The sequence below is a fragment of the Roseovarius sp. ZX-A-9 genome (genome assembly GCF_028369135.1).
In the GTDB taxonomy this organism is placed as follows: domain Bacteria; phylum Pseudomonadota; class Alphaproteobacteria; order Rhodobacterales; family Rhodobacteraceae; genus Roseovarius.
Map to the genome: position 1 here is coordinate 1 of NZ_JAPWHW010000013.1, position 115,343 is coordinate 115,343.

A 115,343-nucleotide genomic window follows, 5' to 3' on the forward strand; every position below is an offset into this window, starting at 1 on the left:
GGATGGGACTTGCCGCTCCCGATCCGTCGCGTGTGGCGCAAACTGGAACGTCAGCCGGGCGGCGACCGGCAGATGGTTGATATCGGCGCTGGAAAACGTCGACCGTCAGCAGATGGAGCTGCAACTTCTGGCTTCGCTGTTCCTGCAAGCAGATAACGACCGCGTCCAAGGGCTCCTCGATGGCGGTATCGATCTATTCGTGGCGGCAGGGCTTTTGGCATTTGAGCGAAAACGGCCGACCTTGGGCGAGATCTACCGCATCACGGCCTCTGGCGGTGACAAGCAGAAAGAGTATCGCCGCCGCGCTGATGAAGTGGTCAACCCAGCCTCCAAGCTGATCTTCATGCGCATGGCCTCGACCAACAACGACACGCTAACTTCCTACCTGTCGCTCTTGATGACATCTGGCCTCAAGCAGTGGTCGAACCCTGCCATTGATCGCGCAACCGCGACCTCAGACTTCGAATTTCGCGACATCCGAAAAACGCCGTTTTCGGTCTATCTTGTGGTTGAACCGCTCATGGTGAAACCCCTCGCGCCCTTGATCCGTCTGTTCTTCTCGGATTTGCTGGCATCGTTGCAGGACCATGAACCCGGTAAGGACGAGCCCTGGCCGGTGATGATCATGCTCGATGAGTTCAATCGCCTTGGCAAAATGCCGATCGTGCTCGACAGCATCGAAACCCTGCGATCCTACCGCGCCAATCTTGCGATCGTCACACAGACGATCCCAGCTTTGGATGAGATCTATGGTGAAAATGCCCGCCGCGCGCTCCAGGGCAACGCAGGTATCAAGCTTTATCTGACCCCCTCAGATGAAAAGACCATCGAAGAGCTCAGCAAAGCCGTCGGCAAAACAACCAAGCGCGTTGTGACCCGCTCGCGTTCCGTCGGCCGAAACCCATTCGCCGGGCGCAGCATGTCCGAACGGACCGAGGAAACTGCGTTGCTACCCGAGGATGAAGCGCGGCGCATGGATCTTGATGACATCGTTCTGGTCGTCGACGCGCAAATGCCCGTGCGCGCCAAGCGGATCAAGTACTATGAGGATCGGTTCTTTAAACAGATCTTCGACAAGCAGGCAGGCGATCTCCCATATCCCTCGGCCGGGGATCAAATGTGCGGGCTGCAAGGGCAGATCAAGGCGCTGGAGGCAAAGATTGGGGCGCTTGAGATGCCGAGAGCGGTTTCAGGTGATGGCGCTGAAATTGACGGGACGCGGCGCGAGGAAATCGATTATTTTGCCGGTGACCATCGAGGTGCGGCCATAGACGAAAAGCCTAGTCTGGACGAGTATCAGGCAGGAACGGAGAGGATACAGAGATTCATGGAGGAAGCCTCTGTGAGACGAAGGTGAGAGCTTTCGTTCGATTCGAGTTGTGTTAGCAAGTGGGGTGCGCTTTGATTTGAAGTTGGATTGTTGGGCAACTTTGGCACTTTGTAGGGACATATTTGCGTTTGACGCGCCTCTCGAGCCAGCTTGAACTTGTGGTTGTGGTTGTGGTCGGGCAATATGAAAGCCTGAAATTTTTGTATTATATCTAGGTATTTAGAATTCAATGCGTCAGCAAAAGTCAGCGCCGATGGACCCTCAGGTATTACTGAGAACAAAAGATTTCCTTGTGAATCGCGCCCAGAAATCTCTGAATGCGCCACCTTTCTTGGCCCTCGCAATTGAACTAAGCCATTTGTCGGACACGAGGATTGCACTTCAAGCTTTGGTGAAAGAAGGATATACGCCTCAGAAATTGCTCCATAAATTTCCGAATGTGACAGCATGGGCAATATGTGCATCGTTGCTTGAGAATTATGGTCAAGGAAGCCAAGAAATATGGCCGCTGATTGGTCGATTGTTTGGCAAGGAACCGTCCCTAGCAGCGCGTACGGAAATCGTCGCTTCATTCAAATCCGTTTGCCGCAAGATTGGACTAGTGACGGACGGCTTTGATCGTAATGTTGATGTTTTTCTGATCCATGTCGGCGTAGCGCGTGGACAAATGGGTCATGTTGCAAAGGCCTTCTTGCAGCAGGAGGCTGCCAACGGCCTGCCATCTTCCGATGATGTAGTTCAATTGAACCGTTGGGAAGACGATGCTGTTTTAACGTTCCTACCGGTGGGCGTACATGTTCCTGAGCGCCCTATCTTGCACGACGAAACGGCCTGGATGGCGGCACTCTTTCTAAAATGGCGTGGCAATCCTACAGAACTTCGAAAGCAAAGCACTTTTGCCGCGGAGTTCGCGGAAACTTTGGATAAAATTGAAAAAGATGTTGGCTCGTCAAAGCTGCTCGCTTCTCAACCTTCGCCACGTTTGATTTGGCTGGATGGTCGCCCACAATTGCAGGTGCCGGCGGGTGCTGGAAGGCTGCAGGTTAACATCGGCTCGCAAACACTCAGGCTACGGCGTGGACAGACATGGCCTCTAACTACCCCGCTTCCCTCGGAGCTAACTTGGATCGCAGATGGGGAAGACCGCTATTTACCGTTATACAACTCAACTTTTGTCATCTTCGAGCCAGAAGATGGTCGGCAGCTTGTACCTCGCAAAGGGACCACGGAATGGATTGTTCAGACAAGTGTGGCGACGGTAACCTCAACTCGGGAATTCACAGTGAATGGGGTTCCGGCCGACCTTTTTGGCCCTGATCTTTATGTCGCTCAAGTGAGCTTGCGGGACAAACCCGCAGAACTTCGATCCTCCAACCGGAACGTGGTACTACGCGGCTCCAAAAGAACAAGAATAAGCATCGAGGGTCGCCCAATTGCGGTGCAATCGGGCAAAGCTGGCAGTTTGTGGCCCGGTGACGCGGATATCGTGCTGGAAGCCGCGCTCTATACAGATCGCCTTGTGACCCTGAAGGCCGAGTGTGGTGAGAAATCAGAGCTTGTCCACTGTGAACTCGATGAGAACGACATTGGCAGATTGTCGGTTAACGATATTCTAGAAAAGCTACATCTAGGCCAGACGGGAAATCCCATCCGTCTCGTTTTGACGATGCTGCGAGACGCGGATGGTCAACTCATCGAGACGCGAATCAGACGGGAGATTTTCGTTTGGCCGACTTACACCGGCTTGGACGGCGTCACGTTCCTGAGCGCGATGCCACCTTCAAATTTTGTATCAGCATCATCCAAACATGTTTCGTACGACGAATCCGGCAATCTGTGTTTGGATCGTAGGGGCGGTTACGACAAAGCCCTGATTGGGTTCGAGATTGATTCAGAAACCCGTCAGTTTCTCGTAGATTGGCCCGAGATTTCTATTGTCTTGGAAAAAACAAACGGCACACGTGAGCCCCTGATTCTTGGGAGTGCAATTATTCTGGGCCTTGACGATTGGAACAGTTCACTTGTTGTCCGGTCCCCAAATCGCCGCGCAACCTTGACCATTGCAGGTCGGTCGTTGGATCGGCCTTTCGCCAATACGGGAAGTTGGGCAATTCCGCTTCGTCAACTTCACAAAGCTCACGACAACCAGATCTACCTGGTCAACGGTGCCGCACGCACCTTGCTGGCGCGCATAGAGACCGTTGCAGCTCCGAAAGAGCTCGTGGTGAACCACCGCGCTGACGGTGTCACCGCACGGATCCGCGCCCCCTTTTCAATCGGTGGGGTTTTGATAGCTGCCGAAGACGAGGGTGGTCAAGTTGTTACCAGTGAGTTTAGCTTCGATCATTTCCCTACAGACGTGCCTGCGGATCCAAAGATCAGTGCACAGAAAGCAGCCGATGACAGGGTTACGATACTGCTGAAAAATTCCCGCAGTTCCGAAGTGCTGCGTTTGTTTGACATAAGTCTACGCGATGTCGGTAATCGCCGTTGGACCCGTCTCTCAACAAATCGAGGAGACCGAATAGCGCTCGCCGTTCCAGCGTCCGAGCCCGCAGAGCCAACGGTTGAAGCCATGTCACGCATTGATGGTTGGATAAACCAATGTTTCGCGGCTGAGTGTTGGGATGGCGGACTAAACAGGCTGTTGACGAGCCGCTGGGCAGAAGTTGTCCGCGCAATTGATCATCAAGCCGGTGGCCGTGCAGCAATTCTCAGCCTCGTACATGCGGAAGAAGAAGACTCTAACTGGCTGCCTATGAAGCATGTCGTAGAGGTCGTACCTGAACTTCATTCAGCCGAGGCCTTCGACTACTCAGCTCTTGGAGCGATCGACTCACAAATCGGAAGAGCTCTCTCGCGCCTCAACTCAATCGGACGCGGTCAGATCCGACAAAACTCAGCCATAGATCCCCGCGCGCTCCTCGGCTTCAAGAACGCTCGGTCAGCAGATCGTCTCGGCGAAGAACTATCCGGCTTTTCGACGCTTCGTCTCATCAATGTTTTGCAAAAGCTTGGCACCTCTCGCGCGTTTTGGGATGGCCGAACTGTGCTCGGACCAGAACATCGACAAGCAGCGATGACCGGCTTGATAGAGCGCTGTGAGGATTTCCGATTGTTTTCCGAAGACGCGGCTGAGGGACCGATGAGCCTAAGAAGCGCCCGCCTTAACCAGCTTATGCAAGGTGTCATCAAAAATGCCCCAGACATCCCTAAAGGTCCGGAGCACGAAGAACAGGAATATGTGCTTTGGATAGATCAAACCCTCATGGCATATGCCAGTGCAGCGCGCCGCAATAAGGTTTTAGTGTTGTTTGACAAAGTCGCACAGTCAACGGGCTTTTCACTTGCCGAAACCAAGAGATTGTTTGGCGAACTTCTACGAATAGCGCCTGAATTGCTTACGTTTCACCTATTATGCCAAGAGCTAGAAAGGCTGCGTTCATGAAGGATCTGCCCGAGCAAAACGATGATCTCGATCCCGTCGCTTTCAAGAAAACGTTGGCCGACCGCCTGCGCGATTTCACGTTATCTGCAGCATCAATTTCTCCAGTGCATGCGCCGCGCCTTGCGTCTGCCGTTGAAACTCTGATTTCGCACCATCCGTTCGTCAGCGGTCCTTTCGTAGAGAGCCTTCCCGACTTCGAGAAAGGCGAGTCTATCGCAGAACTTGTTGCCTCTGATAACCTTTGTGAAGCTTGGAAAGCGATGCGGGAAAAGGCTCCTGCGCTGTTTGAGCGTAAACTCCATCTTCACCAAAGAGCGGCAATCGGCCGAGAAGAAAACTATCTTGTGGCAACTGGCACAGGTTCGGGCAAAACAGAAGCTTTCTTGTTCCCACTTATCGATGCGCTTTTGCGTTCTGGCGTCGGCAATCCAGGTGTGAAGGCGATCCTTATCTATCCATTGAACGCTTTGGCGACGGACCAAATGCACCGCATCTCAAAGCTCTTGTTCAAAGAGCTTGGCGATCCCGGATTGACCCTTGGTCGTTTTACCGGTCAAACGAGCGCGCGCGCTGGTAGGACTGAAATCGAGCGGGAGATTAGTGAAGCACCAAGTTTTCAATCTGCTTTTGGATATGATGAAAAGGTGCCCAACAACTGGCTCTTGTCGCGCAAGGAGATGTTGGAGAACCCACCTGATATTTTGATCACCAACTATGCAATGTTGGAGCATATTCTACTTTTACCCAAGAACCGTGCTCTCCTCAAAGGGGCTGATCTACAATGGATCGTGCTTGACGAATTGCATACGTATACTGGCGCTCAAGCAATTGAAGTGGCGTTTCTGCTCAGAAAGCTGAAAGCAGCGTTAGACATAAAGCCAAACATCCTGAAATGCGTTGGAACATCTGCCAGCCTCGATCCGTCTAGAAAGGACGAACTTGCAAGATTCGCAGAGGACCTATTCGGCGAACCTTTCGGCGGGGGTAGCGAAGCAATCATTACCTCAAAACGCGAACTTCATCCTGAACTGAAAATTGACAAACCAATACGGTCACTTACAGCGGAACAATGGATTAAGCTTGGAGAAGGTCTAGTTGAGTTAAAACGAGATGGCGCGCTCCACCCCGATGAAGCTAAAAACCATGTTGAAGACTGGAATGATGTCTCAGGCGGCATATTGGACCTAGAGGATGGGCCACACCTTGGGAGCCGTCTTTCGGAAGCGCTGTCCTCTCTTTCCGAGGTACGACAGACCGCCCACCTTCTTTTACCAGCCGAAAATGCTGGCGCTAAAATTCTGCCGTTAGGCGTTTTGGCGACCCAAATTTTCCCCGATGCGCCGCCAGATGTATCTACCAAAGCCATGACCGCACTAATTTCAATCGCTGTCTTGGCGGTCCCCTCAGGTGTTGACGGCTACCCATTGCTACCGGCGAGATACCATATTTCTGCGAGCGCTATTGAAGGCATTTTGGTTGGACTAGATCCAAGCAACGACGAGAGCTGGGCAACACCCGAGATTGGTCGGAATGGACGAGATGCAACTGACAAGACACCCGCTCTTTGGCCCTTACTTGTTTGCCGTAGTTGTGGGCAGCCATATATCGAAGGTTTCGACGATGGATTGAAAATAGCACCAACTCCAATCCGAAATGGGTCGTCAAAGCGCATCGTTTTGCGGCTTGGCAAAAGCGGAACAGCAGCAACAGACGATGTCACAGACGATCTATCGGAAGTTGATCTCGAATACCTGAACCCTGTCGATGGCCAAATCATGGACGGACCCGACGATGGTGTGATTGAACTTCAGGTGGCCAGCACTGAAGAAGACGACCGCGATCGCAAGCCTTACGTGAAAAAATGTCTCGCGTGCGGGGCAGGAGCTGGAAATTACGCTGAACCAGTCTCGCATATTCACCCCGGCGATGAGGCCGTTTCTGCCATGGCCGCCCAAGCGCTGCTGGAAGCACTTCCGCCGAGAGAGGAGTCAGATGGCCCGATGGGTGGTCGCGCGTTGCTGGCCTTCTCGGACAATCGGCAAGATGCTGCATTTTTTGCGCCGTTTTTCGAACGTACGTCTCGCCTAGAAGCACTTCGAGGGGCAATTCTAGATTCCATCTGCGGCGAAGGCGAACCGATGGGAATCCGCGATCTTGCAGACTCAGTCGCGAGGCGATTGCGCAAGCACAAATTCGCTCTCTATGATCGCAGAGACTTGGAACGCCCTATGAAGGGCGATCAGTTCAAAGACAGATTGTTAGCCTTGGTAGTCGCAGAGATGACGCTCGCTGCGACTGGTCGGATTTCGCCGGAAGCATTTGGACTTTGGCAGGTTAACCACGTAAAGCTGGATCAAGTCATCAAGAAGGCGCAGGGCGAGCTTCCGTCCGAAAAGCTGAGTGCGCTTGTTCCAGGAACTCTCAAGCTCATTCTATTGATGATGAGGCAAAACAGGGCAATCAACGATCTAAGTGGCATCATCGATTTGTCCGACGAGGCTGTATGGGGGAGAGGGCGCGGTTCCGTTGAGACGGCGTATGATTTGGATCGAACATCTGAAGGTAAACGTCTCAGAACTCTTCTTCCCTCCAAGCCAACGACGCCCACGCGACTTACTTGGGTCCTGTCAGAAAGGCTTGAACTAAGTTTCGACGAGACCGCCACCTTAGCAAGAGCCTGTTGGGACGCGCTTTCATCACGACGAGCGGGCATCTTGCAAAAACACAAAGCAGGGTTGGTCATTGATCTGGATGGGCTGCAAATTGAGAAAGGACGCGACCGCTTCCAGTGCGAAAAATGTGGCCGTGTGGCTGGATTTGACCTTTCGGGGGTGTGTCTTGCGTTCAGGTGTACTGGTGCAACCAAACGCGTCGAAAATAACGATTCAATCAGTGAAAGTTACTACGTTCAACGCTATCAGGCTCTTCCGTCGGCGGCAATCGCGCGGGAACATACCGCTGCGATCGGCCCAAGCTTGAGGAACGTGATTGAAGGTGGATTCAGGGAAGGCCAATTTAACCTCCTTAGCTGCACGACTACCATGGAAATGGGTGTAGACCTCGGCGATTTGGAAGCGGTAATTTGTAGGAATGTTCCTCCTGGTATCGCAAATTACCAACAGCGCGCAGGACGTGCGGGACGCAGAGCGCAGGCAGCGCCTATCGCTCTGACTATTGCACGCGGCAGCCGATACGATCAGGCCACATTCAGCGCTTTCCCAGAATACTTGGCGAGCATGCCGTCTATGCCATATATTTCTTTGGACAACGCCCGATTTTTGCGAAGGCATCAGGTGTCGTGTGTATTAGCAAGCTGGCTCGATACGCGCCTTGCTATCAGTGACCGAAAAGGTGCTCCGCGCCTACGCGACGTCTTGGCGGATCGCCTTGATGCTGAAGAGACGCGCAGTTTGTTGCATGATTTGGATACATGGCTTGCTAGCGACCATGGTGAATCGGCTCTTGATCGCGCGAAAGAAATGTCAAAAGGCCTGCCCGCGGGCACGGCCTTGCAGGGAAGCGAACTGGTCGCCCATGTACGCAATGAAATCGGTGGTTGGCTTGAACAAGTAGCTGGGCGCTGGTCCAGTATTCAGCATCGGTACGAACTTGCTGAAGCGGAACAATCGCAGGCAGAAACTGAGGAGTTGAAATCGCGGGCTCTTGGGCGGATGAAATGGGCCGACGGAGAGAAAAAACGCTACCTTGATCGCCTGCTTGTTGAAAGCCTTTCGCGGGCAGCTGTTATTCCCACCTATAGCTTTCCTGTGCATTCGCTGACGCTCGAAATCGTTCAACATCGGGACACGCAAGGGCCCAGTGAAGGCGAGATTGAGCTGAGCCGCGACGCAACGTTGGCCATCTCTGAGTATGCGCCCGGCGCTGAGACCGTCGCGGCGGGCCGGATCTGGCAAAGTGCTGGTATCGCCAAAAGACCTTCCAGAGTATCTGGCGATGCATGGCTAGAAGAAGGCTTCATTCGTATTTGCGATGCGTGTCAACATGTGGAGCGCGTGGATGAGTGGGATCAACTTTCAGAGCAGTGCTTTGGGTGTGGAACGACCCAATTACCCAAGGCCCGAAAGTACTTAGAGCCCATTGGTTTTTTGACGTCATACAAGGACAAAGCTGGTGGCGAACCAGGAGTGAGCAGACTGCGAACGCGTGCCGTTGATGAAGCACGCCTCTTGACGCGGGCTCCGCGCGACAAGATGAGCAAGTCTGATCTTGCGCGAGTTACAACCTTTTTGGCGCCGTCGCATGGAAGTGTGGAGGGCGAAGAAGGCCGCATGGTAGTAGTGAACCGCGGTCCCCACGGCAGTGGATATTTTCGCTGCCCAAGATGCGAGCACGCAGAAGCTGCACCGCAAGGCAGCAACTTCTCCAAAGCAGAGTTTCCGAGCAAACACTTTGATCCACGAACGGGTGACCCTTGCCCAGTTGAAACTTTGAAATACCCAATTGATTTGGCGCACATCTTCACAACAGATGTGCGGATCCTGCGATTGTCCGAACCAATGGCAATTCCGTCGGAAGTCAAAGACGGCACGGCCTATATTAATGACACGCTGAGGGGCGCAGCCGAGGCGATTCGCCTTGCTGCTGCCGATCTATTGGGGACAGATCCCCGCGATCTCAGAGCAACCTTCGAAAGTGGAACCGACGACTATTTGATCATTCTAGCAGACTCAACGCCGGGCGGCGCTGGCTATGCGCGCCGCCTGATTGATGAACCTAGATATTCGGCTCGGCGCTTGTTTTCGAAGGCATTGGAAATCCTCGATTGCGAACGAGGCGAGAAGTGCCAGACAAGTTGTGTGAGGTGTCTGAACGACTACTCCAACCAAGCCTATTGGGATCGCTTCAACCGACACTCGTCTCTCAAATGGTTGACTGCGGTTTTGGCCCACAGCACAGCAAGACCAGATCATGTTCCAGCCCAAGCGATCCCGAGCGATGCGCCTTCGGGCGATGCGTTGAGTCGCTATCTGCGAAACCGAGATCAAGTTGTCGTCGTCGCAAAAACACTCTGGGGCGCTGAAACCGAAGAGAATTCCATCAGAAGCGCACAGCGGTTGCGAGATTGGTTGGAGGCAGAACCCCACCGCAAGGCAACGGTATTCTGCGCAACTCCAGATGTTGGAAGTGCTAACTGGTTGGACCGCCAAATCGCTGCAATGTTGAGGCCAATGGAAGATTCTGGGAGGCTAAATTTTCCAACGGTTCCTGATACTGTTTCCAAGGGCGCACCGCGTTTGACCCTTTTGGGAAATGGAGAAATGGAGGAACTATTTGATGATGAAAATCATGCAGCAGCACTAGCGGGCCTTGGAGAGGGCGTCATCTTTCGTTGTACACGCGCTCCATCCGAAACTTGGGCAGGCCAGAATGCGGTAAAGATTATAGAGGCTGCCAAAGCGAAGACGTCCTACCTAGGTACTTTGATTGATCGGCTGTCCATACATCGGTTTAGGCCTGGGGATGTCCGAAACCTCGAGCCAGCGTTTTCCCCACTTTCGGGGCAATTGGTTAACATAACAATCGAAGACCCTTGGTGTGGGGCCCGTCGGCATGGACGCGAAAGCGTTTCGAAATTCCTCGCACAGCTTCAAGCAATGAGTATCACCATCGGCGAACTAAAAGTTGTTTGGAGCTCCGACAACTCGGATGACTCTGCTGCTATTCAGGCCAATGAGCTACGAGATGAGATTGAACGAAATTACAACGGCGAGCTGATACTGGAACCCAAACGCCGACATGAAGTACGCCATTTTCACGACCGCGTTGTCTACTTTGACGTCGATGAAACTAGCGAGACCTGGCGCGTCGATGTCAGCTCGGGCATCGATAACCTCATGTCACGAAACAAAGAATGTAGTATTTTTGTTGAGAAGCGCCGCTAGGTGGAGGGTGAAATGAATTGTTTGCAAATGCACAGCTTTACGGAAAGCTTGTTGAATGATTTCAGGTGCTAATCTGCGAGGGAATAGGGCCTCTTGTAATATTCAGGCCAGCCTTTTCGCCCGTTCCGCCACGCGCTGACCGACATAGGGCACAAGGCTCGGACGCTCTTCTTCGAACACCTCCCAAATCGTCCTATCGCGCAGTTCTGGGTGTCAATCGGCATTGAACTTTGACCCCTTATCGGCGTCCAATATTGCCCCCCTTGTGCTGAGCAGGCCCGGCGCTGCGTAGCCCTCACATAGTCCGCCCTGAACAACTGTCAGGTATCTGATTTTATTGATAAATGGGTCTATTTTGTTGGGCCGCAGGTGCAGGATTTGGTATTATTCTGGTAGGAACCCTGCAATTTCGAGCCGTGATATGAAGCCTAAAAAATCGCCTCCGGACCAAGACGATCTCCTGCGTGCCCGATTGGTCGAGATGATCGTAACCGCGCCATTGAGACCGCAGCTTATGCGGCTTGACTGTCGGTTTTGGATGCCAGTGGCGCCCAATTCCACGGTAATAATTCATCGAGCCTGTTGATTTTGTGATCGTGGATGCGGTCGAGGATGTCGGCGAGATAGGCCTGCTGTGAATCCCGGAGACAAATTGGACCACAGAAACGGCCGGATGATCTGGTCGTAGCGGAGTAAAATTCCGCCACTTTACGCCTGAGGTAACGAGCTGAAGGCGGGGAGATGTATTCTGTGGAACTTTATAATCGGGTGCGCCGTGCGTGCCATGTTGATGGTATGAGCAGGCGCGAAGCGGCGCGGCTTTTCGGGATTGATCGCAAGACGGTCTCGAAGATTTTGCAGCACTCGGTGCCACCGGGGTATCGGCGTAGTGAAGCGCCAGCGCGACCGAAGCTGGATCCGTTTATTCCAGTGATCGACCAAATCCTTGAAGACGACAAAGGCAAGCTGAAGAAGCAGCGCCATACCGCCAAACGCATTCATGCCCGGCTGCGCGATGAACATGGGTTCACTGGCGGGATTACCATCGTCACCGATTATGTCCGGGAGAAGAAGTGCCGCTCCAAAGAGGTCTTCGTGCCACTAAGACACGCGCCTGGGCATGCGCAGATGGATTTTGGTGAGACCCTTGGCGTGATCGGCGGTATTGAATGCAAGTTGCACTACTTCGTGATGGTACTTCCGCACTCTGACGCGATCTTTATCAAAGCCTACCCTGCTGAGACGACCGAAGCTTTCTGTGACGGTCACAATGCGGCCTTTGCGTTCTTTGGTGGCGTGCCCTTGTCGGTGCTCTATGACAACACAAAGATCGCAGTGGCCAAAATTTGCGGTGACGGTACGCGTGATCGGACCCGCAGCTTCGCAGAACTTCAATCCCATTATTTGTTCGACGATAAGTTTGGCCGCCCCTCCAAGGGGAACGATAAGGGGCATGTTGAAGGTGGCGTTGGATACGGGCGGCGGAACTTCATGGTGCCCGCTCCGGGCTTTGAGAGCTTTGATGCCCTGAATGCTTGGCTGGAAGCGCAATGCCTGCGGCGCCAGAATGACATTGTGCGCGGCCACAGCGCGACGATTGGTGAGCGGCTGTTGCGCGATCTGGATGCACTAATGGCGCTGCCGCTCGTGCCCTATGACGCCTGCGAGAAGGTTAGCACGCGTGCAACGTCAATCTCGATGGTTCGCTATCGGTCCAATGACTACTCGGTGCCGGTGGCCTATGCCCATCATGAAGTCCAGGTCCGTGGATATGTCCATGTGGTCGTGATCGGTTGCGGTCCCGAGGTGATCGCGCGGCATAAGCGGTCCTATGACAAGGCGGACATGATCTACGATCCCATGCACTTCCTGCCCTTGCTGGAGCAGAAAGTAGGCGCTTTGGATCAGGCCGCGCCCCTTCAGGGATGGGACCTGCCAGATGCCTTTGCCACGCTGCACCGGTTGCTTGAGGCCAGGATGGGCAAGCCAGGTAAGCGTGAGTATGTCCAGATCCTGCGTTTGCTGGAAACCTTCGAGATGGACCACGTCCACGGTGCCGTGCGCCAGGCGCTCGATCTTGGCGCTATTGGCTATGATGCCGTGAAGCATCTGGTTCTGTGCAGGATTGAACGGCGACCGCCCAAGCTGGACCTTGATGTCTACCCATTTTTACCCGCCGCTCAGGTCGAGACGACGAAAGCGGCAAGCTACAAGGTGCTGATGTCGGAGGCGGCGCCATGACGGACGCGCCTCAGGTTCTGCTCTCCCATCACCTCAAGAAGCTGAGATTGCCGACGTTCTTGAGCGAACATGACAAGCTTGCCCGCCAATGCGCCGCCGAAGGCAAAGATCACGTCCAGTACCTGCTGCGGCTGTGCGAACTGGAGCTGATCGAACGCGAACGCCGGATGATCGAGCGACGCATCAAAGCCGCCAAGTTCCCGGCTACCAAAAGCCTGGACAGCTTTGACTTCAAGGCGATCCCGTCGCTGAACAAGATGTTGGTGATGGAACTGGCCCGCTGCGAGTTCGTCACGCGCCGCGAGAACATCATCGCCCTCGGTCCATCAGGCACAGGCAAGACGCACGCGGCCTTGGGATTGGGCTTGGCTGCATGCCAGAAAGGCATGCGCGTCCGCTTCGTCACAGCCGCCGCACTGGTGCATGAACTGATCGAAGCCGTCGATGAACGCCGCCTGCAACGCCTGCAAAAACAACTGGCAGCACAGGACCTTCTGATCATCGACGAACTTGGCTTTGTGCCGTTGTCAAAGACCGGGGCGGAATTGCTGTTCGAAGTCATCAGCCAACGTTATGAGCGTGGATCGATCATCATCACATCAAACCTGCCATTCGATGAATGGACGGAAACATTCGGTACTGAGCGACTCACAGGGGCCATCCTCGATAGGCTTACCCACCATGTCCACATTCTTGAGATGAATGGTGAAAGCTTCCGGCTGCGCGAAAGCCGCAAATCCAAAACAAAGAACTGATCAGAACTGGCCTGCGGCCAGTGCGCCTTGGCAAGCTTAGCTATATGAAGAGCACGCGTGCCAAGGCGCGGTATGGCTCAAACCCAGTGGCCCAGTTTTACACCGGTACGTGGCCCCATTTTGCTCCGGGATTGACAGTCCATCGTGTCCGGCGAAAGGTTGTGTCTGGTGTTCGCTACCATTTCTATGCCTGGCGGGGCGGCCCCAAATTTTGGGAAGGGGCGGACCCGAACCCGAAAGAACCCGAATTCTTCCATGCGTTTTCCCAGTGCGGTACGCCTTTAAGCCCTGCCGAATATCTGACGACCCACTTAGTCGACGATTTCCTGTCCAGCGCATCTTTGCCAAAGGCTGAGCGCTCAAAGGCTGATATCCGCAAATGGCTGGAGCTGTTTCGTGAGGAATTTGGTGCAGATCCTATAGCTATGTTCGAAGAGCGCGCCTCGCGGGGCGAGGTCAACAATTGGCGAAAGAAATGGCTTCATTCGCCCAAGCAGCACGATATGGCAGGTACCCATGCGACACGCGTTCTGAATTGGGCGGTCGAAGAGGGCAAACTAAAAGAGCACCACTGCCACAAGCTCAAAAAGCTCTATCAATCGAACCGGACTGAGATCATCTGGACGAGTGGCGACATCACACAGTTCAACAAACATGCGCCCAAATGGGTGCAGAGGATTCTAACCGCAGGATGCGAAACAGGCTTGCGAGCGGCTGATCTCGTTCAGGTCAAAATGGACCAATTCGAAGACACTCCGCACGGTAAACGCCTTCGTTTTCGGACCAGTAAGCGTGGGCAGATCGCATATATCCCAGCCACCTCAGCACTTGAGAAATTGATCGCAGAGACGCCGGAAGGCCAAGATGTGCTGCTGGTATCAGAGCTTGGGAGACCTTTGACGGCCCGTTGGGCGTCGAACCAGATCACCAAGTGGCGGCGCGAAGCGCAGATCCCGCCGTGGATCGATGGCAGGGAGAAGACTCTGTCTGACACGCGCGGGACGGCCGCGACACGATTGCTGAATGCCGACCTTTCTTTGCGCCAGATCGCGGTGCTGATGGGGTGGTCGGTTCGCTACGCCGCACAGGTTATCGAGCATTATGCGCAGGTTAGCCCGGACGAAAGCGATGCGGTTCTGCGCAAGCTCAATCGAGCAAAATCACTGTCTCAAGACACAAAAATGTAAACGCCCCTGTAAACGCGGGGCCTGAAACACGGCAAGGAGTAATCTAAGTGATTGTTTTTAAATGGAGGCGAGTACCGGAATCGAACCGGTGTACACGGATTTGCAATCCGCTGCGTAACCACTCCGCCAACTCGCCAGAGTGATGCATTCATTAGGTTTCATAAATGGTGCCGTCAAGCGGTTATCACTCTGGTTATCAGGTTTCTGTTCTGTGCCTGTTCTGTTCACTGACGTTTCTCCCGAGCCTGACGGGCGCGCATGATCTGCCGAGCTTCCCCGGCATACTTGCGGATCATGGCCCTAGATGTGTGGCCGCTGTAGCTGGCAATCTCATCGTCGTCGCAACCGGCCCACGCTAGCTCCATGACGCTACGATAGCGCAGGGCGTGCTGGTCATATGCCGTCAGTTCGAGCCTCTTCCGTTCGTCAAGCATAACGCGGGCCATGTATCGGTATTCCATGGGTGATCCGTCCGGACGGGTCAGGATCGTCAGGCCACTCTTGGGGGCGTTGTCCAATGCCGCTTTTTAGGGTGCGGGTGCAGGGTAGCCATAGGGGTTTGTCGGTTTTCCCTTGAGCAAAGCGCAGGCTGTCGCTGTCATAGTCGTTCCAACCGTGTTGACGAGTTCGACGGTCGAGTAGAAGCGCACTTTGACGCGCAGCGACAATCAACAGAAGAAGAATTCCTTTCCCGCGACAAAAACGATGATACCGTCAGAGATGCCGCGACATAGGATCTCATCCTGATTTTCGCCAGCGTCTCACCCAGATTGTCGCGCTATAGTCCGGACCTGAACCCGATCGAAATGGCGTTCTCCAAACTGAAGGCCCATCTCCGCCGTATCGGAGCGCGATCCTTTACCGGTCTGTTCGCCGCCCTCAGCGAAATCTGCGACCTCTACACGCCAGAGGAATGCTGGAACTACTTTTGCGAGGCAGGATACGCTTCTACGTAAACTGGAACCGCTTTAAGGGGCGATAACCGTCCTGCTACAATTTCAAGTTGGGCATGCAGCCGTCCGGGATATGGAATTCAAAACGAATGCAAATGACAATCGCGACCAAAGCTTCAGCCCTCGCGGAACGCTCGAGTAAAGTAATCCGTCAGAGGTTTCGCAAGATAGTTGAGCGGCGAGCGTTCTGCTGTCTTGATGAACGCCTCCACCGGCATGCCGGGTAGCAGGGTCTGACCTCCCAGTTTTTGCATCTCGTCTGGCAAGGGGATCAACTCGACCTGATAGTAAGACAGTCCCGTCACCTGATCGGTGAACACATCAGCGGAAAGCTTGGTCACGCGGCCAAGCACCTCGGGCGTCATGCGCTGATCAAAGGCGGCAAAGCGCAGCGACGCCTCTTGTCCAACGTGGACCTGATCCACATGGATGGGATCGATCCGGGCGGAAACGATCATCGGTTGATCCTGCGGGATGATGTACATGATGGGCTCTGCCGGCGAAATGACGGCCTGCAGGGCAAAGACGCGAGAGTCGTAAACAACGCCACTCACGGGCGCGCGCAGCTCGGTGCGTGACAGGGTTTCAAGTGTGCTCAGGCGCCGCTGAACCAGTTCGACTTCCTGAAACTGCTGGTCGCGCAAGGTCGTGATCGCCTCCTCGCGCAATCGTGTCGTCAGTGCGATGCGTTCAATGTTCAGCGCTGCAATTTGTCCGCGCAGTTGTGCCACGTTGGCGGTTAGGCTTCCAATCTCACCCAGCAGGCGCGCTTGTTCGCGCTGCAATGCAGACACCCGAGAGGCAGGTGCCAGACCTTTGTCAAAAAGGCTTTTGGTGTCCGCCAGTTCCGTTTCAATGAGGTCTCTTTGCGTCTCAAGTGCCGCAAGCTGCGCGCCAGCCCCATCAATCTGGTTTTCCGCCTGCGCGATCTGCTCGGAAATCTGTTCCGCGCTCTGGCGCAGCGTGTCTGCGCGCGCCCCGAACAGTCGCTGCTGCCCGTCTATCAGGGCCTGCACATCAGGATCCGCCATCGCTTCGGCCAGTAGCGCATCCGGGGCGGGCAGCGCATCCAGACCGTCACGTTCGGCCTGCAGCCGAGCTTTGCGCGCCAGCAACTCAAAGAGTTGGCCCTCTATGATTGCCAGTTCCGATCGCAACAACTTGTCGTCGAAACGCAAAAGGACGTCACCCGAAGACACAATGTCCCCATCTTTGACAAGCAGTTCTCCGACCACGCCACCTTGGGGATGTTGCAGAACCTGTCGATTGGATTCGACCTGTATCATGCCCGACGCGATGACAGCACCAGCGATACGGGCATTCACACTCCAATAGCCGAGAACGCCTACGAGGACGACCAACGCGATTGCGCCGACTAAAAGCGGACCCGTGGCTTTCCATTTGCGGGTCTCATCCGTGCTCATGTCTGCGATACCTTTGAAAGCGTTTGTTGAATATCACGCACGTTGCTGACCATCGATTTCAACACCTCGTCGCGGGGGCCATCCGCCTTGATGCGCCCGCCTTCGATGACGATCAGACGGTCACATTCAGAGATCGCGGATGGGCGATGTGTCAGAATGACAACGGATCGGTTGGTCGCCTTGAATTCCCGCACCGCGGCGTTCAGTGCCATAGACCCGTCATGATCCAGCGCAGAGTTCGGTTCATCCAGAACCAGCAGAACGGGGTCGCCGTAGAACGCCCGCGCCAGCGCAATGCGCTGTTTTTGCCCACCGGACAACTGGCTGTCTTCGCTCAGGATAACCGTTTTGTACCCATCCGGCAGAGACAGGATCATCTCGTGGGCATTGGCCCGTTTCGCGGCCTCGACGACTTTGGCGTCATCCGGCATCGTCGCCATACGCGCGATGTTTTCGGCAATCGTGCCGTTAAACAACACGACGTTCTGTGGCAGATAACCAATATAAGCACCCAATGCGTCCGGCCCGTATTGGTCCAACGTGGCTCCGCCAAAGCGGACCTCACCTGCCGCCACACGGGTCAGGCCCAGAATGGACTTTGCGAGCGTGGATTTGCCCGAACCGCTTTTGCCGATGACGCCCAAGGTCTCCCCTTCGGAGAGGTAGAAACTGACGCCTGACAAGGTCGGAGCCTTGGCACCTTGAGACATCACCGAAACGCTGCTGAACATCACGTTGGGGGCGGGTGTCGGTAGCGCATGTGTTTCCACCTGAGGCGGTGTCGTTTGCAAAAGCTCCCCCAGTGCAGCCCATGCGGCACGGGCGCGCTGGACGGTCGCCCACTGGCCTATGGTTTGTTCGATAGGCGCCAGCGCGCGTCCCATCAGGATGGAGCCTGCAATCATCGCCCCCGCGGTCATTTCGCCTTGCAGCACCAGATAGGCGCCGACGCCCAGCATGGCCGATTGCAGGAACAGCCGGAATGTCTTGGTCATCGCCGTAAACAGACCCGTCCAATCACTTGCTCTCATCGTGTCGCTAAGCGATTTGTCACGCATCATATGCCAGCGGGCCGAAACAGCCGTCCCCATGCCCTGCGAGCGTACAACTTCGGCGGATCGGCGCACCTGTTCGGCAAAAGCATTGGCCTGCCCGGATGCCATCTGTGCCTCGAGTGTTTTGCCTCGTGTCAGCACGGCGTTCAGCAACGTGATAACGATCAGAAACGCCCCGCCAGCGACGGCCAGCCAGCCGAGGATAGGATGAAAAATGAAAATCGCAGCAATAAAGAGCGGAGTCCACGGCACGTCGAACAGCGCCAGCATGACAGGTGACGTGAATATGCCCTGGACCATTTCAAGATCCCGCAAGCCGCTCGCCGGAGCGCCGCGCTCTTTGGGCAGGAGTGCACGTTGAAGCACGGCGTCGAACACCCTGTCATCCAGTCTGGATTGGAACCGCGCCCCGAAGCGCGCCAGAACCCGCCCGCGGGCATAGTCAAGACAGCCCATCAGCCCATAAAGTGCCGCCACGAGAATGGCCAATGCGACCAGCGTTTCTTCAGACCTTGATCCCAAGACCCGGTCATAGACCTGCAACATGAACAAGGGCCCGGTCAGCATCAAAACGTTCACGAAAATGCTGAACAGGAACACGGACCACAAGAGCCGAGTGCCTTCGGCACGCGCAGCCCTTAATTCCGGCAAACCGATTGGGGGGGCAATAGCGATTTTAAAAACTACCTTGTAATATTTCCGGAAGACTCCAAGCCGATGAGGCCAGAGAACAGCTCTGTAACCGACATTCCCCAAGTGGCCTGCCATCTGACACGAAGATCGCCTGATCAGGCCTGTGGATCAAGTATCTTCTTCCTTTGAAGGTCTCCGGAGTTGCGGAAACGCCTGAAAGCGGGTGCCTTATGCTTCGAAGCGATGCTGTGATGGCCCGGAGGCGAGGATTTTCAGCGCGTTGGACAGAGATGTTCTGCCGCGTTCGTTGAGTTTGAGTTGGGAACGCTGTCACGCGCATCGTGGTGGCGCTCGCAGTCGGTGGATGGTGGCAAGGATGGCGCGCACCATTGGGCCTGTGACGGCTACCTCAGCCAGATGGAAGGTGATGGCGCGGGCGTGGCGCACCATGCGTGCCCCGATTTTGATCAGCTTGAGTTGCAGGCTGGTCAGCGACCAGTCGGCCATTTCCTCGGGTAGCTCGATGCAGCGCAGGAAGGTGGCTAGGTTGCAGGCCAGCGCGTGCAGTTGCAACCGCACCTCATTGTCGCGGAACCGCCTGCATGACAGGCGCGTCCAATGGAAGGCGTATTTTCCCTCCTTGATGTGCTGTTTGGCGGTGCCGCGTCGATTGTAGAAGCGGGTGACCTCATCCGGCTCCATGGGCAGGTTGGTGACGATGAAACCCATGCGGGGGAACAGCTCGCCCGGATGCCATTCGATCTTGGCGATCACACGGCGTTCCTTGTCCCATGATGCGGCCTGATACTGGAACTCCTCGTAGAACCGCTTCACCTTGGTTTTCGAGGGACGCCCCACAGGCCGTGTCAACCGGTGGGCGATGCAACCTTCCAGAACTGCGTTCTTCTTCATCCGGATGGCGTAGAAATAGCCCGCCTCTTCCAGGCGCTCATAGAGTGCCGGGATCGCGTAGGCGGCATCGGCGCGGAAGAAGCGGCCACCAACCTTGCGGTCAGCATAGCGTGCAATCACTGGGTCGAGGACGTCCCGCCAGCCGTCGGCGCTGTGGACGTTGCCGTCGCGCAGGGCGCAGCGTTCCAGCATGCCGAACTGGTTGAACAGGAAGTTCGGGTGATAGCAGGTGCAGTCGAAATGCCCGCTCCAGACTGCGCCTTCTTGGTCCCCATGTGTTGGGCTGACCGAGCTGTCCATGTCCAGCACGATGTATTTGAGCCCGTTGCGATCATGAAACTGGTCGATCCAATGGCCATTCAGATCGGCCAGCGCTTCCCGGTTCTCCGGCAAGGCCAGCGTCTCGGTCTCGAATCGCCCCATCTGCGAAGTCGAAGCCGCCTGCGCATCGACGGCACGGCCACCGACAACCTGGCCCATCACGGGATCGAGCGCGAGACGGTCAGCGTCATTGACGTCCTCGTATCCTGCCAACCGGCCGTAGACCGATTGCCGAAACAGTCCGTAGAGCCGGTGCATCGTGTTCTTGCCACGGCGATTGTCGCACAGGGCAGCAGACGCCAAATCGGACAGCCCGAGCGCGTCGTCAAGCTCGCGCATCACCAGAAGGCCGCCATCCGAACTGAGCTGAGCGCCCCGGAATTCCAGCCGCACCCGGCGGTCAAAATCCACACGATCTGCCCGCTGCAAGCCCGAACCCTCTGGGTGATCCATGAAACACATCCTCCGCAGCAACCAACGCCATAATATACATAGAAAATAGCTCGGTCAGGACAGCGAAATCAGAGATCTACTTGGGGAATGCGGGCTTCAGCAGGCTATTCACATCCATAGCTGACCTTCGTGCGTAATGCGGCGAAGGTCTCAAAAGAGCCCCAGAGTGACAGATGCTGCGTAGCCTACGAATGAACAGTCCAGCGCAAAATCGCTATTTATTTGGTTCCTCAATCTAATCGCATTCCACCTAGAGCGCATAAGAGAATTGCGCAGCGCTTCTGTTGCTTGAACTCAAAGACTGGCTTACCCAGAGATCTACAATTCTGACAAGATCCCATGCCAACACCCTGCCCCGCTCGAGCCGGTCTCCTATGAAAGGTGGCGCGCAGATCTGGCAGAAATGTAGTGAAAATGTTTAAAAATGATGATAGACGGGTAAAACTGGGGTGACGATTTGCTGGATTTCTAAGAGTATAGTTTATTTCTAGAACGAATTTCCGCGCATTCTGCGCTTTGAACTAAACGCTTAAAAATCAATGTAGAACGCCTTCGCCCGGGGGAAACCTAAGGCGGAGTTACGATGCCTGAAAGCAGTGACCTGTACCTCGCAATTTTGGCGATGGATGTATACAACCGCGAATACGAAAATTCGCTTGCGCTGACCGGGAACCAGATTGGGGATGCGACGATTCTCAGTCGCGATGCGATTGATCCCACAGGCGCCATCTATGACAGTTGGCAGGACGTCGGCTTTTTCGCGCTGGCCTATGACACGTCTGGTGTTGCGGCCATCGATGACACTGTCACGCTGTCGTTCCGCGGAACCAACGCCGGTGCATTCGACGCCCTGCTGACGGATGCGGTGAATGGTTGGACGGCGGCACTTGGCGAGATCGACGGGCTGTTTGAGAGTGGGGGTCAGGTCCCTCTCGCCCTCGATTTCTATCAGGACATCACCGAAGTTTACGAAATCGAGTACGAGGAGCCTGAGGACCCGGATGATCCAGACAGCCCGCTTGTCACCAAGGTGCGCAACCTGAAGCCAAGCGATCTGACCATGACCGGGCATTCGCTCGGCGGTGGTTTGGCGGGGGTTGTGGCCGCCCTTTATGGCACCGAGGCCACTCTTTATGATCACATGCCCTTTGAGCGTGTCTCGAACGGGCTCATCGACCTGGCGCAGAGTGACCCGGTTGCCGCGGCGCGCTACTTTGACGGCAATGTTCCGTCGACCCTTCAAACCGGCGAAATCGACGCCTATTCGACCGAGTATGAATTCCTGTCGGCCGCGCGCACCCTGCTGGGCAGCCCATATGAGGCCCTTCCAAGCTTTGGCGGCGAGCGCTGGCCCATCGCGCTGCATTCCCAAGCGATGCTCGTGCACCTGATCTGGGCCCGCGACAACGGCAAAACCGAGTGGCAGGAAGTCGGCCAGCAGATGTGGGACGCATGGTTCAACGGCGACATTGCCGAAACCATCCCCGGTATCGATGAGTTCATTGGCGATCAGGGCGATCCGCTGTCCACGATGGAGTCGGCCATCGCCTATTCCGCGCTGGAATCCGGCGAGCGCCCGTTCGGGGATACCGCGATCTGGTCACTTTTCAATGACATGGACGAGCTTGGCGAGGTCATGAAGGACGAGCCGGGCAAGGTTTTTGAGGACTATGTCTCTTTTGAACCTACGGTCACGATCTTCCTGAGCGTCACGTTCTTCAAAGATGTCACGCAGCAGTTGGCTGACTTTGCGGTACAATATGCTGGCGCTCTTGCCATTCAGGACATCGAAGACAACACGGATGCCCGCGAAGGCGTGCTGACCCTTGCCGACGACAAGAATACTCTGGCCTTTGATGCCTCTGAAGATCTGTGGAAGGATCAGTTGGGTCTTGATGCCAAGCTGGAACCGCTCGGCCTTGAGGCTTTCCGCGATACCTTCTTTGCCCAGACGGACGAAGGCTGGGTCGATACGCTGCTGCGGTGGTCAGGACTATCATCGCAAGAGGACCTCGCCCTAGTCGGTTGGGAAGCGGACTCCGCCGAGATTTTCGACCGGTTCCACCTGCGCGCTCGGGAAAGTGCCACAACCTTCGTCCTGCCGGAACGCGTCTTGGGGCCAGCATCGGGGCGCGGAGACGACGCCTCGGTCGACGTCTTCATCGGGAACGGCCAGGACGAAGATATCACTGGGACGCTGGGCAATGACCTGCTGTTCGGGCATGGCGGTGCCGACACGATTGACGGAAACGACGGTGATGACTTCATCAAGGCGGGTTCCGGCGACGACACCCTAATCTCCAACGCGGGGATCAACGTCTTTCTGGGCGGGGACGGGGATGACCTGCTCGACTACGGTACGGGCCCTGACGAAAATGTTCTTCGTATTACTTTGTCCCCCGACGTCGCCGATCGCGGCTTTGGCCTGATCGACGAATTCACTGTCCAGGCTCAGATCGAAGGCGTCGACTCGAACGGGAATTCCGTCGATGACCTGATTTTCAACGTCGAAACGATCTTCCTCAGCGACCAGAAAGACGACGTTGAAATCGATAAGGATCAGTGGATCGACATCTTCCGCGACGAAATCGTGATCGACTTTGGGAATCATGATGACTCTGGTTCCGAAGGCGACGTGTTGCGTTTCAATACGCGTGACGGGTTCTTTGGGGATCGCGGTGTCTACTACCGCGACGGTCACCTTCAGGCCACGGCAATCGGTGCAGAGGCTGCCTACAACGCCCTGTACCTGACGTCTGCGGTTGTCGGCAACGCGTTGCCATCGCTGGTCTATGGCGCAGTCATCGTAGAAGACTACGTTATTCCCGACGACAAGGTGAGCTTCAAGAACGTCGACAGCATCATCTTCACCGAGGAATCCGACCGGTTCGTGATGACCTCCGAAGATGACGGCACACATTCGGGGACAGGCAACATCCGCCTGGAAGGCGGGCGCGACGTTGCCTATGTTTCGACCACACCTGCCGATGGGCAACTGGTGATCGATGGCGGAGACGGTGACGACCTTATCGTCGTCGTCGGTGGCGAGAACGTGATTACTGCCGGTGGTCTGGGTCGTGACCTGATCATCAACGCCTCGGCAGGTGGCGAGCTTTACGGCGACACCTATGACGGCCTTGATGGCACGACGGCCGTGAGTGAGGGCAGCGAGAACGCAGACCACTTCTGGTTCGCCCCAGACACCACTATCTTCGACCCGCAAAAGGACGATGTTCTGTCCTTTTACGGGGTGCCTCTGACCGGGGGCGATGCGGCCAACACCTCCACGTCGTTTGCCTTGGGCGCTGCCACGGGCAGCTTCGATGTCCTGGGCCTTGTCGCTGACGCTTTTGCATTTGTTGGGTTAATAAGTGGGTTGGCTACAGGGGTTGTTCCCCTGTACGACACCTGGCTGCCAAATATTATCTATTTCACCCAGAAAGGCGCCAAGGGCGAATCCGACCTCTATCTTGCCAACATGACGGACATCTTGTTCCGTGTCTCAACTGGGTCCTCGGTCCCCGAAGAGTACGAATTTGGCGACGATACGCAGGTCAGCCCGCGCGGATTTCAGCGTGTCGCCGGTTACGACTTTGACAAGTCGCTTGACTACTACAAAGAAGCCAAGGGAGACAGTAACTTTGTCTCGACGCTTGTCGATATTTCGACGGGCGGCTTCCAGAGCTTTACGGACAGCGCCCTCAACAACACCGCAGATTTGGGCATGCTGTGGAATCTTCCGAGCGGCATTTCCCTCATCTTGGGAGGCTTGGGCGCGGCGTCCAACTTCATAAAGGCAACGCCAATGATTGGCGGTTTGTTTGCCGCTCTCTCGGCTCTGTCAGCGGCAAACGGCGCCTATTGGCTGGCTGGCGCAGCGGTGCGCACTGCCAAGAATACTGCCTGGGTGACCGGTGCTGACCCGCTGATCATCGATCTTGATGGCGACGGTATCGAAACTCTCGATATCAGCGACAACAGGATCTTCTTCGATCTTGATCAGGACCTTTTTGCAGAAGTCACCGGCTGGGTGAAGGGCGATGACGGATTTCTTGTTGTTGACGAGAACGACAACGGCCGTATCGACGATATTGGCGAAATGTTCGGCAACCAGTTCGAAGGCGGCTATGCCGAGCTCTCTCACCACGACCTGATCGAAAATGGCGGCAATGCCGATGGCAAGATCACGGCCGCCGACATCATCTGGCAGGAATTGCAGATATGGCAGGACTTCAACTCGAATGGGGAAACCGATGCCGGTGAGCTGAGATCACTTGACGACTTGGGCATTGTCTCCATCGATCTGAACAATACCGAACTGGGTGTTACAACTCCTCAGGGGACCGAACTTTTGTCCGCGGGCGAGATCATGCGGGCCGACGGCACCGTGCTTAATATGTTCGAGGCGATCTTTGAAAGCATCGATACGTTTACGCGCTATGCCGGTGAGTCAGGGCTGGCCGCTTGGCAGCAGGACTTCAATGTCGACAGCGCGGGCTACGGTTCGATGACGGACCTCAGCATCGCGGTAGCCAACGACATTGCCTTTGGCAAGGTCGTCGCCGATGCCGCCGCGTCGATGACCCTGCCAGACTACTTCTTGCTGAGAGAGCAAGTCGGACCGGTCCTGAGCTATTGGGGACAAACCCTCGAAACCAGCCGGGAATTGACGCCTGTACTGCTTGAGACGGCCGCCGATGGCACCGTTTCGCTGGCCGATTACGGCATCTACCTCGAAGACGACACGGGCGGCTATTGGACGCTGAACAGCGGCGCGCCGATCACCGATGTGAATGGGGATCCAATTGCCCGCGCCACCATGGAAGACCTGCTTGCCATGTCCGCCGACGCGGATCAGACGTGGCAGCTGGAACAGACGTGGTCCCGGACTACGCGCGGTTCCGAAGTCGAATCCCGCGAAAACGCTCCTTACCTGATGCGGATCGTCGATGATCGGGCGGTCATCGACGACTACGGAATCCAGAACCCGGACGGATCCTGGCGCCTGGCCAGCGGGCGCGAGATCGTCGATGACACCGGTGCAGTCATTGCTGAGCCTACGATAGACGACATCATCGCCCTGCCCCGCGACTCAGGCCAAGAATGGCGCACGGAAGACCTTCAGTTCAATCCGTTTGCCAATATCGAAGTCGAAACCATCGGCATTCGGGTCAATGACGGGATTGTCGTCGACTACACCGTCGAAGTTACTGATCAGGATGGGAAATTCTTTGTCTGGGCCCGCAATCTGGACCGGGCACTGGAGTTGCAGTTCAAAGTCGGCGATAGCCGAGAGTTTAATCTGCGCAACTTTGAGGTCGATTTTGAGACGTTGGACGAGGTTGGTACGACCGAGGACAGCACTTACCGCGTCGAACTCCTGTCACCCGGGCAATTCCAGTTCTCCGTTTCACTTGCAGGGTTTGAATTTCAGGAAGAGATGCTGTCCGCGACGCTGGACAATAACACCGGCCTGATCGACTACCGCATTGTCGAAGGCGGAAACTACACCTCCTCAACCGAAGAGTTCGTGTCCGTCATCGACCCAATGATCGAATTGGTGGAGATTTCCTTCCAGCAATACTACTTGACCAGTGGTCGATTGGCTGTTCGCCTTGCTCTGCAGGGCGGACTCAAGGACTTTGCCCGCGACATCGAATACGACATCGAGGATGATGTGTACCGACCGACGTCGGACCGCGAACTAGTGCCGATGTTCGAGGCGATTTTCGAAGGCGCGCCGGATAGCAACGACGACGATGCTATCTACGACTATTTCGTCGACTGGAACGTGCTGCTGACCCAAGTCTATCCGGATTACGAACCGGCTGATCCAACCTTCTTCTTTGACAACAAGGCGAGTGTTGACCAAGCCTCGATCTTCCAGACGATTGTGGCAGCCTTCGAAAACGTTCCCGTAGATCTCGACCTTATCGCCATTGCCAACGCGTTCTCTATCGATGAACGCCGGATCGTGACGCATGAGTCGACCGACACCGAAGTCCTTGGTCAGGAAGGCGTCAACTTCTTCTATATCAGCGAAGGCGATCAGGAAGTCATTGGCAGCTTTGATAAAAATCAACAGGCCTTCGATCCGAACGCAATTGAAACCGACATCTACGTCATCGGGCGGAATTCCGGGGACGACATCATATACGACCGCGATCTCGGTGATGCAGATCAGCTTCGCTTTGCGCATTTGCGCTCCGACGACGTCAATGCCGTGCGCGACGGCGAAGATCTGATCCTGTTCTACAATGATGGTGCGAATTTCGTACGCCTGACCGATCAGTTCCTTGGCGAGCGGAACACATATCTCGCCAATGGAACCCAATTGCAGACCGGCGTGGACGAAATCGTCTTTGCCGATGGGCAGGTTTGGGACCGCTACAGAATTTCTTTTGCCGTCGTCGATTTTGATCGCGCGGCGTTGAATGAAGCGGATGCCTATTACGGATCGGGATCCGGGGATATCCTGTTTGGTGGACTCGGCAACGACTTCCTGAGCGGCGGCGCAGGTGGAGATACCTATATCTACGAACGCGGTCACGGTAAGGACGTGATCGATGACCTCGGCAATTTCTCGTTCGGACCGGTTCAGGCGGGCATGGATTTTCTCATGTTCCAAGGCGACATCACGCCAGACGATCTGTACTTGACCCGCGACGGTCGCAGCGAAGACTTGTTGATCACCTTGATGGATGCTGATGGCAATCTGACGGATGACTCCATTGAATTGGTTGGACAATTTGGTGGGTTGCGCCTGAACCTTGGTGCATTCAGCGAAGCGATCGGCGCCGATGACGGGTTGAACTTCGTCGCTCCGAACCTGATCGAAAAGATCATCTTCGATCAAGCCGGGGTCTTGGAATACACCGATATCGTCAACAGGGTCATCGCGAATGCCAAAACCGATGGCGATGACGCGATCTATGGCATGCTGAATGCCAATACCCTTGACGGTGGTGCGGGGGACGACTTCCTCAGCGGTGAAGAGGGTTTTGACACCTACCTCTTTGGACGGGATTACGGCCGGGATGTGGTGCTGGACGCCGACTTTGCCTCCTCTCTGTTCGGCCCCAAGGATGATAAACTGCAATTCCTTGGTGATCTACGCTGGACCGATTTCGACTTCCTGCGGGATGGCAGTGGCGACACGCTGACGCTCCGAATTACCGGCACCGAGGATGAGGTCATTCTGACCGATTACCTAGACTATATCCTTCTCGTCGGGTTCACGAACCTCATTGAAGACATCCAGTTTGGTGATGGCACAGAATGGGGCTATCTGAAGCTGCTCCAGCACTATGTTGATATCGCCAAGACTGACGGCGATGACACGATCTATGGTTTTGAACGCATCTCCGACCGGATAGATGGCGGGCTCGGAAATGACCGGCTCGAGGGTCAGAGCGGCAGCGACACCTATGTCTTCTCTCCGGGCTATGGCGTTGATACCATTCTGGATTCTGGCGGTTCTGAGAAGATCGAATTCCAGATGCTCGATTCTGGCGATATCGAGTTCTCGCGCACCGCGCTTGATCTGGTTATGACAATCCGGGGTACCGGCGATCAGGTCATTCTGGAAAACCAATATGTGCGCGCAGGTCAACAACAGTTCGCTGTCGAATACTTCCAATTCGACGACCGCACCCTGGAATTCACCGATTTCAATCCTGAAGACATCGATCTGGTCGGCACCAACAACGGCGAGGTCATCACAGGTTCGAACTTTGCCGAATTGCTGGACGGTCGCGGCGGCGATGACACTCTGATTGGCGGCGACGGCGGTGACATTTACCTGTTTGATGTCGGTTACGGCGAGGACATTATTGTCGACACCCGTGTGCGGGCGTCGTGGGCCGATCGTAAAGGGATCATTGTCCCGGTCGATGACATCGTCAAATTTGGCGATGACATCACCCAGGACAACGTCATTTTCACCAAGGATGGCAATGATCTGGTGATCTCGGTGAGCGAACGCACAGATACGCTCCGTATCCGTAACCAGTTTCTCGATCTCGACAACGGTGTGGAACGCTTCGAGTTCAGCGATGGCGGTTTCCTCGACATCGCCGATGTCGAAGAGTTGCTGGCGATCGAGGGCGGCAATCGGGGTGACAACCTGATCGAAGGCAACCCAACGGCGCCGAACGTTCTGGATGGACGCCAGGGCGACGACACTCTGGCGGGCGGATCGGCAGCGGATGTCTATGCGTTCGGCGCTGATTACGATTTTGACCAGATCATCGAGCGGCCAGACGCGGTTGGCGTCATCGATGAGGTTCAATTTGGCACGTCAGTCACACGCGATGCTCTGATCGTATCCCGTGATGGCGCCGATCTGGTGATTGATCTGGGCAACGGGTCGGATGTTCTGACAATTGTGGGCGGTCTGGAGGGGAGCACAGTCGAACTCTTCCGCTTTGCTGATGGCAGCTTCCTGACGCTGGAAGAAGTCCTCGACCGGATGCTGACCGGAGGCGACGGCGACGAAGAGCTGATCGGTCTGAACACGCGCAACGACACAATCGATGGCGGTGGTGGCGATGACGCGATGGAAGGCGGTGGTGGCGATGACACCTATCGCTTCGGCTACGGTTCTGGAAGCGAAAGCATTCTGGACACCGCCGGTATAGACCGGTTGGTCTTTGGCACCACGATCACCGAAGAAAACATTGCGTTTCAAGAGGTTGATGGCGACCTCGTCATTCGACTGGCGGCCACGGACGACCGGATCGCCGTTCTGGGCGGTTATCGCGACACGCCGGTGGAGTTTTTCGAGTTCGAGAACGGCACCATTCTGACCATTCAGGACGTTCGGACGCAGATCCTGGAGAATACATCCAGCGGCGGCCAAAACATCCTCGATACCAGCCTGTTCGAGATCGGTGTGCCGCTGAACCCCGGCTCGGGCCACGACCTCATTCTGATGGCCGACGGCGCAGTTGTTGCACTGGGTGCCGGTGGTCAGCTGGATCGGGTCGAGATGCTGCCGGGGGCCACTGAGGCCACCCTGCTCTTGCCGAATTTCATACCTTTGGAGGTAAGCGTCCGGCGCGCCGATGCGGATACTGAGGATCTGATCCTTCAAATCGCAAACACCGGTGATCAGATCGAAATCGCCGGAGCTTTGGGCAACAACGCAATTCCGACCATTCAATTCTCTGACGGAACCATTTGGACGGCCACTGAACTGGTTCGGGAAATGATCGATGGCCAGCAGACCGCTGGCGACGACATCATTGTCGGCAGCGACCGTGCCGATACAGTCGAGGGCGGCACTGGCGATGACCTGACCAATGCCGGTCGGGGCGATGATACCTACCTGTTCACCATCGGCGACGGACAGGATGTTATTGAGGACGAGCAAGGCTTTGACACGTTGCAGCTTGCTGGATTCCGCCCGCAGGACGTGCGAGTCGAGCGTATGGCCGCTGACCGGGATGATCTGATCCTGACATTTGTCGACAGCGACGACGCGATCATCATTCGCAATGCAGCGATCGAGCTTTTGATCTTTGGCGACGGCACCGAATGGACACGCGATGTGCTGCTGGATCTGGTCAATGCGGTTGGATCGGACACGGACGATCTGTTGCTCGGCACGCCTGGGGATGAAGTCTATCAACCCGGCTTTGGGAATGACCAGATCATCGATGGTGAAGGCCAGGACGTGTACCTGTTCTCGCGCGGGGATGGGCAGGATCGCATTAGTTCTAACGGAACGACGGACGGGTTTGGCACGATCCTTTTCGGGAACGATATCAGCCCCGACGACATTACCGCCAAGCGCGACATCAACGGCAACCTGATCCTCGAGATCGCAGGCGGGGATGACCGTCTGACCTTGCTTGATCCTGCAGGTGATCCGGATGCCGTCGTTGGCACGCTGGAATTTGCTGATGGCACCACACAATCCATCGCAGCCGTGTCGCGGGCCATTCCAGGCACGGATGGCGATGACCACATCATCATTTCGACCGTCGGGTCCGGAAGCGACGTCTTTGCCCGTGGTGGCAACGACTGGGTCGAAACCGGCGCGGGCGCCGATGTCATCTATGGCGAACAGGGCAACGATCTCACTCAGGGCCACAGCGGAGGGGACACGTACGTGTTTGCCCGCGGCGATGGTCAGGACATAATCGAAGATGTTGAATCCAACGACGTTGCGGCGGTTGACCGCATTCGGTTTGAGGCAGGGATTTCGCCGTCCGACATCCTCTTTGTCTCTGTCGGCCCTGCGGATCTTGTGATCGCGATCGCAGGTGGTCAGGACCGTCTGACGATCCGAAATATGTTCACCAACCTCGGCGATGACCATATCGACGGTCGGATCGAAGCGTTCGTGTTTTCCACCGGCGAAAGCTGGGATCTGGCCGAAATCATGTCCCGCGCCAGCGAGGGCACAGAAGGTGATGATGCGATTGACTTGGGGACATTCGCCGAATTCGACGTCACCATGGCTGGCAATGCGGGCAATGACGTGTTGGCCGGTGGCCGCGGTGACACAACCTATCTATTCAACCCCGGCGATGGCCGCGATGAGGTCGTTGAGGCGGGCAATTGGTCCGGTTCCAACGACACAGTGCACTTGGGCGCGGGCTTTACTGAGTCCGATACAATCCTCACTCAGATCGGCAACGACCTCTTGCTGCGCTTCATCGGTCATGACGATCAGCTTCTGATCAAGAACCAGTTCGCCTTCTCGCAAAAGCCCATCAACGAGATCCGGTTTGACAACGGCAGTGCGCTGGATGAAGCTGAGATGGCTGCGGCACTGGTCAGCGAGGAGGCCGCGCAACGGCTCTTAAGTCCATCGACACCCGGGACTGATCCTTTCTCCGACGATCTGTTCGACGATGCCACCGCAGGGACCGATGGCGGTGGTTCGGGTGGTGGGTCAGGCCCTGTCACGCAGCCTCGCACGTTGTCAGCCACCAATGGCAGCGTGGACACGTTCGAGTTCTTTGTGCCGCTAGAAAACGACGAAGCGGCTTTGACCGCGATCCTCAATTTCGAAACCGGCGATCTGGGCGATGTGCTGGACATCCGACTGGCCGATGGCTTGGGCGGCGACGTGATCATCCGTCAGGAAGCCAATGATACCTATATCTATTTCGTCGATGACGGCGTTCATGACCTCGACGCAGCGCGGCGCATTATCCGGCTGCGTGACGTCACTGCGGAAGAGCTGACATCAGGCAACCTGAACGGTGCTGCTTTCGAACGTGTCACCCCGCAAACCATTGATGGCACGAACGATCCCGAGACGTTGGAAGGCGGCTGGGGTGACGACACCCTGACTGCGCTAAACGGTAACGACACACTGATCGGCAATGAAGGCAACGACCGGCTTGTCGGGGGCAATCAGGACGACGTCTATGTCTTTGGCCCCGGCTTCGGCCAAGACGAGGTCGAGGACAACGCCGGCGGTTCCGGGTCACCAGCGGACGTTATCGAGTTTCTGGCCGGTTTAGACGTCGCCGACCTGCGCGTTACGGCCAGCGGTGCAGACCTGATCCTGTCTTTTGAGGATACGGATGACAGTGTCGCCCTGAAGAACACCCTATCCACCGATCGGGATCGGATCGAGACGGTCCGCTTCGCGGACGGTACCGAGTTGACCCACGCTCAACTCGTCGAACTGGCCAACCCAACGACCGATGCCGATCAGACGTTGATCGGTGGCTACAACGATGAGACATTGGATGCTGGCGGTGGCAATGACACCATCATCTCCGGGAGCGGCGTGGATACGATCATCGGCGGGACGGGTAATGACATTTTGTCCGGCAACGAGGGCAATGATGTCTACCAGTTCGACCTTGGCTTTGGTCAGGATATCATTTCCGAGAGTGGTTGGGCCAATCGCTCGGGGGCCGATCTCATCGAATTTGGCGCGGGCATCGCGCTTGAGGATATCCGCGTCGATGTCAAAGGTGATGACCTGATCCTGCGGGTTGTCGGAACCGAAGACCGGATCACCATCGAAAACACACTTGCGAATTACGATTTCCGGGTGGAATCCGTATTGTTCGAGGACGGTCGCTCTCTCAGCCATGCGGAACTCGTGGCGATGGCCCATCAGCCAAGCAGCGATGACGAAATCTACGAAGGCAGCCGCGATGCTGAAACTATCGATGCAGGCGGCGGCAATGACACCGTGCGCGGCAAAGACGGGGACGATGACATAACCGGCGGTACTGGCAACGACCTGCTGACCGGCGGCAACCAGAATGACACGTATCGGTTCGATGCTGGATTTGGGCAGGACATCCTTTCGGAAGGTGGCTGGTCCCACAATTCCGGCGCCGACCTCGTGTTGTTCGGCCCGGGGCTCAGTGCCGACGACATGCGGGTCGAAGCCACCGCAAGCGACCTGATCATCACCTTCACAGGCAGCAACGATCGCCTGCTCATCCAGGGCACGATCAACGACGCCGATGAGCGTGTTGAAACCATCCGTTTTGACGACAATCGCACTTTCACTCACGCCGAACTGCTCGCGTTGGCTCATGCGCCATCGGACGAGGACCAGCGGGTCGAGAGCGGGTATGATGCGGACTTTATTGACGTTGGCGGCGGCAACGACACCGTCATTTCCAAAAATGGGGCTGACACGATCATTGGCGGTGCAGGCAATGACTTCCTGCAAGGTGATGACCAAAACGACACCTACCGCTTTGAAGTTGGTTTCGGCCAAGACATCATTTCGGAGAGCGGCTGGAGCAATAACTCCTCCGCCGATGTCATCGAATTCGGGCCGGGCATTGATCCAGCCGATTTGCAAGTGCGCACAAGCGGCGACAACCTGATCCTTGAGTTTGAAGGCAGCGAAGATCGGGTTGTCATTCAAAATGGTCTGACCAGCGCGGACTTCATCGTCGAATTTGTGCGGTTCGAAGACGGCACCGAACTCACCCACGCGGACCTCGTTGCTCTGGCGCAGACGGGCACAGACGGCAATGACACCCTGTTGGGTGGGACTGCCGACGAAGAGATCAACGGACTGGCTGGCGACGATGAGATCTCCGCAGGATCGGGCAATGACACGGTAAATGGTGGTGACGGCTTTGACGTCCTGAACGGCGACGCGGGCACTGATCTTCTGGATGGCGGTCTGGGCAACGATACCCTGATTGGCGGCAGCGAGGCTGACACGCTGATCGCCGGTCCGGGCGATGACAGCCTAGTTGGCGGCGCCGGAGCTTCCGACACCTATCTGGTCTCTGCAGGCTTTGGCCGTGACCTGATCGATGAAGACAATGGCTGGTCCTCTCGCAACAGCACCGATGTGGTCGAGTTTGATGCGACTATCCCGTCGACAAGTGTCACGATCTTTGAGGACGGTGATGATCTCGTCCTCCGTGTGAATGGGACCGAAGACGAACTGCGTATCGTCGACGCACTGGGCAGCAATGGCCAGCGACGGGTGGAATCCGTCGTCTTCACGGGTGATGCTGTCACCCTGAGCTATGCAGACATGGTTGCCGCGGCTGTGCCCTACCCGGGCCCCTTGGGCGTGGATGTGCAAGGCAACCCAGCCACCAACCTTCTCGTCGGTGGGCTGGGCGACGACATATTGACTGGCCTCGGCGGCGGCAGTCGGATGGAGGGCGGCGGCGGCAATGATGCGCTGAACGGCACCGACGCGCCCGAGATACTGGTCGGCGGGACCGGCAATGACCTGCTGCAGGGCCTTGGAGGGGATGATGTCTACGCGCTCTCGCGCGGCTTTGGTCAGGATCGGTTGGATGATCAGGGCGACAATACCCAGGCCAACTTCGATGCCATCGCGTTTGACGCTACGATCGTACCTGCAGATGTCACCGTTGCGCAGGACGGCAATGACCTGATCCTTCTGATCTCCGGCGGTGCGGACCGACTGACCATTGTCGACGGTGCATTGGCTGATCCGGCGACGGGCGGTATCGATGAAGTGCGCTTTGACGATGGCACGATGTGGGATCTGACTGAACTACTGTCCCGCGCGGTGCCGTTCAACCCCGACGGACAGGTCATCTTTGCGGAACAGATCGCAGTTGACGACGTTCTTACCGGTTCGGACCTTGATGAGACGATCTATGGCAGGGATGGCGCGGACACGATTGATGGTGCCGGTGGCAATGATTACGTCGATGGCGGGGATGGCGATGATGACCTGACCGGTGGCCCGGGCGACGATGATCTCGAAGGCGGGTCCGGCAGCGACACCTATCGCTTCTCTGCCGGGTTCGGCCAAGATCGCATCTTTGACGGCAACTTCTTCTTTGAAGAGGAAGGCGGCGAGGGGGGCGATGACATCAACACCATCATCTTTGATGCCACGCTGTCGCCTGCTGACTTTATTGTCTACATTGATGATGACGAGGATTCTCTGCTGCTGACCTTTGTCGGCACGAATGACATCATCTTCATGCCGATTCCGTCTATCTTCCCGCCGGATCCCGTCGAAGACGGTGGTGGTCTGGAAGATGAAGAGCCGGGCCCGATAAGTGGCGCAATCGACAAGGTGATGTTTGAGGCTGATGGCTCCGAACTGTCCCTTGAAGGACTGATGGCTGTAGCCGTGCCGTTGCCGACGGACGACCTCTTCGGCGACGAAACCGGCGAAGCGCTGACTGGCGATGGTGACTTTGAGACCATCTTTGGCGACTCCGGCAACGACACGCTCAGCGGCAATGGCGGCAATGACTTCATCGACGGCGGCGAGGGTTTTGACTTAATCACCGGCGGGTTAGGCAACGATGTACTGGTCGACTTTGATGGCGGCGCGAACTTTGTGTTTGGCCCGGGATTTGGTCAGGACACGATCGACATGCAGTCCGACCCGGAAGTCGACTCTGCTATCATATTCGAAGCGGGTATCTCGCCGGACGACCTGCGGGTGGAAGGGGAACCAGAAAGTGGTGCCATCACCTTGCGCATCCAAGGGACCGACGACCGGATCACGATTTACGATTTCCAGATCGATGAAGTCCGTTTTGCAGATGGAACGATCTGGTCACAATCGGATGTCTATGCACTGTTTGAGACGGTCGAACAGCCCTTCATCGAAGGGGACAACCCGCCGCTACCCGAAGGTGGTCCGGGCGACGATGCCATCGCCGGGGATTTTGAGGAAGATCTCCTCGTCGGAAATGCCGGCAATGACACGCTCGACGGGTCTTACGGTGACGATACAGTTGTTGGTGGCGCCGGTGACGACAATATCGACGGTGGCCCCGGAAACGACGAATATCTGTTCTCGGCCGGGTTCGGTCAGGATCTGATCAACGACAGTGGGTGGTCTTCGGGCAGCGATGCGATTGTCTTTGACGACACCATCGCGGTGACAGATGTCATTGTTGAAGAGACCGATGATGGCTCTGGCGACCTGATCCTCAAGATCGCTGGCAGCGAAGATCGCATCACCATAGAAAACGGTCTGATCGACGACATGATCGCCGAAGTGCGGTTTGACGATGGTACGGTCTGGGATCGCACGACGCTGTTGGATCGCGCAATCCCATTCAGTGGACAGGTGGTCGACAGTTCTGACACCAACGACACGATTACGGGCACAGACTTTGCCGACACATTGGACGGAATGGGCGGCGATGATCTCTTCATTGGCGAACTTGGCAACGATCTTTTGTTCGATGCCGATGGCAATGACACGTATCGCTTTGATCTGGGCGACGGCTTTGATCAGATCATCGATCTGGCTGGCCTTGATCGGTTGGAATTCGGTCCCGGCATCGCACCCGAGGACATCGAGGTCGCTGGTGTCAACGACGGCACAATTGCCCTGATCATCTCTGGCACTCAGGATCGGATTCATCTGGTCGATGCGCTCGCCAACGCGTCTCAAGCTATTGAAACGATTGCTTTTGACGATGGAACGGTATGGTCTCACGCTGACCTTATTGCCTTTTCCACGGCGGGCAGCGCAAGTGTCGATCTGATCATCGGTTCTGACCAGGACGATGTGATCGACGGCCTCGCAGGCAGCGATACGATCGTTGGCGGCGCGGGCAACAACACCCTGATTGGGGGCCCGGGCTCTGACGAGTTGATTGGCGGAGATGCCGCCGACGATCTGACTGGCGGACCTGGGGCCGATCTGCTGCGTGGTGGCGATGGTGATGACACCTACCGCTTTGGCATTGGCAGTGGCAACGACACCATTGTCGAAACAGACGGTGTCGACGCGATCCTGATTGATGCGGCACTTACCCCGATGGACTTTACAGTCTTTGCTGCAGGTGACGACCTGCATCTGCGTGTCATCGGCACCGAAGACCGCGTCATCATTGAAGGTGCTCTCATCAACCCCGACGCGGTCGTTGAAGAGACTCGCTTTGACGACGGAACGGTTTGGAGCCATGCGGATCTGGTCGCCCTCGCGGCAGCGCTCGACACCGTTCTAACGGGCACAGATCTGGGCGAGACGCTGACGGGAGACGACGACGCCGAAGCCATTGACGCAGGCGCTGGTGAGGATTCGGTCGATGCCGGCGGCGGCGATGATGCTGTCGAAGGTGGCGCTGACAGTGATGATATTACTGGAGGTACGGGCAACGACACCCTGACCGACGTCTCTGGTGACGAAACCTATCGCTTTGGCTTTGGTGATGGACAGGACTCCATCGAAGACTTTGGCGGAACCGATACCATCGTTCTCGGCGCAGGTATCGCCGAGGCCGATCTGCGCGTCGACCAATCCGGCAGTAATCTGATTCTGAGACTGGTCGGCACAGAGGATCGGATCACGCTGATCGGGGCGTTGGATACCCCCTCCAACCGGATTGAAGAACTTCGCTTCGACAATGGCACCGGTGCAGTCTGGAGTTTCGCCGACATCCTTGCCGCCTCACAAACGCTGGGCGACGGCGCCGAGAATGTGCAGGGGTCTGAACTCGATGACGGATTTGCAGGTGGCCTTGGGGATGACTCCCTCTTTGGCCGAGCGGGAGACGACGACCTCAGCGGCGATGAAGGCGCTGACCTTCTTGAAGGCGGCGAAGGCAACGACACGCTTAATGGCGGAACCGGGCCGGATATCTTGCGGGGCGGTGTCAACGACGACACCTACATCTACAATGCTGGCGATGGTCAGGACATCATCGACGATGCTGACGGCCTCGACCGTATCGAATTCGGGCCGGGCATCGCCCAGGATGACATTTCGGTGCGTAAAACCGCGACCGGGCTCGAGTTGCGCTTTGCCGGATCCGAAGATCGCCTGACCATCGAAAACGCCTTGAGCGGCGTTGGCGCGATTGAGACGATTGCCTTTGATGATGGCTCGTCCTGGGATGCGGCAGAACTGCTGGCCCGTGCGACAACGGGCACGCCGGGAGATGACGATTATATCGGCTCTGATCAGGCGGATTCCCTGATCGGGCTTGAGGGTGATGATAGCCTCAGTGGGCTGGGTGGGGATGATGACCTCGACGGTGGCGCCGACGACGATGACCTCTCGGGCGGCGAAGGGGCCGACACTCTGGAGGGTGGCACCGGCAATGACACGACCTCGGGCGGGTCTGGAGACGACCTTTACATCTTTGTCGCCGGTGACGGTCAGGACGAGATCGACGACATGGGCGACAGCGGCGGGGATGTCCTGCGGATTGAAGGCTATGGCGCCGACGATCTTCGGTTCAGCCAGACGGGCGACGATGCCACCGACCTGACCATCCGGTTCAGCAGCAGCACCGACAAGATTGTGGTGCGCAGCTTCTTTGCTGATGATGGCGCGGGCCGGATCGAACAGGTCCTGTTGGCCGACAGTATGGTCACCCTCTCCGATGCCGAGATCATTGCCCGAATCGCCCCCGATTTGGGGATCGACGGCGACGCCATCTACGGCGACGGCGATGACAACACCCTGACCGGCACTGCTCTCGACGACTACATCGAAGGTGGCGAAGGTGCGGACAGCATTGATGCCGGCGATGGCGACGATATCTTTGGCGATATCATCGCCGATGACGCGGTCGACACCATGTCTGGTGGGGCCGGACGCGACACCTACCGCTATTTGCCGAATTTCGAGATCAGCGCGGACATAGCCGAGGACGTGATCACCGACTTCACGCCCGGGGATACTGGCGATGTAATCCGGCTTGCCTCATCGACACCGAACCCCTTCGTTTCGGGCCGCTTGTCACTGTTACAGGACGGCTTGGACACGACCGTGGTCCTGCGGGCGGATGATGGCTCCAGCCGCTCTGTTCTGCGATTGGAAGGGGTCACTGCCACTGACCTGACAGCGGCCAACTTTGGCGGTGTCGCATTGAGTGGTGACGGTGGCGGCATTCAGGACGATGAAGAAGGCAACACCATCGGTGGCGGCCCGCTGAACGACCTGATCTTTGGCAATGGTGGCGCGGACGAGATCCGGGGCTTTGCCGGTGACGACAGCCTCGCCGGTGGCGCCGATGGTGACCTGATCCTCGGTGGCTTTGGCAACGATCTGATCGCCGGTGAAGCTGGAAACGATGATCTGCAGGGCGGCGCGGGTGACGATATCATCCAAGGCGGCGCTGGCAACGACACCCTGACGGGCGGTGACGGCGATGCCGAGTTCAGCGGCAACGACATATTCGAAGGTGGCGCAGGTGATGACCTGCTGCAAGGTGGCGCGGAAAACGACACCTATGTCTTTGGTGCCAATGATGGCCTCGACAGGTTGACGGACGAAGGCGGCATTGATCGCATCGAGTTTGCGACCGGTATCCTTCCGGCGGACCTTTCGGTTGTCCAAGTCGGCGACAATCTGGAACTGCGTATTCTGGGCGGAACCACGCGGATTCTGCTTGAACGGGCGCAGATCGAAACTGTGGCTTTTGACGACGGGACGGAGTTGAGCCTTGCGGCCATTCAGGCTCTGTCGATGGGGGCAACAGACGGCGACGACGTACTTGCCATCCTTACCGGCACGACGCTCGACGGCCTCGGCGGCAACGATACCCTGATCGGTTCGGACGCGGATGAAACCTTGACGGGCAATCTGGGTGATGACCTCCTGCAGGGCGCTGGCGGCAACGATACCTACCTGTTTAACCTCGGCGACGGTCAGGACCGGATCGATGATCGTGACGGGATCAACGTCGTGCAGTTCGGCCCGGGCATTTCACCTGCCGACGTCTCTATCGTGCGCGGCCAGCCCACCATCATCCTGCAGATCAACGGCACCGGTGACCGGCTGGATCTTGGCTGGGACGCCGACCCGGCCATGTCCATTGGCGAAGTCCGCTTTGACGACAACACCGTATGGACGGCGCAGATGCTCGTCGATATTGCACTGGAATCGACAGAAGCTGATGATGTCATCTTCGGCACTGACGGAGTCGAAGTGCTGGACGGTCTGGGTGGCGATGACCATCTGATCACATTCGGTGAAGACGACGATCTGGCCGGTGGCGCAGGTGTTGACCTGTTGGAAGGCGGCCTTGGCGACGACACTTACCGGTTCAATCTTGGCGACGATCAGGACCGCATCGTCGACGCGGGCGGTGATGCCGATGTGCTGGACCTCGGGCCCGGTATCTCTGTCGCAGACGTGCGTGTCGCCCAAAGCAGTGATGGCAGTGCAATCATCCTAGCCATCGGCGACGATGGCGACCGAGTGCGCATTGACGATGCGCTGACCACCGGAAGGATCGAGACCGTCCGGTTCGACGATGGCACGGAATGGACAGTTGGCGATCTCATCGCGGCGGTTCCGACCGTCCTGGATGACTTCCTCTTTGGTGATGCCTCGGACAACGATCTCGCTGGTGGACTGGGAGACGACCGTGTTTCAGGAGCGGAAGGGGATGACACCTATCGCTTTGCCGCAGGCGATGGCCGCGACATCCTGCGCGATGAAGCCACCTCTGCCGCAGATGTGCTCCGCATCACCGGATACGATGTCGGCGACATTCGCTTCAAACAACTTGGAACTGACAGCCCCGACGTTGTCCTGCAATTCTCGGGCAGTGATGATCAGATCATAATTGTCGACGGGCTCAGCACCAATGGGCGCGGCATTGAACAGGTCATTCTGGAGGATGACGGCACCACTTTCACCATCGCCGATATTCAGGCACAGCTCGTCGCCGCACAAGCGACCGACGGCGGAGAAATCATCCTCGGATCGGACGGCGACGACGATCTGACTGGTGGACCAGGCAGTGACCTGATCATCGGTGGCAATGGCAACGATATCTACCGATATGCCGCAGGCGACGGCGACGACCGGATCGACGCGTTGGGCAACGGCGACAGCGAAGTCCGCCTGCTGGACTACACGCGCGATGACCTTTTCTCGGTCATGCGCGGCGGACCGGAAAGTGACGATCTGGTCCTGATCTTCAACGCGGGCTTTGCAGACCGACTGGTTCTGGTCGATGCGTTGGGCAGTGTGAACGGATTCCGCGGATCGCTGAACCTGCGTTTTGCTGACAACACCGTTTGGACTCGGGCCGAGATGCGATCCGAGGCGCTCGATGGTGTCCAGAGCGACGGCAGCGACAATGTGTTTGGCTTTGCTGGTGATGATATCTTCAACCTGTCCTTGGGCAATGACGTTGCCTTTGGTGGTGATGGTAGCGACCGTTTCCTCTTCGAATTGGGCGATGGGCACGACACCATCGAGGACGCGCGCGCTGACCTCGGCGATGTCGATGTGCTCGAGCTGATCGGTTTTGATACATCCGAAGTCACAGTGAGCCGCCTCTTCCGCGGCAGCGAGTCGATCCTGCTCGAGTTTGCAGGCAACGAGGAAGACAGCGTTACTCTGATCGATGCGCTGGCCGAGGACGGACGCGGGGTCGAACAGATCCGCTTTGACGACAATGCCGTCTGGTTGCGGGACACCCTGCTGACCTTGCTGGACAACAATGCACCTGTCGCCAACGAAGACGGGTTCTTTGCGGTTACATCCGGCGAGGCTCTGACCATCGAGTTGCGCGATGTGCTGGGCAACGACTTTGATGCTGACAATGACCCGCTGCGGCTCATTGCCGTGGATGGAAGTCCGGACGCCGTTGCCTTCATCAACGGGGATGGCAATATCCAATTCACCTCAGCGGCCGGGTTCGTCGGTTCCACGACGATTAGCTACCGCATCACTGATGATCGGAACGCCTTTGGCGATGGCTTGATCAACGTCAATGTTCGCCCCGTTGCCGAGGCGCTGGATGATGACGGTTTTGCCGTGGCCGAAGACGATTTCCTGACCATCCGGGTCGAGCGCCTGCTGTCAAACGACATCGATGGCGATCGGATGATCGTAGGTCAGGTCTTTGACGCGATTGGAGGCACCGTCGCCCTGTCGTCAGGTGGCGATATCGGGTTTACTCCGTTTGCCGACTATGTCGGACCGGCACAGTTCACCTATGCGGCCAATACGCCCGAAGGCGGGCGGGCCGAGGCGAATGTCTATATCGACGTCACCTCGGTCAATGACGCGCCCGTGGCAGTCAACGATTCCGGGTTCACAGTTGATGAGGGCCAGACTTTTGTCCTCAGCCCGGCGCAGTTGCTGGAAAACGACAGCGACATCGATGGCGATATTCTGACGTTGCAATCAGTGACCTCAAGCGCCGAATTGTTCGCCACGATAGATGGCGACGGCAATATTGTCGTCACGCCGGCGGACGACTTCTTTGGCACAGCGACCTTCGACTATACGGTCGCCGACCCCTCTGGTGAGGTTTCCACCGGAACGGTGACCGTCGTCATCAACCCGGTGAATGATGCGCCAGATGCCACCGATGACCGGTTCGAACTGACTCAGGCGGGTGGTCCGATTCTGGAAGACAATCCGATCATCCTTAGCCTCGCGCGCCTGACAGCCAATGATTTCGATCGCGAGGGCGATTTGCTGCAGCTGACCAACGTGGGCAACACTGTGAACGGTCGGGCGACTTTGCTAGACAACCAGACCGTCCTGTTCGAACCGAACGCGAATTTCTTTGGCGAGGCCAGCTTTGTCTACCGTGTTGATGACGGACAAGGCGGGTCCGATATTGCCACCGCGACAATCGTCTACCAGCCGGTCAATGACCGCCCAGTCGTGCGCGACGACAACTATGGCAACGATGCCTTCGCGAATGTCCTTCGCGGCACGCAGAACACGCCTCTGGTCATTCCGATCATCGAACTACTGAAGAACGACACCGATATCGAAGGTTTCGCCGTCTCCTTCGAGAATGCGACGGGCGGGATCAACGGAGACGTTGTGCGCGATGGCGACAGCCTGATCTTTACCCCCGACGATGGCTTCTTCGGAGAGGCCACCTTCGGCTACTCGGCGACCGACAACGAAGGATTGGTGGATGGCGGTGTCGTCACTATGTTCTTTGAGCCGACCTCGATGGCGCCACCCGAGGCCGAGCCGGACCTGTTCCTTGTTGCCGAGGACATCCCGACGGTCATCCGTCTCGACACGCTTCTCGGCAACGACACCGACGTGGACGGCACCGAAGGCCTGCAAGTCGTCGGCTACCGGTTGCTGAACGGGCTGGGCGATGTCTTCAAGTTCGGCGGAAAGGCCGCCGGGCCGCTCAACGGAATGCTCGAGTTGAACCAGGATGGCGACCTCCTGTTCACGCCCAACATCGATGCCAACTTCTCGTCCGGCTTTGTCTACCTGCTGCAGGATGCATCAGGGGCGACGGATGAAGGCTTTGTCGACATTGACATCGTTCCGTCCAATGACGACCCGACGGTCGAAGATGATCCGGGTTTTGTAACACCGTTCGAGGTGCCACTTGTCATCCGCGCCGACGATCTGGTCTTTAACGACTGGGACATCGAACAGGCCGACCAGGACCTCGATGGTATCCGGGACGATGATCTGGATGACCCTAATCGGGATCGGCCCACCTTTGTTGGTGTCGATGCGATCTATGATCCGGTGGAGCTCGCTCAGGGCTATCGGATCGAGGTTGGCTCGTTCGAGATGATCACCTTCCGGGACACTGAATTCATGGTGGCCCGGTTTGACCCGGGCTTCACCGGTCCGGTCACGATCCAGTACCGCATCGCCGATGAGGAAGGCCTTGAGGATGTCGGATTTGCCTATGCCGTTGTAGCCGATTTCTACGGGCAGGAACTGACGGGCACGCCGTTCATCGACTACATTGAAGGGAACGAGCTGGACGAGACGATCTTTGGCTACCGGTCCGACGATCATATCGTGGCGCAAGGGGGCAATGACACGATCCTGGCAAGCCTCGGCGACGACCTGATCGAGGCCGGAGATGGTGACGATCTGGTCGATGGTGGCGATGGAGCCGACGAAATTCGCGGCGGTGACGGGTTTGACACCGTTGTCTTCACCGGGTCAAACATCGGCGTTCGCGCTGATTTAACCACGCTGATCGGACAGGGCGGCTTTGCGCAGGGCGACCGGTATTTCAATGTCGAAGCGTTCATCGGCACCGAATTCCGCGACATTCTCGGCGGTGACGACCAGAACAATCGTCTTGCCGGACATGACGGCCGGGACGAACTGCTTGGCCGTGTGGGCGAAGACACTCTCGAAGGTGGGGACGGCGACGATCTCCTCGAAGGGGGAGCCGGGGCCGACACCTTGGACGGTGGCGATGGCGCTGATACCGCAAACTATTTCAACTCTGCCGAGGCAGTCGATGTTTCGCTCGCTAACGGTACGGCGTCCGGTGGTCAGGCCACAGGCGACACCCTGATCAGCATAGAGAACCTGATTGGCACCGACTTCGCCGACCGTTTGGAAGGCGACGACGGAAACAACCGCCTCGAGGGTGGCCGCGAGGCAGATAGCCTCTTTGGCGGCCTTGGCGACGACACCTTGATTGGCGGGCGCGGTGGCGATGACCTGCAAGGTGGTGGGGGTATCGACGTCGTTGAATACACCCTGTCAAACGACGGCATCGATATCGACATCGCAGCGGGCACCGCATCCGGCGGTGACGCCGAAGGCGACACGTTCGACGGTATCGAAATCATTTTTGCAAGCTTCCAGGACGACACCCTGCGTGGCGACGAAGGCGACAACCATTTCCGCGGCAGCCGCGGTGCCGACCTGATTGATGGCCGTGATGGCTTTGACACTGCCGATTATGAATTCGCCGACGAGGCCGTGACTGTCGACCTGGATCTTGGCCAAGGTCTCGCTGGTGAAGCGCTTGGCGATCAACTGATCTCGATCGAAAAGCTCATCGGGTCATCTTTTGGCGACACCTTTATCGGGTCCGTTGCAACCGATGTCTTTGATGGTGGCTTTGGCAACGATCTTCTCAAAGGCGGATTTGGGTCGGACGACTACCTCTTCGGCCTCGACAGCTCAGAGGATACAATCGAAGAACTGGGCGATGGGGGCGATATCGACCGGCTGGTCCTTGCATCAGAGCTGACGACCAAGGATCTGTCTTTCCTTCGCCTCGGTGACGATCTGTTCATCGAATTCGAACGCGACGACGGGTTCCTGATCGATACGGTGACGGTGACCGACCACTTCCTGGGTGCCGAAACCGGTTTGGAACAGATCGTATTCGGCGATAGCACCATCTGGGGTGTGACCGAGATCGAAGACCGCCTGCGCGAAGGTCGGTTCAATGCAGCTAACGACGTGTTCCGCTTCGGCATCGAAGACGAAGTGGCGATCATCGATCCGGTCGATCTGTTGCGCAACGATGCCGAGGCGGGCGTTGATCAGCTTGAACTGATCTCTGTTCAGTCCTCGCAATCCGGCACGGTCGAGATCAACGGCGACGGAATGATCGAGTTCCTCGGAGCTCAGGACTTCAACGGTGATGCCTTCTTCACATACACCGTGCGTGACCCGCTGGGTCGCGAATCCACAGCCCGGGTTGAGGTGAATTTGTCGGCGGTCAACGACGCGCCCGTCGCCAATGACGACCCGCTCGTTTACGGGGTCGAGGACGTACCGCTGCGCATCCGCATCGAGAATCTTCTGGCCAACGACTACGACGTGGACGGCGACGCGGCCATGGAAGGGCTGCGTATTGTATCCGCTCAGCCGCTGACCAACCTCGATGGCGACGAGTTGCGCCCCTACAAGGACCGGGATTACGACGGGGCGGCCACGGATGCGGCTTGGACGATCTCGGGTCAGTATATCGAGCTCTTGTCGAGACCTGATTTCTTTGGCTTTGCCGGGTTCCGGTACGTGCTGGAGGACAACGACGGCGCGCAAGATACAGCAGACGTCGAAATCTACTTCGCACCGGTGAACGACGCGCCACGCATTCGCGAACGCGCCGTGTCAGCGAAGCTGGAGGAAACGACAACCTTCACCGTCGATCAGCTGATGTCGAAGGTCTACGACATTGAAGGCGACAGTTTCGAGTTTGTCGGTCTGCACATCGCCGCGGATGGCAACGCCACCCAAAACGGAATTGAAAACTTCGACCCCGATACCGGCATCATCGAATTCACGCCGTTCTTCCTGGGGGCCGCAAGCATCGCCTTTGATGTGATTGACGAGCGTGGCGCCGAGGCGACGCTAGAATTCATGATCAATGTCCGGCCACAAAATCTGGAACCCAATGCGCGCGATGACTACGGCATCCGGATGCTTCAAGAAGAGGTAATCCTGATCGATCCGGCCACAATCCTCGCAAACGACACCGATCCGGACGACGATCCGCTCTTCTTCGAAAGCGTGTACCGCTTTGCCGAGAACGGAAAGGTCCGGGTGACCGATGACGGCATGATCGAATTCGCTGTTAAGGAGAACTTCAACGGTCAGGCGAGCTTTGAATACACCATCAATGATGGCCGCGGCCTGACCGACACGGCGAACGTCTACATAACGGTTCTTCCGCGTAACACGGCGCCTGAACTGCGCAATGACGTTGTCCGTGGCCTGGAAGACGGTCCGCAATACGTGATCCCCGCCGAAGCCTTCGGCAATGACCTCGATCTCGAAGGTGACGTGATCTTCTTTGAAGAAACGGTTCAACTGGGTGTGCTCACAAACCGTTACATTTCAGAGGATTACACCACTTCCGCCAAATCGTCGAACAACAGCGAGCTGCCCGAGTGGCTGTCCTTCGACGAGGCATCGATGACCTTTGAAGGCGATGTGCCAGCCGGCGCGACCGACCCGATTGAGGTGATTGTGTTCCTCGTCGATCCCGCAAGCGACGGCATCTATCCAACCAGGTTCACCTTTGATCCAACCAACGCAGGCGACGTCGCAGCGCTGTCCAATGGAGTTTCGGTCGAAGATACTGTGCTGGAGGGTTTCGAGCTACGGTCTGACTTTGCCCAGTCCTTTGAAGGTACAGATGACGACATCGCAGTCTTTGACATCTCCGCTGGCGGGTTCAGCGCCAGCAAGATCGGCGGACGCCCCCTGCCCTCTTGGCTCAGCTTTGATGAGGCCAGCCGAGAGCTTGGATTTTCTGATTTTGAGATTGACGACACCGACGGTTTGGCCCGTTTGCAGATTGTCTTTACACCCGACGACAAACCAGGCCTGCCGGACGACACGTACTATGCCTCGCATGAAGGTTTCACCATCGAGTTTGTCGTTGATCCGCAAGAACCGTTTGATGAGGCGATCAACGACGTCCTCGCCGGAATTCCGGGACTTGAAGCCGGAGACGTGTTTGGCATCGATCTGTCGAACGCTGCGAGCATCACAGTCAGGCGCGAAAGTGGTGCACCACTGGACAACTGGTTGAACTTTGACGCCGAGACACTGACCTTCTCCGGGCGGCCACCGTCGAACTATGTGGGCACCGTTCCGGTGCGCTTGGATATCGAAGCAGGCAACGGATTGCCCGCGTTCTCAATCATCACCGAAGTTGTGGTGGATGAGACGTTTACAGTCTCGGAAGACGACAATATCTCGGTCTTTGATCTGCCCGAGCGTATCAACCTGACCACGCCCTCCGATTTCAATGGCGCTGTGGCCTTCACCTACACTGCCAACGACGAAAAGGGGGCGGTGTCTGATCCGGCCGTCATCGTCTTCAACGTGCTGGCCCAGCGGGAACGTCCGGTGGCCGAAACCGACGAGTTCGACCTGTTCGAGAACGGCAATGTAACGTTCACCATTGCAGACCTGCTGGCCAATGACCGTGACGACGACGGGGATCCGCTGCGTGTCGTGGAACTGGGCGACAGCCTGAATGGGGCCGTTGATGTCGCCTTGGGCGTCGTTTCGGTGGCCACGCCGACCGCGTTGACGCCGCTAGCCGGGGGCACATGGACGGCCACGCTGGCGGATGGCAGCGTGCTGCCCGACTGGATCAGTGTTGACGAAACATCCGGCGCATTGGAGGCTACGGTACCGCTGGATGCGCTGGGTGAGTTGGAGATCACCTTCACCAATTCAGACGGCACAACAACGCAGTCCGAAACCCAGACCTTTGCCTTTGACGGCAACGCCGATGCGACCGTCACGTTCACACCTGACGCTGGCTTTGCCGGTGAAGTCGCCGTGACCTACACGATCACAGACGACAGCGAGGGTGCGGCCGATGGAACAGTCCTCTTCGATGTCGCGTCGCTTCTCGATCCGCCCATTGCGGTGACCGACAAGTTCAACGTTTTCGAAGACAGCTTCATTACGATCACACCGTCTCAGCTTTTGGCCAACGATCTTGATGTCGATGGCGACCCGATCCGCTTCCTTGGGATCAGCGTCGACAGCGCCCAAAACGGAACGGTGGCGTTCGACGGGACGAATATCACCTTCACGCCAACGCCTGATTTCGCGGGGCAGGCACTGTTCACTTACTCGGTCACTGATGACCGACATGGCGACAGCACCGGCACGGTCGCGCTGAATGTAGTAAGCACCAACCAGCGGCCCGAGGCCGTCACCGACCGGTTTGACACTGTCGAAGACACGCCGTTCGAATTCACCATTGCCGATCTCTTGGCGAACGATACTGACGCCGATGGCGACACGCTTGAATTCGTGTCGATCCAGTCGGAAATCCAAGACGGCCGTATCATCGAACTGCCCGACGGACGCTATCAGTTTGTGCCGGACGAAAACGTCAACGGTGAGTTCAGCTTTGGATACACGATCACCGATGGCCGCCTGCGCGACACAGGCCGAATCACGTTCGACGTCGAGGCCGTTAATGACGCCCCGATCGCCAACACCGACGGGTTCTTTATCGGCAACCAGGACGAACCTTTCGTCATCGACTTTGCCGACCTCCTGTTCAATGACCGGGATGTCGAAGGCGATGCATTCTCGATCGTCGAAGTCTTCGACGGAGACAACGGCACCGTATTCCAAGACGGCCAAACTGCCGTCTTCCAGGGCCGCGAAGGGTACTTTGGCGACGGTGGATTTAACTACCGTGTGACTGATGAATTTGGCGCCACAAGCATCGGCTACGCCACCGTTCTGGTGCTGCCGCTCTTTGAGGTGCCGGTGGCAGTGTCTGATGCGAGCTATGAGATGCTCGAGGACACCTTCATTGACCTCGACCCGCTCGAGTTGATGGCCAATGACGATATCCCACTGGGTTCCGAGGTCATATTCCTTGGTCTCGAGGCACCCTTTGGCAGCCCCGCCACGGTCGAAGAACTCGACAGCGGCCTCTTCCGCGTCACGACAGAGCAAGATTACTTCGGCACCTTCCGCCTGACTTACGCGCTCACCAATGAGACCGGATTTGAAGTGCCGACAACGGTCGAAATTGAAGTGCTGGCCGTCAGCGACGCACCCGTGGCCCTGGATGATGAACTGCTGCTGCAAGAGGACGAGGTTCTCACGATCTTCACCTCGCAGTTGACCGCGAACGACTATGACGTCGACCGCGACGCGATCGTCATCACCCGCATCCTCGAAATGGACAACGTTACTGCCACGCTCAGCGAAGATGGAACGATCACCATCGTCGGCGACGAGAACTTCAATGGCATCGGCGGCTTTGGCTACGAACTCAAGGACAGTTCGGGCATCGCGACCTCGGCCTATGTCACCGTGACCAGCGAAGCTGTGAACGATGCGCCTGTCATCATGCTGACTGCACTCGAGGGCACCGAAGATACGCCATTGATGGTCACCATCGCGGATGATCAGATCACTGACGAAGATGGTGACGCGCTGGTCATCGAGTTCCGGGGACCCGACGGCGCAGAACTGCCGTCCTGGCTGAGCTATGATCCCGAAAGCCGCACGCTTTCCGGCACGCCACCGCAGGATTTCAACGGCGATGTGGTATTGGAACTCTCAGCGTCGGACGGTCAGATTGAAACGCTGCAAGCGGTCACTCTGGCGATTGCACCAGTCAATGACGCCCCGGTCGCGAACGTTCTGGAAATGACACTGACCGAGGATGACGACCCGCAAGTGGTTGATCTGTTGGCTGAGGCCAGTGATGTCGACGGCGACGTCCTTTCTGTGTCAGGGGGATTGGCGCGGGCATCCGACGCAGGCGGGATCGTGGGCTTTGCAACGATCAATGGCAATGAAGCCCAAATCGTGCCGGGTCTGTTTAATGATCTCGGAGCGGGTGAAACCGCCATCGTTGAACTGGAATACGCTGTGTTTGACGGCGATATTCTGACCAACGCTTTGGCGCGCTTCACGGTTCTTGGCGCGAATGATCTGCCAAACCTCGTGGTTGGTGAGGCGTTTGACGTTGCCGAGAACGAAACGGCCGTCACCACGCTTTCGGCGACGGACGCGGAAGGGGACACGGTCAGCTTTGTCCTCGTGGATGGCGGCGCCGACAATGCCCTCTTCACCCTTGACGCGGTGACTGGCGCATTGAGCTTTACCAACGCGCCCGACTTTGAGGTGCCGTTCGGCGACGATAACCTCTACGAGGTCCGCGTCGGTGCCTTCGACGGGACTGACACAACGACCCGCGACATTGTGGTGACTGTAACGGACGTCGACGAAGGCGTTGCACCCGAGGTCTTGGCCATTGCACTGACAGCGTCGGAAGAGGATGCCGCGCTGACGGTTGACCTGTTGGCCGGGGCGACAGACGCGGATGATGATCCGCTCTCCGTGACTGGAGCAGTTTTGACCTCCTCTGACGGGCGTGACCTGACGGGCATCGCCGCAGTTCTGGGCAGTGACCTGCAACTTGATCCCGGCGCGTTCGACGACCTGGCCGGCGGGGAAAGCGTGGATGTGACCGTCAGCTTCGGCGTGTTCGACGGGACCAGTACAACCCCGAACACCGCCACGGTCGTAATCAACGGTATCAACGACGCGCCTGAGGTGTTTGACGCTGAGACCAGCACGGATGAGGATACGCCTATTGTTGATTTCTCTCTGGCCATCAATGCCAGTGACGTTGACGGCGATGCGCTGACTTTTGCCCTCAAGGACAACGCCTTGAACGGCAACGTGGGCATCGCGCCCGATGGCAAGATGAGTTTCTTCCCGGATGCTGATTTCAATGGTGAGACGTCCTTTACCTACACAGTTTCTGACGGAAACGGTGGTGTGAGCGAGGCGACGTTCACCGTGACGGTCGACCCGGTCAACGACGCACCGGAACTGGGTGAGGCGGAGTATGCGTTTGATGTGGCAGAAAACACGACCGAGGTCGGGACTGTCAGCGCCACGGATGTGGACAACGAAAGCGGAGACCTCACGTTCTCGATCATTGGCGGCGCCGACGGTGCACTCTTTGATATCGATCAGACCACCGGCGCATTGACGTTCCAGACCGCGCCGGACTTCGAAGCCTTTGCGGATTCCGATGGCGACAACACCTACGGAGTGCAGGTCGAGGTCAGCGACGGCCTTCTGACTGACGATGCGTTTGTGTTTGTGTCGGTGACGGATGAGGATGAGGATGAAGGTCCGGACCTGATCGAGGTTCTCGGCACCAACGACCGCGACCGGCTTATTGGCTCGGATGCGGATGAGATCATCAACGGTCTTGACGGTTCTGACCAGTATTACGGTCTGGGCGGGGCGGACACGTTTGTGTTTGCCTCCAATGGCCTGCGTGAGCGCGAGACGATCCTCGACTTTGAAGCCGGGTTGGACAGCATCCTGCTCGATTCAGAGTATGCCGTGCGCTTCACGTCGCGCTATGCGGCGATTACGACCGATGATGATGGGGACCAGATCCTTGTTTACGGTGACGCGACAACAGTGGAAGATTTGAACATAACACTGGTTTCAGATACGCTGCTTTGAGACGGGTGGTTTTAATTTAACGAGTAGGTCCAAGGGGATAACATCCAGGACCGAGATACTAGGGGAAGTGAAATGAACAAGAACTTTTTAGGCACCTGTGCTGCGGCCCTGCTGCTGGGCACGAGTGCCGCACACGCCGCGCCGATCGATTTTGTTGGCCTGGGATTTGTGGAAACGACACCTGTTTACGAAGGGTCGGGCGGCGTTTTCTATGATGATTTCTTCCCGCTTCTGAGCAACGATTCTCTGAGTCCACTGGTATTGGATGATTTTGCGGGTTCAGGGGTCTCTTTTTTGTTCGATGGAACCGGCTTTGATGATTTCGTGACGGTCAGCTACGAGTCTGTAAGCGACTTTGAGCGCTTCGACATCGTTGCCAGCGGTGACAATGAGACGGATACGCTTGAATTTCTACTGTCGCGGAACCTATCGAATCTGACGAACGGGAAAACGGGTCTTGGGGCAAACGCAATCATGCGCCTCTCGTCGGGTGACTTTAATTTCAGCAACTTGGCACCTCTGGATTTCTTTGCAGACAAAGCATTCAACGGGGTGGATGCTTATGACGTCACCTTCTCAATAACCGCGCTGGACTCGCCATTGGCACCGATCCCTCTGCCAGCCACTTTGCCACTCGTCCTCGCAGGCATGGGCGGTCTATTCATCGTGGGAAGACGTCGCCCCAAAAGGGCCTAGTCCCCACCAACAGGCTCATAATCCACAAAGAAGTTAGCTGTCAGGCGGCCCAGCCTCGGGTCGCCGACAAGGGCGTCGGGATGGTCAATAATGCCGCTGTGCAAGGTGAAGCTGCGATAGGCAACGACCCGATTGAAACGCGCGTTCACAAAGCTTGTGCGCGTGTATCCCGGAGTGTCCTGATCGGGATAGGCATGGGCAGCCTGCAATCGTGCGATATCGGCGCTGCGGGCTTTGGAATAGCTGGCACGGTTCTCGGGGCTGATCTGCTCAAACCCGGTCGCGTCCTGGCGGAAAAAGGCGGTGCCCCCGAACGTCGCATCACATAAGTAATGCAGGATCGCGACTCTGTTTGCCATTGCCACATCGATATGCGGCACACGCTGCATCTCGGCCAAATCGGCGGGCTTTCGCGTGACCATCGAGAAAGAGCACATGAAATCTCCAAGCTTTGCAGGATCTGGGATCAGCTTGTCCCGGATCGGGCCGTCCAGTCGTCTGAGGATGGATTGAACATAGCCGCGCGGCAATCCTGCCCGTTGTCCCGGATAGCCGCCGGGCGGCAAGTCGGTCCATTCGGACTTGGCGGCGTGATCGACCAACTCTGTCGGATCGGTCAGAAAGTCATCGATCACCAGCATCGGCTCGGCGCTCTGACCGATCGATCTGACTTCGATGTTCAGGTTAGGCGATATTTCAAAGGACTCCATGGGCCGACGATGCCGCATCTCATCCAGAAATACGAGGTTTTCGTGATGGCCCAATGGATTTCTCCCTGTTAGCGTGGGAGTATGAGTGAAAGACAGACCAGTCCGATGCGCGTTGCAATAGTGGGCGGAGGAACCGCAGGCTGGATGGCGGCGGCCGCCTTGTCGAAGTATTTCGGTGATCAATTGGCCGTGACCCTGATCGAGTCCGAGGCCATCGGCACCATCGGTGTGGGGGAGGCGACAATCCCTCAGATCCGCCTGTTCAATAGCGGTCTCGGCATCGACGAGCGGGAGTTTCTGCGCGAAACATCCGCCACGATCAAGCTGGGGATCAAGTTCATCGGCTGGCACCGCGAGGGGCACAGCTACTTCCACAGTTTCGGTGATGTGGGGCGCAAGATCGGAACCTTGCCGTTCTACCAATACTGGCTGCGCTACCATCAGGAGGGCGGGGAGCTCGACCTCGAGGCGTTCAGTCCTGGCACCCTTGCAGCCAAACACGGCCTTTACGGACCGGGAAAAACGAGCGCGCGCATGCCTGCGTCGGCCTATCATTTTGATGCCTCCAAATACGCAGGTTTCCTGCGGCGGTATGCCGAGGAGCGCGGCACACAGCGGATCGAAGGCATCGTTGAGGGCTGGGACCAGCACCCGGAGAGCGGCCATATCACCCGGTTGCATCTGGACCGGGAAAGAGCGGTCGAGACGGATTTGATTCTTGATTGCACAGGCATGCGGGCGCTTTTGATCGGCCAAGCGCTAGGTGTGGCCTATGAGGATTGGTCTCATTGGTTGCCCTGTGACCGGGCCTGGGCGGTGCCGTCCGAAGGCAATGGCAGGCTTGACCCGTTCACGCGCTCCACGGCCCGGGAGGCGGGCTGGCAATGGCAAATCCCGCTGCAACACCGCACCGGGAACGGGCACGTCTTTTCCCAGTCGCACATCAGCGAAGAGCGGGCCGCGGACCAATTGATGGCCAACCTGCCCGGCGCAGCCTTGGCGGATCCGCGACTCATAAAGTTCCAAACCGGGCGGCGGGCCAAATTCTGGGATAAAAACGTCGTCGCGATCGGTCTCTCCAGCGGGTTCCTTGAACCATTGGAATCGACGTCGATCCACCTGATCCAATCCGGCATCGCCCGGATTGTGTCACTGTTCCCGGATCGGAGCTTTGCCGCGTCGCAACAGGAGGAATACAACGCTCAGATGGCCTTCGAATTCAGGGCAATCCGGGATTTCCTCATTTTGCACTACAACTCGACCCAGCGCGACACGTCCGAATTCTGGAATTATTGTCGCACGATGCCGCTCCCCGACAGTCTGTCGCAGAAGTTGGATCTCTTTGACGCAACAGGTCAGATCGTCCGCTTCAATACGGAACTGTTCGACATAGCGAGCTGGTTGCAGGTGATGTGGGGCCAGGGCCGACGACCAAAGCATTTCCACCCAATGGTGCGCGCTGTCCCGACCGAGGACTTGGGCCGCTACATTTCCCTGAATGCACAGGAAACACAGGCGCAGATCGGCGCGTTGGGACCTCACGAAGCCTATATAAGACGCATGTGCGCGCCTGGAAAAGCAAGCGTGAGACCCGGCTGAACAGACATGTGTCTCAGGCTTCGGACGACCCCTGTTCTTTGGCGCCGTCACGCCGGGCGCCCATCTTTTCCAGGGTCTCTGCATCTACCATGCGTGAAATCAGGGGATGCAGACGCAATTCTCCATCCTTGATCACCTGCCGGAAGTTTGCGATCACGCTGGTTATGGTTTTCTGATCCGGAGCGATCACGTCCAAGAGCCAATTGATATTGCCGCTGTTCCAGTCCTCGGTCTTCAACCGGATCGGAAAGACACCCGCGGCAAGTTGTTCACGAATGCGCTTATCTACCTCTTCGGAGACGCTCGCCCAGATGGCAAACCCGGCCATTTCGGTCATGGGCTGCTTTTCCGACTTGCCTGGGTAGGCGAATGCCAGACGGTCCTGCAGCATCGGGTCCAATACAAGGTGCTGCAAATCAGCCAGATTTTGCGACCGATAGCGCGGCACCATCATCATGGCCATGACAGCCTTTCCGAAGTTTTCACGCAAGGAGGACCGCAGATTCGCCAACTTTGCCGCGACTTCGGGATCAATCTGCTGAGATTGCGGCTGAGTTTCTTCACTCGCTTGCCCGTTCTGCGGCGCATCTCGTGACGTTTCGATTGTAGCATCTTTCTTGGTCATGTTTTTCCCTTACTGAACCTGTAAACCGCCAAGCGATAAACTTCTGCTAACAGCGTCTAAAATCCTTTTAAGACAACTCACTAATCCGTTGGTAGACAACTTGAGGTGTGCCACCTCCTCTGTCAAGTGATACCCGGCATAAGCCCAAACCTGCAGACTTCCGCCAATCGGCAACCCCTCTTTGACACCCAAAGTCCGACCCAAAAGGCTACGAAGGTAGGAGATTAGATTCGAACTAGCGATACGCTTCGCCAATCATGCACTAACATTCAAACTGGACCACTCAGGTGGCGCGGATCATCAGCCCACGCCTCAACAGAACAATTGGAACCAATCCTTCCGGTTCTTCACAAGCTGGATCAGCCGTCAGCCTCAGCCGCACTTTTTTTGAATTTTCTACGTCGGATGATCCCCTTCCGCCCGGCACTTTCTTACCACAAGTATCGCTCAGCACCCCCACCGGGTCACTTCTCAGTGGAAATCAACAATGCACTGGTTTGAAGTCACATGAATGTCTGCTTCCATTGTTGCGGAGCGTATTGCTTGCGAACGCAGTGTCCGATCCTACATGATTTGCCTTATGAGCTCAAAGCGTGCACAAACGTCGCGTTCGGGCTGACAGCGGTCAAAGGGGATGTCACGCCTCAAGAGTGGGCTGCAGTTCATACCCACAGTCTTCTGGCTTGTGATGTGCGGCCCATCCGCATTCAGCGGTCGAAAATCGCCTCACTGGTCTGGTGTGGTAGCCAACGCACCGCGTCTTCCTTCATATGCTCGAATTGGGGCGGCTATCATTTTCACGATATGTTCTCAATATGTCCCGCTAACCGAAAATCGTTAAGTCACTAATTTTTTGTGATAAATTTTCGGATTTGCAATCCGCTGCGTAACCACTCCGCCAACTCGCCGCCGCTGGTGGTGGCGTTGAATTAGCGGATCGCCCGGTCCGGTGGAAGTGCGATTGCGTGCCGGGCTGGGCCCCGCGCGGGACGGCTCCGGGCAGGTGGGCACGGGACGGCAGCAGACAGTGGGCTCTGCTAACTGCCGTAGACCGCGTGCCAGCGCTCGATCAACTGCTGCTGCAGGCGTTTCGAGCGCGCGTTCCAGGCCGCCGCACCCGGCGGGCGTTCCTGCGCCGACTGGCCCAGCGCGCGGCGCTTTTCCTCGTTGCCGGTAAAGATCGCAAAGGCCAGTTGCCGGTTGTCCGGGCCAGTGGCGTAGCCCGACAGCGAGCTGACAAAATAGAGCGTGCCGGTCTTGGCCAGCACCTTCACGGGATGCCCCTTGTCGGTACTGCCATTCTCGTGGCGCATCACGAACGGCTTGAGCAGCGGCTCCAGCTTGCCCTCCGAAGCCACCTTGGCCAACGCACGGGCCAGCCCCTCGGCCGTCAGCCGCGAGGCGGCCCCGAGCCCCGAGTGATCCACCAGTGACGCTTCCGTCATGCCCAGTTCGGTCCGCGCCCATGCCGACATCTCGCGCCCCGACGCCGCCAGCGATGTGACCTTGCCGCCCCGTGCGACAGTGGCGGTCATGCCGACCAGTTCGGCGGTCAGGTTGTTGGAATATTTCAGCATACTCCGCAGGATCGTGCTCAGTGCCTTGCTGTTATGGGTCACCACCGCCGTGCCGCGCGGCGCATCGCTCTGCGGCCGGGCCTGATCGAGCTTGATCCCGTGCGAGCGCGCAAACGTGGCAAAGACTTCGCCGGCATAGCTCGCCGGGTAGCGGACGGGCAGCCAGCGGGCGCCCCCCTTGCCCAGGGCCTTGGCCGCCACGGTCCATTCATCGTGATCGCCCGCGTCCTTGTAGGTATAGACCGGGGCGGCGCGGTCGGCGATGCGCATCCGGGCCACGCGCACCTCGGGCCGGTACTTGCCCGACCTCGCGTCCATCGTGACGGTATAACCGTCCGAGTCCCGCGCCCATTCGAAATGCACGCGGTTGAAATTCAGGTTCAGCCCCGACAGCGACGGGTTGTAGCCGACGTGAACCGGCTGGCTCTCGTCGATCACGCGGATAAAGGGCAGCGCGCCGTCGAACACGCGAAAGGCGCCGGTGACGGCCCGGATGCCCGCTGCCTTGAGGTTGGCGGCCATGCCCGCCAATGCATCGGTATCGAGCGTGGGATCGCCACCGCCGGTCAGCACCAGATCGCCCTTGATCACGCCGTTCTCGATCGGCCCGGTCGCGATCAGCCGGGTGCGAAACCGATAGCCCGCGCCCAGCGCGTTCAGCGCATAAAGCGCCGTCACCGTCTTGGTCACGCTGGCGGGGGCAAAGCCCATATCGGCGTTACGAGTCTCCAGCAGCGCGCCGGTTTTCACATCGACCACCGCATAGCCAACCCTGCCGCCCAGTTTTGCCCGGTCGATCAGTGCCTGCGGATCGGGCGCCTTGGGGCGCGGCCGCAGGGCTGCCTTGTCCAGGTCGGCCGGGCGCAGTTGCGGCCGCAGCGATACGGCAGGCGCCCCGGCACTGACCGCACTGGCCAGACCCGCCAAGGCGGTGCCCAGTAAACCACGTCGTGAAAACAGTTTCGTCATGGCCCAGAGTTAAACCCAGTCGCGCGCGGCAGACAACGACGAATTGCCCCCATTTGGCCCCGGCCCGTGACAGCCCCGCAGATAAGGGCAAACCCAGCCCCGCGCGCACCATCACGCCCGGCTACCATGCGCCTGACGCCCGCAAGTCCGTCGAGGAAATCGCCCGCATCGGCACATTGATGAAACACCATGCCGGCGGCGCCATCAGCCCCAGACGCTGGCTCTGGCGGCCCGGCAGCCGGTGCGCCGCATAGATCCGCGCCATTTTCGAGTTGCGCGCCGCAATGCGCGTGCCCGGACGGGCCAGCACGCCCACCGGCACGGACTTCATGATCTCCTGCCAATCCTGCCATTCATCGAATTGCACCATGTTGTCGGCCCCCATCAACCACACGAACCGTGCGCCGGGCCGGGCCGCGCGCAGCGCCCGCAGCGTCTGGGCGGTATAGCGCGATCCGATCTGCGCCTCGGCATCGCTGATAAAAACGCGCGGGTGCTGCATGATCTGCGCCGCCGCCTCCAGCCGCCGCGCCATGGGCGCGGGCCCGTGTGCCTTCAGCGGGTTGCCGGGGCTGACCAGCCACCAAACCGCCCCGAGGTCGAACCGTTTCAGCGCTTCGCGGGTGATATGGACATGACCCGCATGTGGCGGATCGAACGACCCGCCAAGCAATCCGATGGTCTGGCCGGGCCGCACCGGCGGCAAGGTCAAAGCAGGCATTTTGCCGCAAGCTCCTTAAATTTTAAGAATTTTTATCCGCATAGGCGGCCGATGACCACCCGATATTAAGCACCGTTTGCCACTGTCGTCATGTAATTTCAGCGCAACCTTGGTGGAGCAGTGAGCAGACAAACGCGATCTGACAGGAAGCCGCTACGCGCGGACCCGGCGACCAGCACCGACGCCAGGCTTCCGGGGCTGATCCTCGATCATGTGCGCGATGGCATCATCCTGCTCGATATCAATGGCCGGGTGAAATGGATGAACCCCGCCTGCGAACAGATGCTTGGCTGGTCCCTGTCCGAGCTCAAGGGCTGCAATCCGCAGGAAAAGATACTGCCACCCGAAAGCCGCCCGCCCCGTGAAGAGACAGAAAACTTTCGGTATGATTTCTCGACCTCTCTGTTCGATCGCTACCGCATCACCCAGCATCTGCGCCGCGACGGCAGCCGGTTCTGGAACCAGCAGAGCCATTCGCTGATCGATCTCGGCCCCGACGACACGCAAAAGATGGTTGTCGTCACCTGCCGCGATGTCTCGGAGCAGGTCACGACCCAGGCCGCACTGCAACAGGTCAAGGACGACCTGGATCATGCCGCCTATCACGATGATCTGACCGGCCTTGGCAACCGCAAGAAACTGTCGCGCTACATGCGCAGCCGCAAGGTGATGGCCCAGATCATGGCCGGGCGGATCGGCGTGCTTCAACTCGATCTCGACAAGTTCAAGGAGGTCAACGACACGCTGGCCACGCGGCCGGCGATGCGGTGCTGCACCATGTGGCCGACGGTCTGCGCCAACAGGTCCGGCCCGGCGATCTGGTCTGCTGCACCGGCGGCGATGAGTTTCTTCTGATTTTCGTCGATATCGGCACGCAGAAGGCATTGCTGGCCCGCGCCGGGCAGGTCATGCGCGCCGTCAGCCGCCCATTGGTCTGGAAGGATCAGACAATACCCGTGGGCCTTTCCATCGGGGCCAGCATGTCCACCGCCGATACCGCCTCAGGAGAGGCCCTGATTCAGCAGGCCGATATGGCGCTCTACAGTGCCAAGGATGCAGGGCGCGGGCAGGTCGTCCTCTATACCGATCAACTGGGCCAGCGTGCGCGCGCCCGCCAGCAACTCAGCCGCGACCTCAAGGAAGCGGTGGCACACGACCAGTTCACCATCTTCCTGCAACCGATCCTCGATCTGGCCAGCAACCGGATCACCGGCTGCGAGGCGCTGTTGCGCTGGGATCACCCGCAACAGGGCCTGCTGGCCCCCGCGGCGTTCCTCTCGGCGGCCAAGGGCACACAGTTGCTGCCCGATATCGACTACCTGGCGATGAACCATGCGCTCGACGCGCTGGCGCGGATGCATCAGGCGGGGTTTTCCGGCCTGACCCTGTCGCTCAACGTCTCCAGCACGATCCTGTCGGATGTCAATTACCCCGGCCTGCTGGACTGGGCACTGCAATCGCGCGGGTTGCCGCATTCCAGCATCTGCGTCGAGATCCTGGAAACCAGCCTGCTGGGCGGCGGCCATATCGGGGTGCTCGCCGCCATCGAGCGGCTGCGGCGGATCGGCGTGCGCGTGGCACTCGACGATTTCGGCACCGGCCATGCGGGGCTGTCGCATATATCGGCCATCGAAATCGACGCGATCAAGCTTGATCACTCGATGATCCGGCGGCTGGAAACCGCGCCGCGCAACCGCGTCGTGGCACGCTCGATCATCCGGCTCTGCGCGCTTCTGGACATGGATGTGGTGGCCGAGGGCGTGGAAACCCAAGGTCAGCTCGATATCCTGCGACGCGCCAAATGCCCGTTCATCCAGGGCTACGGCCTCGCCTCGCCGATGCCGGTGGCCGATATGGTCGGCTGGCTGCGCGCCAATACGCCACTGCCTGCGCCCTTCACTCTGGATGCGACCACCCCGGCCCGCGCCACCCCGCACAAGGCAAAGCGATAGCGCGACAAACTCCCTGTTTGAAATCGCAGCGCCCGACGGTTACATGCAGGCCAACACCCGGTCTTAATCAGAAAGCATCAGCCATGGCAGCTTACCAATATGTCTATCACATGCAGGGCGTCTCAAAGACCTATCCCGGTGGGAAGAAGTGCTTTGAGAACATCCATCTGTCATTCCTGCCCGGTGTGAAAATCGGCGTCGTCGGCGTCAACGGCTCGGGCAAGTCCACCTTGATGAAAATCATGGCCGGCCTCGATACCGATTACACCGGCGAGGCATGGGCCGCCGAGGGCGCCAATGTCGGCTACCTGCCGCAAGAGCCGCATCTCGACCCGGCGCTCAACGTCCGCGAAAACGTCATGCTCGGCGTCGCAGCGAAAAAGGCCAAGCTTGATCGCTTCAACGAACTGGCGATGAACTACTCGGATGAGACCGCCGATGAGATGGCCGAACTGCAAGACCAGATCGACGCCGAGAACCTGTGGGATCTCGACGCCCAGATCGACGTCAGCATGGAGGCGCTGCGCTGCCCCCCCGATGATGCCGACGTGGCGTCGCTCTCGGGCGGTGAACGCCGCCGCGTCGCCCTGTGCAAGCTGCTCCTCGAAGCGCCTGACATGCTGCTGCTGGACGAACCGACCAACCACCTGGATGCCGAAACCATCGCCTGGCTGCAACAGCACCTCATCGACTACAAGGGCACGATCCTGATCGTCACCCATGACCGCTACTTCCTCGACGATATCACCAGCTGGATTCTCGAACTGGACCGCGGTCGCGGCATTCCCTACGAGGGCAATTATTCGTCCTGGCTCGAACAAAAGGCCAAGCGCCTGAGCCAGGAGGCCCGCGAGGACAAGTCCAAGCAAAAGACGCTGGAACGCGAACTGGAATGGATGCGTCAGGGCCAGAAGGCCCGGCAGGCCAAATCCAAGGCCCGGATCAACGCCTATAACGAGATGGCCGGCCAGTCAGAGCGCGAGAAACTGACCCGCGCCCAGATCGTCATCCCCAACGGCCCGCGCCTCGGCGACAAGGTGATCGAGGTGCAGGGGCTGACCAAGGCGATGGGCGACAAGCTCCTGATCGAGAACCTCAGCTTCTCGCTGCCGCCCGGCGGCATCGTCGGCGTGATCGGCCCCAACGGCGCGGGTAAATCGACCCTGTTCAAGATGCTGACCGGACAGGAAAAGCCCGATGCCGGCACCATCGAATACGGCGACACTGTCGATCTGTCCTACGTGGATCAGTCCCGCGACGATCTGAAACCGGACGAAAACGTCTGGGAGGCCATCGCCGACGGGCAGGACATCATCAAGCTCGGCGATGCCGAAGTGAACGCCCGCGCCTATTGCTCGGCGTTCAACTTCAAGGGCGGCGACCAGCAAAAGAAAGTCTCGCTGCTGTCAGGGGGCGAACGGAACCGCGTTCACATGGCGCGCCTCCTGCGCTCGGGCGGCAACGTGCTGCTACTCGATGAGCCGACCAACGATCTCGATGTCGAAACCCTGCGCGCGCTGGAAGACGCGCTGGTGGATTTCGCCGGCTGCGCCGTGGTCATCTCCCACGACCGCTTCTTCCTCGACCGGATCTGCACCCACATGCTGGCCTTCGAGGGCGACGCGCATGTGGAATGGTTCGAGGGCAATTTCGAGGATTACGAAGAAGACAAGAAGCGCCGCCTTGGCGCCGACGCGCTGGAGCCCACGCGGATGAAGCACAAGAAGTTTGCGAGGTAACGTTGAAAAGCATTGCTTTTCAACGCGTGCGCGAAAGCGATTGCCACGCAATGGCGTGCGCACCCGGTTGAGAATGTGCGCCGATCTGACATCTTGAGGGCGGTCTTCGGGCCGCCCTTTTTCCTTGTGTCAGGCTTCGACCCGGCCCGCTCACTCTTTCAACCGCTTGCGCAGCATCTCCTCCAGCTTCACCTCGCGCGCGATATGCATCTGCGCCCAGGTCGCCAACAGCCGGTTGATTCGCGCCTGATACCCCTTCCCCATCGCCCGATAGAACCGCGCTACCGAGCGATCCAGGTAGAGCGTCACCTTTTCCTTCGGCTCGGTCACGTCCAGATCGGCCTCCAGCGTGTGCCACGCATCGGGGATCTCGTCCGCGATCCGGATCGGAATCCAGTCGTCCCGCATCAGTTGGATCAGGTTCTTCATCAGCCCTTCGCGGGCAATACGTTCGGTCTTGGTCATGCGGGCCATCGGCACCTCCGGTTCGGAGCGCCCAACATTGCCCCGATCGGTTAATCCCCGGTCAAGCCACCGCACCGACCGGGGACCGACGCGATACCGACGGCCCTTTCCGCGACGGCAGTCAGCCTTTATGACGGGGCAGAATTTCTGGCCCCGGACCCGCACATGACCCGATTTGACGTGATCATCCTTGGCGCCGGCCCGGCCGGAAGCGCCGCCGCCGTGACCGCCCGGCGCGCGGGCCTCAGCGTCGCGGTGATCGACAAGGCACGCTTCCCGCGCGCCAAGCTCTGCGGCGGGCTCTTTACCGGGCGCGCGCAGGGATATTACCAAGAGATTTTCCAGCACACGCTCGATCCGCAACTGTTCGAGCCGCGCGACCGCTTCGCCTTTCACCTCGACGGCACCCCGCTGGGCGGGTCCGAACACACTTTGCCGGTCTACCTGACAATGCGCTGGGACATGGACCGCCTGCTATTCGAACGGGCGGTTCAGGCGGGGGCATCAGATTACTCGGGCTGTCGCGTGACAGAGCTTGATCTGGCGGCGCAACGTGTCGAGCTGGATGACGGCACAGCCCTTGAATATCTGATACTTATCGGCGCGGACGGGGTGCAAAGCCGCGTCGCGCGTGCGCTGTTCGGGCAATCCTTCGACAAGGCGCGCATCGGCTTTGCGCTCGAGGTGGAGGCCCCGCCGCAGCCCGACAACCCGGTGGTGCGAATCGATTTCGACGCGGCCAGCTGGGGCTATGGCTGGCAGTTTCCCAAACGCGGCAGCACCACCATCGGCATCGGCGGGCTGCAGGCCGAAAACCCGGAAATTCAGGCCCGGCTGGCCACCTACCGCGCGCAGCTGGACGATGCCAGCACGGCACGGGTCAAGGGGCATTTCCTGCCCTTCGGCGACTATCGCCGTGTTCCGGGGCGCGCTGCGGTTCTGCTGGCCGGAGATGCGGCAGGCTTTGTCGATCCAATCACCGGCGAGGGCATCGCCTATGCGATGAAAAGCGGGCAGTTGGCCGCCGATGCCGCCGCCACCGCGATCCGGGCGGGCCAACCGGATACCGCACTGCGGATCTATGCGCGTCAGGTCCGTCCGATCCAGCGCTCGCTGCGTCTGGCCTGTGTCTTGCGCCCGCTGATCTTTGCGCCGCGCGCGCGGCCATTCTTCCGCCGGGCCTTCGCCAGTTCGACAACCGTCAAGCACGCCTACCTGTCGATGCTGTCCGGCGAAATCGAGTACCCCCGGCTGATGTGGCTGATCGCGCGCCGCATCCCCGCCGCCGTCTGGCGCCGCCTGCGCCGGGCCTGAATCCACCGACCGGCGGGCTTTCGCTCAGATTTTTCACCTTCCCTCTTGCGCGATTGGTCGCGGCATCGCATATTATAAGGCGCGACGTTACAGCTATCGACCACCTGCTCCTCACGGCTCAGTCACTCGATCTTGCACGACTAGCCAGGCTGCCGCACCTCCGCGGGCAGCGATTATTGAAGGAGACCAACGGATGGCAAATGGCACCGTAAAATGGTTCAACGCAACTAAAGGCTTCGGCTTCATCGCACCGGAAACCGGTGGAAAAGACGTATTTGTTCACATTTCTGCAGTTGAGCGCGCCGGTCTGACCGGTCTGGCCGACGACCAGAAAGTAACATTTGACGTCGAAGCAGGCCGCGATGGCCGCGAATCCGCGACGAACATCGCGCTGGCGTAAACCGCCGCATGACATTTCGAAATTGGGGCCTTCGGGCCCCTTTTTCATTTCTGGCCCTGCTTTACTGATTCTGTTTCTGCGCCCGCGCGATCAGCGCCGCCACCGACGGCCCCACCGCCGCCACGATCAGCGCCACGCCATCTCTGTTCGGATGGATACCGTCAGCCTGAAAGAACGCCCCCCGATCACCGTCCACCTCGGCCTCGATCCCGTCGAAAAAACTCTCCAGGTAGAGCGTGTCGTAACGCTCGGCGAGTTCGGGATAGATCGCATCGAACGCCGCCTTGTAGTCTGGCCCGTAGTTTCCCGGCGCCCGCAGCCCGATCAACAGAACGGCAACATCCCGCGCCTCGGCAGCCTTCAGAATCGCCTCCAGGTTGGCGCGGCTCACAGCCGGATCAATGCCGCGCAGCAGGTCATTGCCGCCCAGCGCCACGATCATCGCATCCACATCCTCCGTCAGGCTCCATTCCACGCGGGCTGCCCCGCCCTGCGTGGTGTCGCCCGACACGCCGCCATTGATCAGCCGCGCGTCGATGCCCTGCTCGGCCAGCCAGTGCTCCAGTTGCGGCACGAAACCGTCCTGCTGCACCAGTCCGTAACCCTGCGTCAGGCTGTCGCCCAGCGCCAACACCGTCACCGGTTCTGTCGCCACGGCACGGGCAGCGGGCAAGGCGGCCGACAGAAACGTGACCAAAAGAAACACTGACCGCGCCTTGCCCCACCGGCGCCATAGCCCATATGTGAGACAACCATTTGCAAACAGGCGCGTTTTCATGAGCCATCCTCTTTTGTCATTGTCCGGCGCCGCGCTGTCGCTCAGATCGAACGCCGGTCTGGTCGAGATACTTCATGGCATTACCCTCGAAGTCCAGAGCGGCGAGACACTTGGCCTTGTCGGCCCGTCCGGGTCCGGCAAATCCTCGCTGCTGATGCTGATGGGCGGGCTGGAGCGGGCAACAGGCGGGACCGTCATGGCGCTGGGGCACGATCTGTCCGCCATGTCCGAGGACGCGCTGGCGCGGTTGCGCTGCGACCATTTCGGCGTAATCTTCCAATCCTTTCATCTCATTCCGACGATGACCGCGCTCGAAAATGTCGCAACCCCGCTGGAACTGGCCGGGCGCGCCGATGCCTTTGACCGGGCGCGGGCAGAACTGGATGCCGTCGGGCTTGGCGCGCGCGCCGATCACTACCCCTCGCAACTCTCGGGCGGCGAACAGCAGCGCGTGGCGCTGGCCCGCGCCGCAGCGCCCCAGCCCGATATCATCCTCGCCGATGAACCGACCGGCAATCTCGACAGCAGCACCGGCGCGGTGATCATCGATCTGCTCTTTGATCTGCGCGACCGGCACGGCACGACGCTGGTGCTGGTCACCCATGACGCAGACCTTGCCGCGCGCTGCGACCGCGTCATCGCCCTGCGCGACGGCCGCATCGACCCCGTGGCCAGCGCCGCATGAGGCTGATGCTCGCCGCACGACTGGCCCGGCGCGAATTGCGCGGTGGCCTGGCGGGGTTTCGTATCCTGCTGGCCTGCATCATCCTCGGCGTGGCGGCCATCGCCGCAGTCGGCACCGTGCGCGAAAGCATCGCTGCCGGTCTGGCGCGGGACGGCGCGGCCCTGCTGGGCGGCGATGCCGAGATCGAGCTGACATACCGTTTCGCCAGCCCGCCCGAACGGGCATGGATGACGCGCAACGCCGATCACATCTCGGAAATCGTCGACTTTCGCTCGCTCGCCCTCGGCCCGGACGAAACCCGCGCGCTGACCCAGGTGAAGGCCGTCGATGACGCCTATCCCCTGATCGGCCAGGTCGGGCTGGACCCGGCAATACCGCTGCGCGACGCGCTGGCCGGGAAGGGTGGCCTGCCCGGCGGCGTCATGGCCCCGGCGCTGATCGCGCAGCTGGGGCTGGAGATCGGCGACACCTTCCGCCTTGGCACGCAGGATTTCCGCCTGATGGCCGCATTGGTGGAAGAACCTGACAACGCTGTGGGCGGTTTCGGCCTCGGGCCGCGCAGTATCGTTGCTACCCGGGCGCTTGATGCCTCCGGTTTGCTGGCCCCCGGCACGCTGTTCAGCGCGCGCTACCGGCTGGACCTGCCACCGAACACGGACCTGGCGGCAGTGCGGGACGAGGCCGAAGCCGCCTTTGCCTCCAGCGGCCTCAGCTGGCGCGACGCGCGCAACGGCGCGCCGGGCGTGGCCGCATTCGTGCGCCGCCTCAGTGCGTTCCTGGTGCTGGTCGGCCTCAGCGGGCTGGCGGTGGGCGGCGTCGGCATATCTGCCGCAGTGCGTGCCTATCTGGCGCGCAAGACGCCGGTGATCGCCACCCTGCGCACGCTGGGGGCCGAGCGCAGCGTGATCTTTGCCAGCTACCTGATGCAGATCGGCGCGCTTGCAGCACTGGGGATCGCGGCGGGCGTCCTGTTGGGGGCGGGGCTGCCGGTGGCCCTGTCATCGCTGCTCGCCTCGCGGCTGCCGGTACCCGCAGTCTTTGCCTTCTACCCCACACCGATGATCGAAGCCGCGATCTATGGCGCCTTTACCGCGCTTGTCTTTACCCTTTGGCCACTGGCGAGGGTGCTGGATATCCGCGCCGCCAGCCTCTTTCGCGGGGACGCCGCCCAAAGCCGCACCATCCCGCCTTGGCCCTTCGTGGTCGTCACGGCGCTCCTGCTCGCCGGGCTTCTGAGCACGGCAATCTGGTTCTCGGGCAATCTGCGGCTGACGCTCTGGACGGCAGGCGGCATCCTCGGCGCGCTGATCCTGCTGGCGCTATCGGCACAAGGCGTGCGCGCGCTGGCCCGCGCACTGCGCCCCGTCGCACGCGGCAGACCGCCCCTACGCTGGGCGCTTGCGGCAATCGGAGGGCCGGGCACCACGGCGGGGCCGGTTGTGCTATCGCTGGGGCTGGGCCTGTCGGTCCTGGCCGCTGTCGGACAGATCGACGGCAACCTGCGCGGCGCGATCCAGGGCGATTTGCCCGAGCGTGCCCCATCCTTCTTCTTCGTCGATCTGCAAAAGGATCAGATGGCAGGCTTTCGCGCCCGGCTGGAAGGCGATCCGGGCGTCAGCCGGATCGAGAGCGCGCCGATGCTGCGCGGGATCATCACCCGGATCAACGACCGTCCCGCATCCGAGGTCGCGGGCGATCACTGGGTGCTGCGCGGCGACCGGGGCGTGACCTATTCCGCCACCCCGACAAAGGCAACGCGCGTCACCGCTGGCCAGTGGTGGCCCGAAGATTACACCGGCCCGCCGCAGATCAGCTTTGCCGCCGAAGAAGCCGCAGAAATGGGGCTGTCGCTGGGTGACACCATCACCGTGAACATCCTGGGCCGCGACATCACGGCCACGGTGACAAGCCTGCGAGACGTGGATTTCTCCACCGCCGGGATCGGTTTCATCATGTCGATGAACCCCTCCGCTCTGGAGGGCGCGCCCCATAGCTTCATATCCACCGTCTATGCCGACGTGGCATCAGAGCCCGCAATCCTGCGAGACATCGCCGCGCGCTATCACAACGTGACCGCGATCAGCGTGCGCGACGCCATCGACCGGCTCGCAGCACTGCTGGCGGGGTTGGCCACGGCCACCTCATGGGGGGCAGCCTCGACGCTGCTGACAGGGTTCCTTGTGTTGATCGGTGCGGCGGCAGCGGATCAGGCGGCGCGGGTTCACGAGGCAGCGGTGCTCAAGGTTCTGGGCGCCACCCGAGGCCGCATCCTGCGCAGCCTCGCCCTGCGCGCGGCGCTTCTGGGGGCGGCGGCGGGCATCGTGGCCATCGGCGCGGGTATCCTGGGCGGCTGGGCGGTCAGCCACTACGTGATGGAGACCAGCTACACCATCATCTGGTCCTCGGCGCTGATCATCGTGGCGAGCGGCATCGGCGTCACGCTGCTGGCAGCAATCGGCTTTGCGCTGCGCCCGCTGGCAGTGCGGCCCGCGCAAGTCTTGCGCGCCCGCGAGTGAGGCAACAGCAGGGTGGGTTTGAAACCCACCCTGCCTCAACGCGCCTAGTCGGCAGCGTCTGCATAGTCCTCAAGCGGCGGACAGGTACATATCAGGAACCGGTCGCCATGGACGTTGTCCACGCGATTGACCGGCGGCCAATATTTGTCGACGCGGAAGGCCCCCGGAGGGAAACAGCCCTGCTCACGGGTGTAGGGCCGGTCCCAATCGGTGACCAGATCCTCCATCGTGTGCGGCGCGTGTTTCAGCGGGTTGTTCTCGGCGTCGATCTTGCCTTCCTCGATGGCACGGATCTCCTCGCGGATCGCCAGCATCGCATCACAGAACCGGTCAAGCTCGGCCTTGGTCTCGCTCTCGGTCGGCTCGACCATCAGCGTGCCGGGAACCGGAAAGCTCATCGTCGGCGCGTGGAACCCGCAATCGACCAGCCGCTTGGCGATATCATCCACCGTCACGCCCGCGCTTTTCTCGAACGGGCGGGTGTCGAGAATGCACTCATGCGCCACACGCCCCGTCGGCCCCTTGTAAAGAACGTCATACGCCCCTTCCAGCCGCTTGGCGATGTAGTTGGCATTGAGGATCGCCACGCGCGTCGCCTGTGTCAGCCCCTCGCCACCCATCATCAGGATATAGGCCCACGAGATCGGCAGCAGCGACGGCGAGCCGAATGGCGCGGCGCTGACCGGCCCCTCGGTGCCACCGGTGCTGGGATGGCCCGGCAGATGCGGCACCAGGTGCGCCTTGACGCCGATCGGCCCCATGCCGGGACCACCACCGCCATGCGGGATGCAGAAGGTCTTGTGCAGGTTGAGGTGGCTCACGTCACCACCCAGATCGCCGGGGCGGCTGAGCCCCACCATCGCGTTCATGTTGGCCCCGTCGATATAGACCTGCCCGCCATGATCGTGAACGATCTTGCAAACCTCGATCACGGTCTCCTCGAACACGCCATGGGTGCTGGGATAGGTGATCATGCAGGCCGCCAGATTTTCCGAATGCTTCTCGGCCTTGGCGCGGAAATCTTCCACGTCGATATCGCCATTCTCGGCAGATTTGACCACCACGACCTTCCAGCCGACCATCTGGGCGCTGGCAGGGTTGGTGCCATGCGCGCTGACCGGGATCAGGCAGACATTGCGATGCCCCTCGCCTCGCGCGCGGTGATAGGCCGAAATCGACAGCAGACCGGCATATTCGCCCTGCGCCCCCGAATTGGGCTGCATCGAAATCGCCGCATAGCCGGTGATCTCGCATAGTTTCGCACTCAGATCCGCGATCAACTCGGCATAGCCTTCTGCCTGATCGGCCGGCACGAATGGATGCAGCCTCGAGAATTCGCGCCAGCTGACCGGCATCATCTCGGCGGCGGCATTCAGCTTCATCGTGCAGCTGCCCAGCGGGATCATCGCGCGATCCAGCGCAAGGTCGCGATCCGCCAGACGCCGCATGTAGCGCATCATCTCGGTCTCGGCGCGGTTCATGTGGAAAATGGGATGCGTCAGATATTCCGACGTGCGGTGCATGTTTTCGGGGATGCGATATTCGGGCGCGAAATTCTCGTCCTTCTGGGTGATCCCGAAGGCCCGCCAGACCGCCTCGATATTCTCGGGGCGGGTGCATTCATCAAGGCTGATGCCGACGCGGGTTTCGCCCACTTTACGCAGGTTGATCTTTTCGTCCACCGCCGATTTCATCACCGCTGCCTGCAACGGGCCGACATCCACGGTGATCGTGTCAAAGAAGAACTTCGGATCAACCTTGAACCCCGCCGCCTCCAGCCCGCGGGCCAGGCGCACCGTCTTGCGATGGATGCGTTGCGCGATGGCCTTGAGGCCCTTGGGCCCGTGGAACACGGCATACATCGACGCCATGACCGCAAGCAGCGCCTGCGCGGTACACACGTTGCTGGTGGCTTTCTCGCGGCGGATATGCTGCTCGCGGGTTTGTAGCGCCAGCCGGTAGGCACGATTGCCGTGACTGTCGACGCTGACCCCCACAAGGCGGCCCGGCATGGCGCGTTTATAGGCGTCGCGGCAGGCCATATAGGCCGCGTGCGGGCCGCCATAGCCCAAAGGCACGCCAAAGCGCTGGGTGCTGCCCACCGCGATATCGGCATTCATCGCGCCCGGCTCCTTGAGCAGGGTCAGGGCCATCGGATCGGCGCTGACGATTCCGATCGCGTCATGTTCGTGAAGCTGCGCGATGTGGTCGGTGAAATCGCGCACATGCCCATAGGTGCCCGGATACTGGAAAATCGCGCCAAAAACCGCGCTGGCATCCATCTTGTCCGGGTTGCCGACAATCACTTCGATCCCCAGCGGCGCGGCGCGAGTCTGGATCACCGCGATGTTCTGCGGATGGCAGTCGCGGTCAACAAAGAAGGCTTTCTGTTTCGATTTGGCCACGCGCTGCGCGGTGGTCATCGCTTCGGCGCAGGCCGTGCTTTCGTCCAGCAGCGACGCGTTGGCGATCTCCAGCCCCGTCAGGTCACTGATCATGGTCTGGAAGTTCAGCAGCGCTTCAAGCCGCCCCTGGCTGATCTCGGGCTGATATGGGGTGTAGGCCGTGTACCATGCGGGGTTTTCCAGAATGTTCCGCTGGATCGCAGGCGGCGTCACCGTGCCATGATACCCTTGCCCGATGAGCGAGGTCAGAACCTTGTTCTTGCTGGCTGTCACCCGCATGTGGTGCAGCAATTCGCGCTCGGACTTGGCCTTGCCGAAATCGAGCGGCTTTTTCTGACGGATGGATTTCGGTACCGTCTGATCGATCAGCGCATCAAGGTTTTCTACCCCCAGCACGTCCAGCATCGCCTCCATCTCTTCGGGCGATGGCCCGATGTGGCGCCGATTGGCAAAATCATATGGCAGATAGTCGGTCGGTTCAAAAGCCATGTCGGCCTCCCCTAATGAATGGCGTGCGGGCGCACACGGCCCGCTCCGCCTTATCAATGTTCCAAAATACTCCCGCCGAAGGAGCCTGAAATCCGCATGGATTTCTCTGGCGCCTCCGCCGTCAGCCGATGAATTTCTTGTACGCGGCCTCGTCCATGAAATCGTCCATCTGGCTGGCGTCGCTTGGCTTGATCTTGAACATCCAGCCATCCCCCAGCGGGTCGTCATTGACCTTGCTCGGCTCGTCGGTCAGCACGTCATTCACTTCCATGATCTCGCCGTCGATCGGGGCCAGAATATCGCTGGCGGCCTTGACGCTCTCGATCACCACGACCTCATCATCCTTGGTCACTTCATTGCCTACCGAGGGCAGCTCGACAAAGACGATATCCCCCAGCTGTTCGGCGGCATGCTCGGTGATGCCCACGACCACGATGTCATCCTCGACGCGCAGCCATTCGTGTTCTTCAGTGAATTTCATTATGTTCTTCTCCTTGAGATCAGCGTTTGAAATTGGCGGGGACAAACGGCATCGCCGTCACCTTTGCGGGCAACCGCTTGCCGCGCACATCCCCGTAGATCATTGTCTCTGGCCCGGCAAAGGCCGTCGCGACATATCCCATCGACATCGGACCACCCAGCGTCGGGCCGAACGCGCCCGACGTCACATGGCCGATCACATCGCCTCCCTCGGCATGGGCATAAAGCTGGGTGCCTTCACGCATCGGCGCGCGGCCCTCGGGGCGCAGGCCGACACGCCGGCGCACCGGGCCGTCTGCCTGCTGGGACAGGATCACATCCGCGCCGGGAAATCCGCCCGCGCGCGCGCCACCGGCACGGCGCACCTTCTGGATCGCCCAGCCCAGCCCGGCCTCGATCGGCGTCGTGCCTTCGTCGATATCGTGCCCATAAAGGCACAGCCCGGCCTCCAGCCGCAGGCTGTCGCGGGCACCAAGGCCGATCGGCTCGACCTCGTCATGCGCAAGCAGTTTGCGCGTCAGCGCTTCGGCGTCATCCGCCGCGACCGAAATCTCGAAACCGTCCTCACCGGTATAGCCTGACCGCGACATCACGGCCGATATGCCGTCCAGATCGACATCGCGGGCCACATCCATGAATTTCATATCCGCCACGGCGCCGTTGAGCCGCGACAGGACCGTTACCGCCGAAGGGCCCTGCAGCGCCAGCAGCGCGCGCGTGTCCAGAACCTCGATCTTGCAGGTGTCCGACAGGTGTTTCTGCATATGCGCGATGTCGGCATCCTTGCATCCCGCATTGACCACGACAAAGATATGATCGCCCATGTTGGCAATCATCAGGTCATCCAGGATGCCGCCATGATCGTTCAGGAACATCGCATAGCGCTGCCGCATCTCGCCAAGCCCTGCGACATCGACCGGCACCAGCGTCTCCAGCGCCTGCGCGGCATCGGCGTAGTTTCCTGATTTCGGCCAGATCACCACCTGGCCCATATGGCTGACATCAAACAGCCCGGCCTCGGCCCGGCAATGCAGATGCTCTTTCATCACGCCCATCGGGTATTGCACGGGCATCTCGTAGCCCGCAAAGGGCACCATCTTGGCCCCAAGTTCCTTGTGTAGTGCATTTAGTGGCGTCACACGCAGATCGCTCATCTCGGCCTCCTCACTTTGGCGCCGACCTTTCACGATCAAAATGATCCGAACGGATACGGCATCGTCAATAGTGCTGGCCCCGAATGGCCGCACTGCGATGCCCCCTCTGTCCTTTTGCCTGAGATCGCTATCCCTTCGGCGCCTTGCACGGATGTACAAGATCTCTCCAGAGTCCTTATCCCTCGACCGGTCCTTGTCGCCTGAGAGTTTCCGGGGCGGTTGCTCCTTCGGCATCGGCTTTGCGCCGATTCTCCCGGTCGGGGTAGAGTACACCGTAGTATGCAGTTTCGCGTCGGGCAAGCAGGATTTGAACCGGGCAAACCACCTTCCCGCACCTCAGTGAAACGCGCGTTTCTGCCGGGCCAAAGCCCCGGCTTAGCTGCTGAAGTGGCGCAGGGCGGGCTTTGCTGCGGCAACGTCCATCCGCGTCGTTCCGCACCCGGCCGGGGCAAGGATACGCTCCAACGCGATGTTGTCGCACACCAGCGCATCCAGGGTGATCGTGTCGAGATGGGCAAAGAAGGCTTCCGCCGCCGCGGCGATAGCCTCGCGCAGGCGGCACGCCTCGGTCAGCGGGCAGGAATTGTCCACATCCGCAAAGCACTCGGCAGCCGTGTACCCCGCCTCGATGTCGCGAAACACATCGCCGATGACGATCTCGCCCGCAGGCCGCCCCAGCGTCACGCCACCATTACGGCCCCGCTGCGTCTCCAGGTAGCCTAGCTGCGCCAACTGGTTGATGATCTGCGCCAGATGACTCTCGGAGGTCTTGCAGCGCGCGGCAACCTCGGCCTTGGTCGCCAGCCGTCCGGGCTGCACCGCGCAATACATCAGGACACGCATGGCAATATTGCTGCGTTTGGTGATTCGCATCTGCGGTCCTCCCCTACGGTTCCGGCATGCTTGAAGTTCCGCCACTCTGCCTGCATTACGAAGCCGTGCCATTGACCCAAATCAAAAGGACGGCAGGCAAATGACCCCGCATGACGCCTATTTCTTTGGTTACGGCAGCCTGGTGAACCGCGCTACGCATGGATATGCAGACCCGCAGCCCGCCACATTGACAGGCTGGCGGCGTGTCTGGCGTCACACCGACCTGCGCCCGGTCGCCTATCTCACCGTGGTCCCGGACCCCGATTGCGTGATCGACGGGCTGATCGCAGGCGTGCCCGGCGATGATTGGCAGGCCCTCGACGTGCGAGAAGGGGCCTATGACCGCATCCACGCGACAGATCAGGTCCGCCATCCACTGTCGCACAGGCCGCAGATCGCCCTCTACACGATCCCCGAGGGCAAACATGGCCGCCCCACGGACGCCCATCCGGTTCTGCTCAGCTATATCGACGTGGTGGTGCAGGGGTATTTGCGCGAATACGGACAAGACGGGGCGCAACGGTTCTTCGACACCACCGACGGCTGGAACGCGCCCGTGCTCAATGACCGCGCCGCACCGATCTATCCACGCCACTGCACGCTCAACGCCGAAGAGCGGGCCTTTGTCGATGACGCGCTCGTCGCGCTATCGGCGCAGGTTAAAGAGCTGTAGCAACCGCGCCTGTCGCTGAAACGGCTCGATGCCATCCGGTGGCGCGTTCTGGGCCATGACCCGGCGCGCCAGCAGAAAGGCCAGCAGACCAAAGATCACCCCGCCCAGCGCCTGCCCGATCAGAACGCCCGGCGCGCCGAACAATGCCGCCCCCAGCATCACCAGCGGCACCGTGCCCAATGTATGCCGCCCCCAATTCATCCAGGTGGAATAGAACGGACGGCCAAGGTTGTTGAACGCAGCGTTCGACACGAACAGCATGCCGTTGAAGAAGAACAACAGCGCCAGCGGCCCGCAGAACAGGTAGACCAGATCGCGCGTCAGGTCCGTTGCGGTGAACAAATCCGCAATCGGCGCGCGCAACACGAACAGCACCACCGACACCGTACCCACCACAAGCGCGGTAAAGACCAGCCCGGCATTGAACCCGCCATGCACGCGGTCGTTGTTTCCGGCCCCGTAATTCTGCCCGATGATCGGCCCGACAGCGCCCGACATGGCAAAGATCACGCCGAAGGCCAGCGGCGTCAACCGCCCGACGATGGCCATGCCCGCCACCGCCAGCTCGCCGAAATCGGCCATCGCACGGGTCACGTAGGCTTGCCCGATGGGCGTGGCCAGCTGGGTCAGGATCGCGGGCCCCGCGATGGCCAGAACCGGCGGAAAATCCCGCGCAAGGCCCCGCGCCGTGGGCCGGGTGAACCCGCCGTAATGTTTCAGGATCGGCAGCAACGATGTGGCCGCGATCGCCACCCGTGCCGCGACCGATGCCAGTGCCGCGCCGGTCAGTTCCAGATCAAGGCCGAATATCAGGATCGGGTCGAGGACCGCGTTGAGCGTACCACCATAGAGCGTCGCATACATCGCGCGGCGCGCATCGCCATGCGCCCGCAGGATCGCCCCCCCGACCATGCCGATGATCAGCAAGGGCAGGCTCGGCACGATGATCTGCAGGTAATGCACCGCCAGCGCCGCCGTCTCCCCCGTGGCCCCCAGCAGCGTCACAAGCTCGGCCAGCCAGAGCCAGACAACGCCCGCGAACACCGCGCCGAAAACCACCCCGTAGATCAGCGCATTGGTGGCGCGGTCCTTGGCCAATGCGCGCTCTCCGGCCCCCAGCGCACGCGCCACCAGCGCACCTGCGGAAATCGCCATGCCGATGCCAAAGGACGTGGTGAAAAACAGGATCGCGCCGGCATAGCCCACCGCTGCCGCCAGCTCGGCCTTGCCCAGCATCGCGATAAAGATCATGTCGACGAAATCGACGAAAAAGATCGCCATCAACCCGACCGACGCGGTCAGGGACATCACGCTGACATGGCGGAAAAGATTCCCGCTCAGGAATTTCGCTTGGGTGTCGGCCACGCACGCGCCTCCAATGGACTGCACGCCAACCAATCAGATGTGCGCTAACAAGCCAAGCCGCGATTGAGATAGGGCGCACCCTGCGCCCACGCACATCATCCGCGGGCGCGGATCACCTGCAACAGCGGCAACACCTGCGCCATCTCCGGCCCATGGGCCTGCCCCGTCAGCGCCTTGCGCAGCGGCATGAAAAGCCCGCGCCCCTTGCGCCCGGTCTGCTCCTTGACGGCGGTCGTCCATGTGCCCCAGCTGGTCTCGTCCAGTGGCCCGTCGGGCAGCAGTGCCATCGCCTCGGCAATAAACGCGCGATCCTCATCGGCGATGTCAGGCTCCGCCCCGTCGCGGAACAGCTCCCACCAGCCCTTGAGGTCATGCAACGTCGTGATGTTATCCTGCGTCACCGCCCAGAACCGTTCGGCCAGATCATCCGGCACACCAATCGCGGCGATTGTCGGCGCGACGGCGGTGTAATCCAGAGATTGCAGATAATGCGCGGTCAACGGAAAGAGGTCAGCCACATCGAATTTGGTCGGTGATGAGCCGAAGCGGTCCAGATCGAAACCCTCGATCAGTTCCGCCATATCCTTGCGCAGCTCCACCGGGTCGGCCGACCCCAGCCGCGCCATCAGGCTCAGCAGCGCCATCGGCTCCACCCCTTGCTCGCGCAAATCACGCAGGCTCAGCACGCCCAGACGCTTGGAAAGCGACTCGCCCTGCGGCCCGGTCAGCAATGAATGATGCGCAAATGACGGAACCGTGCCGCCCAGCGCCTCGATGATCTGAATCTGCGTCGCGGTGTTGGTCACGTGATCAGATCCGCGCACCACATGGGTCACGCCCATCTCGGTATCATCCACCACCGACGCCAAAGTGTAGAGGATCTGACCGTCGCCCCGTATCAGCACAGGGTCGCTCACCGATGCCGCATCAATGCTGATGTCGCCCAGAACGCCGTCGCGCCATTCGATCCGGCTCTGATCTAGCTTGAAGCGCCACACGCCCGGCCCGCGCTCGGCGCGCAGTGCGTCCTTCTCGGCCTCGCTCAACGCCAGTGCCGCGCGATCATAGACCGGCGGACGCCCCATGTTCAGTTGTTTCTTGCGCTTCAGGTCCAATTCGGTCGGCGTCTCGAACGCCTCATAGAACCGGCCCATCTCGCGCAGTTTTTCGGCCGCGGCCTCATAGCGATCCAGCCGCAGCGATTGCCGCTCGACCCGGTCCCAGGTCAGGCCCAACCACTCCAGGTCTTCCTTCAGCGCATCGACATAAGTCTCTTTGCTGCGCTCGGGGTCCGTGTCATCAATCCGCAGGATGAACGTGCCACCCGCCTTGCGCGCGATCATGAAGTTCATCAGCGCAGTACGCAGATTGCCGACATGAATGTAGCCGGTGGGCGATGGGGCAAATCGAGTGGTGGTCATATGGGACGCTCCTGAGGTCGAGCGGGATGTGTCACAGCCGCGCCCGATTGTCCAGTTTTCAGCCCAGCCCCCAGCCGCATCGTCCCCAGATTTTTCGGCGAAAAATCTTGCCCAAGAAAATTCGCGAATTTTCTTCGCTATGTAGTGATCGCACCCGTAACAGGTCATCGCCGTTCCATCAGGGCTACACATTTATGTGAAAGCGTATGCGCAGCCGACGTTCCGCGCTAGTCTCACCGCAAACCCAGCAACGGAGAGATACCATGCCTCATCTGACACGCCGCACGCTCTTGACTGCCGCCGTAGCGCTGCCGCTGGCCCGCGCCGCCGGGGCCGCCGCCCCGATGCTGGGCGCATCCGGCGCACTGCACCGAAGGGTCAAACTCGGCGCATTCGAAGTCACGACGCTTCTGGCCGCCAGCGCAGCCCGCCCCGATCCGCACAGCATCTTTGGCCTCAACGTGGATTATACGGCTTTCCGAACCGCCGCCGAGGCAGCGCTGCTGCCGGTGGACATGGCGCAGTTTTTCTTTACGCCAACCATCGTGAACACCGGCACCGAGCTTGTGCTGTTTGACACCGGCCTCAATGCCGAGGGCATCACCGCCGCGCTCGCGGCAGCAGGCTATACGCCCGACCAGATCGACGTGGTGGTGATCACCCATATGCACGGCGACCATATTGGCGGGCTGCGTACGGACGAAACCGCCACATTCCCCAATGCCCGCTACGTCACCGGCGCGCGCGAATTTGACGCCTGGGCCGGAATGCAGAGCGATGCGTTCGAGACCAAGATGCGCCCGCTGGCCGAGAAGACCACGATGATCACGCCGGGCCAGACCGTCACCTCGGGGATCACAGCCGTGGAGGCGTTCGGACACACGCCGGGCCATATGGCCTACATGCTCGAAAGCGAAGGCGCCTCGCTGCTGCTCGCTGTCGACTTTGCCAACCACTATGTCTTCTCGCTGGGCTACCCCGATTGGGAGGTGAAGTTCGACATGGACAAATCCGCCGCCGCCGCCACGCGCCGCCGCCTGCTCGACATGCTCTCGGCGGAGCGCATCCCCTTTATCGGCTATCACATGCCCTTCCCGGCAATCGGCTATGTCGAGGCACGCGGCGATGGGTTCCGCTACCTTCCGGAAAGCTACCAGTTGCGGCTCTGAGCAATATCCACCGCTTCGTGGCGCTCGACCTTCCCTTTGGCCGGGTGCCACGCCATATCAGCGTCATGGACCCTTCCGCCGCAGACCTGATCGAAATCGAGACCATCGCCCGTGAAACCATCGCGGCGCTGCCAGTGGCCTTCCGCCCTGCCGCCGATCAGGTGATGCTGCGGGTCGAGCCATGGCCCACCCCACAGATGTTGCGCGATCTGGGTATTGACGATCCAGCCAGCCTGACCGGCCTTTACGAGGGCATCCCGATGACGGAAAAATCCGTCTCCGACCCGGCCCCCTTCCCCGATACGGTCTGGCTCTTCGCCGGGCCGATCCTGACCGAGCTGGACGAGCGCGACGGCGTCACGCTGGCCGAACTGGTCGCCCATGTGACGGTGCATGAATTCGCGCATCATTTCGGCTGGTCGGATGAAGACATCAGCACGATCGACCGCTGGTGGGAATGACCCCATCCGCCAAGATTTTTCGCGAAAAATCTAGGCCGCGCCGCCCTCGTCGCGCCAGCGGTTCACGATGGGATAACGCCGGTCGAGCCAGAACGCTGCCTTGCTCAGGCGTGTCCCCGGCGCGGACTGAAAGCGTTTGTATTCGCTGATATATATCAGATGCTCGACCTTCTTCGCATCGGCCCGGTCGAAGCCGGCTGCGACGCAATCGGCGATGCTGCCATCTTCATCCACCAGAATCTGCAAGATTCCGTCCAGCACCGGATAATCGGGCAGCGAATCACTGTCCTTCTGATCGGCGCGCAGTTCGGCGCTGGGTGGCTTGTCGATCACCCGCTCGGGGATCACCTCGCCCTCCGGGCCCATCATCCATGCCCGGTGATTGGCATTGCGCCAGCGACAGGTCTCGAAAACGCGGGTCTTGTACATATCCTTGATCGGATTATAGCCCCCCGCCATGTCGCCATAGATCGTGGCATAGCCCACCGCGACCTCGGACTTGTTGCCGGTGGTCAGCAGCATCTCGCCAAACTTGTTGCTCAGCGCCATCAGCAGCAGACCGCGCAGGCGGGACTGGATGTTTTCTTCGGTCACGTCTGGTTCTGTGCCTTCGAACAGCGGCGCCAGTGTTTCGGTGATCGCCGCCCGCCCGTCCTTGATCGGGACGAAATCATAGCGACAGCCGAGGTTCTGCGCGACTTCCTCGGCATCATCCAGCGAATGCTGCGACGTGTATTCCGACGGCAGCATCACGCAGCGCACATTTTCCGGCCCCAGCGCATCGGCAGCGATGGTGGCAACAATCGCCGAATCGATCCCCCCCGACAGGCCCAGCAGCGCCTTTTTGAACCCGGTCTTGCGGAAATAGTCCCGCAGGCTGAGGACCATTGCGTGATAATCCTGCTCGTAGGCATCCGGCAGATGGGCCAGATCGCCCTGTTCCGCGCGCCATCCATCGGCGGTGCGCCGCAGATCGAGATGCGCCAGCGATTCCTCGAATACCGGCATCTGCAACGCCAGCGCGCCACCGGGGTTCAGCACGAAGGAGCCGCCGTCAAACACCTGATCGTCCTGCCCGCCCACGAGGTTGAGATAGATCAGCGGCAATCCCGTCTCGATCACGCGGCTGACCATCAATGTCTGACGCACGCCCATCTTGTCGCGGTAATAGGGCGAGCCATTTGGCACCAGCAAAAATTCAGCGCCGGTTTCCTCCAGTGTTTCGGCAACATCCTCGTGCCAGGCATCCTCGCAGATGGGGCTGCCGATGCGGACGCCATCCACCACATAGGGGCCGCCCACTTCGGCAGAGTCATATAGGCGGACTTCGTCGAACACGGTCTCGTTGGGCAGATGATGTTTGAGCACCGTCGCGGTGACCTTGCCCTGCCTGAGCACGTAATAGGCATTGTGCAGGCTGGCACCATTCAGCGCGGGGCCACCGATGGCGATGGCCGGGCCATCGGCGCAATCCGCGGCCAGTTGGTGAATCGCAGCAATCGCGGCCTGGTGAAACACCGGCTTCATCACCAGATCCTGCGTATTGTAGCCGGTGATGAACATCTCGGGCAGCGCCAGCATGTCTGCCCCGGCGTCGGCGGCTTGTCGCCACGCGTCTCGTGCCAGCGCGGCATTGCCCGCGATATCGCCCACCGTGGGGTTCAGTTGTGCGAGCGTGAGGCGAAACCGGTCGGCCATGATGCTGCCTTTCCTGAGCGTTGGGGGATGATTTAGCAGAACGACGCGCAAGTGAAAGCCGAATTGAGCAAAAGCCGTTGTCAGTCGGGCATGCGTCCTCTAGATTTCTGGAACCCGCACAGGGGAATGCGGGGACATTGGGCATCCGCAGACATTTGAAGACATCGGGGCGAGGGCATGGCATTCACTTGGGCGAAACGGACTGTTCTAGGCGTGGCTTTGTGTCTGGCAGGGCTGGCAGCGGCACAGGATGGCAACGTCCAGATCAAGCAATATGATGATGGCGGGGTCTATGAGGGCAGCTTCCGGGACGGGCTGCAACATGGCACCGGAACCTATACCCTGCCCAACGGCTATGAATATTCCGGCCAGTGGGTCGATGGCGAGATCAAGGGCCAGGGCGTTGCGCGCTTTCCCAACGGGTCGATCTACGAAGGCGAGTTTGCCGAGGGCAAACCCAACGGTGTCGGCAAGATCGTCTTTACCGATGGCGGCACCTACGAAGGCACCTGGAAGGCGGGCAAGATTACCGGCCGCGGCGTCGCGGTCTATGCCAATGGCGTCCGCTACGAAGGCGAATTCCTGAACGCGATGCATCACGGGCGCGGCACGATGGAGAGCCCGGGCGGCTATGTCTATGACGGCACATGGGTAAACGGCGTCAAGGACGGGCGCGCCAAGATCACCTATCCTGACGGCGCGGTCTACGAAGGCCAGGTGCTGCGCGGTGCGCGCCACGGTCAGGGCACACTGACCATGCCCGACGGGCTGATCTATGCGGGCCTGTGGAAAGACGGCCAGATTGACGGCAAGGGCAAGCTGACCCAACCCAACGGCGACATCTACGAAGGCGCGCTGGTCAGTGGACGGCGCGAGGGAACGGGCCGCGTGACCTATGCCAATGGTGACATCTACGAAGGCACGTTCAAGGACGACAAGCGCCACGGTCAGGGCAAATTCACCGGCACCGATGGCTATGTCTACGAGGGCAGCTGGGTCGCGGGCCAGATCGCGGGTCTGGGCAAGGTCACCTACCCCGATGGGTCAGTCTACGAAGGCGAATTCCGCGATGATCTGGCCAACGGAGAAGGCAAGATCACCTATACCGACGGTTCCACCTACGAGGGCGATTGGGTCGATGGCGTGATCGACGGTCAGGGGCGTGCGACATATCCCAACGGCCTCGTCTACGAGGGCGGCTTCAAATCGGCCCGCAACCACGGCTACGGAATCATGACCTATGCCGACGGCTATCGTTACGAAGGTGACTGGGTCGAAGGCCAGCGTCAGGGCGAAGGCACCGCCACCTATCCTGATGGCACCGTCTATGTGGGCAGTTTCAAGGACGGCCAGCGCCACGGCACTGGCAAGATCGTGATGCCCGACGGCTTTACCTACGAAGGCGACTGGAACGAGGGCGAGATCAGCGGTCAGGGTATCGCCACCTACGTCAACGGCGATGTCTACGAAGGCACATTCAAGGATGGCAAACGCCAGGGCAAAGGCACCATGCGCTATGCCGGCGGCGGTCAGGCCACGGGCGAATGGCTGGAAGGCGCGCTCAAGGCCGGTTCAGCCGAAATCACCGGCGTCGCGCCTCCCGCGGAAGGTGAAACGACCGAGCCTGCGTCCGAAGAGGCAGCGCCAGCTGAGTAACCCCCCGGAGACGGGCTGCGGTCATGTATTCCCAGACCGAATGCTGGCCTGCGGTCCATAGCGCGCGCAGATTCCACCCAGTTGCCAGCCCCAGGCACGGGCACCGACCGAATACCGATGCAATACCGACGTGATACCGATGTCACGTTTCAGCCCCTCCGCGCGGCCTGAGAAATGATCAACCAGAGCCAAGGCGCGATTCTGGCCTTTTCATTCTTTTTCGCCGCGCCTATGGTGGCGGGCATGAAAACCAATGGGCATATCACGATGATCGCGGACCGCATTACCGGTGCCCGCACCCATGCCCTACTGCTAGACCTAAGCCGCCTCTGAGCGTGCCCTCCGGCGCGCCCGCTCAGAGGATGTGCCTGCGCGCGCCACATGGCTTAGGATTTTCAGAATAAAGAGACTCAATATGAATACCACGGACAAGAACCGCGTTTCGCCAAAGGCGAAAGAAAACGTGTCGCCAAAGATGGACAAGGACCGCGTCGTGATCTTCGACACGACATTGCGCGATGGTGAGCAATCGCCGGGTGCCACCATGACCCATGCCGAAAAGCTCGAGATCGCGGGCCTTCTGGACGAGATGGGTGTCGATATCATTGAGGCGGGCTTTCCCATCGCCTCTCAGGGTGATTTCAACGCGGTGAGCGAGATTGCCAAGCACGCGCAAAACGCAGTGATCTGCGGCCTTGCGCGCGCGCAAATCAAGGATATCGACCGCTGCTGGGAGGCTGTGAAACACGCCAAACGCCCCCGCATCCATACATTCATCGGCACATCGCCGCTGCACCGCGCCATCCCCAATCTTACGATGGACGAGATGGCCGACCGCATCCACGAGACCGTGACGCATGCCCGCAACTATTGCGACAACGTCCAATGGTCGCCGATGGATGCCACGCGCACCGAATGGGATTATCTCTGCCGAGTGGTCGAGATCGCGATCAAAGCAGGGGCCAGCACGATCAACATCCCCGATACCGTCGGCTACACCGCACCTGTCGAAAGCGCCGACCTGATCCGCCGCCTGATTGCCGAAGTGCCGGGCGCGGAGGATGTGGTCTTTGCCACGCATTGCCACAACGATCTGGGCATGGCGACTGCCAACAGCCTCGCTGCCGTCGCGGGCGGCGCGCGTCAGATCGAATGCACCATCAATGGTCTGGGCGAACGGGCCGGCAACACCGCACTCGAAGAGGTGGTGATGGCGATGAAGGTCCGCGGCGACATCATGCCCTACACCACCGGCATCGACACGACCAAGATCATGAACCTTTCACGTCGGGTCGCGGCAGTGAGCGGTTTCGCCGTGCAGTTCAACAAGGCGATCGTCGGCAAGAACGCCTTTGCCCACGAAAGCGGCATCCACCAGGATGGCATGCTCAAGAACTCCGAGACGTTCGAAATCATGCGGCCAGAGGATGTGGGCCTGTCGGGCACGTCGATGCCCTTGGGCAAGCACTCCGGTCGGGCCGCATTGCGCGCCAAGCTCAAGGAGCTCGGGATCGACGCCGGGGACAACCAGCTCAAGGACATCTTTGTCCGGTTCAAGGATCTTGCCGATCGCAAGAAGGAAGTCTTTGACGACGACATCCTCGCGCTGGTCAGCACCACCGGCGAAGGCGAGGATTATCTGGCGCTGATCAATCTCAAGGTCATCTGTGGCACCGCCCCTGCCGAGGCTTCGCTGGAGATGGAAGTGGGCGGGGAAGAGAAATCCGCCACCTGCCATGGCGATGGCCCGGTTGACGCCACCTTCAAGGCCGTGCGCGCGATCTATCCCAACGACGCGCGGTTGCAGCTCTACCAGGTGAACGCCGTGACCGAGGGCACCGACGCACAGGCCACGGTCAGCGTGCGGCTGGAAGAGGACGGGCTGATCGCCACCGGTCAATCGGCCGATACCGATACGGTCGTCGCCTCGGCCCTGGCCTATATCAACGCGCTCAACCGGCTGCGCGTGCGCCGCGACAAATCAGGTGGCGACACGCCCGAGGTCAGCTACAAGGACCTGACCTGATGCAAGCTGGCCCCGGGGTTACTCAACCGTGCCCCGGGGCCAAGGTTTTTCGGCGAAAAATCTGATCCAAGAAAATTCGCTAATTTCTAAAACACCCGCAGCCTATTCCACGATCATGTAGATTTTGCGCAGGGTTTCGGTGATCTCCCAGTCCACATATTGCCCCTTGGCGATGTAGAACGTATCGCCGGGGCCGAAGCTCTCGCTGCTCCCGTCCTTGTGGCCCAGCGTGATCGCCCCTGAAACCACGGTCATCATCTCATGCACCGGATAGGCTTCGATCACTTCGCGGCAGGGGGCGCATTCCCATGTGCCCGCCGTCACGCTTTCGTCTTCGGTGGCAAAATGCGTGTGGTTCAGCTCCGTGTGGTCCTCGGTGGTAAAGACTTCGGGTCCGTTGATATCGGAGGGTCCCATCTCTGGGTTAGGATCAATGCCAAAACGGCCAGTGGTCATGTCGCTCTCCTGACTGCGGGATTACCCCGCCCATTCCCAGGGCCGTACGAACTGCCCCAGCACATGGGAAACCGTCGCATCTTCGACCTCTCCCGTCTTGGTCAATCGCGCAACGAGACCGAGTTTCTTGTCATCGACCACCTCGCTCACCTGTGCCGCGACGCCAGCCTCTTGCAGGGCGGCGTTATAGATACGGGTGATAGCGCGTTTGCGCAGGTCGGGTTTGAACACCTTGCCAACGGCAGTTTTCGGCAACTCGGGCAGAACCTCTATGTATCTTGGCTGCGCGGCACGCTCGTGCACGTGTTCCTTGCAGAACTCGCGCAGTTCTTCACCGGTCACGCTGGCGCCATCCACAAGTTCGACATAGGCGCAAGGAATCTCGCCCGCATGCGCATCGGGTTGGCCGATCGCGCCCGCCATCGCCACTGCCGGGTGCCCCATCAACGCCTCTTCAATCTCGGCCGGGTCGATATTGTGCCCGCCCCGAATGATCAGATCCTTGGCCCGCCCGGTGATCCACAGATAGCCGTCCACGTCTATCCGGCCCAGATCGCCGGTGCGCAGATACTTGTCGTGATAATAGAGGTCTGCATTCTTGACCGCCTCGGTATAGGTGTGCCCGACATAGACGCCCGGATTGTCGATACAGATTTCACCGACCTCGTCAGTTCCGCATTCCACGCCACCCTGCCCGCCTGCCTTGAATATCTTGACGTTGGTATAGGGCAACGGCACGCCGACTGACCCAACCTTCTTGGCCCCGGCGGGTGGGTTACAGGACACCAGGCATGTCGCTTCCGTCAACCCGTAGCCCTCGATCACGGTCATGCCGGTCGCGCTCTCGAACCGGTTGAACAGTTCCAGCGGCATCGGGGCAGAGCCGGAAAACGCGTTCTTGACCGTCGAGATATCGGCATCCACCTTGCGCTGCATCAGCGCCGATACGGCGGTCGGCACGGTGATGACAAAGCTGATCTTCCAGCGTTCGCAGAGCTTCCAGAAATTGTCGAACACGCCGTCGCCGCGATAGCCTGCAGGCGTCGGGAAAACCACATGCGCGCCGGACTTGATCATTGCCATCAGGATCACGTGGCACGCGAACACGTGGAACAGCGGCAGCGGACACATGATCACGTCGTGCTCGTCAAAGAGCAGCCGGTCCCCAAGCCAGCCATTGTAGATCATCCCCGAATATCGGTGCTGCGCCACTTTCGGCATGCCCGTCGTGCCGCCGGTGTGGAAATAGGCGCCGACACGATCCTTCCCGCCATCGTCAAAGGTCAGGCTCCGGGCTTGCTTGGCCGCTTCCTTGACGAAATCCTTTACATCCGCATGGTGCGTGACAGGCATCTTTGGGCGCAGAAGCGGCACCAGCCAGCTTTTTGGCGGCGAAAGATAGCGGTTGAGGTCGATTTCCAGCACCGTCTTTACATTCGGCGCGTCCTTGACCGCCAAAGCGGTCTTTTGCGCGATGTCGGTCTTGGGGAAGGCCTTGAGCGTGACCACGACCTTGGCGCCCGTTTCGCGCAGGATCGCGCTGATCTGTTCAGGTTCCAGCAACGGGTTGATCGGATTCACGATGCCCGCCACCATCCCGCCGATCAATGCGGTGGCAGTTTCCATGCAGTTTGGCAGCACCAGCGCGACCACATCCGCCTCGCCAACACCAAGACTCCGAAACAGATTCGCGGCCTGGCAGACCTGATCGCGATATTCCGCCCAACTGAGCGTCTCTGCCTTGTCGGTCGCGCCGGAAAATAGTTGATAGCTGATCGCGGGCCGGTCCGGGAACGCTGTGGCCGTTTCCTGCAACATCTGCATCAGCGTCTCGGGCCGCTCGCGTGACTCCCATGGAACTTCGTTTTGGATATCCAGCACATCCTGCAGCACAGCAAAACTCATGGCCCGTCCTCCCCAACTGCACGCCGCTCCCCTGGCGCGTGATGTCATATTTCCCGCAGAATGAGTGCCCGCGCTGGAATGCGCAAGTTTTACGCTACGTTTGTCGCCGACGGTATCGGCATAAGGGCGTAAAGCCGCAACCGAAAAGGGAGCATTTTTTGACTTGACTATTTTAGTCAGAAATCCGACGAATGCCTGATAAATTCAGTCAGACTACAGGAAGGACCTTCTGATGTTCCGTTTCGCCACCCGCACCGCGATCGCCGCGCTGTCGCTGAGTGCGCTTGCCGCGACCGCCATGGCGGCCGAGGTCAACGTCTATTCCTCGCGCCACTATGATAGTGACGACGCGCTTTATGAAAAGTTTACCGAGGTCAGTGGCATCACCGTGAACCGGATCGAAGGCAAGGCCGACGAGTTGATCGCCCGAATGTCAGCCGAAGGCGACAACAGCCCGGCGGATGTGTTCATCACCGTCGATATCGGCCGCATGGGCCGCGCCGAAGAGGCCGGGGTGATCCAGCCACTGCATTCGGATGTGATCACGAACGCCGTGCCCGCGCATCTGCGCCATCCCGATGACCTGTGGTTCGGCGTCAGCCAGCGCGCGCGCATCATCTTCTACGCCAAGGACCGGGTCGAGCATCCGCCACAAACCTACCAGGCACTGACCGACGCGGAATGGAAGGGCCGGATCTGCATCCGCTCGTCCAGCAACATCTACAACCAGTCGCTGCTGGCCTCGATCATCGAGGCAGACGGGGCAGAGGAAGCGCAAGAATGGGCCGCTGGCATCGTCGCCAATATGGCCCGCTCGCCGCAGGGCGGCGACACCGACCAGCTGCGCGCCATCGTGTCGGGCGAGTGCGATATTGCAGTGGCCAACCACTATTACTTCCTGCGCGGTTTCGACAAGGACATCGAAGGTCTGAGCTCGGGCATCGACAACATCGGCTGGGTCTGGCCGAACCAGTCTGGCCGTGGCGCCCACCTGAACCTGACCGCAGCGGCGATGACCGCATCCTCGCCCAACCCTGACGAGGCCAAGGCGTTGCTCGAATTCCTGACCAGCGAATATGCGCAGCAGCACTTTGCGGATCAAAATAACGAATATCCTGCCGTACCGGGGATCGGGCTCGGCGAAGGGCCGGCGCGTCTGGGCTTCTTCATCCCGGATACGACCACACCAACGGCCGCCTTCAGCGCCAATGCGGCCAAGGCGCAGGCGATCTTCAACCAGGTCGGGTGGCAGTAACCTCGATACATCGAGCCCGGAGCACTCTGCGTGCTCCGGGAAAAACCGATTTTACTGCGTTGCGCGTAGCACCGCGCCGGGGTTCATGATGCCAACCGGATCAAGGGCCGCCTTGATCGCCCGCATCGCCGCCAGCTTCGTCGGGTCGGCGTACCGCTCCAGATCATCCACTTTCAGCCGTCCGATGCCGTGCTCGGCGCTGACAGACCCGCCCATCGCGTGCACCAGGTCATGAACGGCGCGTTTGATATCATCGCTCAGATGGGCATGGATCGCGCGGCTTTCTCCCTGCTGCGGGAAGACGTTGTAGTGCAGATTACCGTCACCCAGATGCCCGAAACAGTTGATGCGGAAATCACCCTGCGCGGCGATCACCCCCGCCCCCCTTGCGATGAATTCCGGCACGGCCCCCAGCGGCAGCGAAATATCATGTGAACTGATCGACCCGATACGCCGATTCGCCTCGGGGATCTGCTCTCGCAACTCCCAAAAGCTCTGCCGCTGCGCTTCTGATTGGGCGATCAGACCGTCGGTGACCAGGCCCGCCTCGGCTCCTTCTTCGAACAGCCTCTCCAGCGCCGCCGCCGGGTCCTGCCCACGCGCGAGGCCCAAATCAATCAGCACGCACCATTCGGGCTTTACAGGAAAGGGCTGCCGCAGATCCGGCAGCGCCTCGGCCAGAAACTCTAGCCCTTGCCGGTGAATCAACTCGAACGCGCTGACCCCCTCGCCCATGTGCTCCCTTGCCAGCGCCAACAGGTCGAGCGCGGCTGCCGGGCTTTCGACCACCATCAACGCCGTCCCCTCGCCGGCAGGTCGCGGCGCCAGCTTGAGCGCGGCGGCGGTGATTACGCCCAAAGTCCCTTCGGCCCCGATCAGCAGGTTGCGCAGATCATAGCCGGTATTGTCCTTACGCAGCCGCTTCAGCCCATGCCAGATGCTTCCATCCGGCAGAACCGCCTCCAGCCCAAGGCAGAGGTCGCGCGCATTGCCGTAGCGCAGCACATTCACCCCGCCCGCATTGGTGGACAGCAACCCACCGATCCGTGCCGATCCCTTCGACGCGATGCTGAGCGGAAAGAGCCGATGCGCCTCTGCCGCCGCATCATGCACATCCGACAGGATCGCACCGGCCTCGACCACAATCACGTTTTCTTTGGGATAAATCCCGCGCACCGCTGTCATACGCTCCAGACTCAGCAGGATCGGCGCCGGTCCATCGGGGCTCACCTGCCCGCAAACCAGCCCCGTCCCGCCGGAATAGGGGACTACTGGCACGCGGCGCGCAGTTGCGAGCTTGAGGATCTGCGATACTTCGACGGCAGTTGCCGGGGCGACAACCGCGCCCGCCTGCCCCCGCCAGCGTCCGCGTGGCTCTTCGATATATCGCGGGGCAACTTCGCGCATCGCTGCGGCAGGAAGCAGGGCGGCCAGCGCATCCACGCAGGTCTGATCGGCTGGATTCAATGTCATCCCCTGTCCTACGAAACCTTGCTTGCGTTCAAAAGCATCGTTTTCGCCCCTCGTATAGAATTTCGGTCGCAATCCTCGGCCAGAGGTAACACTTCGATCAGAGTCCGTCGCCATACGAAACCAGTCTGGCCGATGGCCCGCGCGCGCTGGATCAGAACCGCCCGAAGCGTGGGGGATCGCCGCATATCGGCAGGGCCGTCCCCGTCAGCCTGTTCCGGTCCGCCCGCGCCGATCCGCCCGTATCGCGGCATAAAGCACATGGGTTCGCCAGCGGCCGTTAATCTGCAGATAACTTTGCGCAACGCCTTCATACTTGAAGCCGCATTTTTCCAGCAGCCCGCGCGACGCGGCGTTCTCCGGCAGGCAGGCAGCCTCCAGACGGCTGAGATCGAGCCGCTCGAACGCGTAATGGGTCACCGCCTCGATCGCTTCGCGCATATGGCCACGCCGCGCATAGTCCTCACCGATCCAGTAGCCCACCGTCCCGGCCTGCGCCGGGCCACGCCGGATATTGTCCAGAGTGATCGCGCCCAGCAGCGTCGCATCCTCGCGCCGGAATAGAAACAAAGGCAGCGCCGAGCCGTCCCTGATCGAGCGTTGCGCCCAGTAGACCCGATTGGAGAAGCCTTTGCGCGCCAGATGGTCGGGGGACCAGGCAGGCTCCCACGGAATGAGAAAATCGGCGCTCGATCTCCGAAGCGCGGCCCAGGCGCGAAAATCGCTCAGCACAGGTGGGCGCAGCGTTAGCCGCTCGGTCTCGATGCGGACCTTGCGACGCGGCAGAAACATCACGCGGCGCGCCTTTCCTGCAATGCCTCCAGAGTCGGCGCGCTCTCGACTGGACCGTAGAGCGCCATCGCGACCGGAGCGCGGGAGGCGATCTCTTCCGCCAGGCTGCGCACATCACCCAACGTGACCGCATCGATCCGCTCCACCACTTCCTCCAGAGGCGGGATCCGTCCCCAAATCTGCAGCATACGCGCCAACCGTTCGGCCCGGTTGCTGGGGCTTTCCAGCCCCATCAGCAAACCTGCCTTCATCTGCGCGCGGGCGCGTTCGACCTCATCCGCGCGCATATCATCTGCCGCGCGCTTCATCTCGTCGATGGTAATCTCGGCAAGGCCCGCCATCTGATCGGCCGATGTCCCGGCATAGACAGTCATCATGCCAGTGTCCGAATAGGCCCCGGCCTGCGTGTAGATCGTATAGCACAGGCCGCGCTTTTCGCGAACTTCCTGAAACAGGCGGCTCGACATGCTGCCCCCCAGGGCGGTGGCATAGATCTGTGCCGCGTGAATGCGCGGATCGCCGTAATCGGGGCTCTCGAAGGCCATCGCGAAATGCGCCTGCTCCAGCGCCTTGATGGTCCGGCTTTCGCCGCCTGCGAAGTGCGCGATAGCGGCAGCAGGTGCATCACCGGGCGCCATGTCGCCAAAGAGCGCCTGCGCGCTGCGCACCAGAGCATCATGATCGACGGCACCTGCCGCCGACAGGATCATCTGGCCGGGCCGGTAATGCTGATCGACAAACCGCGTCAGATCATCGCGCGAAAAGCTGCGCACACGGCCCTCGGCCCCCAGAATGGTGCGGCCCAGGGGATGATCCGGGTAGGCCTTTTCCTGAAGCCAGTCAAAAATGATATCGTCGGGCGTATCCAGTGCCTGCCCGATCTCCTGCAAGATCACGCCGCGCTCGATTTCGATCTCAGCAGGATCAAAAACAGCGTTGCGCAGAAAGTCCGCCACCACATCCAGCGCCAGCGGCACATCGTCCTTCAGGACCCTTGCATAATAGGCCGTCACCTCGCGGCTGGTATAGGCATTGATGTAACCGCCCACATCCTCGATCGCCTCGGCGATCTGCAACGCGGTACGGCTCTTGGTGCCCTTGAAGGCCATATGTTCGAGGAAGTGGGCAATGCCGTTCTGCTCGGGGGCCTCGTGACGGGCGCCGGCCAGCACCCAAACGCCGATGGCTGCCGATTGCAGGCCCGGCATATTTTCAGTGACTATGCGGAAGCCGTTGGGCAGGGTCGTGAGGTTGACGGTCAATACGCGGTCCATTCTATGATCCGCTTCGCGGCGCTTTCGGTGGTGAAAGAGACGCGAGAAGCGTGCTTCGTTTCTACAGGGCGGGCGCATCCCACCCAATCAGCCTCTGTGGTCATGTGCGGTTCGCTTTGATGATGCGCTGGATGGCCCCGAGATCGTTTTCGACCTCCGTGATCCGTTCCGACCGCTCATACAGGTCTGCCATATGTGAGGGCAAGGGGGGATGCTGGCCGCTAGCTTCTTCAACCGCGGCGGGGAATTTCGCCGGATGTGCCGTTGCCAGCGTGATCATCGGCACCTCCGGCACCAGATGCGCCTCGGCGACATGCACGCCCACGGCACTGTGCGGGCAAAGCAGTTCGCCGGTGGTTTCCCAGGTTCGCCGGATCGCCGCGCGCGTCTCATCCTCGTCGCAGCGCCCGCTGTCAAAGCTTTCGCGCAGCGCCTGCAGCGCGCCCTGGCTGACGGAAAATCCTCCCGATTTCAGTTCGTCCATCAACTGTGCCACTGCACTGCCGTCACGACCGTAAGCCTCGAACAGCGCGCGCTCGAAATTGGAACTGACCTGAATATCCATCGACGGGCTGATCGACGGGATCACACCATCGGGCTTGTATTCGGCGCTCGACAGGCACCGGTGCAGGATATCGTTCTGGTTGGTCGCCACCACCAGACGGTTGATCGGCAGCCCCATGCGCTTGGCGATGTAGCCTGCGAAAACGTCGCCAAAATTGCCCGTCGGCACGGTGAAGCTCACTTCGCGCTGCGGCGCGCCCAGCGATACGGCTGAAGTGAAATAGTAGACCACCTGCGCCAGCACTCTCGCCCAGTTGATGCTGTTCACACCTGCCAGCCCCACCGCATCGCGGAACTCGAAGTCGTTGAACATGTCCTTCACGCGCGCCTGGCAATCGTCGAAATGCCCCTCGACGGCCAGCGCGTGTACGTTCTCCTCGGACGGTGTCGACATCTGGCGGCGCTGCACTTCGCTGACCCGGCCCTGCGGGTAGAGAATGAACACATCGACCGCGTCCAGCCCGCGAAATGCCTCAATCGCGGCCGATCCGGTGTCACCGCTCGTGGCGCCCACGATGCAGACCCGTTTGCCGTTGCGCTTGAGAGCAGCCTCGAACAGTTGACCGATCAGCTGCATCGCGAAATCCTTGAACGCCAAGGTCGGCCCGTGGAACAGTTCCAGCAGGTGATGATTGGGCCCCAACTGCACCAGCGGTGCGCGCGCGGCATGCGAGAAATTGGCATAGGCGCGGGCGATGATCGCCTCGAACTCTGCATCGGTGAACGCATCACCGATATAGGGGCGCATCACGCGAAAGGCCGCCTCTTCGTAGCTCAGTCCGGCCAGTGCCGCGATCTCTGCGGGCGCCATCTGCGGGATCGTCTCGGGCAGGTAGAGCCCGCCATCGCGTGCCAGCCCCGTCAGCATCGCCTCTTCAAAGCTCAGAACCGGGGCTTGCCCGCGTGTCGATACATATCTCATGTTGTCTTACCTTTTGCAGCCCGTGCAGTGCGCCCGGTGCGCCATACAAAATAGCTGGTCATGCCCGCCCAGATCAGCGCCAGAGAGAACCAGGTGATGGCATATTGCAGATGATCGTTCGGGACATTCGTACTGTCTACCGGCAGCGGCGTCAGTCCGCTGACAGATTGCGGTGTTTCCTGCCGCACCACCAGCAGGACAGGCTCGGTTTCCAGAGCCTCCGCCATCGCGGGCACGTCGCGCGCGAACCAGATGTCGCGTTGCAAGTCCGGCGCGGGCGTATAGCTGTCCACCTCGTCGGGCCAGTGCAGATTGCCCGTGACTTGCGCGGTTCCCAGCGGCCGGGTGGCATCCTTGGCGTCAAGGTCGATAAACCCGCGATCCACCAGAATACGCCTTCCTTGGGTTTCGAAAGGTTGTATCAGCCGGTAGCCCGCACCGAGGTCCTTCGCCCCAACGAGAACATGCAATTCCGGCGTCAGAAATGCGCCGCTTGCTGTCACGGCAAGGTACTTGTGATCGGATTCCGTGGGCGTGTCAGGCAGGGAAACCGGAGCATCCGCGATGCGGCGGTCGATCTCGGCCAATCCCGCCTCTTTCTCTGCGAGCCGCTGCACCTGCCACATCCCAAGACTGATCAAGACGGCCGTCCCGATCACCCCGAAAACCAACGGTATCGCTATTTGCCGTTTCACCATGTCCTCGTCTCAAACTGAAAATGCGGAAGGCGCGCCCCCCGCATCTTCTTGTTTCTTGGAATATCCTCACCTGGGCCTAAAGGCTTCAGCCACCCCAGACATAGATTGCGGCAAAGAGGAACAGCCACACCACGTCGACGAAGTGCCAATACCAGGCCGCCGCTTCAAAACCGATATGGTTATCTGGGGTGAAATGGCCACGCAGCACCCGCAACAGGCAAATGAACAGGAAGATAGTTCCGATCAGGACGTGGAAACCGTGAAAGCCCGTCGCCATGAAGAAGTTCGCGCCATAGATATTGCCGGAGAAGCCAAAGGCCGCATGGCTGTATTCATAGACCTGAAAGACGGTGAACAGGGCGCCCAGGGCGATTGCGATGATCAGCCCCCATTTCATGTCGCTGCGGTTGTTCTCGTGCACCAGCGCATGGTGCGCCCAAGTGGCGGCAGCGCCCGAGCAGAGCAGGATCAGGGTGTTGATCAGCGGCAGGTGCCATGGGTCGAAAGTCTCGATTCCGACGGGCGGCCAGACGGCATCCTTGATCGGTGACATCGGCCCCATCGGATACATGGCATGCTTGAAAAAGCTCCAGAACCATGCCGAGAAGAACATGACCTCGGACATGATGAACATGATGAAGCCGTAGCGCAGCCCGATCCGCACGACCGGCGTATGATCGCCCGCCTGGTTCTCCGCGATCGTGTCCGACCACCAGCCGTACATGGTGTAAAGCACACCGCCAAGGCCGATCAGGAACATCCAGGGCTGGTTTGTTTCAGCTTGCGGCGAGATCATAAGAACCGCGCCAAACAGCATGACGAACCCGGACACCGCGCCGATAAACGGCCACCATGAGGGGTTCAGAATATGGTAATCGTGGTTTTTTTCATGTGCCATCGGTTCTATCCCTCTGTTGAGGCTCAGTTCAGGTTTGTACTTGTTTTGCCATCCGGTGCAAGAGCGGCCTGCGCTTCAGGCAGGTCGATCTCGTAGAATGTGTAGGAGAGAGTGATCGTGTGCGTGTATTTCGCATCCCGATCGTCAACAATTGCCGGATCTACGTAAAATGTGACCGGCATCATGGCCCGCTCGCCCGGCTGCAATATCTGCTCGGTAAAGCAAAAGCAGTCGATCTTGTCGAAGAAGCCGCCAGCCTCGTAGGGGGTCACGTTATAGGCCGCCTGCCCCGCAACCGGTCGGTCGGTCGGGTTGTACGCCTCGTAGAAGGCCAAGCCGGTCTCACCGATGCGCAGTTCCATCTCGCGCACGACGGGCTTGAAGTCCCACGGCATGCCGCGTTCCTTGCTGGCATCAAAGCGGATCTTGATCGTCCGGTCGAGAACAGTCTGGGAGCCGGCTTGCGCCACGCCCGGAATGCCACCGAAACCGGTCACCCGGCAAAACCAGTTGTAGAACGGCACCGACGCCCAGGCCAGCGCGCCCATAACCACGACGACACCAACCAGTTGCACCAATGTCCGGGTCTTTGGATCGCGCGGTATCATTGCGCCCCTCCCACCTCGGCGGGCACCGAGAAATCGTCGTCGCTCACCTTGGCGATGGTCAATCCAAAGACCAGTGCCACGAATCCTGCCAGAACCAGACCGAGGCCCAGATTGCGGCTGAACCGGCGCTTGTGCAGTTCATGTGGCTCCCTAAAGCTCATCCCCAGCCCCCTAGCCCGGCTTCGTTGAGCATGGTCTGCGCCCAGATCGCGGCGAAATGCGCAAAGAGGTAGATCAGCGACAGGCGAAACACTTTTTTCTCGATGCGGTAGCTGTCAGCCTCGGCCACGGCCTCATCGCGGCGCCAGATATCCCAGGCCCCCTTGAGGAACAGAGCATTCAGCACCACGGCCACCGCCAGATAGAACGGCCCGCCGATCGAGGTGAAGCCGATGCCGATGGCCAGCGGGGCCAGCAACACGGTATAGACCAGAATATGGGTGCGGGTCGCCCGGCGCCCATGCGTCACGGTCAACATCGGCACATCGGCCTTGTGGTAGTCGGATTTCATGAAAAGCGCGAGCGCCCAGAAATGCGGCGGCGTCCACATGAAGATCAGCGCGAACATCAGGATGGATTCGAGCGACACGTCGCCCGTCACCGCCGCCCAGCCGATCATTGGTGGGAACGCCCCCGCCGCGCCACCGATCACGATGTTCTGCGGGGTCGAGCGTTTCAACCACATCGAGTAGACGACGACGTAAAAGAAGATGGTAAAGGCCAGCAACGCGCCCGCAAACAGGTTCGTGGCCAGCCCCAGCATGACCACCGAGAACCCTGCCAGCGCGATGCCAAAGGCGTATGCTTCGCCTTCGGTGATCTTGCCCATCGGAATGGGGCGCCCCTGCGTTCTCTTCATGATGCGGTCGATATCGGCATCCCACCACATGTTCAGCGCGCCCGAGGCCCCCCCGCCCACGGCGATGAACAGGATCGCGGCAAAACCCACAATAGGATGCACGCTGCCCGGTGCGGCCAGCAGACCCACCAGCGCGGTAAAGACCACAAGGCTCATCACCCGAGGTTTGAGAAGCGCGAAATAGTCGCGGAAACCGGCATCGCCGGTCCCGGTCTCGCTGGCATGAAGGCTTGCGTCGCTCATGTCTGTGCTTTCCAAACTGTGGTCTGGGCCGGAGCCCAACCTACGAATTCCTGTATCACGTGGCCGGGCAAGTACCCGGCCAACGGGTTGGTCAATCGATCGACGCAGAAGGTAGGCCGGGCTTCAGTTCAGCTTGACCGTCGCGCATCACTCGGCGTTGGCGACGTCAAAGCCTTGCTGTGTAGGTGTACCGGCATACTCTTCAATCGCGCCCGCCAGCCATTCATCATAGGCTTCCTGGCTCACGACCTTGACGGTGATCGGCATATAGGCGTGGTCCTTGCCGCAGAGCTCGGAGCACTGGCCGAAATAGACGCCTTCCTTCTCAGCCTTGAACCACAGCCGCGCCAGACGTCCGGGCACCGCATCCTGCTTCACGCCAAAGGCCGGGATGGTCCAGCTGTGGATCACGTCCGCGCCGGTCAAATGCATCACCACAACCTTGTTCACCGGCACGACAACGGCGGTGTCGGTGGCGAGCAGGAATTCATCCCGGCTGTATCCGGCCGCTTCCAATTCTGCCACAACCTCGTCGTTCAGCACTTTGCCGTCACCGATCAGGAAGCTTTCGAAACCGAAATCATGGTCGGTGTATTCATAGCCCCAGTACCATTGGTAACCGGTCACCTTGATGTTGACCTCGCCTTCGGGGATTTCCTGTTGCTTGAACAGCACCGGCAGCGAGAACGCACCGATAAAGACAAGAATCACGATCGGGATGATCGTCCAGGCCACTTCGATCGGCGAATTGTGGGTGAACTTCGCCGGGTTCGGGTTGGCACGGCGGTTAAAGCGCAGGATCGCATAGATCAGCAATACGACCACAAAAAGGCTGATCGCCGAGATTATCACCAGCACCATACCGTCGAGCCAGTGCAGATCCCGTGCCAGCTCGGTCGCGGCAGGTTGGAAGCCCAGGGCGCCATCGGTCGGCCTGCCGATGATCTCAAGGTTTTCTTGCGCCAGTGCTGGCGTGGCGGTCAGGGCGGCTGTCGCAGCCAGCATGTTCGAAAAATATCGCATGATACACCTTGATCGGTTGAAGCGTTTATCGCGTTTTGCGGCAGGTGTCCGCCGCATTGGCGGAATCCCGTTGTTTCACCGCCCGTTAAAACCATATTCTTCCGGGACAGACAAGAAAGACGAATGCGGCAAACGGACGCTTTTTTGACTTCGATCAAATTTATGCGCCACCAGGCGAGGAAAACACGCATGCAAGACGCCCTATTTCGACCATTTGACACCCATCTCGATGCGGCCACCGCGCTGAATCATTTGCGCACCGCCACATCTGGCGCCGATGACGGAGAGCTGTTTCTCGAACGCAAGCGTTCCGAGACGCTGGTTTTCGACGATGGCCGGGTGCGCACCGCCAGCTATGACGCCAGTGAAGGGTTCGGCCTGCGGGCCGTGCGCGGCGAAGCAGCAGGCTACGCCCACAGCACCGATATTTCCGAATCCGCGCTGGCGCGCGCCGTCGAAACTGCCCAACTGGCCGTGGGCGCGGGCGGCGGCACGCTCGACGTGGGGCCAGTCGCCACGAATACCCGTCTCTATACAGATGCCGATCCGATTGCCGGGGCCAGCTTCCCGGTCAAGGTCGAGGTGCTGCGCGAGATCGACGCCTTTGCGCGCGATCTCGATCCGCGGGTGGTGCAGGTCACGGCCGTGATCACTGCAGAATTACAGGAGGTCGAGATCCTGCGCCCCGAAGGCACGCATTTGCGCGATGTGCGCCCGCTCACACGGGTAAACGTTTCGGTCATCGTCGAACAGGATGGCCGTCGCGAGCAGGGCACATCGGGCGGCGGCGGACGGGTTGGGCTGGACGGACTCATCGCGCCGCAGGATTGGCAGGCCAAGGCCCGCGAGGCGCTGCGCATCGCACTGGTGAACCTGGAGGCGGTGCCCGCCCCCGCCGGCGTGATGGATGTCGTGCTGGGCCCCGGCTGGCCCGGCATCTTGCTGCACGAGGCGATCGGGCACGGGCTGGAGGGGGATTTCAATCGCAAGGGCAGTTCGGCCTTTGCCGGGCTGATGGGCCAGCGCATCGCAGCGCCGGGCGTGACCGTGCTTGATGACGGGACGCTACCCGATCGGCGCGGCAGCATCAGCTTCGATGACGAGGGCACGCCCTCGGGCCGGAATACCCTGATCGAGGACGGAATTCTGGTGGGTTTCATGCAGGATCGGCAGAACGCCAGGCTGATGGGCGTGGCCCCCACCGGGAATGGCCGTCGAGAATCCTATGCCCACGCGCCAATGCCACGCATGACCAACACCTACATGCTGGGCGGCGATGCCGCGCCCGAAGACATCGTGGCCGATTTGCGCGATGGGATCTACGCCGTGGGATTCGGCGGCGGGCAGGTGGATATCACCAATGGCAAATTCGTGTTTTCATGCACCGAAGCCTACCGCGTGCAGAACGGAGTGATCGGCGCGCCAGTCAAGGGGGCGACGCTGATCGGCGATGGCGCGACAGCGCTCAAGCAGATCAGGGCCTTGGGCAACGACATGGCCCTTGATCCGGGCATGGGCAATTGCGGCAAACAGGGCCAATGGGTGCCCGTCGGTGTGGGCCAACCGACAGTGATGATCGGCGGTCTGACCGTGGGTGGCTCGGCGGCATGAGTTGGCCAGCTTCGCGGCCCGCCCTCGATAACGCAGAGCGATGTCGACTCTATAGTGCACCTGCCGGATTTGACTGGTAGCGGCGACGCCTTACGACAGCCTGACGCTTTCACCGATTGAGGTGAAAGCGCATCTGGGTTTACCGAGCGTTAACCGTGGGCGCGGTAAACCTGATTCTGCAATCAGGCGGAGCTGCAATGACCGAGGATATACATCCTTCCACTCACCCCCCACTCCCACCCACCACGGAAGATGATCGGGTATCGTGGCTTCGCCTATTGCGTTCGCGCCGTGTCGGCATCGCGACCTTCTACCGGCTTCTTGCCGAGCATGGCACAGCACAGGCAGCGCTGGACGCGCTGCCCGACGTCGCCCGCGCTGCCGGAGTTGAAGATTACAAACTCTGCCCGTTGGGGGTAGTGCACGCCGAACTGGCTGCTGGACGCGCGACCGGTGCGCGACAGATATTCATCACCGATCCCGACTATCCCGACATGCTGCGCCGTATCCACGATGCGCCACCGATGCTTTGGGCCGTGGGAAATAGCGCAGTACTGACGCGCCCCATGGTCGCAATTGTAGGCGCGCGCAACGCCGCCGACGTGATCGAGGCGCTGCCCGAGGAACCCGACGCCGACCCGGCACTGCCCAGTCTGCTGCGGGGGACACCCCCACTGCGCAGGGCAAAGCACCGATGCCGAAAGCGCCTCATGCGGGTCGGACCCACCACCCGATAGACGCAGCTTGCGCGAAACCGCCGATCTGCACAGCGTGATCCTCGACCGGCTAGGACCGTCGCCATTGGCCGAAGATCAACTGATCCGCGACATCGGCGCACCGGCCCGCAACGTCGCCCCCGTGCTGGTCGATCTGGAAATCGAGGGACACATTCGCCGCCAGCCCGGCGGACTGCTGTCGCGCGTCGGCTGATCATCACTCGTCCATGTCATACGCGGTCGCCGCGCAGCACCACACCAACCGGCCCAGCATGGCGAGCCGTGTGGCACATTTAAAACGGTGCGGTTTTGGCATTGAAGCGCGCTGCGCCACAGCAGCGCCTTTGGTGAATACTGACGAGAAAGACGCCAGAAAACGGCATGTCGGAGCCCATGATGCCTACCGCGCAACGCCAACTTGCGCCGTCTCGATCTGTCCAAACGGCCCCGGCAAGGCATACCCGGCTGCTTTGGCAACGGCACAAGCAACGGGCAGAGCGTGCGCGCAACGCTGCATGGCGCGACAAATCGGCTGCATTGACAATTTGCTCTGGCACCCCACATGGTCCGCCGCCATGAGGTGCCAATCTCTGAGTCGAAAGGAAGTCCATGCCTGTTGTCGTCGTCGAATCACCGGCCAAGGCCAAGACAATCAACAAATACCTGGGCAAGAATTACACGGTTCTGGCGTCCTACGGGCATGTCCGCGACCTGCCACCCAAGGACGGATCGGTCGATCCAGACAACGGTTTCGACATGAAATGGGAGATCGGGTACGACAGCCGCAAGCATGTAAAGGCGATTGCCGACGCGCTGAAAGATGACAACGAACTGATTCTCGCAACCGACCCCGATCGCGAAGGCGAGGCCATCAGCTGGCACCTCGAAGAGACACTGCGCAAGCGCAAGGCAATCAAAAAGGACACACCGGTAAGCCGGGTGGTGTTCAACGCGATCACCAAATCCGCCGTCACCCAGGCGATGGAAAACCCCCGCCAGGTCGATGCGCCGCTAGTCGAGGCCTATCTCGCGCGTCGCGCACTGGATTACCTTGTCGGCTTCAACCTTAGCCCGGTTCTGTGGCGCAAACTGCCCGGCGCCAAGTCAGCAGGCCGGGTGCAATCGGTCTGCCTGCGTCTGATCGTCGAGCGCGAGATGGAAATCGAGGCGTTCGATGCGCGCGAGTACTGGACGGTCAAGGCACTGCTGAGCACCCCGCGCGGCCAGGAATACGAAGCGCGGCTGATCACGCTTGCGGGCAAGAAGCTGGATAAGTTCGACCTGGAGAATGCCACGCAGGCCGAACTGGCCGTGCAGGCCGTCACCAGCCGCAACCTCAAGGTCACGTCCGTCGAGGCCAAACCCGGTAGCCGCAACCCCTCTGCCCCATTCATGACCTCAACCCTGCAACAAGAGGCGAGCCGCAAATTCGGCATGGGCGCGCGCCAGACGATGAGTGCCGCGCAGCGACTCTATGAAGCCGGATACATTACTTATATGCGGACCGACGGGATCGACATGGCCCCCGAGGCGGTGCACGCCGTGCGCGATGCCATCGCAGAGCGTTACGGCAAGGAATACGTTCCCTCCAGCCCGCGCATGTACAAGAACAAGGCGAAGAACGCGCAGGAAGCGCATGAATGTATTCGCCCCACCGAGATGACCAAGGACGCAGCCGCGCTGAAGATCACCGACAAGGATCAGGCCCGGCTCTATGATCTGATATGGAAACGCACGCTGGCCTGCCAGATGGAAGCCGCCCGGCTGGAGCGGACCACGGTAGAGATCGGCAGCGACGACGGCCAGGTCGGCCTGCGCGCCACCGGGCAGGTCGTGCTCTTTGACGGTTTTCTGCGGGTCTATGAAGAAGGCCGCGACGAGCCAGCCGAGGACGACGATGGACGCCTGCCGCAAATCACCCAAGGTGAGCCTGCGCCCTTTGCCAAGGGATCGCTGCGCGCGCAATTCACCAAGTCAGATAAATCGGATGATGTGGGCGAGGCAGCAGGCACGTCGGGCATGACCAGCCACGCCGCCGCCATTCTCAGCGAAAACGAAGCCGTGCTGGCGCTGCAATCGCACACCCAGCCGCCTCCGCGCTACACCGAGGCGACGCTGGTGAAGCGAATGGAAGAACTGGGGATCGGTCGCCCTTCGACCTATGCCAGCATCGTAACCACGATTCAGGACCGTGAATATGTCCGCAAGGACGGCAATCGGCTGATCCCCGAGGACAAGGGCCGGATCGTCACGATCTTCCTGCTCAACTTCTTTCGCAAATATGTGGGTTACGAATTCACCGCGAACCTCGAGGAAGAGCTCGACAATGTCAGCGCGGGCGAAGCCGACTACAAGGAACTACTGGGCCGGTTCTGGAATGATTTTTCCGCCGCTATTGCCGAAACGTCCGAATTGCGCATTACCGAAGTGCTTGATGTGCTGGACGCGGCTCTTGCCCCGACGCTCTATCCGCCACGCGAGGACGGGAGCGATCCGCGGGTCTGCCCGCTCTGTGGCGAGGGGAAACTACACCTCAAGACATCGAAATCCGGTGGTTTCGTCGGCTGCGGGCGCTATCCCGAATGCCGCTATACCCGGCCAATCGGTGGCGACGCCGCAGACGGCGGCGACCGCGTGCTAGGCGAAGATGCGGGCGACGAGATCAGTCTGCGCACCGGCCGCTTCGGCCCCTATGTGCAACGGGGCGAAGTCACCGAGGAAAACAAGAAGCCGCCGCGCTCTTCGTTGCCCAAAGGCTGGTCCCCCGACGACATGGATCTGGAAAAGGCGCTGACACTGCTCAGCCTGCCACGCGAGGTTGGCCCACATCCCGAGGACGGCGAGATGATCGAGGCTGGGATCGGGCGCTATGGCCCGTTCGTAAAGCATGGGCGGCTCTATGCGAACCTCAAGGAAGTTGACGAGGTCTTTACCATAGGGATGAACCGCGCGGTCGAAGTGCTGGCGCAAAAGCTGGCCAGCCGCGGCGCCGGGCGCACTGCGGCCAAACCGCTGAAGGAGTTGGGCGAACACCCCGAGAGCGGTGGACCGGTCAACATCATGGACGGGCGCTACGGCCCCTATGTGAAATGGGACAAGATCAACGCGACCCTGCCCAAGGGGACCGAACCGGACGACGTCACCATGGACATGGCCGTGATCCTGATCGCCGAAAAGGCCGCGAAATCGGGCAAGGGCCGCAAGGCCGCGGCGAAAAAGCCAGCAAAAAAGAAAGCCGCGCCCAAGAAGAAGCCGGCGGCCAAGAAAAAGCCCGCATCCGAAGCCTGATTTCCCCGGTGCCGGAGGACGCTGTCATGCGCCCCCGGCATACCGGCGTTGCTGACGCGAATGTGAGCGCTTGGTGGCTTCTCTATCTGGTATGGGCAGGGCAATCTGCGCAAAACCTTCTCAGATACAAGAGGCAGTCATGGCACGTTCATTTCTTACTCGTCGCTCCCTGATCCTTGGCGTTGCGGCATCCGGCCTCGCCACCCCGGCACTGGCCACCACACCGACGGCGGCGGTGCGTCGCAACACCTCCAGCTTTGTCACCCAGAATTGGCAGGACCATTTCGATACGCTGGGCAAAGCCGCGATCATTGCCGACACGACATCGCGCGCGCTGCATTACTGGAATGCGGACGGCACTGATTACCGCGTCTATCCGACGTCGGTTCCGATGACCGACGAGCTAACAAAACGCGGCTACACCAAGATCGTGCGCAAGAAGGTGGGGCCAGACTGGACGCCCACCGCGTCGATGATGGAACGCTTTCCACATTACAAATACATGCCGCCCGGCCCTGACAACCCACTGGGCACGCATGCGATGTACCTTGGCTGGCCCGCCTATATCATTCACGGCACCCACGACACCCGCAAGATCGGGCGCCGGTCCTCGGACGGCTGCATCGGCCTCTATAACTCGATGATCGAAGAACTCTTTGCGATCACGCCGATCGGCACGCAGGTTCTAATTCTCTGATCGCGTGCTCTGCACATCTGCACAGCGACATACGTACTAACACCTACCTGCCCGGCCTGCGCGCCGGGCAGCGTTGACTCTGGCGCCCTGCGCAGCCCATATCGGGCCAACCGTTATTAACGAGGAGGTCTTGGATGAATAAGGTCTATGGATCCGCCAAGGAGGCGCTGGATGGTGTGCTCTTTGACGGGATGCTCATCGCGGCCGGAGGGTTTGGGCTCTGCGGTATTCCCGAACTGCTGCTGCAGGCGATCAAGGAGGCCGGCACGAAAGATCTGACATTCGCCTCGAATAACGCGGGCGTCGACGATTTCGGCATCGGCATCCTGCTGCAGACGCGGCAGGTGAAAAAGATGCTCTCTTCTTATGTCGGTGAAAATGCCGAATTCATGCGCCAGTATCTGTCGGGCGAACTGGAGCTGGAATTCAACCCGCAGGGCACGCTGGCCGAACGGATGCGGGCTGGTGGCTGTGGTATCCCGGGCTTCTACACCAAGACCGGTGTGGGCACGGTCATCGCCGAGGGCAAGGAAATAAAGGTGTTCGACGGGGAGGAATACATCCTCGAACGCGGCATCTTTGCCGATCTTTCCATCGTCAAGGCGTGGAAGGCAGACGACACCGGCAATCTGGTCTTCCGCAAGACCGCGCGCAACTTCAACCCGCCTGCGGCAATGTGTGGCAAGATCTGCGTCGCCGAGGTTGAAGAGATCGTACCGCGCGGCTCGCTGGACCCCGACTGCATCCACCTGCCCGGCATCTATGTGCACCGGATCGTTCAGGGGACGCACGAGAAACGCATCGAACAACGCACGACGCGTAAAAGGGAGGACGTATAATGCCCTGGGACCGTAATCAGATGGCCGCGCGCGCGGCCGAGGAACTCGAAGACGGCATGTATGTGAACCTCGGCATCGGTATCCCGACGCTGGTGGCCAATTATACCGGCGACAAGGACATCACCCTGCAATCCGAAAACGGCATGCTCGGCATGGGCCCCTTCCCCTATGAGGGCGAAGAGGACCCCGATCTGATCAACGCCGGCAAGCAAACGATCACCGAATTGCCGCGCACCTCCTATTTCGACAGTGCCACCAGCTTTGGCATGATCCGTGGCGGCAAGATCGCGGCGGCGATCCTTGGCGCGATGGAAGTGGCCGAAAACGGCGACCTAGCGAACTGGATGATCCCCGGCAAGCTGGTCAAAGGCATGGGTGGCGCGATGGACCTGGTCGCGGGCGTCGGCCGCGTGATCGTGGTGATGGACCACACCAACAAGCATGGCGACAGCAAGCTTCTGAAAGAATGCACCCTGCCCCTGACTGGCAAGGGCGTGGTGGATCGGATCATCACCAACCTTGGGGTTCTGGATGTCGTCCCGGGCGGACTGCGCATCGTTGAGACCGCGGACGGCGTGACCGAGGAAGAATTGCGCGCCGCCACCGAGGCGACCATCGTCTGAGCAACGCACAAATGCGATTTGTATGGGCGGGGCCGAAAGGGCGCCGCCCTTTTTCGTTTTGGGGTGGGTTTATTTCAGCGCCAAATTCAACGCGCATCCATCCGAGAGGAACTGCGGCCGTGTCTTGCACAGGCCGCGTGCGACGTCATAGGCGGCGAGAACCTTTGGCACATAATCTCGGGTTTCCGGGTAGGGCGGCACGCCATTGTTGTCTTTTACCGCGTTTTCGCCGGCATTGTAGGCGGCAACGGCGAGGATCGGATCGCCCTTGAACTCTTTGAGCAGCCAATCGAGATACGCCACGCCGCCCTTGATGTTCTGCGCGGGCGACAGGCTGTCAGTGACACCGAACCGCTCTGCTGTGGCCGGGATCAGCTGCATCAGCCCTTGTGCGCCCTTTTCGCTGAGCGCGTCCTCGCGCCCACCGGATTCCACTGCGATCATCGCCAGCACCAGCGCCGGCGACACATCGGTGCCGATTGTTGCAACCAGAATATTCTGCCCGTGGCTCAGCGCAATCTGCTGAAGGTGCTGCAGGCGTGGACGCGGCACCGCAACACCCGCAGGCGGTTGGGCCAGCTTCAGGAGCGCCGAGTCAAAGCGCAGCGCGCTTGCATCCGAATAGCCCGAGGGGATCGCATCCCAGAACCAGTCATACTGCGCCACGCGCGCCGGGGCGTCCGGGGTTTCACCCGGTTTGGCAGCGGCAGGTGGTGCAACCTGATCGCCCGGCTCGATCTGGACAGTGATCCGCTTGCCCGTTCCGGCCTTGGGAGGCTTGCCCATTTTGAAGGTGAACTCGGGAAAAGGTGCCGGATCATCAGCACGAGCATCCGCACAGGGAATCGCCAGCACTGCAGCCAGTAGGCAAATTTTCATGTTTTTCCTCACGGCGGGCTGCTCTGCCTCTGATTGATTGTCCACAGCTTCGCAAAAATCATCGAATTTTACCAGCTTTGGGTGCGAAACCGGGGGCAATCGCGCCCAGCCTGGCCCTGAAATTCCACAACCTTAACGATAAATAGCATTTTTCTTCGATATTTAATAAAATAAAAACAATGACTTAATTAGGTAAATTACAAAAAACTTAACGTGCTTAAGAATCGAACGAATCGCGCCCAATTCCTGCCTGATTTGGCTGGCTATATCTCCCCATACCGGTGAGCAGACGGCCAACAGAGAGAGGCGGCCAGATAGTGAAACGGTTACGAACCTGAGTAAACCTATGATCCTTTGGAGGGACCAAACTATGATCAAATTCTTCAAGAACTTCAGCAAAGACGAAGACGGTGCCGTGACAGTTGACTGGGTCGTTCTGACCGCAGCAGTCGTTGGCCTTGGTGTTGCAGGCGTGTCGACCGTTTCGACCGGCATTGGCAACCTGGCAGACGACATCCAGACCGGTGTTGAAGCGACGGCTGTTGAAGGTGTCGGTGAATAATACTCGCCTTGACCTCCTAATACGAAGAGCCGCAAGTCACCGATTTGCGGCTCTTTGACGTAAGAGAGACCAATAACTAACCACCGCACCCCACCGGGGGAACGGGACGAGCCGCCGGCGCGCGCAAATGTCCACTCATCGCTGCCGGGATGAGTTTCCTCAAACTTCCGTTTGCGAGGTGCTAAATGTTAAATCTCAAATTTCCGACGAAATTTCTCTGGGACGAAGACGGCGCAATCACAGTCGATTGGGTTGTCTTAAGCGCTGCGATCATCGGCCTTGCCGTCGCTGGCGTGGCTGCAGTCCAGGAGTCGACCAACGCATTGACCGAAGACATCAATACCGGAATGTCCGCAGTTGATGTTATCGGCAACGGCGAATAGCCCCTGCCTTACCGCAGAACAACCACCCGCTTTCCCAGCTTTTGCCATAATCTTGGGGTAGTCTGGTCCTTGGGTAAATCCGTTTCGCACCCCGTGCGAAAATCGGAGACGTAACGACGAAAGGATAGGCCATGCGTGTTGTTTTCGGATTGGTACTTGTCGTGGGGCTCGGCCTTGCAGGCTTCGCCGTATACATGGCAAAAACTTATATTCAGGGCTACCAGGCGCAGCTCGCCGAGGAACGCAAATCGCGAGCTCCTGCAATCGAAACCGTCGAAGTCTATGTGGCCAAGGCCCCATTGAAATACGGGCAACGCCTGCTGAAAAAAGATGTTCAGCTGGTCAAGTTCCCCAAGAATTCGCTGCCCGCAGGTGTCTTCGCGACAGAAGAGGCCCTGTTTCCCCAAGGCGACGAGGTGCCACGCACCGTGCTGCGCGCAATGGAGAAATTCGAGGCGATCATGGAAGTCAAAGTCACCGACCCCGGCCAGGACGCAGGCATCACCAATGCGCTGGAGCGCGGCATGCGCGCGTTTGCCATCGAGGTTGACCGCACTTCCGGTGTGTCCGGTTTCTTGCGGCCCGGTGACCGGGTCGACGTCTATTGGACCGGCAGCGTCGGGCGTGGCGGTATGCGCACCGAGGGCAATTCCAGCGGCGATGTGACCAAGTTGATCGAAGCGGGCATCAAGTTGATCGCCGTCGACCAGTCTGCCAACAGCGACGATGTCAAAGCACAGATCGCGCGCACCGTAACAGTGTCCGCTCGCCCCGAGCAGGTCGCCGCCCTGCAGCAGGCGCAATCAACTGGTCGTCTGAGCCTGTCGCTGGTCGGAGCCCAGGATGATACCGTCACCGCCGCGATCGAGATCGATCAGCGCGAATTGCTTGGCCTGGCGGCGTCGCCAGTTGCGGTCGAACGTCCGCAAGAGCAGGTCTGCTCGATCCGGACCCGGCGTGGCGCCGAGGTGATCATTACCCCGATCCCCTGCACCAACTAGAGGGCTCCGCATCGCACCCGAATGGCCGATGTGATCCAAAAGCTACACTTCTCTGGGGCACTTGGGGCTTTTCCATCGCCCTGGAATGCTGGAGGAACGTGATAGACTTTCGATCCCGTCGCTCTGAAAAGACACGAAAAATCGGAGCGCCGCCCCCGCGGCGCTCCGTTTCATTCGTGCAACTGTTTTGCGCGCTGGATGAGAAAAACTGGCTAAGTGTCATTGATTCTTGAAAAAATAAAAAAAATGCCTCACAGTGATACGCAATATGGGCAAAAAGACCCAACCCAGAGGCGTGATCGAAAAAAGGCAGGTCACATGAAATATAGAAATGTTTTCACGGCGGCCCTGCTGGGTTTCGCCATTTGCGCGGGTGCAGGCCCAGCGCCAGTTCATGCAGAAAACCTGCATATTGTTCGCAAGGGCACAGGTCGTGATCTGAATGTCTCGATGAACCGCGCAGTTGTGGTCGAGAGCGACGTGCCTTTTGCGGAACTGAGCATCGCAAACCCGTCTATCGCCGACTTCTCGACGCTGTCGGATCGCACGATTTATGTCTTGGGCAAATCGCCTGGGCGAACGACGCTGACCCTGCTTGATGAAAACGGTCGGCTGATCACCAATGTCGAAGTGCGCGTGAGCGCCGATGTTTCAGAGTTCAAGGAACGTCTGCGCCAGATCCTGCCCAATGAGCAGATCGAAGTGCGCACAGCCAATGACGGCATCGTGCTGTCGGGCACCGTATCAAGCACACCGCGCATGCAACGCGCACTCGATCTGGCAGAACGCTATGCACCCGAGCGGGTGTCGAATCTGATGTCAGTGTCTGGCAAACAGCAGGTGATGCTGAAGGTCCGCTTTGCCGAAATGCAGCGAACGGTCGCCAAGAGTCTTTCGACCTCGCTCTCAGTGGACGGTCTTTCGGGAGCAGGCCTCGGTGGTGCGGTCGCCACCAACGGGCTTTCGTCTCAGGGTGTGGTCACGGGCGCGATCTCTCCGGGGACGAATTCGTCGGGATCAGCCAATAACGGCGCGATGTTCTTTGGCTTCAACGCCGGGTCAGCCCAAATCGGCGTTCTCTTGCAAGCGCTTGAAACAAAGGGCGTTATCAGAACCCTGGCAGAGCCGAACCTGACCGCCCTTTCGGGTCAAGAGGCCAAGTTCCTGGCCGGTGGCGAATATCCGATCCCGATTGCACAGGACAACAATACGATCTCGGTTGAATACAAACCATTCGGCGTAGAGCTGAATTTTGTACCGCGCGTGCTGGATGACAATGTGATCAATCTGGAAATTGCGGCAGCCGTGTCGTCACTGGACCTGTCAAACGGTTTGAACACCGGCGCCTTTACCATCGCAGCGTTCAAGCGGCGGGATGCTTCCACCACCATTGCCATGCGGGACGGCGAAAGCTTTGCGATCGCGGGCCTGCTGCAGGACGACTTCCAGGATACCAACGGTCAGGTTCCGTGGATCGGCGACATCCCGGTTCTGGGTGCTTTGTTCCGCAGCGCTGACTACCAGCGGTCGCAAACCGAACTGGTGATCATCGTGACCGCGCATCTGGTGACCCCCACCAAGGGTGAGGCGCTGGCGCTGCCGACGGATCGTGTACGGCTACCGTCCGAGGCGGACCTGTTCCTCAACGGCCGAGTCGCACGCAGCGTCGGGCCCGCAACCGGTGCCGCCGGTGAAGTTGCCAAACAGGACTTCAGCGGCTCTTACGGCTACGTGATGGATTGATGCAGGGATGGGACAGATGAAAAAAACTATTATATTTCTGTCGGTTCTCGCTCTTGGGGCATGTTCCAAGAACACCGGCCAAGTATATCGCTCCTACTTCGACGAAGCCGGGTCGCTGGTCGATAACGGTAGTTTCGGCAACGCGAACATGAACAACATGCAGATCATGAATGGCGAGAAAAGCTATGTCCATGATCTGTCGAGCCGCTTTGCGACCGAAGTCCTCAGCACCGTGAACTTCGCTTTCAACTCAGCCCAGCTTGACGCAGCGGCACGCGAGACGTTGCGCGAACAGGCCGCATGGATCAAACAGTTTCCCGAGGTACGGTTCCGCGTCTACGGCCATACCGACGCCGTCGGATCAAATGCGTTCAACAAGCGTCTGGGCCTGGCCCGTGCCAATGCGGTGGTCGGCTACCTGTCGTCGCAAGGCATCAGCCGGTCACGACTGGAAGCCGTCGTTTCCTATGGCGAGACACAGCCGCTGATCGTGACCGAGGGCCGCGAACGGCGCAATCGCCGGACCGTGACCGAGGTTTCCGGCTTTGTCCGATCAAACCCGATCGTCATGGAAGGCAAATACGCCGAAATCGTCTTCCGCGAATACGTGACCAGCGCCAAACCCGAATCGGAGTTGCCCCTTGCAAAAGGCAGTGGGTCGACCACCTCTGAGGAATAGGCCCAGATAGAGTTATCTCCCTGCCCGGCTTGCCGGGACACCTAAAAACCCGCTGCAACGACAGCGGGTTTTTCTTGTCTGACACAAGTGGTGCTTCACGGGCCGCATTGCGTACACAGGAGGGTTCCCGGCCCTCAACATGACGCCTGTGCGCACCGGCATGCTTCACCGCCATTTCGCACAAAAAGAGCTTTTTAGCCGTATTGTTGCCCAGATTTTAAGCGACCTTCCAGACAGGGTGAAATCAACCATGCACAACTCGCACGGTGCCGCGCTACAGGGACGCGCCAGATGTTTCACCAAAAGACCAACGTAGAGGCACCGAAACAGGTGACACGTAAATTATAGGACCGAGACGCAATGAGCAGTGCGATGCAACAATCAGATTCCAGCCCGATCGTGGCCTGTACGATCAGCCGGGACGTGCGCAACTTCGATCTGTTGATTGAAGACATGGAAACCGCCCTTGGCGAAGCCTGGGGCGATCTCGGATTTCCGGAGGCCATTTCATATCTGAAACAGCCAGAGGCCGAAGCGCTCGAATTCGTTGCGATAGCGATCGACCAGACCGATGAAGCACATCTGACAATGATTGGCGAAATCATCACCATGGCTCGGGTCCGCGGGATCAAGGTGATCCTGATCGCCGACGATGTCAGCCCCGCTGCGCTGCACCAGTTGCTGCGCGAGGGCGCAGACGAATTCGTCCCCTACCCCCTGCCCGAGAACGAGCTGCAGGCCGCCATCGAGCGGTTGCGCACGCCTGATCCGGAACCCGCCGCCAAATCCACCCTGACCGCCACCGCCGAGGACGGCGTATTGCTGGCGGTGCATGGGCTTGCCGGCGGCACCGGCGCCACGACGCTGGCCGTCAATCTCGCATGGGAACTGGCTACCGTTTCCAAGGAAAACGCACCGCGGGTCTGTATCCTGGATTTCAGCCTGCAATTCGGCTCCGTTTCGACCTTTCTCGATCTGCCGCGCCGAGAGGCCATCTACGAGATGTGGACCGACACCGAGGCGATGGACGAGGACATTTTCAAGCAGGCGCTGCTCAGCTACGAAGATCGGCTGTGGGTCCTGACGGCACCGCCCGAGGTGCTGCCGCTCGATCTGATTTCACCCGAAGATGTAAGCCGCGTTCTTGACCAGGCGCGCAAGCATTTCGACTACGTGATCGTAGACATGCCCACGACGTTGGTGATGTGGACCGAAACCGTGCTCACAGCGGCGCAGATCTACTTTGTTACGCTCGAGATGGACATGCGCTCAGCCCAGAACACGTTGCGCCTGAAACGCGCGCTCAAGGCCGAGGATCTGCCGATTGAGCGGCTGCGATTCTGTGTCAACCGCGCACCGAAATTCACCGATCTGAATGGCAAGTCCCGCATCAAGCGGATGGCGGAAAGCCTGGAAATCGGGATCGAATTGCAACTGCCGGATGGTGGCAAGGCCGTCAGCCAAGGCGCCGATCACGGCCTTCCACTTGCCAAGTCCGCGCCCAAGAACCCGTTGCGCAAGGAAATCGCCAAGCTGGCTGCCTCACTGCACGAATTGGGCAAAAGCGACGCCGAAGCGGCGTGATGCCGGAAAGGGACGAGTAGATGTTTGCACGCTACAAAAAGCCATCGGGGTCCACCCCCGCCAAGAAAGAAACACCGGCCAAAAGTGCGAAACCCGCAAATGCGGCGGCGCCCGCCGCCCGTGTCGGAACCACCGCACCGAATACATCGTTGCGCCGCCCCCTGCCCGCCAGCTCCGCCAAAGCAGCGCCGCAGGACAGGGAACGCAAGCGCAAGGAACGGTTGGGGGAGATCAAGCTCGACCTGCACCGCGCATTGCTGGACAACCTGAACCTCAGCGCGCTCGATACTGCGACCGAATCCGACCTGCGGGCCGAGATCAGTGCGATTGCCGCCGAGGTGCTGGAAGAGCGCAGCATCGTGCTGAACCGCGAAGAGCGCAGCACGCTCACCCAGGAACTATATGACGAAGTGCGCGGCCTCGGGCCGCTAGAGACGCTTCTGAAGGACGACACCGTGAACGATATTCTCGTGAACGGTCCGCACCAGATTTTCATCGAACGTGACGGCAAGCTGGAGCTGAGCGATGTCACCTTCAAGGATGAAAAACACCTTCTGCGCATCATCGACAAGATCGTGAGCGCCGTGGGCCGCCGTGTCGACGAATCGAACCCGTATGTGGACGCCCGTCTGCTTGATGGTTCGCGGTTCAACGCCATGGTGCCACCGGTGGCCGTGGACGGCAGCCTAGTGTCGATCCGGAAATTTAAGAAGGACAAGCTGGGGATTGACGATCTCGTCAGTTTCGGGGCCTTTTCCGAAGAAATGGCCGCTTACCTGCAGGCCGCCGTTGCCTGTCGCCTTAATGTCATCGTGTCGGGCGGAACCGGCTCGGGTAAGACGACGACGCTGAATGCGCTCAGCTCCTTCATCGACAATGCCGAACGCATCCTGACGATCGAGGACACGGCCGAGCTTCAGCTGCAACAGATCCATGTGGGCCGGATGGAAAGCCGCCCACCCAACGTCGAAGGCAAAGGCGAGGTCAGCGCGCGCGACTGTCTGAAGAACGCTCTGCGGATGCGCCCCGACCGTATCATCGTCGGCGAGACCCGCGGCGAGGAAGTCATCGACATGCTGCAGGCAATGAACACCGGCCACGACGGGTCGATGACCACGATCCACGCCAACAACCCGCGCGACGGGATCAGCCGACTGGAAAACATGGTCGCAATGGCCGGTATCGAGATGCCGCTCAAGGCCGTTCGCAGCCAGATCGCCAGCGCTGTAAACCTCATCGTGCAGGCCAGCCGCTTGCAGGACGGGTCGCGCCGGATGACCTCGATCACCGAGATCACCGGGATGGAGGGCGAAGTCATTTCCATGCAGGAAATCTTTCGGTTCCAGCGGGTCGGCCTGACACCGGAAAACAAGATCATCGGGCATTTCACTGCCACCGGCGTGCGCTCCAACTACTCCGAACGCTTCCGTCTCTGGGGCTATGACCTGCCCGCCTCGATTTATGAACCAGTAAGACCGGAGTGATCCCATGGGCATTAATGTAGAACTGATTATCTATGCCCTCATCTTCGTGGGTGTTCTGGCCCTTGTCGAAGGCATCTACCTGACGGTCTTCGGCAAATCCATCAGCCTCAACAGCCGGGTTAACCGCCGGCTGGAAATGCTGGACAAGGGTGGCAACCGCGAAGAAGTGATGGAGAAGCTGCGCAAGGAGATGCAGCAGCATCTCAAGGCACGGCGCATCCCGCTCTACTCGATCCTGTCGGCAAAGGCGCAGAAGGCCGCAATCGCATTCTCTCCCAAACAGCTGATCATGCTGATGGGCGGGCTGGCGGTTCTGGCCTTTATCGGCCTGTCGGTGGGTACCACGACCTCTTTTCCGGTGCGCGCAGTCGTCGCTGTCGCGATGGGCGTCGGCGGCGTGTTTACCTGGATTTCAATGAAAGCCGGCAAGCGGACCGCGCTACTGGAAGAGCAACTGCCAGACGCGATCGAGCTGATGGTCCGCTCTTTGCGTGTGGGGCATCCTTTTTCCTCCGCGATCTCGATCGTCGCGGGCGAAGTCGGTGATCCGCTGGCAACTGAATTTGGTATTATCGCCGATGAGGCCGCTTATGGCCGCGACGTCGGTGAAGCGCTCAAGGAAATGGCCGAACGGCTGGACATGCAGGATTTGCGCTTTCTTGCCGTGGCCGTGACCATTCAACAGCAGTCAGGTGGTAATCTGGCCGAAATCCTCGCAGGGCTGGCCAAGGTGATCCGCGCGCGGTTCCGCCTGTTCCGCCGCGTGAAAGCGATCACCGCCGAGGCCAAGTGGTCAGGTAAATTCCTGTCGGGCTTTCCCTTGTTGGCGCTGGTCGGGATTCAGCTGATCGATCCGAACTACTATGACAAGGTTCTGGATCACCCCTACTTCATTCCCGCCTGTCTGGCCGTCGGTTCATTTCTGGTGCTGAACCTGATCGTCATGCGCGCCCTTGTGAATATCAAAGTCTGAGAGGCCATGTGATGTCATTCCTCACCGAAACCCTGCACGACACGCTTGGACCCTTTGGCCCGCTCATAGCCGTTGGTACGCTGGGCGTGCTCCTGATCATGATCGCGATTTGGATTTATATGAACCAGCGCGACGATCCGCTGACCAAGCTGAAGAAATCGCAAACCGCCACCACCACGGGCCAGACCAGCGCCCAGAAACTGCGCTCGGGCAGTCGCAACGAAAAGCTGGACAAATACGCCACCTTCCTCGAGCCGCAGGATGAAAAGAGCTATTCGGCCATGCGTCTGACGCTGATGCAGGCGGGCTACCGCCATCGCGACGCGGTGCGCTATTTCCACTTTGCGCAATTCTCTCTCGGGATCGGGTTCCTGGTGCTGGGCGTTCTCTACTACGTCGCGTTCAAATCCGGCGGCGAAACCGACACCAAAAGCATGCTGCTGTATATCCTCGGCCCCGGCGGTGCCGGATACATGCTTCCGAAATACTGGATCACCAAACGGCAGCAGACCCGCCAGGACGAGATCACCGACGGCTTTCCCGACAGTCTGGACATGATGCTGGTTTGTATCGAAGCGGGCCAATCTCTGGACCAGTCAATCATTCGCGTCAGCGAGGAAATGCGCGCGTCCTATCCCGCGCTCGCGGAAGAGTTCGAAATTGTCAGCCAGCAGATCAAGGCGGGTCGTGACAAGGCATCGGTTCTCAATGAAATGGCGGAACGCTGCGGGGTGCAGGATATCACCAGCTTTGTCACCGTTCTCGTGCAGTCGCAGACCTTTGGTACATCCATCGCAGACGCGTTGCGCGTCTATGCTGGCGAAATGCGTGACAAGCGCGTGATGCGCGCCGAAGAAAAAGCCAACAAGCTGCCAACAAAGATGACATTGGCCACGATGATGCTTACAGTTCCCCCACTGTTGATCATTCTTGTCGGCCCGTCGGTTCTTGGTATCATGG

General features: G+C 59.5%; 68 protein-coding genes, 1 tRNA gene, 3 pseudogenes and 1 riboswitch (1 of these 73 running past the window's edge). Of the genes and pseudogenes, 39 read left to right on the forward strand and 33 right to left on the reverse strand.

Annotated features, from left to right (window positions below; genetic code table 11):
• The 3 genes from O3306_RS13535 to O3306_RS13545 form a co-directional block, all read left to right on the forward strand.
• Window positions 1–1,357, forward strand: a 1,357-nt coding sequence (locus tag O3306_RS13535) for a type IV secretory system conjugative DNA transfer family protein (protein WP_272008212.1), incomplete at its 5' end; no start/stop codon positions are given.
• A 226-nt stretch (window positions 1,358–1,583) separates the two neighbouring features.
• Window positions 1,584–4,778 (forward strand): hypothetical protein, encoded by a 3,195-nt coding sequence (locus O3306_RS13540; RefSeq protein WP_272008214.1) that lies wholly within the window; start codon window positions 1,584–1,586, stop codon window positions 4,776–4,778.
• On the forward strand, window positions 4,775–10,681 hold the full coding sequence (locus tag O3306_RS13545; RefSeq protein ID WP_272008216.1) for a DEAD/DEAH box helicase: 5,907 nt from the start codon (window positions 4,775–4,777) through the stop codon (window positions 10,679–10,681). Before O3306_RS13540 ends, O3306_RS13545 begins: the two co-directional genes overlap by 4 nt.
• 512 nt (window positions 10,682–11,193) lie before the next feature.
• Here O3306_RS13545 and O3306_RS13550 read toward each other — a convergent pair.
• A pseudogene (locus tag O3306_RS13550) lies at window positions 11,194–11,313 on the reverse strand (transposase domain-containing protein); the annotation flags it as partial.
• 109 nt (window positions 11,314–11,422) lie between these two features.
• Here O3306_RS13550 and istA point away from each other — a divergent pair.
• From istA to O3306_RS13565, 3 genes are read left to right on the forward strand one after another with little or no spacing between them, the layout of a single operon-like run.
• Window positions 11,423–12,922: an IS21 family transposase gene (istA, locus tag O3306_RS13555; protein WP_272008217.1), complete on the forward strand. Its 1,500-nt coding sequence runs from the start codon at window positions 11,423–11,425 to the stop codon at window positions 12,920–12,922.
• Window positions 12,919–13,677 carry an IS21-like element helper ATPase IstB gene (istB, locus tag O3306_RS13560; protein WP_272008219.1) on the forward strand — a complete coding sequence of 253 codons (759 nt, stop codon included), beginning with the start codon at window positions 12,919–12,921 and terminating at the stop codon, window positions 13,675–13,677. The genes istA and istB overlap by 4 nt, the downstream gene beginning before the upstream one ends.
• A 44-nt stretch (window positions 13,678–13,721) precedes the next feature.
• On the forward strand, window positions 13,722–14,864 hold the full coding sequence (locus O3306_RS13565) for a tyrosine-type recombinase/integrase (protein WP_272008221.1): 1,143 nt from the start codon (window positions 13,722–13,724) through the stop codon (window positions 14,862–14,864).
• 62 nt (window positions 14,865–14,926) lie between these two features.
• Here the strand turns inward: O3306_RS13565 and O3306_RS13570 are convergent.
• Both O3306_RS13570 and O3306_RS13575 read right to left on the reverse strand, forming a co-directional pair.
• Window positions 14,927–15,000: transfer RNA gene (locus tag O3306_RS13570), tRNA-Cys, on the reverse strand.
• A gap of 88 nt (window positions 15,001–15,088) precedes the next feature.
• On the reverse strand, window positions 15,089–15,382 hold the full coding sequence (locus O3306_RS13575) for a tyrosine-type recombinase/integrase (protein WP_272008223.1): 294 nt from the start codon (window positions 15,380–15,382) through the stop codon (window positions 15,089–15,091).
• Window positions 15,383–15,634: 252 nt separating this feature from the next.
• Between O3306_RS13575 and O3306_RS13580 the strand changes: the two are divergent.
• Window positions 15,635–15,820 (forward strand): annotated as a pseudogene (locus O3306_RS13580) (IS630-like element ISSpo6 family transposase); the annotation flags it as partial.
• 113 nt (window positions 15,821–15,933) lie between these two features.
• Here O3306_RS13580 and O3306_RS13585 read toward each other — a convergent pair.
• The 3 genes from O3306_RS13585 to O3306_RS13595 all read right to left on the reverse strand — a co-directional run bounded on the left by O3306_RS13585 (window position 15,934) and on the right by O3306_RS13595 (window position 20,615).
• Entirely contained in the window at window positions 15,934–17,241 is a 1,308-nt protein-coding gene (locus O3306_RS13585; protein ID WP_272008225.1) for an HlyD family type I secretion periplasmic adaptor subunit, read from the reverse strand.
• Complete coding sequence (locus tag O3306_RS13590; RefSeq protein WP_442970006.1) at window positions 17,238–18,965, reverse strand: type I secretion system permease/ATPase; 1,728 nt, start codon at window positions 18,963–18,965, stop codon at window positions 17,238–17,240. The genes O3306_RS13585 and O3306_RS13590 overlap by 4 nt, the downstream gene beginning before the upstream one ends.
• A 294-nt stretch (window positions 18,966–19,259) precedes the next feature.
• The gene (locus O3306_RS13595) at window positions 19,260–20,615 is read right to left on the reverse strand and encodes an IS1380 family transposase (protein ID WP_272008227.1); all 1,356 of its coding nucleotides are present in this window, start codon (window positions 20,613–20,615) and stop codon (window positions 19,260–19,262) included.
• 622 nt (window positions 20,616–21,237) lie between these two features.
• Here O3306_RS13595 and O3306_RS13600 point away from each other — a divergent pair.
• Complete coding sequence (locus O3306_RS13600; RefSeq protein ID WP_272008230.1) at window positions 21,238–51,738, forward strand: tandem-95 repeat protein; 30,501 nt, start codon at window positions 21,238–21,240, stop codon at window positions 51,736–51,738.
• 72 nt (window positions 51,739–51,810) lie between these two features.
• Window positions 51,811–52,434, forward strand: a complete 624-nt coding sequence (locus tag O3306_RS13605; RefSeq protein WP_272008232.1) for a VPLPA-CTERM sorting domain-containing protein — start codon at window positions 51,811–51,813, stop codon at window positions 52,432–52,434.
• Here the strand turns inward: O3306_RS13605 and O3306_RS13610 are convergent.
• On the reverse strand, window positions 52,431–53,198 hold the full coding sequence (locus O3306_RS13610; RefSeq protein WP_272008235.1) for a DUF6445 family protein: 768 nt from the start codon (window positions 53,196–53,198) through the stop codon (window positions 52,431–52,433). The genes O3306_RS13605 and O3306_RS13610 overlap by 4 nt on opposite strands.
• Window positions 53,199–53,225: 27 nt before the next feature.
• On the opposite strand from O3306_RS13610, the gene O3306_RS13615 reads away from it, so the two are divergent.
• Window positions 53,226–54,743, forward strand: a complete 1,518-nt coding sequence (locus O3306_RS13615; protein ID WP_272008237.1) for a tryptophan halogenase family protein — start codon at window positions 53,226–53,228, stop codon at window positions 54,741–54,743.
• Between the two features lie 13 nt (window positions 54,744–54,756).
• On the opposite strand, the gene O3306_RS13620 is transcribed toward O3306_RS13615, so the two are convergent.
• From O3306_RS13620 to O3306_RS13630, 3 genes are all read right to left on the reverse strand, one after another.
• Window positions 54,757–55,368 carry a toxin-activating lysine-acyltransferase gene (locus O3306_RS13620; protein WP_272008239.1) on the reverse strand — a complete coding sequence of 204 codons (612 nt, stop codon included), beginning with the start codon at window positions 55,366–55,368 and terminating at the stop codon, window positions 54,757–54,759.
• 1,037 nt (window positions 55,369–56,405) lie between these two features.
• A complete protein-coding gene (gene dacB, locus O3306_RS13625; protein WP_272008241.1) occupies window positions 56,406–57,914 on the reverse strand; it encodes a D-alanyl-D-alanine carboxypeptidase/D-alanyl-D-alanine endopeptidase in 1,509 nt (502 codons plus the stop codon).
• 121 nt (window positions 57,915–58,035) lie between these two features.
• The gene (locus tag O3306_RS13630) at window positions 58,036–58,635 is read right to left on the reverse strand and encodes a nicotinate-nucleotide adenylyltransferase (RefSeq protein ID WP_272008242.1); all 600 of its coding nucleotides are present in this window, start codon (window positions 58,633–58,635) and stop codon (window positions 58,036–58,038) included.
• A 213-nt stretch (window positions 58,636–58,848) separates the two neighbouring features.
• Here O3306_RS13630 and O3306_RS22455 point away from each other — a divergent pair.
• Together O3306_RS22455 and ettA are read left to right on the forward strand one after the other, a co-directional pair.
• Window positions 58,849–60,584: pseudogene (locus O3306_RS22455) on the forward strand (sensor domain-containing diguanylate cyclase); the annotation flags it as partial.
• An 86-nt stretch (window positions 60,585–60,670) separates the two neighbouring features.
• Window positions 60,671–62,326 carry an energy-dependent translational throttle protein EttA gene (gene ettA / locus O3306_RS13645; RefSeq protein WP_272008244.1) on the forward strand — a complete coding sequence of 552 codons (1,656 nt, stop codon included), beginning with the start codon at window positions 60,671–60,673 and terminating at the stop codon, window positions 62,324–62,326.
• A 150-nt stretch (window positions 62,327–62,476) separates the two neighbouring features.
• On the opposite strand, the gene O3306_RS13650 is transcribed toward ettA, so the two are convergent.
• Entirely contained in the window at window positions 62,477–62,800 is a 324-nt protein-coding gene (locus tag O3306_RS13650; protein WP_272008246.1) for a BrnA antitoxin family protein, read from the reverse strand.
• Window positions 62,801–62,956: 156 nt separating this feature from the next.
• Here O3306_RS13650 and O3306_RS13655 point away from each other — a divergent pair, with 156 nt between their 5' ends.
• Together O3306_RS13655 and O3306_RS13660 are read left to right on the forward strand one after the other, a co-directional pair.
• Window positions 62,957–64,105, forward strand: a complete 1,149-nt coding sequence (locus O3306_RS13655; protein WP_272008248.1) for a geranylgeranyl reductase family protein — start codon at window positions 62,957–62,959, stop codon at window positions 64,103–64,105.
• Window positions 64,106–64,298: 193 nt separating this feature from the next.
• The gene (locus tag O3306_RS13660) at window positions 64,299–64,505 is read left to right on the forward strand and encodes a cold-shock protein (RefSeq protein WP_272008250.1); all 207 of its coding nucleotides are present in this window, start codon (window positions 64,299–64,301) and stop codon (window positions 64,503–64,505) included.
• Window positions 64,506–64,566: 61 nt separating this feature from the next.
• Here the strand turns inward: O3306_RS13660 and O3306_RS13665 are convergent, their stop codons facing one another.
• A complete protein-coding gene (locus O3306_RS13665) occupies window positions 64,567–65,283 on the reverse strand; it encodes an arylesterase (protein WP_272008251.1) in 717 nt (238 codons plus the stop codon).
• Between O3306_RS13665 and O3306_RS13670 the strand changes: the two genes are divergently transcribed.
• Together O3306_RS13670 and O3306_RS13675 are read left to right on the forward strand one after the other, a co-directional pair.
• Window positions 65,282–65,968: an ABC transporter ATP-binding protein gene (locus O3306_RS13670; protein WP_272008253.1), complete on the forward strand. Its 687-nt coding sequence runs from the start codon at window positions 65,282–65,284 to the stop codon at window positions 65,966–65,968. The genes O3306_RS13665 and O3306_RS13670 overlap by 2 nt on opposite strands.
• Window positions 65,965–68,484: an ABC transporter permease gene (locus tag O3306_RS13675; protein WP_272008255.1), complete on the forward strand. Its 2,520-nt coding sequence runs from the start codon at window positions 65,965–65,967 to the stop codon at window positions 68,482–68,484. Before O3306_RS13670 ends, O3306_RS13675 begins: the two co-directional genes overlap by 4 nt.
• A gap of 44 nt (window positions 68,485–68,528) precedes the next feature.
• Here the strand turns inward: O3306_RS13675 and gcvP are convergent, their stop codons facing one another.
• From gcvP to O3306_RS13695, 4 genes are all read right to left on the reverse strand, one after another.
• A complete protein-coding gene (gcvP, locus tag O3306_RS13680) occupies window positions 68,529–71,378 on the reverse strand; it encodes an aminomethyl-transferring glycine dehydrogenase (RefSeq protein WP_272008257.1) in 2,850 nt (949 codons plus the stop codon).
• A 121-nt stretch (window positions 71,379–71,499) separates the two neighbouring features.
• Window positions 71,500–71,859 (reverse strand): glycine cleavage system protein GcvH, encoded by a 360-nt coding sequence (gene gcvH / locus O3306_RS13685; RefSeq protein ID WP_272008259.1) that lies wholly within the window; start codon window positions 71,857–71,859, stop codon window positions 71,500–71,502.
• Between the two features lie 19 nt (window positions 71,860–71,878).
• Window positions 71,879–73,012 carry a glycine cleavage system aminomethyltransferase GcvT gene (gcvT, locus tag O3306_RS13690; RefSeq protein WP_272008261.1) on the reverse strand — a complete coding sequence of 378 codons (1,134 nt, stop codon included), beginning with the start codon at window positions 73,010–73,012 and terminating at the stop codon, window positions 71,879–71,881.
• A 177-nt stretch (window positions 73,013–73,189) separates the two neighbouring features.
• Window positions 73,190–73,278, reverse strand: a riboswitch (glycine riboswitch).
• A gap of 109 nt (window positions 73,279–73,387) precedes the next feature.
• Window positions 73,388–73,885, reverse strand: a complete 498-nt coding sequence (locus tag O3306_RS13695; RefSeq protein ID WP_272008263.1) for an RrF2 family transcriptional regulator — start codon at window positions 73,883–73,885, stop codon at window positions 73,388–73,390.
• Window positions 73,886–73,985: 100 nt separating this feature from the next.
• Between O3306_RS13695 and O3306_RS13700 the strand changes: the two genes are divergently transcribed.
• Window positions 73,986–74,558, forward strand: a complete 573-nt coding sequence (locus O3306_RS13700) for a gamma-glutamylcyclotransferase family protein (RefSeq protein WP_272008265.1) — start codon at window positions 73,986–73,988, stop codon at window positions 74,556–74,558.
• On the opposite strand, the gene O3306_RS13705 is transcribed toward O3306_RS13700, so the two are convergent.
• Together O3306_RS13705 and gltX are read right to left on the reverse strand one after the other, a co-directional pair.
• On the reverse strand, window positions 74,532–75,923 hold the full coding sequence (locus O3306_RS13705; protein ID WP_272008267.1) for an MATE family efflux transporter: 1,392 nt from the start codon (window positions 75,921–75,923) through the stop codon (window positions 74,532–74,534). The genes O3306_RS13700 and O3306_RS13705 overlap by 27 nt on opposite strands.
• A gap of 95 nt (window positions 75,924–76,018) precedes the next feature.
• Entirely contained in the window at window positions 76,019–77,344 is a 1,326-nt protein-coding gene (gltX, locus tag O3306_RS13710) for a glutamate--tRNA ligase (RefSeq protein WP_272008269.1), read from the reverse strand.
• Window positions 77,345–77,607: 263 nt separating this feature from the next.
• Between gltX and O3306_RS13715 the strand changes: the two genes are divergently transcribed.
• Both O3306_RS13715 and O3306_RS13720 read left to right on the forward strand, forming a co-directional pair.
• Window positions 77,608–78,513 carry an MBL fold metallo-hydrolase gene (locus O3306_RS13715; protein ID WP_272008271.1) on the forward strand — a complete coding sequence of 302 codons (906 nt, stop codon included), beginning with the start codon at window positions 77,608–77,610 and terminating at the stop codon, window positions 78,511–78,513.
• Window positions 78,514–78,578: 65 nt separating this feature from the next.
• Window positions 78,579–78,974, forward strand: a complete 396-nt coding sequence (locus O3306_RS13720) for a metallopeptidase family protein (protein WP_272008381.1) — start codon at window positions 78,579–78,581, stop codon at window positions 78,972–78,974.
• 30 nt (window positions 78,975–79,004) lie between these two features.
• Here the strand turns inward: O3306_RS13720 and O3306_RS13725 are convergent, their stop codons facing one another.
• A complete protein-coding gene (locus O3306_RS13725) occupies window positions 79,005–80,672 on the reverse strand; it encodes an NAD+ synthase (RefSeq protein ID WP_272008273.1) in 1,668 nt (555 codons plus the stop codon).
• 177 nt (window positions 80,673–80,849) lie between these two features.
• On the opposite strand from O3306_RS13725, the gene O3306_RS13730 reads away from it, so the two are divergent.
• The 3 genes from O3306_RS13730 (at window position 80,850) to O3306_RS13740 (ending at window position 84,354) form a co-directional block, all read left to right on the forward strand.
• Entirely contained in the window at window positions 80,850–82,328 is a 1,479-nt protein-coding gene (locus tag O3306_RS13730) for an MORN repeat-containing protein (RefSeq protein WP_272008275.1), read from the forward strand.
• Between the two features lie 174 nt (window positions 82,329–82,502).
• Window positions 82,503–82,661 carry a hypothetical protein gene (locus O3306_RS13735; RefSeq protein WP_272008277.1) on the forward strand — a complete coding sequence of 53 codons (159 nt, stop codon included), beginning with the start codon at window positions 82,503–82,505 and terminating at the stop codon, window positions 82,659–82,661.
• Window positions 82,662–82,803: 142 nt separating this feature from the next.
• Window positions 82,804–84,354, forward strand: coding sequence for a 2-isopropylmalate synthase (locus O3306_RS13740; protein WP_272008383.1), 1,551 nt, complete (start codon window positions 82,804–82,806; stop codon window positions 84,352–84,354).
• A 102-nt stretch (window positions 84,355–84,456) separates the two neighbouring features.
• Here the strand turns inward: O3306_RS13740 and O3306_RS13745 are convergent, their stop codons facing one another.
• Both O3306_RS13745 and O3306_RS13750 read right to left on the reverse strand, forming a co-directional pair.
• Window positions 84,457–84,810 carry a cupin domain-containing protein gene (locus O3306_RS13745; RefSeq protein ID WP_272008279.1) on the reverse strand — a complete coding sequence of 118 codons (354 nt, stop codon included), beginning with the start codon at window positions 84,808–84,810 and terminating at the stop codon, window positions 84,457–84,459.
• A gap of 21 nt (window positions 84,811–84,831) precedes the next feature.
• Window positions 84,832–86,715, reverse strand: coding sequence for an acyl-CoA synthetase (locus tag O3306_RS13750; RefSeq protein WP_272008281.1), 1,884 nt, complete (start codon window positions 86,713–86,715; stop codon window positions 84,832–84,834).
• 232 nt (window positions 86,716–86,947) lie between these two features.
• On the opposite strand from O3306_RS13750, the gene O3306_RS13755 reads away from it, so the two are divergent.
• A complete protein-coding gene (locus O3306_RS13755; protein WP_272008283.1) occupies window positions 86,948–87,970 on the forward strand; it encodes an extracellular solute-binding protein in 1,023 nt (340 codons plus the stop codon).
• A gap of 51 nt (window positions 87,971–88,021) precedes the next feature.
• Here the strand turns inward: O3306_RS13755 and O3306_RS13760 are convergent, their stop codons facing one another.
• The 10 genes from O3306_RS13760 to coxB form a co-directional block, all read right to left on the reverse strand.
• Window positions 88,022–89,443: an FAD-binding oxidoreductase gene (locus O3306_RS13760; RefSeq protein ID WP_272008285.1), complete on the reverse strand. Its 1,422-nt coding sequence runs from the start codon at window positions 89,441–89,443 to the stop codon at window positions 88,022–88,024.
• Between the two features lie 204 nt (window positions 89,444–89,647).
• On the reverse strand, window positions 89,648–90,232 hold the full coding sequence (locus O3306_RS13765; protein ID WP_272008287.1) for a GNAT family N-acetyltransferase: 585 nt from the start codon (window positions 90,230–90,232) through the stop codon (window positions 89,648–89,650).
• Window positions 90,232–91,494, reverse strand: a complete 1,263-nt coding sequence (locus O3306_RS13770) for a M16 family metallopeptidase (protein WP_272008385.1) — start codon at window positions 91,492–91,494, stop codon at window positions 90,232–90,234. The genes O3306_RS13765 and O3306_RS13770 overlap by 1 nt, the downstream gene beginning before the upstream one ends.
• Before the next feature lie 112 nt (window positions 91,495–91,606).
• Window positions 91,607–92,992, reverse strand: a complete 1,386-nt coding sequence (gene thrC / locus O3306_RS13775; RefSeq protein WP_272008289.1) for a threonine synthase — start codon at window positions 92,990–92,992, stop codon at window positions 91,607–91,609.
• On the reverse strand, window positions 92,989–93,687 hold the full coding sequence (locus O3306_RS13780; protein WP_442970003.1) for an SURF1 family protein: 699 nt from the start codon (window positions 93,685–93,687) through the stop codon (window positions 92,989–92,991). The genes thrC and O3306_RS13780 overlap by 4 nt, the downstream gene beginning before the upstream one ends.
• Window positions 93,688–93,775: 88 nt before the next feature.
• Window positions 93,776–94,588 carry a cytochrome c oxidase subunit 3 gene (locus tag O3306_RS13785; RefSeq protein ID WP_272008292.1) on the reverse strand — a complete coding sequence of 271 codons (813 nt, stop codon included), beginning with the start codon at window positions 94,586–94,588 and terminating at the stop codon, window positions 93,776–93,778.
• A gap of 23 nt (window positions 94,589–94,611) precedes the next feature.
• Window positions 94,612–95,196, reverse strand: a complete 585-nt coding sequence (locus O3306_RS13790; protein ID WP_272008293.1) for a cytochrome c oxidase assembly protein — start codon at window positions 95,194–95,196, stop codon at window positions 94,612–94,614.
• Window positions 95,193–95,357 carry a hypothetical protein gene (locus O3306_RS13795; protein ID WP_272008295.1) on the reverse strand — a complete coding sequence of 55 codons (165 nt, stop codon included), beginning with the start codon at window positions 95,355–95,357 and terminating at the stop codon, window positions 95,193–95,195. Before O3306_RS13795 ends, O3306_RS13790 begins: the two co-directional genes overlap by 4 nt.
• The gene (gene cyoE, locus O3306_RS13800; protein WP_272008311.1) at window positions 95,354–96,298 is read right to left on the reverse strand and encodes a heme o synthase; all 945 of its coding nucleotides are present in this window, start codon (window positions 96,296–96,298) and stop codon (window positions 95,354–95,356) included. The genes O3306_RS13795 and cyoE overlap by 4 nt, the downstream gene beginning before the upstream one ends.
• A 147-nt stretch (window positions 96,299–96,445) precedes the next feature.
• A complete protein-coding gene (gene coxB, locus O3306_RS13805; protein ID WP_272008314.1) occupies window positions 96,446–97,321 on the reverse strand; it encodes a cytochrome c oxidase subunit II in 876 nt (291 codons plus the stop codon).
• Between the two features lie 189 nt (window positions 97,322–97,510).
• Between coxB and tldD the strand changes: the two genes are divergently transcribed.
• From tldD to O3306_RS13840, 7 genes are all read left to right on the forward strand, one after another.
• Window positions 97,511–98,932 carry a metalloprotease TldD gene (gene tldD, locus O3306_RS13810; RefSeq protein WP_272008316.1) on the forward strand — a complete coding sequence of 474 codons (1,422 nt, stop codon included), beginning with the start codon at window positions 97,511–97,513 and terminating at the stop codon, window positions 98,930–98,932.
• Window positions 98,933–99,210: 278 nt separating this feature from the next.
• Window positions 99,211–99,669, forward strand: a complete 459-nt coding sequence (locus tag O3306_RS13815) for a DNA-processing protein DprA (protein ID WP_442970004.1) — start codon at window positions 99,211–99,213, stop codon at window positions 99,667–99,669.
• Window positions 99,670–99,676: 7 nt separating this feature from the next.
• Window positions 99,677–99,862 carry a hypothetical protein gene (locus O3306_RS13820; RefSeq protein WP_442970005.1) on the forward strand — a complete coding sequence of 62 codons (186 nt, stop codon included), beginning with the start codon at window positions 99,677–99,679 and terminating at the stop codon, window positions 99,860–99,862.
• 395 nt (window positions 99,863–100,257) lie between these two features.
• Window positions 100,258–102,936, forward strand: a complete 2,679-nt coding sequence (topA, locus tag O3306_RS13825; RefSeq protein ID WP_272008317.1) for a type I DNA topoisomerase — start codon at window positions 100,258–100,260, stop codon at window positions 102,934–102,936.
• A 139-nt stretch (window positions 102,937–103,075) separates the two neighbouring features.
• Window positions 103,076–103,633 carry a L,D-transpeptidase gene (locus O3306_RS13830; RefSeq protein ID WP_272008319.1) on the forward strand — a complete coding sequence of 186 codons (558 nt, stop codon included), beginning with the start codon at window positions 103,076–103,078 and terminating at the stop codon, window positions 103,631–103,633.
• Window positions 103,634–103,767: 134 nt separating this feature from the next.
• Complete coding sequence (locus O3306_RS13835; protein ID WP_272008321.1) at window positions 103,768–104,472, forward strand: CoA transferase subunit A; 705 nt, start codon at window positions 103,768–103,770, stop codon at window positions 104,470–104,472.
• Window positions 104,472–105,095, forward strand: a complete 624-nt coding sequence (locus tag O3306_RS13840) for a CoA transferase subunit B (RefSeq protein ID WP_272008323.1) — start codon at window positions 104,472–104,474, stop codon at window positions 105,093–105,095. Before O3306_RS13835 ends, O3306_RS13840 begins: the two co-directional genes overlap by 1 nt.
• Window positions 105,096–105,164: 69 nt before the next feature.
• Here the strand turns inward: O3306_RS13840 and O3306_RS13845 are convergent, their stop codons facing one another.
• Window positions 105,165–105,974 carry a lytic transglycosylase domain-containing protein gene (locus O3306_RS13845; RefSeq protein WP_272008325.1) on the reverse strand — a complete coding sequence of 270 codons (810 nt, stop codon included), beginning with the start codon at window positions 105,972–105,974 and terminating at the stop codon, window positions 105,165–105,167.
• A gap of 370 nt (window positions 105,975–106,344) precedes the next feature.
• Here O3306_RS13845 and O3306_RS13850 point away from each other — a divergent pair, with 370 nt between their 5' ends.
• The 3 genes from O3306_RS13850 (at window position 106,345) to cpaB (ending at window position 107,920) form a co-directional block, all read left to right on the forward strand.
• Window positions 106,345–106,536, forward strand: a complete 192-nt coding sequence (locus O3306_RS13850; RefSeq protein ID WP_272008326.1) for a Flp family type IVb pilin — start codon at window positions 106,345–106,347, stop codon at window positions 106,534–106,536.
• Window positions 106,537–106,721: 185 nt separating this feature from the next.
• Window positions 106,722–106,919: a hypothetical protein gene (locus O3306_RS13855; protein WP_272008328.1), complete on the forward strand. Its 198-nt coding sequence runs from the start codon at window positions 106,722–106,724 to the stop codon at window positions 106,917–106,919.
• Window positions 106,920–107,050: 131 nt separating this feature from the next.
• Entirely contained in the window at window positions 107,051–107,920 is an 870-nt protein-coding gene (cpaB, locus tag O3306_RS13860) for a Flp pilus assembly protein CpaB (RefSeq protein WP_272008330.1), read from the forward strand.
• A gap of 219 nt (window positions 107,921–108,139) precedes the next feature.
• Here the strand turns inward: cpaB and O3306_RS13865 are convergent, their stop codons facing one another.
• The gene (locus O3306_RS13865) at window positions 108,140–108,316 is read right to left on the reverse strand and encodes a hypothetical protein (protein WP_272008389.1); all 177 of its coding nucleotides are present in this window, start codon (window positions 108,314–108,316) and stop codon (window positions 108,140–108,142) included.
• Here O3306_RS13865 and O3306_RS13870 point away from each other — a divergent pair.
• From O3306_RS13870 to O3306_RS13895, 6 genes are all read left to right on the forward strand, one after another.
• On the forward strand, window positions 108,239–109,663 hold the full coding sequence (locus O3306_RS13870; RefSeq protein WP_272008332.1) for a type II and III secretion system protein family protein: 1,425 nt from the start codon (window positions 108,239–108,241) through the stop codon (window positions 109,661–109,663). The two genes, O3306_RS13865 and O3306_RS13870, sit on opposite strands and share 78 nt — an antisense overlap.
• Before the next feature lie 16 nt (window positions 109,664–109,679).
• Window positions 109,680–110,342, forward strand: a complete 663-nt coding sequence (locus O3306_RS13875) for an OmpA family protein (RefSeq protein WP_272008334.1) — start codon at window positions 109,680–109,682, stop codon at window positions 110,340–110,342.
• 372 nt (window positions 110,343–110,714) lie between these two features.
• Window positions 110,715–111,926 (forward strand): AAA family ATPase, encoded by a 1,212-nt coding sequence (locus tag O3306_RS13880; RefSeq protein ID WP_272008336.1) that lies wholly within the window; start codon window positions 110,715–110,717, stop codon window positions 111,924–111,926.
• 20 nt (window positions 111,927–111,946) lie between these two features.
• The gene (locus O3306_RS13885) at window positions 111,947–113,410 is read left to right on the forward strand and encodes a CpaF family protein (protein ID WP_272008338.1); all 1,464 of its coding nucleotides are present in this window, start codon (window positions 111,947–111,949) and stop codon (window positions 113,408–113,410) included.
• A 4-nt stretch (window positions 113,411–113,414) separates the two neighbouring features.
• Window positions 113,415–114,383 (forward strand): type II secretion system F family protein, encoded by a 969-nt coding sequence (locus O3306_RS13890; RefSeq protein ID WP_272008340.1) that lies wholly within the window; start codon window positions 113,415–113,417, stop codon window positions 114,381–114,383.
• Between the two features lie 11 nt (window positions 114,384–114,394).
• A protein-coding gene (locus O3306_RS13895) for a type II secretion system F family protein (RefSeq protein ID WP_272008342.1) crosses the window boundary here: on the forward strand, window positions 114,395–115,343 show its 5' portion. Its footprint extends 26 nt past the window's final position; the window shows 949 of its 975 coding nt (coding positions 1–949); the start codon lies at window positions 114,395–114,397; the stop codon falls past the right edge of the window.

Excerpts from the sequence above, each read along its gene's own strand:
- O3306_RS13540 (WP_272008214.1), top strand. The coding sequence starts at position 1,584 with ATGGACCCTCAGGTATTACTGAGAACAAAAGATTTCCTTGTGAATCGC.
- O3306_RS13545 (WP_272008216.1), top strand. The coding sequence starts at position 4,775 with ATGAAGGATCTGCCCGAGCAAAACGATGATCTCGATCCCGTCGCTTTC.
- istA (WP_272008217.1), top strand. The coding sequence starts at position 11,423 with ATGTATTCTGTGGAACTTTATAATCGGGTGCGCCGTGCGTGCCATGTT.
- istB (WP_272008219.1), top strand. The coding sequence starts at position 12,919 with ATGACGGACGCGCCTCAGGTTCTGCTCTCCCATCACCTCAAGAAGCTG.
- O3306_RS13565 (WP_272008221.1), top strand. The coding sequence starts at position 13,722 with ATGAAGAGCACGCGTGCCAAGGCGCGGTATGGCTCAAACCCAGTGGCC.
- O3306_RS13585 (WP_272008225.1), bottom strand. The coding sequence starts at position 17,241 with ATGAGCACGGATGAGACCCGCAAATGGAAAGCCACGGGTCCGCTTTTA.
- O3306_RS13595 (WP_272008227.1), bottom strand. The coding sequence starts at position 20,615 with ATGGATCACCCAGAGGGTTCGGGCTTGCAGCGGGCAGATCGTGTGGAT.
- O3306_RS13600 (WP_272008230.1), top strand. The coding sequence starts at position 21,238 with ATGGATGTATACAACCGCGAATACGAAAATTCGCTTGCGCTGACCGGG.
- O3306_RS13605 (WP_272008232.1), top strand. The coding sequence starts at position 51,811 with ATGAACAAGAACTTTTTAGGCACCTGTGCTGCGGCCCTGCTGCTGGGC.
- O3306_RS13615 (WP_272008237.1), top strand. The coding sequence starts at position 53,226 with ATGAGTGAAAGACAGACCAGTCCGATGCGCGTTGCAATAGTGGGCGGA.
- O3306_RS13620 (WP_272008239.1), bottom strand. The coding sequence starts at position 55,368 with ATGACCAAGAAAGATGCTACAATCGAAACGTCACGAGATGCGCCGCAG.
- dacB (WP_272008241.1), bottom strand. The coding sequence starts at position 57,914 with ATGACGAAACTGTTTTCACGACGTGGTTTACTGGGCACCGCCTTGGCG.
- O3306_RS13630 (WP_272008242.1), bottom strand. The coding sequence starts at position 58,635 with ATGCCTGCTTTGACCTTGCCGCCGGTGCGGCCCGGCCAGACCATCGGA.
- ettA (WP_272008244.1), top strand. The coding sequence starts at position 60,671 with ATGGCAGCTTACCAATATGTCTATCACATGCAGGGCGTCTCAAAGACC.
- O3306_RS13650 (WP_272008246.1), bottom strand. The coding sequence starts at position 62,800 with ATGGCCCGCATGACCAAGACCGAACGTATTGCCCGCGAAGGGCTGATG.
- O3306_RS13655 (WP_272008248.1), top strand. The coding sequence starts at position 62,957 with ATGACCCGATTTGACGTGATCATCCTTGGCGCCGGCCCGGCCGGAAGC.
- O3306_RS13660 (WP_272008250.1), top strand. The coding sequence starts at position 64,299 with ATGGCAAATGGCACCGTAAAATGGTTCAACGCAACTAAAGGCTTCGGC.
- O3306_RS13670 (WP_272008253.1), top strand. The coding sequence starts at position 65,282 with ATGAGCCATCCTCTTTTGTCATTGTCCGGCGCCGCGCTGTCGCTCAGA.
- O3306_RS13665 (WP_272008251.1), bottom strand. The coding sequence starts at position 65,283 with ATGAAAACGCGCCTGTTTGCAAATGGTTGTCTCACATATGGGCTATGG.
- O3306_RS13675 (WP_272008255.1), top strand. The coding sequence starts at position 65,965 with ATGAGGCTGATGCTCGCCGCACGACTGGCCCGGCGCGAATTGCGCGGT.
- gcvP (WP_272008257.1), bottom strand. The coding sequence starts at position 71,378 with ATGGCTTTTGAACCGACCGACTATCTGCCATATGATTTTGCCAATCGG.
- gcvH (WP_272008259.1), bottom strand. The coding sequence starts at position 71,859 with ATGAAATTCACTGAAGAACACGAATGGCTGCGCGTCGAGGATGACATC.
- gcvT (WP_272008261.1), bottom strand. The coding sequence starts at position 73,012 with ATGAGCGATCTGCGTGTGACGCCACTAAATGCACTACACAAGGAACTT.
- O3306_RS13695 (WP_272008263.1), bottom strand. The coding sequence starts at position 73,885 with ATGCGAATCACCAAACGCAGCAATATTGCCATGCGTGTCCTGATGTAT.
- O3306_RS13700 (WP_272008265.1), top strand. The coding sequence starts at position 73,986 with ATGACCCCGCATGACGCCTATTTCTTTGGTTACGGCAGCCTGGTGAAC.
- gltX (WP_272008269.1), bottom strand. The coding sequence starts at position 77,344 with ATGACCACCACTCGATTTGCCCCATCGCCCACCGGCTACATTCATGTC.
- O3306_RS13715 (WP_272008271.1), top strand. The coding sequence starts at position 77,608 with ATGCCTCATCTGACACGCCGCACGCTCTTGACTGCCGCCGTAGCGCTG.
- O3306_RS13720 (WP_272008381.1), top strand. The coding sequence starts at position 78,579 with ATGGACCCTTCCGCCGCAGACCTGATCGAAATCGAGACCATCGCCCGT.
- O3306_RS13725 (WP_272008273.1), bottom strand. The coding sequence starts at position 80,672 with ATGGCCGACCGGTTTCGCCTCACGCTCGCACAACTGAACCCCACGGTG.
- O3306_RS13730 (WP_272008275.1), top strand. The coding sequence starts at position 80,850 with ATGGCATTCACTTGGGCGAAACGGACTGTTCTAGGCGTGGCTTTGTGT.
- O3306_RS13735 (WP_272008277.1), top strand. The coding sequence starts at position 82,503 with ATGATCAACCAGAGCCAAGGCGCGATTCTGGCCTTTTCATTCTTTTTC.
- O3306_RS13740 (WP_272008383.1), top strand. The coding sequence starts at position 82,804 with ATGGACAAGGACCGCGTCGTGATCTTCGACACGACATTGCGCGATGGT.
- O3306_RS13745 (WP_272008279.1), bottom strand. The coding sequence starts at position 84,810 with ATGACCACTGGCCGTTTTGGCATTGATCCTAACCCAGAGATGGGACCC.
- O3306_RS13750 (WP_272008281.1), bottom strand. The coding sequence starts at position 86,715 with ATGAGTTTTGCTGTGCTGCAGGATGTGCTGGATATCCAAAACGAAGTT.
- O3306_RS13755 (WP_272008283.1), top strand. The coding sequence starts at position 86,948 with ATGTTCCGTTTCGCCACCCGCACCGCGATCGCCGCGCTGTCGCTGAGT.
- O3306_RS13760 (WP_272008285.1), bottom strand. The coding sequence starts at position 89,443 with ATGACATTGAATCCAGCCGATCAGACCTGCGTGGATGCGCTGGCCGCC.
- O3306_RS13765 (WP_272008287.1), bottom strand. The coding sequence starts at position 90,232 with ATGTTTCTGCCGCGTCGCAAGGTCCGCATCGAGACCGAGCGGCTAACG.
- thrC (WP_272008289.1), bottom strand. The coding sequence starts at position 92,992 with ATGAGATATGTATCGACACGCGGGCAAGCCCCGGTTCTGAGCTTTGAA.
- O3306_RS13785 (WP_272008292.1), bottom strand. The coding sequence starts at position 94,588 with ATGGCACATGAAAAAAACCACGATTACCATATTCTGAACCCCTCATGG.
- O3306_RS13790 (WP_272008293.1), bottom strand. The coding sequence starts at position 95,196 with ATGATACCGCGCGATCCAAAGACCCGGACATTGGTGCAACTGGTTGGT.
- O3306_RS13795 (WP_272008295.1), bottom strand. The coding sequence starts at position 95,357 with ATGAGCTTTAGGGAGCCACATGAACTGCACAAGCGCCGGTTCAGCCGC.
- cyoE (WP_272008311.1), bottom strand. The coding sequence starts at position 96,298 with ATGAGCGACGCAAGCCTTCATGCCAGCGAGACCGGGACCGGCGATGCC.
- coxB (WP_272008314.1), bottom strand. The coding sequence starts at position 97,321 with ATGCGATATTTTTCGAACATGCTGGCTGCGACAGCCGCCCTGACCGCC.
- tldD (WP_272008316.1), top strand. The coding sequence starts at position 97,511 with ATGCAAGACGCCCTATTTCGACCATTTGACACCCATCTCGATGCGGCC.
- topA (WP_272008317.1), top strand. The coding sequence starts at position 100,258 with ATGCCTGTTGTCGTCGTCGAATCACCGGCCAAGGCCAAGACAATCAAC.
- O3306_RS13830 (WP_272008319.1), top strand. The coding sequence starts at position 103,076 with ATGGCACGTTCATTTCTTACTCGTCGCTCCCTGATCCTTGGCGTTGCG.
- O3306_RS13835 (WP_272008321.1), top strand. The coding sequence starts at position 103,768 with ATGAATAAGGTCTATGGATCCGCCAAGGAGGCGCTGGATGGTGTGCTC.
- O3306_RS13840 (WP_272008323.1), top strand. The coding sequence starts at position 104,472 with ATGCCCTGGGACCGTAATCAGATGGCCGCGCGCGCGGCCGAGGAACTC.
- O3306_RS13845 (WP_272008325.1), bottom strand. The coding sequence starts at position 105,974 with ATGAAAATTTGCCTACTGGCTGCAGTGCTGGCGATTCCCTGTGCGGAT.
- O3306_RS13850 (WP_272008326.1), top strand. The coding sequence starts at position 106,345 with ATGATCAAATTCTTCAAGAACTTCAGCAAAGACGAAGACGGTGCCGTG.
- O3306_RS13855 (WP_272008328.1), top strand. The coding sequence starts at position 106,722 with ATGTTAAATCTCAAATTTCCGACGAAATTTCTCTGGGACGAAGACGGC.
- cpaB (WP_272008330.1), top strand. The coding sequence starts at position 107,051 with ATGCGTGTTGTTTTCGGATTGGTACTTGTCGTGGGGCTCGGCCTTGCA.
- O3306_RS13870 (WP_272008332.1), top strand. The coding sequence starts at position 108,239 with ATGAAATATAGAAATGTTTTCACGGCGGCCCTGCTGGGTTTCGCCATT.
- O3306_RS13865 (WP_272008389.1), bottom strand. The coding sequence starts at position 108,316 with ATGAACTGGCGCTGGGCCTGCACCCGCGCAAATGGCGAAACCCAGCAG.
- O3306_RS13875 (WP_272008334.1), top strand. The coding sequence starts at position 109,680 with ATGAAAAAAACTATTATATTTCTGTCGGTTCTCGCTCTTGGGGCATGT.
- O3306_RS13880 (WP_272008336.1), top strand. The coding sequence starts at position 110,715 with ATGCAACAATCAGATTCCAGCCCGATCGTGGCCTGTACGATCAGCCGG.
- O3306_RS13885 (WP_272008338.1), top strand. The coding sequence starts at position 111,947 with ATGTTTGCACGCTACAAAAAGCCATCGGGGTCCACCCCCGCCAAGAAA.
- O3306_RS13890 (WP_272008340.1), top strand. The coding sequence starts at position 113,415 with ATGGGCATTAATGTAGAACTGATTATCTATGCCCTCATCTTCGTGGGT.